Raw genomic sequence first — 115,343 nt, forward strand, 5'->3', positions numbered from 1 at the left:
TTAGCCAGTGACAAGGTATCCATCGGGCTGTTTCATTCCTTGATCTGGGCACAGAATAACCAACGCACGGGTGGAAAAACAAATGGCGGATTGGGACTAAATGCGAAATTCCAGCCCTGGAAGAAATACATCTTTTACGGACAGCTGTATGCCGATGATATTTCGAAGTTTGGTTTCGGAAGTAGCAGCAACCACCGAACGGCTTTTCAACTGGGTGGAAAAACGTACGATTTGTTCGGGGTTGCAAACCTGAATGTAACGGCGGAATACAACCAGGCAGCTCCTTACACTTATCAACATCCCAATAATCGCATCAACTATACGAGTAATGGCGAAGCTTTGGCCCATCCTCGAGGAGCCAATTTCCGGGAGGCACTGGGTATGGCTACTTACCGTTGGAACCGATGGGAAGTATATGGCCAGACAATGTTTGCGCGCTACGGACTAGACCCGACGGACACCCGTAATGTTGGAATTGACTTATTTAAAGAGGAAATCACCGAAGATGGTTTCCGTATAGGCCAGGGCAGCCAGAATAACTTGTTTTACAATGAACTGCGTGTTTCATATGTGATGAACCCCAAGTATAACCTGCGTTGGGAAGTAGGGCTAATCGATCGCCGCAACAAAAACACCGTGAGTGGAGATTACCATCACGCGACGGTATTTACCTTTGGACTCCGATCATCGTTTAGAAGATTTCAGCAGGAGTATTAAGCAACAGGAGTACTAAGTAGACTTGGTGTATCGCTTACGATACGATATCGGTATAAAAACGTATCGTCCACGATACGTTTTAAGGTTAATTTCGTACCTTTGACGATACAATGGAAGCGTTAATTAACAAATACAGAGATTTACTGCAACAGACTGATATCAGTTTTGTCCGTGGATTGAGCAATAAAATCAATTGGGATGCGCGTGCTGTATGCATTGAGGGAGCGAGAGGTACGGGCAAATCTACCCTTATGCTACAGCATATCAAGTCTACGCTGCCTCTCCATTTGACACTATATCTCTCCTTGGATGATCTATATTTCAAGCAACATAGCCTGCTGTCTGTTGCGGAACGCTTTTATCAGGAAGGCGGAAGATACCTTTTTTTAGATGAGGTGCATAAATATGCCGATTGGCAAACGGAGGTGAAGAATTTATATGACTTCAAACCACAACTCCACATTGTGGTGTCTGGCTCATCCATATTGGCTTTACAACAATCCAATGCGGACCTTAGCCGACGTCTGTTACGCTATCATTTGCCTGAGCTATCTCTTCGGGAGTTTGTTGCCCTCAAAACAGGTGTCGCCCTTCCGGAATATCAGCTACACGATTTGTTAGAAAATCATCAAGCTATAGTAGACGACATCAAAAAATCTGTGACCTCTCCATTAAAATTTTTTCGAGAATATCTGACATACGGAGCGTACCCCTTTTTTAAAGAGGGAGAATCCGGATATCTCATGCGTATCCAGCAGCTGATCAACGTTATTATTGATTACGATCTTCCAGAAGCACGACCGATGGAAGTCAGCACATTGGCTAAGTTGAAAAAATTGCTTTATATCATATCGACGGCAGTTCCCTTTACACCGAATATCACGCGTTTGGCTGAACAAATATCCACTTCTCGAAACAGATTGCTGGATATGTTGGAACTTCTTGAAAAGGCGCAGCTGATCCGCAACTTACGCAGCTCTTCCTTTGGCATCAGCCTCATGAATAAGCCTGAAAAAGTTTTTCTTCACAACAATAGCCTAATCATGGCGCTGGCAGAAGGGCAAGCTAATTCGGGCAATTTGAGAGAGACATTTTTCTACACACAGCTCAGTGGTGCAGGCTATCGCGTGTCCTACCCTAAAATGGGTGACTTTTTGGTTGAACAAAAATATACCTTTGAAGTCGGCGGTAAAAATAAGACTTTCAAACAGATCGCCGATGAGCCAGAGGCTTATCTTGCCATCGATGATCTGGAATATGGAACTTCGCGTAAAATCCCGCTTTGGCTTTTTGGTTTTCTTTATTAGCTCAACTCGACACATCTTAAACAAAGCCCGAGTAACTCATTTTACCTTTTTCGGCCGATGTAAAACAGTGTTTACATCGGCCGAATTTGACAAATTGAATATAAAAATTAAACGTGCTCTGGATGGATCCGAAGATCAATAATCCAAATAAAGATCAGCATCCACCTGTTTTTTGGCTTCCCATACCGCCGGTGGGTACGCTCCATTAGCGACTAAGAAAGCAATACGCTCTTTTACCACCTCTTTATCTTCCTTGTAGGTCACACCGAACCATTTAGCGGAAGTGGGTAAAACTGCGCAGCTTGCCATGCCCTGTTTCACCATGTAGTCAGGGATATCAGGGATAAAAAATTCAGCTTTTGGATTTTCCTTATGCTTCTCCACAAACTCGGGGAAAAGAGCCCGGGCCACCTCAAGTACCTTCGGGGAAAAACCCCAGAAATTCATGGAGACGCGTGCGTCAGGGGCTAACTCATGTTCCGTGCCACCTTCTTCAAAGACAATGTGCTCCTCTTGGTCGGTGTATCGGCGATAAATATTGGTTCGCTCGGTCACGCTGCGCATATAGCCGTTCTGATCTACATCGCATACGCCACGGGAAACATACCCATAATCAGACAACGTCTTACCGACCTCAAAGCCCACCATGGCCATTTTATCGTCTGCTACGTCGCGCTGCAAAAATTGGCTCATTTTTTCGAATGCTTCATAACCATAAAAGTCATCGGCATTGATTACACAAAACGGCCCATCGATCTCATGCTCGGCGCTCATCACAGCATGTCCCGTTCCCCACGGCTTCTGGCGTTCGATATCAAGGTCGATCCCGAACTTGCGCAGGTTAAAATCCTGAAAAGCATAGGCGACGTCAATTTTGCCGCGTAGTTTATCATCGAAGTTTTCTTTCATGATGTCGAGAAATTCCTCGCGAATTACAAAAACGACTTTTCCGAATCCCGCTTTGATGGCGTCGTAAATGGAATAATCAATAATTTTCTCTTGGTTGGGACCAAACCCGTCCACCTGTTTAGCCGATCCATAACGGCTGGCCATACCAGCCGCTAAGATGACCAGCGTAGGTCTCTTATTCAGCATGATTCTTTATTTTTTTTAGTTCTAGAATGATGTTATTAATCGTCGTTTCCATCGTTTGGCATTCTTGTTCCTGCTTTCTGATAAAGGCATTATCGTGTAGTGCACCGACGACCTTATCCATCTCGTTGTCGTTGCCATATACCATTTTGCGGAAAGGGTTAGTATAGTCCTTTTCCCTGGACCGAAAAATTTGGGTACATAACCATTTTTTTGTTTCCAGCGTATCGTGCAGCAAATGCAATAGCCACTCCAAGTCATGCTCATTTTGCCACGGCGCTCCGCCTTGCAGCTCCGCATAAGATGCCAGTGCATGCTGCAGACGTGTCATCGGATAAGAAGCGCTGGTTTCGTGATACCAACTATGAATCTCTTCCCAAGAATCTATTTCGCCTGTTTTCAGGCGTTCCAATACCCCTTGGAGTTCCTCCACGTCCACCAGCTGTCCGCCGACATTATCGAATGTGGCACGACCTGTATCCCCGAGGGTGTCAAGCAATAATAGGAATTCGCCCATCGAAACGCGATCGAGCGCAGTCATAATCTCCGATCCTGCATAGTAGGCAATCATGCGCCTATATACTTGATAAGCTTCGTAAGGTTTTGCAAGCACGACATCCCGTTTTGAGCATTCTACCCCCTCAATCAGTACTTCGCCCAACGGAGTAGGTTGGTTGCTAAGCAGGACGGATTGCCCTATTTCGCGATACGCCATATCGTTTAAGCCTGATTTTCCGGACAAAGATTTGCCTACGGCCAATTCGATAATCTCTAGGCCTTCAAACATCGCGTTTACGGTGTCTGGTGCCAGAATATCGTATTCAAAGTACTGGTTTTTTAACTTTCTATTGTCTCGGCCGGCAAATTTATCCGTATTCCGCATCAGTGCATAGGCATTGTATAAAAACCAATAGCCCGGTAACAGCACTAAACGGTCGTTCTTCAGATCTAAACTGACCAATGAAAAGGGAAGCCGGATATCCAACTCATACAGGAAATCTCCCTTTACAAGTAACGTATAAGCGGCAAAGCGGGAGTTATGCTTCAAGCTGACGCATAAGCCTGGCCAGAATCCGCGTTCGGCAATAATCTCGCCGTCTGCCCCCCGGGAGTTGTGGTTAGAGCCCACGGTAGCTCCCGCCGCCATGTTGCTCTGTCCTTTTACCAACGCAGCACATAAGAAGGAGTTGTTGTGATGTTGCTCGTGCGCAGGGAAGATCAGCGCATTAAGCACTTCGCAACAGGAGATTGTTGAATTGTCGCCCAAGAAGGAGTTGATCAAGCGTGCGCCGTATTTCAATTGCGAAAATGAGGAAAGAAAAAAACGGACTGCTTTCACACCGTAAAAAACGCGGCAACCGAAACCGATAATACCATTTACGAGTTCACAGCCCTCGCCAATCTGCGTGATGGCATCGGCGCGTGAGTTTACCGTTACATTCTTTAGTTTATTGATGCCTTTGATGTAGGCGTAGGCGCCAATGTGGACATCTTTGATGGTCTTGGAATTTTTTATGACTACACCCTCACCGACGACGCTGTAATACCCTCTTCGCCGATCAAATTTTTTATCGGTGATTTCCTGAAAGCGACGTTGAAGGATATCATCATCGCGGTATCGGGTCCAGAGATAGGCATCTGATGCTTGCATACCCTCAAAAGCCGTAACTGCTCGTTTACCATTCTCGTTACACAGCTCCAGCACGATACGTTGCTCTTCTTGCTCTCCCTCTTTTACGATGCCATTTCCAAACTTCGCTACAGGGCTGGTTAACATTTCGTCAATGGAAGAAAGCATCACTTCCCTTTCCAATATAAAGTGTGCCAGGTATTTGACGTTGTGGACGGCCGCATCTGGACCGATATCACAACTCACAATGTGGCTGTTATAGATGCCCACTGGTAGCTCCAATCCTTTATGTTCCAGTACAGAAGGTGTCATGTCGCCAATCCGAACCAAGCCGGAAAAGGATGAATTTCGGATCATGTCCGGGAGGAAATGTGCCGTCACCTTAACGTTATCCCAGTTCGCAGCATAATTGCCATTGCGAATTAGGAGCTGCTTTTCCTGTTCTGTTAAAGGGCGATAGGCAATCGTATCCTTTTGTTGTTCAAAGCGCCTGCTATATTCCGATTCTCCTGCTGATAGATAGGGAGCATCCACGAAGCCGTAGCCGAAGTCGGATACTGTTCTCTTCTGAATTTTTCCCATAGGTTATTCTACTGTTACAGATTTCGCTAAGTTCCGTGGCTTATCTACATCTACTTGTAATTCTATACCCACGTAATAGGATAGTAGCTGCAAAGGAACGACAGCCAATAGCGGTGAAATCAATTCATCCGATTTTGGCACTGTTATTACGTCCTCGGCCAACTGCTCTGCCATTTCGTCACCTTCGGATACAACGGCGATCAAGCGGCCTTTTCTAGCTTTGATTTCCTGCATATTGCTGACAACCTTCTCGTAGAATGGGTCTTGTGTAGCCACGAATACCACCGGCAGATGCTCATCTACCAACGCGATTGGGCCATGTTTCATTTCTGCCGCCGGATAGCCTTCGGCGTGTATATATGAAATTTCCTTTAGTTTTAGGGCTCCCTCGAGTGCGATCGGGAAATTATAACCTCTTCCTAAGAAGAGAAAATCGCGTGCATCTTTATATTTGGTAGCGATCCGCTTGATATTGTCCAATTGGTTGTCTAATATCCATTGCACCTGTTCTGGAACGGCGTGCAAGGCCGCGATCAGTTGACGCAAACGTTCTGGACTGGCGGTCCCTTTCATCTGCGCAAGCTTCAGCGCGAAAAGTTCCAATACGACAAGTTGTGCTGTAAAAGCTTTCGTACTCGCGACACCAATCTCGGGTCCGGCGTGTGTATAGGCCCCTGCATCGGCCATCCGTGCGATAGAGGACCCTACGACATTCACAATACCGAAAATAGTGGCTCCTTGTTTTTTTGCATTCTCTAACGCCACCAGCGTATCGGCGGTTTCGCCACTCTGGGACACGGCAATAATGACATCGTTTTCGTCGATAATCGGATTTCGGTAGCGGAATTCCGACGCATATTCCACCTCCACATTTACGCGGCAAAGCTCTTCGATCAGGTATTCTGCCAAAAGGCCGGCGTGCCAGCTGGTGCCACAGGCCACGATGATAATGCGGCGCGCTGCTAGCAATTTATCTTTTATAGCGTCCAACCCGCTCAGGGTCAACATAGCCTGTTCCACATCTAGTCGTCCGCGGAAGGAGTCGAATATCGTCTGCGGCTGTTCGAAGATTTCTTTGAGCATAAAGTGCTCATAACCGCTCTTTTCGATCGCGGCTAAATCCAAGTCCAAGCGTTGCACGAACGGCGTTAATTTTTCGTTAACTAAATTCTTCAAGATGAGTTCGTCCGGACGGACAATCACCATTTCGTAGTCGTTTATATACACGACGTCTTTTGTATAGGCCAGCATAGGGGATGCATCTGAACCTAAGAAATGCTCATTTTCGCCCACGCCGATTACCAAAGGCGATCCTTTCCTGGCAGCTATGATGGTGTCTGGCATGTCGTTGTCCAGAAGCAGAATCACATAAGCACCCGTAATGCGTTTCAAGGCTATCCGAACGGCTTCTTCTAACGAGCACTTATTGTTCATACGGATATCGGCGATAAAATTAACCAATACTTCCGAGTCGGTATCGCTCGCAAAGGTATAACCTTTCTTTTCTAGCTCTGCCTTTAACTGGGCGTAGTTTTCAATAATTCCATTATGGATCATCGCAATGGAGCCGTCGTTGGAGAGATGGGGGTGCGCGTTGCGGTCGCAGGGTTCGCCGTGCGTAGCCCAGCGGGTGTGGCCGATACCAATCTTGGATAGTGGTTGTTGCTCACCTACCACCCCTTCCAAGGCAGCTACTTTGCCTTCTTTTTTGAACACCTGCAGATTTCCATCGACAAGCAGGGCGACGCCAGCGCTGTCGTATCCTCTATATTCCAGGCGCTTTAACCCTGAGATTAGTACAGGGTAAGCAGGTTTGCTACCTACGTAGCCTACGATTCCACACATAATTTACTGTTGTTTGTTTTAACGATACTGTTTTTTTTAAAATACGTATCGGCATTGTGACAAGAACTGTGCCATGGCGAGTATGATATTTTATTAAGCACTATTAGTATTCCAGCTTGGCAGTCTATGAAAACGTTTTTGTTTCGAAGGTTAATAATGCAACTATAATATTGTGTTGATCTTTACTTAATATGTATATCCTAACATTGCCTCCATAATTTACGGAATTAAAATAAGGATATGCGAAGCAATTTTAGTAAGGTAGCATTGGTTTTATGTGCAGTTTTCCTCTCTCCAATTTTAACAAAGGCAAATATCGCTCATCAATCGATAAGCAGTAGGTTGCAGCAGCAAGGTACGATCACCGGGCAGGTCATCAATCAGGCCGGCGAATCGGTTGTTGGCGCATCTATTACCAATCTATCGACACAAACTGTCGTACGTTCGGATGACAGCGGTATTTTTGCCATTGCAGGTACGGTTGGCGATGACCTTCAGGTAAGTTTTGTCGGTTACCAGACACTGGTGCAACCGATACAGCAGCCCTCAGGTAACCTTTTCCAGTTGCATAGTCAGGAGAATACCTTGGAAGAGGTGACCGTCTCCATTGGTTATCAAACCGTTCGAAAATCCGATTTGACCGGGGCTATTTCAAATGTAAAAGCAGAAGAGCTTAATTTGACCGCCCCAAAACTTTCGCAAGCTTTAGTGGGCAAGCTAGCCGGTGTGCAAGTTTCGCAGACTAGTGGAGCTCCGTACGACGGCACCAAGATTCGGGTACGTGGTATAGGGTCTGTAAATGCCAGTTCGGATCCACTTTACGTTATAGACGGCTATCCCGCGGGGAATAATCTAAATATAAACCCAAATGATATTGAATCCATCGATGTATTGAAAGACGCTGCTTCCGCAGCCATCTACGGATCGAGAGCGGCGGGCGGAGTAGTCTTGATTACCACCAAAAGAGGCAAACAGGGGAAAAATAATGTTGATTACGAAGTATTAGCGGGCTTCGGTCAGCTCTCCAAAAAAATCGATCTATTGGATGCTGACGAATTTATCGACCTGATTATCGATGGCCGCAATAATTCGTATAAAGATCTATTGATGAGCAGAGGTATGGAATGGACAGATGCACGGCGTTTTGACACCAACGCGCAGCGCGTCGCTAATGTGGGCAATGCGGGATCAGTCTCCATACCCGAGGACTACTACGATTTCGCTACTGGAACGGCAAAGCCAGCAAAATACAATACCGACTGGCAGGACGAACTTTATCGCAATGCCCCCTTTCAACGCCATAATGTCTCCGTATCGGGTGGCAATGAAAAGAACCGATATTTTGTGAGCGGATCGTACCAAAACCAGGATGGAATTATGCTCGGAACGGGCCAGCAGGTATTCAATTTCCGTACAAATGTAGATACGAAAGTGAAGGATTGGCTCACCTTTGGCGCGAATGTTTCGTATACCTACAACGATAATAACGAAGTGACGACCGGACGCTATGATCGGAGCCCATCGATGGCAGCGTTAATCTACTTGCCAACGTTGCCTGCTTATAATGAAGATGGCTCTTACGCGCAATATCTTATGGCAGGCTTCAGTGCTAATAATTATGGGATCCAAAACCCGGAGAACCCTTTAGCTTACGTCACGAAAATAAGAAACAACCGCAAACAAAAAAAGGGGTTGTACAACGCATTCGCCGATTTCAGGATGATGGAAGGTTTACATTTTAAAGTGAATGGCGGTTTGTCCACGCACGAAGAAAAGTACGACTATTATCGTCCCGTTAGCATCTCGAACGGAAACTATAGACCTTATTCAGATCAGGCGAAAACCGCGGCGTATGCAGACGCGTTGACCAATAGTTCGTTGGACAAGTTATTGGAGACGACACTGAACTATAGCAAAACCTTTGCGGATAAACACGAAGTGATGGGCTTGTTGGGTTACTCCGCACAGCAAACGGATCTGGACTATGTCGGGGTGCGTGCAAGAGGGTTTGAAAGTGATGCGGTGCCTGAGATAACACATAAAGGAGCAGACCCCTCATTTTTTGAGTTGTTGCCGAATGATACCTATAAAACGAGAACGACGATGCAGTCTTATTTTGGGCGTGTGAACTACGCGTACGATTCCAGATACTTTATTTCCGCAAGCTTTCGACGGGATGGATCCTCTCGATTTGGACCAAACAGTAAATGGGGTTCATTCCCTTCGGTATCCGCGGGATGGACAATTTCCAATGAGGATTTTTATAACTCCTGGTTGGGAACTGGATCTAGTTTAAAATTGCGGGGAAGTTGGGGTAAGAGTGGTAACAATAATATTGGCGATTATCGCGCCATCACGGCGTACAATACACCGGGTGGAGTCATCATCGGCGATAAAGTAGCCACCGGTTACTGGCCTGACGACCTTCGGGATCCAAATCTAAGTTGGGAAACCACAGCACAGACCAACCTGGGACTGGATGTAGGCATACTGAACAATAGACTGAACGTAATCACTAATTTTTACCTGAGTCGCTCATCCAATCTCCTGTTCAATCAGCCTATAACGGCAGTGTCTGGCGCGACAACGATTTTGACCAATCTGCCCAATAGTAAAGTGGAAAACAGAGGTTTTGATATACAGGTCGACGCGGCGCTTATCAGAAAGGCAAATTTCAGTCTGGGATTCAGTGGAAATATCAATGTGAACCGGAATAAGGTACTGGACCTGGGAGGCGCTTCGACGATTATAACAAACGGCGCGGAACGCTCCTATCTTACCCATATCACGCAAGAAGGTAGCCCTATCGGAATGTTCTACGGATTTAAAGTGTTAGGCATAGCCAATGAGGAAAATTACCAAACGGTAGCTCCATCGGCGGCGTCCTCTACACCGTTGCAACCGGGCGATCTATATTTTGAAGATGTTGATGGCAATGGTATCGTCAATGATGAGGATAAGCGGATCATTGGTAATCCGCATCCGGACTTTACGTATGGATTCGCTTTTGATGCGCGCTATAAGCATTTTGACATCCGTGCGTCGTTCAACGGCTCGCAGGGCAATCAGGTGCTTGATGGGTATGACTATTACCTCTATAATATGGAAGGTTCGGGGAATCAATATGCCGATGTTGCCCAACGGTATCGGTCTCCCCAGGATCCAGGCAATGGTAAAGTGTACCGCGCATCACGTGGAGGTACACAAAGTAACAGCACCCGGTTATCGACGTTTTACCTGCAAGACGGATCCTACCTACGGATGACTAACATCTTGCTTGGATATTCGCTGCCGGCCGATATTGCGCAGAAGTGGACATTGGCCGGTGTACGCATCTATGCGAGCGTGGACAATCCTTTCACGATAACCAAATACAAAGGATATAACCCTGAACCAGATTACGATCAACGAGGCAATTTGACGCCAGGGGTAGATTACGGGCTGTATCCGTTGGTGAGATCATATAATCTGGGACTAAAAGTAACTTTCTAAAACTGATACTAATGAAAAAAAGATATTTATTACCGTTTGTTTTGTTCGCGCTTACTGCTTGTGATAAAGATTTCCTGAATCAGGAAGACCCTAATGGGGTAGCCATCGAGAACTATTTTGAAACGGAGAACGATGTGCTGTTGGCGATCAATGGACTTTATCAAGGGCTCCGTTCTGGGAATACAGTTGGTGAAGGTAGTACGCTGTTCAATGAGGAGCGATCGGATAATACCGGGCGTAATGATAATCAGTCGGCGGCGGGCGAACCCTTCCAGTTCAACGACTTCGCTATTCTAGCCGGGAATACGTATTTAAAGTCCCATTGGTCTGACATGTACAATGCTATTGCACGGTGTAATGTAGTTTTAACACATATCGACCAGGTAGCTTTCACGGGCGAAGAACTCAAGAATCGTTACAAAGCGGAAGCGAAGTTCGTACGGGCTTTACTCTATTTCCACATGGTACGAAAGTTCGGTGATATTCCATTATCCATCGAAGAGATCAAGGATAAGGCACAGGCAGATGCCATTGGCTATCGGCAGAAAGAGGCCGTGGTCTATCAGCAAATTGTAACCGACCTCACCGAAGCACTTGAAAGTAATATCCCAGATACGCAGCATGAATATGAGGTTGGGCGTGCATCCAAGGCCGCCATCAATGCGCTCCTAGGACAGGTTTATCTCACCATGGGCGCTACTGCAACAGACAATAAACAAGAAAATTTCATAAAAGCCGAACAACATCTTGAAGCGTCCTATGGTATGCGGAACTTCGGAAAACTGACGGAGATTCCGTATGAGGATGTATTTGATGTAGCTAAAAAGAATACCTGTGAAGAACTTGTATTCCAGGTGCAATATCTCCAGGGTAATAACCGGTTTAGTTCCGGCATTGCCCGAAATTACCAGGCGAGAGGGGAAACGATCAACTCACAATATGAATCTACCGGAGCAGGACAGGTCGTGAAGTTGGACTTGGTGAAGGATTTTGAAGCAAACGATAAACGAAAAGACTTTTCAATTAAGTTTGCGGCAAGCCCTCAGGTAAACGACTGGTTTGTGACCAAATTTAGAGATGTTAGCCAAGCAGCCGGTACAGCAGGTTGGGGCGGAAACGATTGGATTCTTATTCGTTATGCTGATGTGATGTTGTTATTGGCGGAAACAAAACTACATCTAGGAAAACAGACGGAAGCTATTGCCTTGCTGGATGAAGTGCGGCAACGGGCAGGTTTACCGGGCTATGCCGTCGCAATGCAGGACGCGGGCTATAAAGAAAAATACCCCACGCTAAAAGATGCCATCCTGCACGAAAGACGCGTGGAGCTGGCCTTCGAGAACCACCGCTGGTTTGATTTAGTCCGAAACTATGCTGCCGAAGAACTGGTAGCCTATTTTAATCAGAAAGATCAAGCTGATTATGGTAATGCAAAGTTGTCTAATATTTCTACGAAGGATCGCTATTTTCCGATTCCGTTTGACGAGCATAAATTAAACCCCGAGAAAATGTACCAGAACCCGGGGTATTAAGTGTCACGGACAACGTAAAACCAAAAGCCATATCCTGTTGTTACTTTATATATGGCAATTTTCGGTAATAATAGCAATAAGTCCGAGCAACATAATTGGGCGGGAAATCTTCGGTTTACGCCTGCCAAATACCATGTAGCCGACGGCGAACGGGAGCTGATAAGCCTGCTAAAAACAGCGAATCAGAAAGGAAAAATAGTACGGTCGGTGGGAGCGCGTCATTCCTGTTCTCCTATAATCGAAACGGACGACATGCTCGTATCACTGGAAAAGTTTAATCAGCTTCATGCCGTGGATGATAAACGCTTGGAAGCTACTGTCGGTGCCGGAATGACGGTCGAAGAGGTAGGAAAAGCGCTATTCAAACATCATCTGGCTATGGAAAACACGGGTCACATCGACCAGCAGTCGTTAGCAGGCGCGATCAGTACTGGAACCCATGGAGCAGGGAAGGCGCTTACTAATCTTTCAGGACCGGTAACATCGATAAAACTGATTACCGGGGCCGGTAAATGCGAAATGTATAATCAAAACGATCATTCCGATATCATGCGGGCATTACGGGTGTCGCTAGGGGCGTTGGGTATATTTACACAAATCACCCTGAAGGTACTCCCTGCTTTCCGCTTAAAACGTCAGCATTATTGTACTTCGGTGGAGGATTGTCTGAAGCATTTACCCGAGCTGATGGAAGAAAACCGGAACTTTGGATTTTACTGGTATCCGCGACGTGACGAAGTCAGCCTCCGTCTTTGGAATGAGTTGGGTATGGGTACACAAGAACTTCCCTATGCACGCCTCGATAAGGAAGAAATTGGATGGAGCCAGGATTTGCTGCCGACTCCTCACGAACTTCGCTATGTAGAACTGGAATACTCGCTCGCGATCGAGCAGGCTACAGATTGCTTTATGGAAATCAGGGAACGCATTTTAAAAAAACATCGGAAGGAGGTCGGTTGGCGAGTACTTTTTAGACCAGTAGCTGCAGATGATAATTATCTGAGTAACGCATATGGGCGTCCGACTGTGGCCATAACGATCCACCAGAACGCATGTCTGCCTTACGAGGCATATTTCAAGGATATCGAACAGATCTTTCAAGCGTATGATAGCAGGCCACATTGGGGAAAGATGCACAGTATGACTGCTAAGGAATTGAAACGATGTTATCCGGAATGGGACACTTTTCAGCGTGTCCGTGAGGCGTTTGATCCGAACAATACCCTGTTAACTCCTTACTTGAAACGTATTTTAATAGTGTGATGATGAAACACTCGAGCATAGGACATAAGATTTGGGCCCTGCCAGGCTGTTGTATTCCGGCCGAAAGTACCGGCGAAGAGCCTGCGCATACCAGTCGGGATGAAATCAGTATATTGAATACGGGTGAATCGGTCGCTGCCATTGAAATCTCGATCTACTATACCGATAGGGAACCCGTTGGACCCTATCGCATTACCGTGGATGCTAAACGGATCCGTACGATCCGATTCAATGATTTGATAGATCCAGAGGCTATTTTATTGGCGAAAGAATTTGCTGCACTGTTACAATCTGACCGGCCTGTAGTGGTACAGTTCAGTCGGCTGGATACGGCCCACGGTGGACGGGATCACAGCACGACAATCGCCTTTCCGGTCACATGAACGCGGTAACAATGGAGAATTTTGCACAAGTACTTACTGTTCTTTCTTCCATGATTACACCCGTGGTGCTCATCATGGCAAACGGCTCGTTGATTCTCTCAACCTCACAGCGTTTGAGCCGTGAAATCGAACGCACTCGGAAGTTAGGCAAGGAACTGAAGCAATTAACAGATACAGAAACAAAGGAAAGAGACGACGATGAAGAGATTCTTGCCGTCTATAAACAGCTGAAGCGATCGACTAAACGGGTGTTGCATTTGCAGCGCGCGATGACGAGTTTATACGTCTCGCTGCTTTTCTTTGTTGCGACCAGCGTTAGCATTGGCGTGGTTGATATCTTACACTTAAGTTATAACTGGATTCCCGTTACACTCGTCCTGATGGGAGCCGTTCTTTTATTTTATGCCTGTTTGGAGCTAATCAGTGAATCGCGGCTTGCTTTTATAGCTGTTCTTTTCGAAATGACAAGGGCGATAAAAGCGGTTGGTGGCAATTTTCGGAATGGAAACCGCCATCGATACGATTAACATAATCTTGATATCCCCGTATCAGTTAGTTAACCGTGCGCTAATAGCTTTGTCGCTAACAAATTTAAACGGTGAAATGATTGTAAACTTCAAACAGCAAGCTTTATTTTATGTCGTATGCTTTATCGCTACAATGATGGTGGGCGTACAGACTTATGCACAAGGAACACAGGCTTCCATTAGAGGAGGTATAACGACGCAAGCAGAGACACCCGTTTCGGGAGCTACCGTCCGTGTTAAAAATGAGTCAACCGGCTTCACAACCACTACCATCACAAATGAGCGGGGAAACTATGACCTCAAGCAGCTTCCGCTAGGCGGGCCTTACACGGTAACGGCCACTCATATCGAGGAAGGTGAGGGGTCAGTTACGGGCGTTCATCTTAATCAAGGCGATGTCGCGCAGATCAACGTACAGATTGTACCTAACCGACATGCTTTAGATGCTGTAGAAATAACGGCTTCGGGTCTTAAAAATACGCGGGATTATCTTGGAGCGGCGACCGCATTCTCGTCGCAAGATATCAAATCATTACCGGTAAACGGGCGTAATTTCACATCGCTTACAGACCTGTCACCGTTGGCCCGGGGCGGAAGTATTTCCGGTCAGTTGGGTTCTTCGACTAATTTTACGATTGACGGTATGAACGCCAAGAACCCTACTTCCGCAGGCTCCACGACCAGCCGGAGTGGCGCACCTTATTCCATCTCGATGGAGGCCGTACGCGAGTTTAAGGTGGTAACCAATCAATACGATGTTACCTACGGACGCAGTGGCGGAGGAACCATCAGTGCGGCGACAAAGGCAGGAACGAATACATTTGAAGGGTCGGCTTTCGTCTTTGGACGTACAGATTGGCTCACTAGTCAATATGATATTAACGGAAACCCTCGTATTGGAGATTATTCTACTTATCAATATGGATTCTCTTTAGGAGGCCCTATCATTAAGGATAAATTGCACTTCTTCGCCGTTTGGGACAGGCAGCAAGACAATAGATCCTTGCTGATTGCCGATATCCGTGGTGGAGATAACGAAGCTCGCTATAGGATCAACCAACCCACATTGGACCGTTATCTGGGTATTGCTCGTAGCAAATACGGCGTATCTGATGCTCCTCAAACGGGTGCGATTAATAAAAATAGAACATCCGACGCTGGTTTTCTCCGTTTAGATTGGCAGATCAACGAAAAAAACTTGTTGACTATCCGCAATAACCTGACCTATGACTATAATCCTTTAGGGCTTGCAGATAATACGTCAATCAATATTCTGGAGTCATATGGTAACGATAAGAATTTTGATAACAGTTTTTTGGCCACTTTGCGTACCTCGATTTCCCCACGCATTACGAACGAGCTAAAACTGCAACATTTGTATGTTTACCAAAATAGTACGCAGGGTGATCAGATTGGCGATGGTTATATACCACGTGCGATCGTGGAACGTGTTACTTCTCAGATTGGCGGCGACGACTTGCAGACCAACATTCAGCTAGGCGGGCATCGGTTCGCGCAGGAGAGTTTTAAAAACAACGTATTACAGTTAGTAAACAATTTGTATTTTGATACCGATTGGGCGAAGTATACGTTTGGGGTTGACGTGATGTCCACAGCTTCCAATTCCATTTACGGGTCTGAGGTGAACGGACGTTTTCATTTTGTTGGCTTAGATAATTTTGAAAACATGAAACCCTATCGCTATTATCGGGAGGTACCGTTAAAAGACGACGTAGCGGTAAAGGGAACCATCATGAATTTCGGATTGTATGCCCAAATGCGGAAAAACATTGCGGCGGGGTTGGAGATGACCGCTGGTTTACGTATGGACTATGCTGCTTATCCAAAGGCTACGTTCAGTCAGTTGGTATACGATGAGTTAGGGATACGCACGGACAACAGGTTAGCTTCCTTTATTTTACAGCCCCGTTTGCAATTCAGTTGGGATATTAACCAGAATCAAACCGATTTTTTGCGGTTTGGTGCCGGGATTTTCGCTTCCGATATTAACAACTACATGATCATCAATAACCTGACGTTTGATGGCTCTAACTTTGCTACGGTTGATGTGCGTGATGGTGACATCCCGCCGATTGATTTTAATCGTTATCGGCAGGATCAAAGTACCATCCCCGCTTTAGCCGCACATCAGATTCCGACCATTAACTATACGGGAAAAGATGCCGATGTACCTACTGTATATAAAGCAAACCTGTCGTATACCCGCTTTATAACCGATCGTTTCAAAATGACGGCTACCGGTTTCATGACATTAGGACGGAATAATTATACCTATGTGGACCGTAATATGGTGAGTGAACCGTTTTTTAGGTTGGCAAATGAAGGTAACCGTGGTGTATTTGTCCCGGCAGAATCTATCGCGGCCAATGGAACGCCCGATTGGCAGCAGGGACGTATTTCGGATAAGCTAGGCCGTGTGCTAGAATTGACGAGCATCGGAAAAATCAACCAATTTGCGGTGGTGATCGACGGAACGTACAAATATTTCCGCGACGGCGTGATCAACGCAAGCTATACATGGAACGACACCAAGGATAATACGTCGTTCAATGGTAATGTTGCCAATAGCGCAACACTTTCGCAACCTGTAGTTGACGATCCCCGAGACTTAGGCGCACTAGCTTATTCGAACAACCAATTCAGACACAAAGTTGTCGTATATGGTAAGGCACCGACGTTCTGGGGCGTAAATATAGGCGTGCGGTATACTGGATTGGGCGGAACGCGTTTCAATATTCTCGCTGGTGCCAATACCAACGGCGACTTCGTGGCCTCGACGAACGATTTAGCCTTTATATTCGACTATAACAACCTGAATACGCCGGAAAACATCCGTACTGGCCTTCAGGCTATCTTGGATAACCCCGAAGCCAGTCAAAGCCTGAAAGATGTCATTGTAAATTACGCTGGACGTATTGCTGACCGGAACGCGGGGGTTAACGGTTTCTTTGGAACCGTAGACCTGCGTATTGCGAAGAAGTTTATGATGCAGAGAACGCATGGTATTGAGGTATCTGCAGAAATCTTCAATTTGCTGAACATGGTGGATAAAGAGTGGGGTGTAACCAAGACATTGGGAAACCAAGCGTTGTATGGTCTGCTGGCGGAAGGCTTTAACGCCGACGCGAAGGAGTTTAATTATAGGGTTAACAATGTCGGCTTGGCAAGTCCGAGCGGAAATCCTTTTCAAGTCCAGTTGGGTGTCCGCTACTCGTTTTAGCAAGTTGCTATAGATTAAGCAATTGTCACGTGGCAGAAAGGAAGCGCATAATGATCAAGTTATGCGCTTTCTGTTTTTATGGCTGACCTCCTCCTCCTGCAGCCCCATAGATCTGCCCGGTGGAGTAACTGGCGCTATTGTCTGCCAGTTGTACATAGATAGAAGCAAGCTCGGCAGGTTGCCCGGCTCTGCCCAAAGCTGTGTCTGCTCCGAAGTCAACTAAGGTTTCCGGTTCTTTGCTGCATACTTGTAAAGGCGTCCAAACTGGCCCGGGCGCGACACCGTTTACTCTGATGCCTGCTTCCCCTAGCTGTTGCGCTAGGGCTTTAACCAAAATGACATTCGTCGCCTTTGTTTGGGCATAATCCATCAAGGCCGCCTCCGGATCGTATGCCTGCACCGAAGCGGTAACGATAATGGACGATCCGGCTGGCATGTGCGGAATAGCCGCCTTTGTTATCCAAAACGGTGCATACACATTTGTTTTCATGGTTTGGTCGAAACTCTCATCGGGGATATCCAAAATCGATGCGTAACTTTGTTGGTAAGCGGCGTTATTGACCAGAATATCCAATCCGCCTAATTTCTCGACTGCTTCCGCTACGAGCTGTTGGCAAAAATTCCGATCGGTAATATCGCCGGGGATCGCGTAACCTTTGCGTCCGGCTTTTTCAATGAGGTCGATGACCTGCTTTGCATCTTCTTCTTCGGCCGGCAAATAGTTGATCGCTACATCGGCCCCTTCTCTGGCAAATGCAATAGCTGCGGCTCGGCCAATGCCGGAGTCGCCACCGGTAATCAATGCCCGTCGGTTTTCCAAGCGCCCAGAGCCTAGATAGGTGTTTTCCCCATGATCGGGAATGGGCTCCATTTTTCCGGTTAATGCCGGGAAAGGTTGTGACTGTTTTTTGAAAGGTGGTCTTGGATATTTGTCCACCGGATTTTCAAGTTTTGATTTTAGCTCCATGATCTCTATATATGTCCTCTATGTTCTCTTCTGAATTGAACAATGTATTCGATATTCCGTTTTGTTTTTTTCTGATTGAAATTCGTGAATGCGAGGCATTTTATCTAAGTTTGCGATTTTAAATGTCGCTCAGCGCGTTTTTGATGCTGTCCTATTCATGGCTAAGTCGTATAATTATTCTGAAGAACAGGCTACACTCCTTTTGTTGAAACAGGGTAACTTAGATGCGTTCAATACACTTTATAATGAACATGGTCGCAAGTTGTTTATCCACATCCAGCAGATGACGAAGGATGAAGATGCGACAGAAGAACTGTTACAGGACGTATTTATGAAAGTCTGGGACAACCGTAGCGGCATAGATGCTAGTCGGCCGTTCCGCCCTTGGTTATATACGATAGCGAGGAATACGGTCTACAATTATTACAGACAAGTCGCAAAAGACCATAAAATTCAAGAACAGTTATACCTCCACTTCGAAGACCTGTATCACCTCGAGACAGATGAAGATATACGCGATAAACAAGAGGCATTGTTGGCTCGTGCTTTGGACACGCTCACCGAAAGACGGCGTACCATTTTTACCTTGTGTAAGATCGAAGGGAAAAGCTACGAAGAGGTCGCATCTCGTTTAGGGATTTCTGTGTCTACGGTTAGTAATATGATGGTTAAGAGCAACCAGCAGATCCGCCGCTTCGTGCAAGAGCACTACGACGAACTTTTGATGATACTCCTCGCCATACATCTTGTATAAACTAATTATTAATAAATCTTTATTTTTTTTGCCGTTCGGATAGTGTTTTTACACAAACGCGGTGTATATATTAATAGTATGTCACAAAACATAGCCAAAATTTATAGGCGTTACCTAGAAGGAACGTTGACCCGAGTCGAGCTAGATCTCTTGTTACGCTATTTTGAACAGGCTTCGGAAGAGGATCTCAAAAAACTGATAGACGACGGCTTTGACTTTTCGTCGGACCTGCCTGTTGGTGTCGATATTGATGAACGTTTGCAACGCGTGCAGCGTAAATTGATCGATCACACCTTCCGTCGTCCGGTCCGCTCGATGAGAAAGCAAACCTGGGTAGCGGTAGCCGCAAGTGTGCTGGTGATTTTAGGCTGTTTTTATTTCTTCGTGGAGCGCTCCACAGACCGTGCAGAAGATATCTTCGCTCCTTCCCCTATGTTGTTTGTTAAAAATGCAAAGGGCGAGCAGATAACCATCAACGATAAACAGGATTCGGTTTGGCTTGCAGATAATATGCTGTTGAGCCGGGTCGATAGCCTAACCTTCCGTTTACTATCAAGCCCAGGCACAGCTGCGGCTTCTGAGCAGCAGACACTATATACCGAGCAATCTGACTTTAAAGTCATTTTGGAAGATGGGTCCATTGTTACCTTAAATGCGCATTCTTCGCTCACACTAGGTGTCCCGTTCGATGAAGGTGAACGGCGTGTAACACTGGTAGGAGAAGGTTTTTTTGACGTTGTGCATGATGCAAAGCGCCCATTTAAGGTGCATATTGGGAACACCCAGATAGAGGTTTTGGGAACACAGTTTAATGTGCGAAGCTATCCCGAAGAGATGGCGGTAGAAACCGTTCTTGTTCGAGGAAAGGTAGCCCTATCACAAAAAGGAAGATCCGAGCGGGTGATGCTCGTTCCTGGTCAAAAGGCGATTAGCAATGCGGATGGCATTCACCTTGAAAAGACGCGGACACAGCAGGCTACCGCTTGGAAAGACCGTTACTTTATGTATGAAGATGAATCCCTCGCAGCGGTGTTGCAAGATATTGCAGAATGGTATGGCACCGGTCTGGATACGCTCCATATGCCACAAGACAATCGAATTTATATGAAAATCAACAAAAATTTGCCGCTTTCAGAAGTGCTGCGGTTACTCAATGAGACGAGTGGCGTAGCGTATACCTTCGAACAGGGGCAAATCAGAATACAGTAATATCATAATTTTTAACCTTATCCTAACTACAATGTTTAACCACAACAGACGAAGAAAGCTGCTGGCCGGATTGCGGCATAACCGATACGCATTATTGGTTTTTATCACTTGCTTTTTTCACCAACTATCTGCGCAGGCACAGCGCATTAATCTTGTGTTTCAGCAGGCTTCCGTTCGGGAAGTTATTCAAGAACTATCCGACGAATATGGTTATGAATTTATCTTCGATGCAGGCCTATTGAAGCAGGCCAAACCTATCAGCGGACAATGGTCTGAGGTGCTACTAGCGGATGCCCTTTCTGAATTGTTTCAAGATCAGCCGTTTGGCTATCGTATCGACGAGAAGCGGATTATTCTCTTTCCTAAACCCGTCGATAGGCAAGACGGCTATGTGGTGCGTGGCCGGGTCATAGATAGTCTGGGGAAGGCTATTCCGGGCGTTTCGATTCATACAGAAGGGCTATCGTCCCAGACCATCTCTAACGAGCGTGGCGAATTTCAGCTAGAGACTCGTCCAAACAAGTCTGTGCTGTATTTCCACCACCTCAGTTACGATCTGCGCTTTATGGATATTCCCCCAGCGATGGCCGAGCGGCCATTGACCATCATGCTGTCTTTAAAAGAATCGATGCTGAACGAGGTCATGATTACGGGCTACCAGCAAATCAGCAAGGAGCGATCAACGGCAGCTTATACCCACGTAGACAATGAACAGTTGAATAGGCATATTAATGTTGATCTGCTTTCGGCTTTGGAAGGGCAGGTACCAGGTTTAATGATGACTAAAAATCCACATGGAGCAGCGCCGGACGCACCGTTGCTCCGGGGAATTGCAACCTATTCTTCGTCTATAGGAACCTCTCCCCTGATCGTTATCGACGATTTGCCAACGGAGTTTACGTTGTCGGATGTTAACCCGTATGATGTGGAATCCATCACGGTATTAAAAGATGCAGCGGCGGCGTCTATCTATGGCGCACGGGCAGCAAACGGTGTCATCGTTGTGACGACCAAGCAAGGCAAAGGGCGAGGTGTGAAGGTAACAGCGAATGCTGATTTCTTTCTCACGGGTAAGCCGGATTTGGACAGGATGCGGTATGCAGGTACATCTGATCTCATTGATTTTGAAATGGATTTGTACAATAGGGACTTAGCTCGGGTAAATGGGGATGAATCGGAGCTGTTTAAGGCCTATGGAAGCTTCGGCGGTAGACCCAGGTATTATTCGCCATTATTCAATCTTAACCGCATGCTTGCCAATGGGGAGATTGTTCAAGATGTGTACGACGAGCGTTTGGCATCCTGGCGGACAAATGATTTTTATCAAGAATACCGCGACTTAGTGTGGCGTAACGAATCTAGACAGCGCTATAATGCCAATATCTCCCAAGCTGGGGCAAACAGCAATACCTATGTTTCCTTTAACTACGACAAGGCCAATGGGCGTGTACGGCACAACGAAGACCAGCGCTTCAACCTCAATATGAAGTCTACCTTTAACCTAACTAACTGGTTACGTGCCACAGTAGGGGTAAACGGTACGTACAACGCCGGTCAATCCACCGAAAATGTGTACAACTCGATGCAGATACAGGAACGTTATACGCGTATAATGGATACAAACGGAAATCCGGTTATCCATCCCTATGTCGATCTGGGGAGCAGTATTGCGGGTGCTGGTGCGGTCAACGGTGCCATAGCCGAGCAAATCGCGGGCAATGCTGCGCTTCGTTCTACAGGCTTTCATCTCCTTGATGCATTGGGTCAGGGGATGACACATGGCAAAACCCTTAGCCTACGTTCATTCACCAACTGGAAAGCGGACCTTTACAAAGGCTTGTCTTATCAGGTGCAGTTTTCGTATGAACTTAACCAGGCAGAGACTAACAACTACTATGACGAACAGGATTACATGATGCGTATGGCGCACAACGGCTTGCTGAGTTATCAAAGCGCCAACGACCGCTATGTGGCGAACCTCCCGGCAGGTGGACGTTTCTATCAACGAAACAATAAACGATATAATTACAATTTTCGTCAACAGCTTAACTATGACAACGGTTTTGGTTCTAGGGGGCAGCATCAAGTAGCGGCTTTGGCTGGTTTTGAAATGCGGCAAACGAACAACCCGGTGGATATACAGCAACTGCTATACGGTTACAATACGACAACGTTGGCTTCTATCAATATCAACTGGCTGGACGCCATTGAAACCGGTTTCGACAGCTTTTTGTATGGTGGTCGTATGCGGATGAGTAATCCGGCATTTGCTGCACAGCAAGAAACATTGCACCGCTATGTATCGGCTTTTGCCAATGGAGGCTATACTTACGATAGCCGTTATAACCTGACCGGTAGTGTCCGGGTAGACCAAGCGGATTTATTTGGTGTGGATCCAAAATACAAGTATCGCCCTTTGTGGTCACTAGGTGCGGGATGGAATATCAGTAATGAAGCATTCATGCGTGAAGTGACCTGGGTGAATGGCTTAAAAGCCCGTTTGACGTACGGTATTACCGGAAATGTGGATCAGACATCTTCGCCTTACTCGACGGCAAGATGGCGGACGGATCGGCTATATACCGATATCGACTACTTGGAGATAAATTCGCTTCCTAACCCACGCCTACGCTGGGAAAAAACGGCGACTTGGAATATGGGTGTGGACTACGCGGTACTAGATAACCGCCTGAGTGGTAGCATTGATTACTACAACAGGTATAGTAGCGATTTGCTTATTTCGACGATCTTGGATGCGACGGTAGGAGCAACCTCACGGGTACTGAATGCTGGCGCATTGCGCAATAAGGGGATTGAATTTAATATAAACGGTGTTTGGTTTCAGAACGAAGACTGGCGTGTTGCTTCGAGCTTTGTCTTTGCACATAATACCAACCGGGTAGAGAAGGTCAATACACCAGCTTCTACGGCAGGATCTTATGTGTCTGCTCCGTCTAACTATTTCTTTGAAGACGAGCCGTTTAACTCACTGATGGCGTACCGCTACGCAGGAATGACAGAAGGTTACCCATATTTTTATAACGAGAACGGGGAGGTGAACGTGGCATTTGACGATGATGGGGTGCCTTTGACTGCGCAGTCGATCACCAATCCTGATGCGCTGGTCAATATGGGGTCCCTGATACCGAAGTATAATGGATCTTTTACACAGCGTATCCGTTACAAGTCGTTTGACCTCTCGACCATGTTTGTGTTCTCCGGTGGTAATAAGTTGCGTTTGGACGTGATTGACATCGGAAGTGACGAATTGTTGCATGAGAATTTAGTAAATCGTTGGACGGACGGCACGACAGCGGATTTTCCGAGACTGTTGGTAGACTATCCGGAAGATCGATTGTCGTATGCGAGAAACTCATCGTCGATGTGGCGGAACGCCGATATTCATGTGCGGGATGCCGATTATGTTAAGCTGCGAAACATAGCACTAGGATATAGCCTGCCGGCGCATTGGACACGAAGAGCTGGACTGGTCGGCGCAAAGCTGACTGCCCAGATCAACAATCTCTGGTATTGGAGTGCTGTTGGAAACGACATTGACCCCGAATTCTATTCGCTAAATAGTGGTACACGCACCTTGCCTGCGCCGAAATCATTCTTATTCGGCTTATCCGTCAACTTTTAATCTATTCACGATATGAAATTAATTAAAACAGCTTTACTTTTCTTTTGCATTTTTAGTTTTACGGCTTGTGATAAGTATCTGGACTTGGTGCCAACTGGAGCGCAATTGATCAGTACCACACAGGATTACTACGAATTGGTTTCTGTACCTGGTCGCGGCTACCCCGTTAATAATTTTCAATATTTGGTAGACGACCAATGGATGCGCGAATCCTTTGTTATCGGGGCCGCTCCTAATATTAATACGATTAACTTCCTGTTTCAGGAGAACGAGGACAGGATAAGCCGGATAAACAGTTCGTCGATGTACAACCAGACATACAAATATATCGGCCAATGGAACACGATTATTTCCCTGGTTGACGGTAGTACCGGCGATGCAGACTTAAAACGGCTGGCAAAGGCCGAAGCGAAGATTTTTCGAGCTCACGACCATTTTTTATTGGTGAATGTGTATGCGAAGGCCTACGATCCCAACACCGCGGCAACCGATGGCGGGATATGTATTATGGATGAATTCAATTTGGAAGCCGTACCGACAAAATCGACTGTACAGCAGGTCTATGATTTTATACAGAAAGACATCGACGAGGCGCTTCCGTACCTGCAGGAAACACCGGGGAATGTGTATCACCCATCATTGGCATTTGCTTGGGCCTTTAAGGCAAAAGTACACCTCTTTAAGCGCGAAATCGCCGAAGCAAAGGCAGCCGCTGAGAAGGCCTTGACGTATAACGATGCTTTATTTGACCTCGTGGCATATGCAGCACTTGGCGGACCATCTGCGATGGATGTTCCCGCTTCAGCCAACCCAGAGGTGTTGAGCTATATGTACATGACCGGTTATAATGAGATGAACTGGGCGTGGCAGTACATTATTAGCCCGGAACTCGTCGAGATGTACCAAACAGCTGATGACAAGCGCTTCACCTTATTTTTTAATACGACGAACAATAGCTTGCAGGATGCGGCTGCTGGTACGGCTTATTATGATGTGCCGTACACCAAATTTTTCTATCCGACCGTCGGTATGAAAACACCGGAAACGTATCTGATGTTGGCCGAGTGTTACGCCCGGGAGGATAATAATGAAAAGGCCATGGAAGTGTTGAACCGATTGCGCAAGACCCGTATCGCGGGAGAGGAGGCTATGCTAAATACGCCGGCGACACGCAAAGAAACGATGGAACTGATTATCAATGAACGCCGGAAAGAGTTACCGTTTGGATACCACCGTTTCTTTGATTTGAAGCGCTTTAATCTAGAACCAGACTATGCAAAAACATTGGTTCGCACGTTTCCCCTCGTCAGCGAGGCTGTGCCGCAGCAGACATACACCTTGGCACCGGACTCAAGAATGTACAACATTCCGTTTCCGAGAGATGTCATGGAGCTTAATCCCAATATCCGACCGAACACCAATGAAGTTCTCCCATTTTAATAGCTAAAAGATCCACACGTTAATACTATGTTTAGAAAATTTATTACTTGTTTGATACTCAGTTTTTCATTGTCCTACGCATTCGCAGCAATGATGCCTGCTGACAGCAGCCGGAACGATAAAAATGATAAGAATGACTATGCGAAAATTACCAAAAAGGCTACACTCGAACGTCAGGGCGTTTTTACGGTGTATGAGTCTGAGAAAAAGTGGTACTTGGAAATACCGGACACGTTGCTCAACCGCTATTTTCTGACCGTTACGCGGCTTATCGCTTCGCCTGTCGGTTTTCCGATGTATGGCGGTGAAAAGCTGAACGAGCAAACGATCTATTTTGAAAAGGGAAATGCTGATCGACTTTTTCTACGTTCTGTAGACTATCGACAGGACGCACCTGAAGAGGATGCCATATACGGTGCGTTGCTGAAATCTCAACAAGAGCCGATCATAGCGGCCTTGGATATCAAAGGTACAAACCAAGAGAAGAATAGCTATCTGGTCGAGGTGACGGATCTATTCCGGAAGGACAATAGTGTATTGTCCTTGGCTAGCAAAATTAAGAGCGATAACAAACTCGGGTCATTGGCAGACGACCGCTCGTTTATAATCGATATGCGTACATTTCCGATTAATTTGGAGGTGCAGACCACCAAGACCTATTCGACCTCTTCGCCTTCAGTAGCTGTAGGCGCACAGACTTTTACGGTAAATACATCGATGGTATTGCTACCTAAGGTGCCCATGCAGAAGCGTCTGGCTGACCCGAGGATCGGCTATTTTGCCAATCGGTTTACACACTTTGCGGATGATAAACCACGTAGCGAAACATATCAGCTGATTCAACGTTTTCGTCTGGAACCGAAAGAGGAGGACATGGCGCGTTATAAGCGTGGTGAAAAGGTAGATCCCAAGAAGCAAATCGTGTATTATATCGATCCGGCAACGCCAAAAAAATGGCGCCCGTATCTTATTGCAGGTATAAATGATTGGAACAAGGCTTTCGAACAAGCAGGATTTAAAAATGCGATCGTGGGTAGGGAATGGCCGGAAAGCGATACGACCATGAGCCTGGAAGATGCCCGGTTCTCGGTTATTCGCTATTTTGCTTCCGAAAAATCGAATGCATACGGTCCACGTATTGTCGATCCTCGCAGTGGCGAAATTATCGAAAGCCACGTTGGTTGGTATCATAACGTCATGAAACTTTTGCAACAGTGGTTCATGGTACAAGTGGGGCCTTTGGATAAGCGGGCGCAGAAGATGGATTTAGATGATGAGGTGATGGGTGAGTTGATCCGATTTGTATCCTCCCACGAAGTGGGGCACGGCCTGGGGCTTCGCCACAATATGGGAGCAAGCAGCCAAACACCTGTAGAAAAACTGCGGGACAGGGAATGGCTTGAACGGCATGGACATACTGTGTCCATCATGGATTACGCCCGGTTCAATTATGTTGCGCAGCCGGAGGATAATGTGGGATTAGCCGGCATCTATCCCCGTATTGGTATGTATGACAAATGGGCTATCCAATGGGGCTACCAATATTTGCCACAATTCAAGGATGCGTATCACGAACACGATTTTTTGGTCAAGCAACTCACGGATAGCTTGAAGAGAAATCCAAAGTTATGGTTTGGGGGCGAAGGCAAAGGTGAAGATCCCCGCAGCCAGTCTGAGGATCTTGGCGACGATGCGGTATTAGCCAGTACGTATGGCTTGAAAAACTTGCGTCGCGTGATTGACAATCTAGTGGACTGGACGGCTACACCCAACGACGACTACACCAATCTCAAAAATATGCATAAAGCCGTCCGTTCTCAGTTTAACCGCTATTTGTATCATGTTTTGAAAAATATCGGAAGTCGTTATGTGACCGAAAAGGTGAGAGGAGATGAAGGGGCTGTTTACGCGGAGGTGCCGAAAGCAAGGGTCAAGGCTGCGGTAAAATATGTAAACGATAATGTGTTTACGCCTCCGATGTGGCTTTATCCAGCGGATATCCGGCAGTACCTAGGGAACGACGATGGTAAAGAAATCTTGGATCAGCAGCAACAGATGCTCAATATGTTACTGAGCCCTGGAATGATGCACAATTTATACCAAAAATCACTTACGGATAAGGATGTTTACCCCTTGGAGGAGCATCTGGAAGATTTGGCTGCAGGCGTTTGGACAGCTTTGGATTATGGAAAAGAAGCCAATGCGTATAAGCGAAGCCAGCAACGTTACTTTCTGGAGAAGATGGACGTGCTGATAAACGGAAGCAGAACAGATGGTAAAAATGAGATTATCACCCAAGCGCAGCGCAGCGATGTGGCGCTGTACGTTTCTGCCTTTCTGCCAGCTTTACAGCAACGCATACAGCAATTGGCCATGAAAGCGAAGTCGCCGTTGGACAAGCAGCATTTCCGTCAAGCTATAGAAGAAATTAAACGTATACAAGAACGAAAAGATAAATAAGATGATGATACTAGCTAATAAAAGTTATACGAAGATATTAAAAGGACTAATGGTCTGTGTTTTGTTTAGTTTATCTGGCACCCTCTTCGCGCAAGAAGAGGCTGCCGATACTGATTTTTTGCAACGGGAACGACTCTTGACGACTTATTTTAAAGCAAAAGATGCTTATGCCGAACAGGACTTGCCGGCATTTAAAGCTGCGCTAACGGCTTTTCAATCGGAAATTAAGATTTTACGTCTAAAAGGACTGGTTTTCGAAGATATGGTACGCTTAAAGAAGGTTCGGGATTCGCTACGCATCAGTAGCGCAGAACTTTTGCAGGCTGACAATATCAAAGAAGCTAAGGTGTCTCTGTCTGATATGGGTTCGCAAATGTGGGCCTTGGTAGAAAAAATGAAATTCAGCGAAACTCCTGTTTATTTGCAATACTGCCCTATGGAAAAGGCATATTGGGTAAGCGATGAAAAAACCATCTTTAATCCTTTTTCTCCCGTTATTATGCCCGCTTGTGGATCGGTTGTGAACAGCCTATCAGAAGTGGATTACGTGACGGAAGCCTGTTGCCTAGAGTAATTTCGTATTTTTGTGCTTAACTTGTATGTCCGAGGCATGGCCTTTCGGAAGAAAGTAAAAGGATGTCAACTACAATTGAAGCACAATGGAACAATTTTATAGCGGGGGATAAATCTGCTTACGAGCAGATTTATCGGTCGCTGTTGCCACATTTGTATGAATATGGCATGCGTCGTACGGCGGATGAAACGCTGGTAAAAGACGTTATTCAAGATCTTTTTGTTAAACTATGGGAAAGCCGTGAAAAACTCAGCGGTATTGCCAATCCCAAACACTATTTATTAGTTGCGCTTAAAAATGGTCTCCTCAATGCCCAACTGCGTGGTGACCGACTTAGCGCAATAAGTGAAAAGGAAGAGTTTGCCCTCACCTTTAATCTCGAAAGTCAGATTATAAAGACGGAAGACGAGCGGATCAAAGCTGCAAAATTAATGCAAGCGTTGGGGCAGTTGACCGCAAAGCAGCGCGAAGTAATCTACCTTCGTTATTTTGAGGAATTAAGCTACGAAGAAATTAGCACGTTGACCAATATTTCCGTGAAGAGCCTGTATAAGCTGAACCATCGGGCGATGGAGGCGCTTAAAGAATTTTTAACACTCCCGAAAGCTGACATTATCGCGCTTTTATCCCTACTTAGATTTATATTTTCATAACATACCTACTATATTTTTTTATTTTTTTTAAAAAAACTTTTCTTTTCATGGGATAAAAAGAAAAGTTCGTTTGTCCTACAGATAACAATTCCTTAATAATGGATCAATACGATGTTTACACGACGCAGGATTTTCTGACGGATTTGGATTTTGTCAAATCGGTCAAATATCCAGACCACGCAGAAGCCCGACGTTGGGCAGCTTGGCGTGCAGCTCAGCCACCGAATGCCGCTGCTTATGACGAGGCGTTATTTTATCTGCGTGGGATATTGGGTTTAGAACGTTTGGTTCCTACCCAGCTATACGCCGATCAATTGTATATGGATATTGAAGAAGGTATCGAAAAGAGCAGACGAGATAAAAAGAGAAAGATGCGGCGGCTGTGGGTATACCGTATCAGCGCCGCAGCGGTCCTACTGTGCACGGGTCTCTTTTGGTATTTTACCTCTTTGATAACCGTAACAACGGGTAATGGCGAAATCCAAATGGTGCAACTACCAGACAGTAGCGTTGTGCAACTTAACGCAAATTCTTCTATTGTTTATCGCAGGGCGTTGATGTGGCTGGACAATCGGGAGGTACGCGTAACCGGAGAGGCGCTTTTTGATGTAAAACATATAACGACGGGCAGTTTCCTGCTATCGCCTGCGCCTGCATTTATAGCCTATTCTGGTGATATCGCTGTAGAAGTTTTAGGAACAAAATTCAATATAAAAAACAGAGATGCAAAAACCACCGTTTCGCTATTGGAAGGAAAAATTGCCCTTCGAAATGTAAACCTTCCGGACGAAGTTAAAGTATTGGAAGCAGGTGACGTAGCCACGTATGCGGAGCGTAACGTGCCGGAGATAGAAAAGAACGCCGAGGCTGTAGCGCAAGCGTCGGCCTGGGTAGAGAAAAATTTGGTTGCTACGAATCTGTCTGTAGAGGAACTGATCGACGAATTCCGTTATATCTATGGGCGAGAAATCGTGGTTACGGATACGACTTTATTAAAGACGCGAATCGATGGCCGGATATCGCTAAACACCGCGGAGAACGTGATTTACTCGCTGGCGAATATCTTACAAGCAAATATTAGGCTAGATCAAGACACGATCTACCTGGATCCTAAGAAATGAATAACTAAATAACAAGTTTTTATAATTAACCTATCATCAACGAATGAAAATGAACACAATCCAAACCAGATGGAAATGCAGGGCGTTACTGCTATGGATCGGCGTTTGCCTATGGGGCGTATCGCAACCAGCGATGGCACAGCAGCGGTTGGCACTCACTGAGGCCATCAAACACATCGAACAACGGTTTAATGCTAACCTCAGTTATGAACACAACCTGTTGCAAGGCAAGTATACGGATACCGATGCGCTAAAAGGGACACGACTGGAAGAAGTGTTGAAAAAAGTGCTTTATCCAAATCAACTGGTATTTCTCTATGTGGATGAAAAAGCGTATACGATTGTTAAACGGACAGAAGACAGCGGCCGTACGCGTACGACAACCATAGAAATTACGCATACGCAGAACCCGAATGTTATTGATCGGGTATCTGGGTCTGTTCGGTCGGCTTCGGGCAGACCGATCAGCTTTGCAAGCGTATGGGTGCAAAATACGCGTAAAGGAGCAAAGACCGATGAAAACGGTGTTTTCTTGTTGTACGACATCCAACCAGCAGACATTGTCGTGGTGTCGGCACTTGGCTACGCAGACGCCAAAATAAACGTAGCGGGACGGAAGGAATTGGTCGTAACGCTGGAAGAAGAAGAAAATTTATTGGAAGAGGTGGTGATATCCACAGGCTACCAGAAGATATCGAAAGAGCGGGCGACAGGTTCGGCAGCCGTGATTACAGCAAAAGATCTGGAGAAGGTCCCGGCCGCCAATTTGATCCCGCGGATAGAAGGAGCGGTACCAGGCTTACAGATTTCGCTACTCTCCGGTGATCGATCGTTTAATTATAATAATAATCAGTTGGCGTTGCATTCCAGCACGCGGACGATCGGAACGAATGATTACAACATGTCTGTGCGCGGAGTGGGATCGGTTGCTACCAACACGGAAAAGTCGCCATTGGTGGTTATTGATGGTGCCATTTCGACGATGGACCTGGGAACACTTAACCCGAATGACATTGAAACGATTACCGTATTGCGGGACGCGGCTGCGGCATCCATTTACGGTGTGCGTGCAGCAAATGGCGTAATTGTGGTCACAACCAAAAAAGGAAACATTACGGGAATTCCCCGCATCAATTTTTCTGTTAATAGTACGTTTTCGGGCCGACCCGATTTGGACTACCTGAAGATGATGAATAGTGGGCAGATGATTGACTACCTGGAGGAGCTGGTGGATAAAGATATCTTAACCGTAAACAACGTGGCAGATGGCGTTTACCAAAACGCAACCTATTATGGCGGTGCCGTGGCGGAAGCTGCTATCCGTTTGAAAAGCGGCGACATCACACAGCAGGAATACAATCAACTCGTTGATCCATTACGCGGACTGAACAATCGACCTGATGTTGAAAAATATATTCTGCAGCCGATGCACAGCCAGCAATATAACTTTTCCATTAGTAACGGTACGGAGAATAGCCGTTATTTCTATTCTGCGTCATACGCGAACGAAACGCCTTATACGAAAGGAGATAATGGCAAACGGTTGACCTTGAATATGAATAACACATGGGAAATATTCAATCTGGCTACGTTGAGTACAAGCATCAAGGGAAATTTTCTACGTCATCAGGAAAACGCATTGGGACTGGGTATTTATAGTACCGGATCGACGGCGCTTCTACCTTTTCAGATGTTGGCCGATGAACATGGGAATGGCCTGTCATACGATCGTTTGACCCCGGGGTATGTAAGCGGTCTCGGCCCAGCATATAAAGACTGGCGGTACAATTACCTGCAAGAGCTGGATCTTGCAGATAATCTATTAAGAAACAACAACTACTTGGCAAATATCAATCTTGATGTTCCGTTATATAAAGGCTTGAAAGCGTCGGTTATGTACGCCAACGAGCGTACATTTGGCAACAATCAGATGTACCAAGACGAACAGTCCTATTATAATCGGGACTTACTAAATCGCTTTACGCCGCTGGATCAAAACCAGAATGCGATCGGGATTACCCGCGGGGGTGTTTACACGGTTATGAATACGAATGTCAATAACTATACGCTTCGCGGACAGTTGAATTACGATCGATTGTTTCAGCAGCTGCACGAAATTACGGCCCTGGCGGGGTCGGAAATACGGCAAACCCAACTGAGCCATGGAAGCAGTACATTATATGGGTATAACCGGGAAACCGGCTTCAATACGGATGTGAGTTACAACCAGCTGTACGGGTATCCAACGCTTATGGGATGGCCTGCCGGGTTACCTGGCGCGCCTAGTTACGGAGATCGCCGTCGCCGCTTTCTCTCTTATTTCGGAAATGCGGCTTATACCTACAATGGACGGTATACGGTGTCAGGAAGCGTACGTTACGATGATTATAATAACTTTGGCTTGGATCGGAGTTTCCGGGCAACGCCCCTGTGGTCGGCGGGTGCCAAATGGAATGTCATGCGGGAAGATTTTATGCAAGGGCAGACCGCTTGGTTAAACCAGCTCAGTTTACGGGCAACTTACGGCGTCAATGGTAACATCTCACAGGATCTGCGTCCATTTACCTACATCGCCATGAATTCGGGAAATCTGAACGTGACGAACCTGCCTAGTGCGGATATTATTGCGTTGGCTAATCCGCAGCTGCGCTGGGAAAAAACGTATGTGACCAACATCGGATTAGATGTTGGCTTGTTGTCTAACCGGTTGACGGGCACGATTGATTGGTACCATAAAGATGGCCGTGACTTGTTGTACAATTTTCCGATTGCTGCCGCTTACGCAGGTACTGTAAATGCGGGGAATCTCGATCGTAACACGGCGACGATGGTTGGAAAGGGGATCGACATTGGTTTGACAGGGGTGGTGGTGCGCCAAGAGGACTGGCACGTGGATCTCACAGCAAACCTTTCCTATAATACCAACAAAATCACGGACAATCGTTTCGACCCGGAAGATATTCCCTCGTACAATTACTCGTATACCCCGATTGGTATTCGTTATATACAGGGGCGTCCAAGTGATCAAGTATTCGCGTTCCGTCATGCGGGGTTGGATGAAAATGGCCTGACGCAGGTGTATAATAAAGCGGGTGAAATCGTAGCGGTTGATGAACAGCTATCGGGCGTGGATGATTTGTTGGCGGTAGGGCGTAGGACTGCGCCGTATTTTGGTAGCCTGCGTACCAATATGCGCTATAAGAACTGGTCGGTATTTGCCTTGCTTACCTACCAGTTTGGCAATGTATTCACCAAGCCAAGTGTCGAGGCCTATATGACACCGAGCCGCGGTTTGACGATTCCAAAATTTGATTTAAGTGCGGACATAGCGGACCGTTGGCGCGAACCCGGCGATGAGGCGCGGACCATTACCCCGGCCTTGACGAACAATATTAACGGTCAATATAGCTTGCAGCGTTATACATATTCGGACATTAACGTGCTTAAGGGAGATTACATCCGCTTGCGGGAGATTTCCTTAAGCTATGCCTTGCCAAAGTCGTTCGCGAACAGCATGCGCTTAGAGCGGGTGAACGTATCGGGATCGATACGTAATTTAGGTTTGATCTGGACAGCCAACAAAGAAGGTTATGACCCCGACTTTGTCGATTTTGTGGGGCAGACAACGAATCTTCGCCCGGTTCCTTCCTATAACTTTTCTGTAAATGTTAGCTTTTAAAGAGTACAGTACCATGAAAAAAACACAGCATATTATTTTAGCTTTAGTTTCTATTCTCGCGTTGGTGGGATGTGAAAAATATGTCGATATCAAGACACAGGGGCAATTGACGCCCGGTTCGATCGAAAACTTTCGATACCTGCTCAACAGTACAACGAACTGGGAAGCGGCGCCGGCCCTGCCAGATATCGCTTCCGACGACTTGGAGATCGTTGACGGTAGTGCGCAACAACAGGCGCTGGCGAGCAATGATTATCAGGGGTATTATGCCCGCGCATACCAATGGTCTGCTGTTATTTACCCGATGGATAACCAGTATTATAAAGATGATAACTGGGCGAGGATATATAACACGGTGGTTTACGCCAATACGGTTATCGGTGAGACGCCGAATGCCAAGGACGGGACAGCAGCCGAAAAAGAGGCGCTGATAGCCGAAGCAAAAGTACACCGTGCCAGTGCCTACCTGATGTTAGTCAATACCTACGCGAAACCCTATAAAGCAGAAACGGCATCGACCGATCTAGGTGTGCCGTTGGTATTGCAGCAGACGACCGAACAATCATTAGCGCGTGCCTCGGTGCAGCAGGTCTACGATGCGATTATAGAAGACCTTTTAACGGCGATACCCGCATTGCCAACGGAACAACAATTTAGAACCTTGCCCACCAAAGCATCTGCATACGGTATATTAGCGAGAACCTACCTGTATATGAATAGGTACGCAGAGGCTAAGGAAGCTGCTGATCAGGCATTGGCTACACATAACGAACTAATTGATCTGACCGCGATTCCGGAGTTGAATGTGGATGCCTACCCGAGGCGGTTTATAAATCCGGAAATCCTGTTGACAAAAGTACCCGTCAATGGGGTTACTGCGTATTCGCCAACAGCCTTCCGTTTGAGTGACGATTTGCTGAGCCTCTTTGATGAACACGATCAACGTTACAATTTATTTACGGTGCCTGGAAGTACGATTTCATCTTGGGAAGTTTATGAGGGAAGGTATTACTATTTGGATAACGTCCTGAATGAAGGCCGGAATGTAGGACCTACCGTACCGGAGATGTTATTGATCAAGGCTGAAGCGGAAGCGAGAAGCAATCAGGCTGCCGCGGCGATGTCGCTCGTGAATCAGCTGCGCGCAAAACGAATTTTGATAGATGGCCAAGTGGAACTTCAGGCTGCGAATGCCGAGGAGGCTTTAATCCAAGTTATAGCGGAGCGCCGGCGGGAGTTTATGTTTCGGATGCTGCGCTGGTGGGATATGCGACGACTAAAGGATGAGGCGTTGTTTACAAAAACATATACCCGTACTTTTGGCGGCCAGTCGTTTACGCTTTCGCCATCAAGTAATCGGTATGTTTTTCCCATAGCGGAGTATGAAATAGATTTAAGCCCGGGTTTGCAGCCTAATCCATAAAGGCGATAACGACAGTTATGTTATTGCTAAAAAAGTATAATAGAGATGATAAATATGAGTAAGATAATCAAGAAGGTGGGGGTGTTAGTGCTAGCTATATTTTGTTTCCAAGCAGCTGCGGTCGCGCAGAAAGCAACTTTTAGTGTGATACCAAAATACCCGAAAGAAGGCGATACCATTCAATTGGTCTATGATATTCGCAATGCCCCGTGGAAGGACGCAACGTCTGTGTCGGCAAATTTGACGGGCTATCAGGACTTTCAGTGGGTCTATGACGACCTTGTTTTTGAGAAAAAGGATTCGGCTTGGATAGCATCCTACGTCGTACCTGATAAGATGAGCCTAGTCAACCTGGTGTTCCAGGCCGACACGATACGCGACCAAGGCGGCGAAATAACGTACTCTTATCTTATTTCGGGTGATGGGGGCCGTCAGGTTCCGGGTGCGAAACTGGGCTGGGGCATGTTACGTACGCCGCATATTGTTCGAGGTGTACCGTATGTGGTAGATTCGGCATCGTATAAAACGGATGAGGTATTGCTCATGTGGGTGAAATATGAGCTACAAGATTATCCGGAAAACCGCTTTAAGGTGTTGTATGCGGCGGCTAGTGCGCTCAAGCATATGGGTACGACGGATGCGCTACAGAAGTTAAACAACGAACTTGCTGCGTTGGAAGATGTGCCGGATCTAGGAGAGGAAGAATGGCTGGCGATCCTACAGGTATATGAAGGTGTGTTGCAGGATTCAGTCAAATCGGCGGAGACCATCGCGCGCATCAGAAGGGATTTTCCAGAAGGGAAATACGTCACAGATCAACAGCGTCTAGCTGATTTTAAAAAGATTCAGGAGGCAAAAACGCAGGAAGAGTGTGCACGGGCTGCGATGTATTTTGTGGATAAATACCCTTATACAGAAGCCGACGAAGCATTTAATGAGGCCCATCGCATCCGCTACGTGGATGCGTATTGGATTATTGCGGTGCATACCAGTATGGTGCGGGACCTAGAAGCTTTTAAGCGGTATATTTCAAAAGCCGAACCGTACATGGCTTTAGCAAATGTTGCCTATCGCGCCATCTATGTGCCCTTCGAGGCCCAACAGTTAATGGATGCGGCAGAAATCCTACCCTACGCACGTGTGGTTATGGATAGGCTGAACTATTATAAGGAGAATTTTGAAGGCGAAGAGTATTCCCGCCTGTATTATTCCAATGCTGCTCTTTTTGCAAAAATTTTAGTGCAGAATAAACTATACGATGAAGCTTTTGTTTATGCTGCTGCTGCCCAAAGCACTTCTTCTTACGAAGACGCGGATGTGAATGATACCTATGTACGTGTATTGGAGGGACAGGGAAAGCTGCAGGAGCTGCGTTTGGCCTTGGAAGAGAGTTATAAACGGAACCAGAGCTCAACCTATATGTTGGACTTGATGGAAAAACAGTATGAAGCACAACACCGATCGACGGCAGGATATGCGGCATACTTAAACAGTTTGAAAGACGCCGATAAAAGTGCTGCTTTAAAGGAGAAAGTACAACAAGCATTGATTGATGAGGATTTTGCAGGATTTGAACTGTATGACCAATATGGCAAGCTGGTGCGCTCGGCCGATTTACGGGGTAAGATTGTGGTGCTTGACTATTGGGCATCGTGGTGTGCTCCCTGCAAAGCGGCGTTCCCGGGCATGAAGCTCGCGGTGGAACGTTTTCAGGACGACGAGGATGTCCTTTTCTTCTTTATTGATACGCAGGAGCGTAAGGATATGAAGGAATATGTCACGAAGTATATGGAAGAAAACAACTATCCATTCACCGTTTTGCTCGATACAGACAGTAAGGCTTCGAAGGCTGCGGGTGTGAGCGCGATTCCGCACAAGATGGTTATTGGCACGGATGGTAGGTTACGTTTTTCGGAGGTGGGCTATATGGGTAGTGCTTCGGAGTTAGCCGATGAGATCACCGAAATGGTGAACGTATTAAAAGCAGAAATAAAAAAATGAACGGAATAAAATGGGCGATAACCATTGGGCTTGTCATTGTGACGAGCCTAGGTTATACACAGCAGTTTACAAGTGAAGATGTACGGTTTAATGCGCAGCGGGACACGATTACCTTCGGGGCAACGATTACGAGTCCAGAACAAGCGGGCAAGTTCCCTGCCTTGGTGCTGGTTACGGGTACGGGGGCACAGAACAGGGATTGCGAAATGGCCGGAAACCCGCTCTTTCGTCCTATTGCCGAGTATTTAAGTGCACGAGGTTATGTGGTGCTCCGGATGGACGACCGTGGGGTAGGCCAGACCACAGGTGACTATAGTATGGCAACAACAAGTGATTTTGCTCAGGATGCTTTGGAGGCGGTAACCTACCTCAAAAAGCATCCTAAGGTGGATAACAGGCGTATCGGACTACTGGGCCATAGCGAAGGGGGAGCAGCGATTGCTATTGCTGCATCGCAATCTGCTGATGTTGCATTTTTGGTTAGTCTGGCCGGTTTAGCTACCGATGGACTGGAGTCGTTATTTGTACAGAATGAAAATTTGGTGGCAAATTCGCCGATGTCCGCCGTGGACAAAAAGCGTTCAAATGAAATCAACAGGTTGATGTTTGCCGTGGCCTACCAATATGCGGATTCGGACAGCTTGGAAAACCGGTTGGAGGAAACATATGCCTACTGGAAGGAAAAAGATAGTATTTACGCCGCTTCTTTAGGAATGGAACACGATCGTTTCCGTTTCCCTATCTGGTATTATGTACAGCAGGCGACAGGCCCTTGGTATCGTTACTTCGTTCGTTATAACGCAGCGAAGGTGCTGAGCCAGGTGGATGTTCCGGTGCTGGCCATTAATGGTGATAAAGATCCTTTTGTAGACCCAGTAAATTTAACTTACTGGGAAAAATACACGCGGTCGGCAAACAAGGGGCTAGTGACAACGAAATTGTTGCCTAACGTAAACCACTTGATGCAAGCTTGTGAAACGTGCGACACGAAAGAATATGCCGATTTAAGTACGATACCCGACAGTACTTTACAGCTGATTCTGGATTGGTTGAACCGTCTTTAAGAAAAATCCAACCAGTCACTTTCGCCTTGATAGGCTACAACGAGTTCGGCGTGGTTGTGGAGTGATAGGTTCGATGCCAACTGCGCTACGTCGAGCTGCATATTATATAGGCAGTTCTTTACAAGGTCGTTTCGGAAGCCTTTCTCCTGCATGTTGATAACATATTGCATATTGACGATCCGTGCAATAATTTTACCTAGATCAACTAATTTTCGTTGAGGAAGGTTATCGCTCAATATAAATTGCAGGTTTTCCCGGAAATGTGGGGCGGACTTTTCGGTTGGGGCGAACGTCGAGAGGGATTGATAGAGCGACGATTCTTTTTGCTTTTTCATTCGTTTTAAAACGATTTCCGCAATCTGCGTGTAAAGCATTTCGTTCGATCCTTCAAAGATCTGGAATGGCCGACTATCCACGATCCCCCTACCGGCGATATGGCTAATTTTGTAACCATTTGCGCCCGAAACTTGCAGGCATAGCTGTGCTGATTCCTGCATCAAGTCGGTTACCAAAGCTTTCATGCTGTTGGCTTCAAGGCCTTCGGTCGCCAAGTTATGCTCTATACCGCTGATATCGCTGCTCCGGGCACACATGCCCGAACATAAGGTGAAAGCTGTCTGTATTCTGGAAAGTTGAAATTGTACCGAATCCAACGCCAGGAGGTTTCCCGCTCCGACCATGCGCGTGGTACAATGTTGAAGCGCTTCGTCCAACATGCGTTTAATAAAGCCCATACCCATACCAGGGAATTGTAACCGACTGCGGTGCAGGATATCCAACATCATTTTGATACCGGTACTTTCGGGTTGTAGACGCTGATCCTTGGGAACCTCGACGTTGATAACATTCATTCCATAAGGAATCATGTATAAACCCAGGTTGCTATATAAGGATTCGACCTCGATACGTTGTTTTTCGTCAGCGTTGTTGGTGACAAAAAAGTCAACATCTCGCGCAAGTTCGCCGTTTTCTAAGTCTTTTCTAGCGGCAACCAACCAATAGTCGGCCTGACCGGTCAAGCCTTGCCAGTGTTTCCGGCCGTTGATGGTATAACCTGTGTCGGTGGCCTGGTAGGAAGTCCGCATATTTAACGCATCACTGCCATAGTCCGGCTCGGTGATCATCAGGCCACCCATACGATGGCTTGCTAAAAAATCCGGAAAGATTTCTTCTTTGATGGTATTGTCGCCATATTTGGCCAGCGGTTCTAAAAATAAGGCGATATTAATGCCAAATGTTAAGGATAAAGGAAGCGATTCGTACGAAGCCGCAGAAAGGAGGCTCAAGCATTCTTTAACGATACAGCCACGGCCGCCATATTCCGTCGGAACAGCGACAGCGAGGGGATGCGTGTCCATGATGCCGCGCCACACCTCGGGAGGTAAACCCCGGTCGTGGCTCAGTTTGTTGATATCCTGTTGCTCATGAAACACCTGCTTAAGTGCTTGATTAAATCGTGCTATAAATACAGCTAGTTCTTCCTTCGCTCCTTTCATGTAACGCTTTTTATTATTTTCTTTAGTCAGCAAACCTAAATAAATTCATTTTTATATGCAATTTAATTACGCAGTATAAAATGAATTTATTTCGCTCTCCTCTGCCATTCAAGGCTTTTTTTTATAGAGGAAATATATCTGTTTTTTTTCCGAAATTACGATTTCTAGTGGTTTTTCCTAAAGTGGGCAACCTATCCCAATAAATTTCTGTATTTTCGAAAGAAGAAACTTTTTTTATAAATTTAAAACTGTTCTGGATAGGTTTTTTGTTCGAAATCTACCCTAGGTCTGGTACTTTTGTTGAATATGAATATAAAAAATAGCCTTTGCGGCATCCTGATTACGCTACTCCTGTTTAATGGCCTGAATGCCCAGTCGCAAGATGGGCTTTCAAAGCATCGAGCGGGTATTGTTTTAGAAGAGTTTTTATTCACGGAAGCAGATTTTCCGTCTTGTCACTCGGCGACTATTGTCGAGTTGCCCAATAGGGAGCTGCTCTGCACGTATTTTGGAGGCACCTATGAGCGGCATCCTGATGTGGAGATACGTTTACAGCGCAAAAAGCGGGATGGTACTTGGACAGCCCCGATATCGGTCGCGCATGGTGTTCAACCGGATGGCGAACGGTTCCCGACGTGGAATCCGGTGCTGTTCCAGCCGAAGGGTGAACCGTTAATGTTATATTACAAAGTAGGTCCCAGCCCGAAAGAATGGTGGGGTGAGTTTATCACATCAGAAGATAATGGCCATACTTGGAGTAAGCCACAAAGGCTTGCTGGCAAATTGCTAGGCCCAATCAAAAACAAGCCTATACAACTAGCCGATGGGACGATCCTGTCGGGGTCTAGCGATGAGAATGATGGCTGGAAAGCACACATCGAACGGAGCACGGATGGCGGGAAAAGCTGGACGTTTATTGGTCCGCTGAATGATGGAGAGCAAATAGGTGCAATACAACCGGCCCTGCTCACACACGCTGATGGGGGGATACAGATGCTTTGTCGTACCAGCACGAAGGGGGAGCGCATTGCGGAAACGTGGTCTCGCGACGGTGGACTTACCTGGTCGGAGATGACAAAGACGACCTTGCCTAACAACAACTCAGGTTTAGATGCTGTGACGCTCCAAGATGGAAGGCACCTGTTGATCTATAACCATGCAACGCGGGGTCAAGAAGGAATGGGACATAAGGGCCGAGGGGTGCTAAACCTGGCTGTGAGTAAGGATGGCAAGGAATGGGAAGCGGCGCTGGTGCTGGATTACTTGGATGCACCGGAAAAGCAATATTCGTATCCTTCGATTATCCAAACCTCGGACGGTTTGGTTCATATTGTATACACCTGGCATCGCGAGCGCATCAAGCACGTGGTGGTTGATCCTAATAAATTAGAGACGTTCCCTATCGAAAGTGGAGAATGGCCGCTGGAAGAAATTCCGCTTGTCGTCAGCACGGAGCAATAGCGGGATACGGGCTTGACTATACCAAAAAAAATACGACCTTTGAAAAGATGAAGGACAATCTCAGAGACATATTTTTTCAACTGCTCCGGATGGGACTTTGGGGGAAAGGCGGGTTAGCTATTGCAGCGCCGCTGTCCGATGAAGATTGGGCTGTTCTGTATCAATACGCGCTGAACCATACGGTGGAAGGAATTTTGTTTGATGCTTTTCCATTATTGGCTGAAGACCAGTTGCCGCCTCGCGCGTTGCGGATGAAATGGGCAGTTCGGGTCGATCAGATTGAACGCCATAATACACGGATGGCGCAGGTTGCTGCCGAACAATTTACAGATTTTAGCCGGCTGGGCGCAAAACCTATTCTGCTCAAGGGACAAGGTGTAGCGAGTTGTTACCCAAATCCTTTGCATCGAATATCGGGCGATATCGATTGGTATTTTGATGAAACGGATGGTTATGATAAAGTGGGTAAACGTCTTCAAGAGAAGGGTCTTCTTGTCGATTCGGCTTTGGGTTTCAGTTTAGGTTACGATTGGCAAAGGATACATATCGAACACCATCGACGCCTGTTTGATATCCGTAGCCTTTTCAAGCTACCTTATTTGAAAAAACTGGAGCAGGCTTATCGGCCGAAACAACAATCGGTTTTGATCGAAAGCCAGGCTATTACCTTGTTGGCTCCAGAACTGCAAATATTGCAGGTAAATATTCATATTCTAAAACATTTGTTGTCTTTTGGTATTGGTCTACGCCAAATTTGTGATGCTGCGGTTTTATATCATGCTTATCGGGATAGGATCGATGTAGAGCAGCTTCGTAACATGTATAAAAAGACAGGGATCATAAAATGGGTACACGTGCTACACGGTATACTCGTTAACTATCTGGGCTTGCCAAAAGCAGACTTGCCCTTTCCTTATCCGGAAAAGCTAAAAACCGATTGGATGATGGACGAAATCTGGTATTCCGGCAATTTTGGTTTTTACGATGAACGTTATTTACAGGGTGAAGTTTCTTTTGTTTCGGTCCATCCGGATGGCGCCCGTCGCTTATGGCGGGGTCTGCGCCTTTATTTTCCCTACGCTCCCCAAGAAGTGATCTTCTTTCCGATTCGGCGTGCCACCACTCGATTGAGCATGCTTATTTCTTCGCGTAAGTCTGTAGAAGAGTAAAACGCCGTACCCTGCGGCGACCTTTTCTCCTCGCTTGTTGCATCAACTACTTATCGATGTAGCACTGCAGCTACAAAAAAGTTAAATTTTTACAAACAAAACAAACAGTGTGTTTGTTCTATTTCCGTTGTCTGGGCGCATTTTATTGTCGTTTCGGGCATATTGTTTGCAATAGGGTTAGCAAAAATTTGATTTAATTCTTTGTTTGTTTTATTGCTAATATGTAGTTTTATGAAGTTTTTGTAGTTGCATAACTACAAAATTGTTATTAATTAACTGCCACACGTATGAAAAGTTACGCTGAACTATCCGCTAAGGAAGGGCTGTTTTTGATCGAAAATTCACGTTGTTCCACTAAAATTATGGGGTCTATCCGCTATGTAATCACTTTCCGTTCGGTTAATCAATAAAAAATAGTAATCAATATAATTTCAACTAAATAGTATTAATATGAAAACAATTAAAAAAATGCAGTATGTAGCGCCTACCGTGGAGGTGCTGGAAATCGAAATGGAAGAAGGTATAGCTGGTGGATCGGCGGTGCCGGGTTCAACACCGCAGGTAAACGATTTTGGTACCGGTTCAACAACGAACGGTTGGAGTGACGACAGTCAGTTTTAAACAATTAATGACGATTAAGAAATCATGAAGAAGATATATACAAACTCAATGGGGAAATTGGCGACTGGTGTATTGCTAGCGCTGGGTACAGTCTTTGCCACTGGATGTGCCAAAGACGCTAAACAAGATATTGCTGAAGATGGTGGTGAGGGTACACGAGTAGTGATTCGTGTGGCTGGCGTAAACGATGGACAGGGGTCTCCAGCTTTGAAAGGAAAAGCAGGAGGTTCGACATCTGCATCTATTGCTGAAAAAGCAGAGCTAATCGAAAGCGACGGTTTTGACGTTTTCGTTTCTCAATCAAATAAAATTGATAAGAGTGCAAACCTTGTGGCTAAACGTGCTAACTCTTTTGCCTCTGGTGCTTTACGTAGTGATGCAATGGATGATGGATTTAGCTATAGACTATTTTTATATGAGAGTGGTAGCATAGCAGCATCAGAACTTTTTATGTCGGGAACGCCAGGGTCCATTGCTGTTGAAAAAGGTAAGTCATATACTTGGTTCGCGCTCTCTTATAACTCAACCGATGAAGTGCCTGTTGCAGATGGAAGTAATATGGTGGATCTCGTTGCTGGACAAGATGTGCTCTATGCTTCAGGCGAGTTCGAGGTGGCAAACAGTGATGGTGACGTTGTGGTGCCGTTGAGTATTACATTTGACCATAAGTTGTCACGCGTTGCGATTGAGTTGAACACCATGGGGATGTTTGCGCCGATTAATTCCGCTAACGTAACTGTAAAAGGACTGAATCTAATCCCAGATGCGATCAATATCACAACAGGGGAGTTTGTTGGAGATACAGAACAAAATGTAACGATAAGCTTCAATGATTTCCAACCTTTAAATGCGGAAGGTGACCGTTTAATCTATAACGGCTATTATGGTGGAAATGCGTCTGAGAATATCACGGTAGAGGTATCTAATTTGGTAATCGATTTGGACGAGAGCGCTGGTGAGAATGCAACAAGAAATTTTGGAAGTAGTAAATTAACACAGCAATTCGCGGTACAACCAGGAATGAACCAGAGTGTTGTGTTAGGTTTTGTAGAGTCGCCTTTGACTTATGGTGGCGTTCAATGGTCGAGATCGCCTCTGTATTATACGGGTAATAGATCTGCGACATCAGTAGCACAACTGTCACACAACCCTTACCGTTTCTATCATGCAAACCCTGCGTTGACCGCGAGTAATCCAGAAGCATATTTTTCTTATGGAGGTGCTATTCCAGGTAGGTTAGCTAGACAAACTAATCCGCAGGATCCTTGTGCTTTGGTGTACCCAGCCGGTCTTTGGAAAACTCCGAGCAGCGGAAATCTGAGTGCGATTAAATCAAACGGTCTAACCGGTCTTTTAGAGGCGCTAAACCTAAATGTAGCTGGAACGTTAGATGCTCTTGTACCTGTTTTAGCCACTTTAGCCGCTAATGTTTCAGGGGCTACAGCAGTGACGGGTCCGAATGCACAGCAATTTACACCAAGCGCAGGTGTAAATCCAGCCTATGCAGCAACGCCGCGAGCAAATACGCTAAGATTCAATTATAATGGTATGATGAAGGAGGTCAGCGCAGTTGAGGGTCTGGTTGAGCTTAGCTTGGGTAATACAGCCGGAAGATATGCGGCTTTTTGGACCAATGACCGTGCGTTGGGCTTACCGCTAGATATCGCCAATCTTGGTGTAATGCACTACTTAGGGCATACACATAGTGGAGTTTTAGTTCTCAATCCAGGTCCTAAAGCTTATCAAGCTACTAACCTTTTGTCTGTTGACCTAGTGGGCATAGACGTTCTAAAATCTTCTTTGATGAACGTACGCTGTGTTCGGGATGCAAGCTGGAATCCTGCTGCCATCGGGTACAATCCTACTCCAGATTACTCGGTAATATTCAATTAATATATTACAATATCAAGCAATTTAAAAGCCACCCGCAAGGGTGGCTTTTCTTGTTATTTCTGCGAGAAGTTTCCGTTAAATTATAGTACCATTCATGAAATATCTTCAGTATTTCCTTGTCTCTGTAGGTGTCAATCCGTATTTTTGTGCAAAATTATAGCAGATAATTTACAACATATTATTAATTAACCTACAAGACAAATCAATCATATCATATACCATGAAAACAACCAATAAAATGCAGTATGTAGCACGAACTCTTGACGTGTGCGAGATCGAGCTGGAACAAGGGATTGCGGCCGGATCGGCGACGCCGAGCACAACTCCGCAAATTAACGATTATGGAAATGGATCTTCCGTTTCTACAACTTGGAGTGATGACCAATTTTAGATAGTTAAGTAGGCGAATTTTAAGATGATAAAAAAACTACATATGAGTCTATTGACTAAGTTGACAGTTGGCGTGTTACTGGCATGGGGAATCATCTTTGTAACGGGGTGTGCCAAAGATGCAAAACAGAATATTACGGAAGATACAGGGGAAGGTACGCGTGTGGTTATCCGGGTAGAAGGTATTAATAATGGACAAGGCGAGCCTGCGCTGAAAGGAAAGGTTGGCGGATCAACTGCCTCTTCGGCGGCGGCGACGGCATCTTTTGTGGAAGCGGAAGGGTTTGATGTGTTTGTCTCGCAACAACAAACGATCGAAAAGTACCCGAAACGGAAAGCAGCGCGTACTGCGAGTGCTTCATCAGCTGGAGCGCTAAGAGGCGCAGCGATGGAGGAAGGGATTAGCTATCGTGTGTTTTTGTATGAAAATGGTGCCTTGGCTGCATCAGCGCTTTTGACTTCTGGAACACAAGGCAGTATTGCGGTTGAAAAGGGCAAAACATATCAGTGGGCTGCGCTTTCTTATAATTCGATAGATGAGGTTCCTGCTGCGGACGGAGATAATTTAGTACAATTACTTGATGGGCAGGATGTGCTGTATGCTTCGGGGAACTTTACGGTGGCAAATGACGACGGCGACGTGGCGGTGCCTTTAAATATTACCTTTGATCATCGACTGTCGCGTGTAGCCATCGAGTTGAACACGATGGGTATGTTTGCTCCGATCATTTCTGCTAATGTTAAGGTTACAGGGCTTAACTTGGCGCCGGAAGCGATTGATATTAAAACCGGTGACCTCGTTGGAGATACTCAGCAAGAGGCAACCATAGCCTTCGGCGATTTTAGCCCGATTAATGATGAAGGCGACCGTATGGTTGCTTATGCTTATGTGGGAGGACGTGCTTCGGAGAAAATGACCGTTTCCGTTTCGAATTTGGTGGTCAGGTTGGTAAACAATACACCGCGGAGTTTTGGAGACGTAACACTGACACAAGAATTCCTGCCGCAGCCCGGAATGAACCAAAGTGTGGTATTGGGATTTATTGAATCGCCTTTATGGAAGGGCGGTGTGGCTTGGGCACGAGCAAACTTATATTATCAGGAAGGGCATAACCCTTATCGTTTCCATCACTTGAATGCGCAAGAACCCACATTCAACGGCTATTTTTCATTCGGAGGGCATATCCCTGGAAGATGGGCCGACGCGGACAATCCGATTGATCCTTGTTCGTTGGTTTACCCGGCCGGCCGTTGGAAGCAGCCTAGTCTTGCGGATATCGATCATCTAACGGGAGGATGGGGCATGATGGGATATCTTTTTACGATGCCGGCTGCCGTGGAGGCCCCTGGTGCGATTCAGGGATTCGGGTACATCGAGTATCAGGCTGATGCTGGCGTGAGCAGTGCCTACGGAACTCCTAGTTCGGCAACCAATAGACTGCGGTTCAATTTTAATGGTGCGGGTAGACCAGTGAATCTGATCAGCAATGGGTATCAAGCCGTGAACTTGGAAGGTTCTTATTTGCTAAACGCAAGCGTTTGGACGAGCGAAGCGGATATGGATTTGCTAGGGCTTTCCGGGCTTGCTGCCTGGAGTTATGAAGCTGGCAATAGACAATTGTCGCTTGGCACGGATCCGGTGCGTCCGGTTGCTAATAATACCGCCGGGTTGCTTAACAATGTCAATATTGTGGACGAGGGTATCATTTCTTCTATGCTTAGAAATGTGCGCTGTGTACGCGATGGTGCCTGGGATCCTGACGCTCCTGGTTACGATCCTTATCCGGTTTTTCCTAACTGATAGGGGGTGCGGTGCATAAAATTGTTTTATAGGGAGATAGGCCATCCGCAGGGGTGGCTTTTTTGTTTGCGTAATTACACATAAAGTGCTAACTTAACCGACAAATCACCAAGTTATGAATTTAGTATTGCTACATAGAGGGAAGCTATATTGGGCAATAGCCATTCTATTGATCGGAATCTCCTGTGGCAGCCCACGGGAAGGGCAGTCTGTGAACAACAATAGCACAAACCCGGATAACGCGGTTATGGCTTCTATCCCTGCCAAGCGTTTGCTTAGTTATTGGGATAACTTTGATTTTAAGGCCAAGATGCACGTGACTAATCCGGAAGAGGCAGAACAGAAATTAGTAGACTTTATCGCGCTGTTTCCGAGCGTACCCGATACCGTTGTACAGGTCAGCGTGCACGACATGCTAAAAAAGGCTTCCGTAGAACCGAGTATCTTTGCGTATTTTCTGGATAAATATACCCACTATCTGTACGATCCCAATTCGCCGATGCGAAATGAAGATTATTATGCACACACACTAACATACCTTGCGTCAGATACGACCTTGTCACAGGATGAAAGGAGTAAATATACCACTTTGCTGGAGCTTGTACGGAAGAATCAGGTTGGAACGGTTGCGACCGATTTCGCGTATTTAGCTAAAGATGGGAAATATCGAAATATGCACGAGGGTACGAGACCGTACAAAATGCTTGTTTTTTACGACCCGACGTGCACGCACTGTGCAGCTATTATGCAGGATCTCGCGAAAACACCTGCAGTAAATAATTGTATAACGAACGGATTTTTAGATATTGTATCGGTAAGTTTGCATCCGGACAAGGATAGCTGGATAGGTTATCAACAGCGTATACCAGATAACTGGACCAATGGCTGGGATGATAAGGGGAGTGTCATCAACGAGGGTCTGTACAATATACGTGCTTATCCGACCATCTTTTTGCTCGATGAAGCAAATACGGTGTTGCTGAAAGATGCGCCGCTCGATGTCACCCTACGCTATTTGGTGAATTTGGTTTCTCGTGGTTAATCATCAGTACGAACGAATGGATCTGAACGATAGGCAATTTCTCCGAGTGGAGAACGAAGATTTTTTTAGTATAGTACGACAACGACTCGATGTAGGCGACCGGGTGCGGATTCCGGTAGTGGGTAAGAGTATGGAGCCTTTTCTGCTAGAAAGGGACGAGGTGTTGTTAAAAACGGCAAATACAGCGGAGATTGCTATCGGTGATATTGTATTGGCACAATGGGGGCAGAAGTACATGTTGCACCGGGTGGTGCGAAAAAAAGGGGCATCGGTATGGCTCGCTGGAGATAACAACCTAGTGCAGCTGGAGCGAATCGTTACGGAAGATATCGTGGCGATATTGGTGGAGGCAAGGCGCGATGGAAGACGACTGCTTGTTTCGGGGCTGTTTTCCAAAATGCTGGGCATGTGCTGGTATTACTTACGCTTGCCAAGACGTGTTGTTGTAGCAATTAGACGGAGAATTACGAATAAGAGAATTGGAGCATAAACTGACGTATCAAATGAAGTGGGCTTGGGCTTTTTCAAAGCCTTATCGCGGTGCTTTGATGCTTTATTTTTTAGCAGAACTGATTGCCTTGGGATTATCCTTGCTTTTTATCTATTATTCGAAATATGCCATTGACTACGCGATTGCTGGCGACACCGCCCTCATGAAGCAGTCGTTGTGGTTGGCGATATGGAGTGTGGTAGGGGGGCAAGCAGCAAGTTTATATGCATCTTGGGTAAACGATCGTATGCGTTCCCGAATGTTGATACGTTTGCAGCAAGATGTGGTAGATGCGCAAATGCGCGCCACATGGGCATTGGTGAAAAATTGGCATACAGGGGATGTCATGATACGTGTTAATACGGATTGCCAGGAGGTGGTGCAGATGATTGGCACAACAGCCGTGGACGCAATAATCACCATTTTTCGATTGCTTTCGGCGTTTGGATTTTTGTGGATTATGGATCCGATGCTGGCGGTGGTGATCCTTTGTGTTTCTCCTTTGGTGGTGTTTTCTAAGTTGTATTTTAGACGACTGAAGAAAATGAACCAGGAGCTGAAGCGTGCAGAAAGTAACCTCGGAAATGTAGTGCAGGAGAATATGCGGTTTCGGTTGGTGATTCGAGCCTTAGGATTACAACGGATTCGTTGGGAGAAGGTTACCGGAAGCCAAGCGGCGATTTACGCGATGAAGATGCGCGTCTTGAATTTTTCTACGGTTTCGAGGGGCATTTTGCGTTTTACAGTCAATGCCGGATTCCTACTCACCTTCATCTGGGGTGTTTTTCGGTTGCATGCTGCAGAGATTACCTTTGGTACTATGTCGGCTTTTTTACAATTGGTTGGACGTATCCAAGGGCCTGTCTTGACTTTAATGGGATTTGTTCCGACGTTTATCCGCTTTAGGACGGCACTGGAACGGGTGGACGAAATGTTGCAATCGGAAAAGGAAGAAGAAGTAAAAGCAGAATACCTGCCTAATATACAGCAGGTAAGCTTGCGAAGTATTTGTTTTCGTTATGAAGATAAGGAAGTCTTTAATCAGTTTGATGCAGATTTTGCACGCGGACAACCTACAGCGGTGGTCGGTGCAAGTGGAAAGGGCAAAACAACCCTTATCCGTTTGTTGCTCAGTTTGCTTAAACCGAATGACGGTACCCTCCAGCTCCACGTTGACGGAAAGGAAATACCATTAGATAGTGCGCATCGCACAAATTTTGCCTATGTGCCGCAGGGTGACAAGCTTTTTAGTGGAACGATCCGCGAAAATTTACAGGTAAATAGTCAACCGGTTTCGGACGAACGTATTCGGGAGGTGTTAACAACAGCTTGTGCCACGTTTGTGTACGACTTGCCCGCGGGTTTAGATACCTTGGTAGGAGAATCTGGGTATGGGCTTTCGGAAGGGCAGGCGCAACGGATAGCGGTAGCGAGAGCGCTCTTGCAGGATTGTGCTGTATGGCTGTTTGATGAGGTAACGTCGGCTCTTGATCCATCAACTGGTGTAGAACTAACGGACCGTTTGCTGGAAGCTGGAAAGGATAAGATATTGGTTTTTGTAACCCACGATCTTATGCTAACCGAGCGATGTAGCCGGGTTTTATATATTTCGTAATCCGTGGCGAGCCACGGATTACGAAATATAATTAAAGATCAAATGCCTTTTTAATGACATCCACATAATCCAATTTCTCCCAAGTGAACAATTCCACTTCCATGGTTTTTTGTTCTCCGTTGGAGCTTTCGAATGTTTTGGTTACGATTTTTGGTGTCCTTCCCATGTGTCCATAGGCGGCTGTTTCCGAATAGATGGGTTTGCGAAGCCCTAAGCGGGTTTCGATACCGTAGGGCGTCATGTCGAATATTTCAGCTATTTTTTCGGCAATTTTGCTATCATTGAAATTAACGTTGCTTTTGCCATAGGTGTTCACATAGATCCCCATTGGATCCTTTACACCGATAGCATACGATATCTGTACCAATATTTCATCTGCAACACCTGCCGCTACGAGGTTCTTTGCAATGTGGCGGGTAGCGTATGCTGCCGAGCGGTCAACTTTTGATGGGTCTTTTCCAGAGAATGCGCCACCACCGTGAGCACCCTTGCCTCCATAGGTGTCTACAATAATTTTACGACCGGTTAATCCCGTGTCGCCATGCGGTCCGCCAATAACAAATTTTCCCGTAGGGTTAATATGGAACTTGATGTTGTCGGTAAACAATGCCTGCAACTCGGGGTGCAATTGGGCTTTTACACGCGGGATAAGAATATTCTTAACGTCGTCCGTAATTTTCTCTACCATCGCGGCCTCGGTGGCGAACTCGTCATGTTGTGTCGAAATAACGATGGTATCAATCCGTTGTGGTTTATGATCATCACTATACTCCAATGTAACCTGTGACTTGGCATCGGGACGTAAATAGGTAATGTCCTTATTTTCTCGGCGCAATGCAGCGAGTTCGTATAATAACCGATGGGCAAGGTCTAAGGCCAATGGCATATAATTTTCCGTCTCGTTGCTGGCATATCCGAACATGATACCTTGGTCGCCGGCACCCTGCTCTTGCTTGGTTTGGCGATCGACGCCTTGATTAATCTCAGCGGATTGTTCGTGAATAGCCGATAGTACCCCACAAGAGTTGGCCTCAAACATATATTCGGACTTGGTATACCCTATCGTTTCGATAACAGAACGGGTGATTTTCTGCACATCTAAGTATATGTTTGATTTTACTTCGCCGGCTAAAACGACCTGTCCTGTCGTTACTAGGGTTTCGATAGCAACTCGGGCATCTTCGTCCCAAGCTAAGAAATTATCAATCAGCGCATCGGAGATTTGATCCGCTATTTTGTCAGGGTGTCCCTCCGACACCGATTCGGATGTAAATAAATAAGCCATTATTACCTATATCTTTTGTGATTAAACGTACAGGAGAGTTGTCTAAGTAGAAGTGGAAAAACGACTGTAATTCTGGTTTTAGCACTTTTTTTTACTGTGGTTGCAATCTCCTTCTGACATATTAGATTAACATAATATGCAGCACGCAAATCAGTCCACATTTTTCGTGGACAAAAGTACGATTCTTTATTTATTTATGCGAATGGTTGAGAATTTTTATCGAGTTGACACCTATAAATGTTTTAAAAATGGCGTTTAACGATGTTGTTGTAAAATCTTAATGAAGGTTTTCTTTAAGCAACTTTTTTTAGAAAAAAGTTGCGCAAAAAAGCGTCCTTCGAATCTTTGAGGATAGGGGTAGTACTAAGGATGGGGTTCTACATACCTCAAAAATTCGGATGGACAATTAAAGTTAAGGAAGGGTTGGTGCAATCGTGCAGCGGTTCGGATTCCGCTCGACTCTCAATAGCAGATGGGGTGGCATCAAGGTCTCCTTACCAGTGGCGGGCAGACAAGGACAATGCTTGGGGTTTTGAGCGAAGGGAAAGGCATCACAATTATGATCGAAACCCACCTCAAAGGGTTTCGATCGTTATTCTAGCCTTGACAAGCATTGCCCGTGTGCGGGACGGGCTTGTGCGACGAGCCACCTGAAGGAGACAAAGACTTTTTGCCTCCTTTTTGGTCTCAAAAAGGAGGGCCATGCCGCGGCAAGCGGCGGAAAGGTGGTGCGTTGGACAAAAAAAAGAATTTGTCGAAAGAAAACCTTCAATTTTATACATATTATATATTCCTTTTACTTTCTATGGTATAGGTAAAAGAATCCGCCCGATAACACCCGACATTGAACTCGATGGGGTTGTTATTGATGTCGTAGACATAGCGTTTCCGAATAAGGATGGGTTCTCCCTGTTTAATTTCCAACTTGGCGGCGATAAAGGAATCGGCGGCTGCGGCATTTATCTCTTCTTTTGAGGTAAAAGCGACTATCCCATAGTCTCTTTCCAGTATTTCGTACAGCGGACGATTGAAATTTTCCGATGCTGAAATGGGTATCTGTGGGCTGAATTCCGAAATGAAATATACGAACGGCGCGTCCTTTTTCCCCCGAAGTCGTTCTAGCCGCATCACCTTCGTACCCACCTCGATACCGAAGAACGCAGCAACTTCTGCAGAGACTTCATGCCGGATAATCTGCAATTCAAAATTATGGATCTCGATCCCTAGAATGCGCATCTCCTCGGAAAAACTCAGCCAATTGCTGGCGCCGCTAAAGATTTTCTTTTTTTGGACACGCGTCCCTACCCCTTTTTTACGAACCAGCAGCCCTTCGGCAACTAACGTACTAATCGCTTGCCGTAAAGTGTTGCGGGATATCTTCAATTGTTCAGACAAATAGACTTCCTTAGGAAGGTATTGTCCATCTCTATATTCTGGTGTGTCTATAAGATTCCGGATAAGCTCTTCTGCTTGTTTATGAAGAGGTTTCGGGCTGGTATGGTCGATTTTTAAATTCATGGTGTTTCTACAAAAGTAAAAAAAATTGAAGAATAGTGTTGCATGATAAAATAAAAGTATTCATATTTGTTGAAATAGTATGTGCATACATACTGAACATATAGCTGAACAATAATACAATTATAGACATGGTAAGTACTTACAAGAAGAAGCCTGCAATCAATTTAGACGGTTTTGTTGTTAAAGGATGGGATGCGATTATTGCTGTTTTGACAAAGCAAAGCAACAGCGAAGGTGTCATCGTAATCGATTGTTACACCGGGACAAGCCAAGAGGAGCTGGAAATGCAGTTAGTGCAATTAAAGCCGGATATCTTTTTGCAAACCAGTGACTTATTTATATCCGAATCAGAAGTAGCAGCCTTAACCGATAGGTTTATGACCGAAGATACGCTGTTCGGGTATAACTCCAATATTACATTAGATGAATATTTTGACGAGAAGAAGTTGAAATCTGCGCGGGAGGCAATTGCAGCATCCAACGGACGTGTTATCGTGCTTGGTCCGGGCGCGCAGTTGGTGGTTGATGCGGATATCTTAGTTTATGCAGATATGCCGCGTTGGGAAATACAGCAACGGATGCGTAAGGGGCATGCGAAAGGTCTGGGCATTGATAATAGCAAAGCACCTTTTTCTCACCAGTATAAACGTGGGCTATTCAATGACTGGCGGGTACTGGACAAGCATAAGCGGTCGATTTATAACCGCGTAGACTATTGGTTGGATACGGTGGTACCAGATGAACCTAAGATGATAGACAGGCAGACATTCTGCGCTGGTATGGACAAAGCAGCGGCGTCGCCATTCCGCGTGGTACCGTTCTTTGATCCTGCACCCTGGGGTGGTCAATGGATGAAGGGAGAATTTGCGCTCGATGCGTCGAAAGTAAATTACGGATGGGGCTTTGATTGTGTGCCAGAGGAGAACAGCCTGCTCTTCGCTATCGATAATATGGTGTTCGAGATGCCGGCTGTGAATCTCGTATATACAAAGAGTGGTGAGGTGTTAGGAAAGCCGGTAGAAGCTCGATTTGGAAAGGATTTTCCGATCCGTTTTGATTTTTTGGACACGGTTGGCGGGGGTAACCTTAGCCTTCAGGTACACCCAACTACCCAATATGCGCGTGATCATTTCGGACTGCATTATACGCAGGATGAAAGTTATTACATCATGGACGCAAAAGATGATGCCCATGTATACCTCGGTTTTAAGAAGGATGTGGACCGGGATGTCGTGATAGACGAGCTGGAGAAAGCAGAACGAGGTGAGCTGGTTTTCGATGCAGAAAAATATGTAAACAAAATTCCAACGAAGAAACACGATCACTTTCTTATTCCGGCAGGAACGATACATTGTTCGGGCATGAATGCCGTGGTGCTCGAGATTAGTTCGACACCCAATCTATTTACGTTTAAGTTGTGGGACTGGCAGCGGTTGGGCTTAGACGGAAAGCCTCGGCCCATCAACGTACAGCGAGGTAAACAGGTGCTTAACTGGGATTGCGATACCGCGTATGCCCAAGAGCAGTTGGTAAACAACGTCCAGATTGTGGGTAAGGGTGACGGATGGGTGGAAGAAAAGACCGGGCTGCACAAAAGTGAGTTTATAGAAACGCGTCGGCATACGTTCTCGGTTCCGGTTACGCACGATACGCAGGACAGTGTGAATGTGCTGAATCTCGTAGATGGCGATGAAATTATCGTGGAAAGTCCTTCGGGCGCATTCGAGCCGATGATTATTCATTACGCGGAAACGTTTATTATTCCGGCAGCCGTGGGGACATATCGTATTCGACCATATGGCGCTTCAACGGGTAAAACCTGCATGACGATTAAAGCGTCGGTCAGAATTTGATTAGGGGAGTTAAAACCAAAACGCTATGCCAAACAACCAACAAAATAAACCATCCCTAGTACTAATACCGATATTCCTCAATTTCTTTATCATGGGGTTTGTCGATATCGTGGGGATTGCGACCAATTATGTGAAGAAAGATTTCGCGCTGTCGGATAGCACGGCCAGCCTGATACCGATGATGGTATTTGTGTGGTTTGCTATATGTGCTGTACCGACGGGGCTATTAATGGACCGAATCGGACGCAAGTATACCGTATCTGTTTCACTGATTATCACAGCTATCGCTATGGGGATCCCGTTTGTGAGCTATAGTTACGCGGGCATATTGTTCGCTTTTGCTTTGCTCGGAATCGGAAATACGGTTTTACAGGTTTCGTTGAACCCGTTGGCTGCATTCGTTGTGCCCAAGGAAAAACTGACCAGCACACTTACCATGGGGCAGTTTATTAAAGCCATTTCTTCTTTTTTGGGGCCCATACTAGTGGGTGTCGCTGCTGTACAATTGGGCAACTGGCGTCTTACGTTTTTATTTTATGGCCTGGCAACGGTGCTGTCTATCATTGTGCTGCACACGATGCACCCGAACGAACCGAAAGCGGACACCGCAGTAAGCTCTTCTTCTTTTCGCAAGATATTTGCTTTGCTGCGCGATGGGTTTCTCATTCGCTGTGTCGTGGTTATTTCATTGATAGTAGGAATTGATGTTGGCCTGAATACCAGTATTCCCCAGTTATTAATGAATCGTCTTGCCATGCCCTTAGAAGATGCAGCATTGGGCACGAGCCTTTACTTCGCAACCCGAACCGTCGGTACGTTTGTTGGGGCGATCCTGCTAGTCAAACTATCGGCTGTAAAATTTCTGCGCGGGACTATAGCATTGGCTGTTTTAGGTTTTATAGGTATGTTATTCGGCTCCTCGTTATGGGCATTATTACTGTCTATTGCTGTGGTCGGTCTAGCCTGCGCCAATGTTTTTTCGATTGTTTTTTCACTGGCAATGCAACATGATATGAAGCATGCCAACGAAATCTCGGCATTGATGATTATGGGCGTATCCGGCGGCGCGCTGGTTTTGCCATTGCAAGGCTTGATTACGGACTTGACGAGCTTTACGGTTGGTCTGCTCGTGATTCTGATCAGTATGGTAATTATTGGTTCAATTTCGTATAAATTTAAGTATTAGTCATATGTATAATCACGATAACCGCATTGTATTGACACTGGACGCCGGCGGCACAAATATGGTGTTCTCGGCTATTCAAGGTAACGTTAAAATAGTGGAGCCCTATTGCTTACCGGCTTATCCGGATGATCTGCAGAGATGTCTCGATACGTTGATTGATGGGTTTACACACATCAGAAATCTCTTGCCAAAAGCGCCGGTTGCGATTAGCTTCGCATTTCCAGGTCCGGCGGATTACAAGAACGGGATCATTCATGATTTGCCGAACTTTCCTTCTTTCCGCGGCGGTGTTCCCCTTGGTCCGTTTTTGCAGGAGCATTTCCAGATTCCCGTTTTTATCAATAATGACGGTAATCTCTTCGCTTATGGAGAAGCATTGGCAGGTGCGCTTCCAACCTTAAATGAACGATTAAAAAAACTGGGTTACAATAAAGAGTATCGCAACCTTATTGGTGTCACGTTTGGAACCGGCTTTGGATCAGGCGTTGTGATAGATAATCGTTTGTTGACGGGCGACAACGATTGTGGTGGCGATGTATGGGTATTCCGCAATAAACTTTACCCCAATAAAATAGCCGAAGAAAGTGTTAGCAGACGCGCTATCACTAGGGTGTATAATGAATATGCTGCTGTGCGAGACGAAACATTGACGCCTAACGATATATTTCGTATTGCAGAAGGCGAAACACCGGGCGACCGGCAGGCGGCCGTGCGAAGTTTTGCCCAATTGGGTGAGGTTGCCGGCGATGTTATTGCGCATTTATTGACCTTTGGAGATGGAATCGTTGTTATTGGGGGTGGAATCATCGGCGCAGCGAAGTACATTATGCCTGCACTGATAGGCGAACTGAGGTCTTCTTTAGCTACCTTTTCCGGTGATAACTTGTCACGGCTGCAGATGGAGGTGGTTGATGCACAGGACGAAGATAGTTTGAAACAGGCTGTTTTGGAGGAGTGGCGCGAGATTGACATTCCCAACACCAATAAAAAGATCAATTACAACCCGCATAAAAAAACATTTATTATGAGAACATCTCTAGGAACGAGCACAGCCATTTCGCTAGGTGCCTACGCTTATGCTTTGCATCAATTGGCGGATTAAATTATAAAATGCTAAACATTAAATTATGATCATATGAAAGAGCAGTTAACTAAAAAAATTAAAATCCTGCTGCGGTACCTGGTACTCGTTGTATGGGGTACTCAGGTATTTTCAGTAGCGGCGCAGGAGAATCAACATGCGGTAGCGGGCCTCGTCGTCAATACGTCTGGCGCGGCTATTTCCGGCGCATCTATAAAGGAAGTGGGGGGAACGAATTCGGGGCGAACGGATGCTGAAGGACGGTTCACGTTAGAGCTTTCTACTGCGGATGCAACTTTGCAGGTATCTTACGTTGGTTATGTTACCCAAGAGGTATCGGTGGGTGGGAAATCGAGCCTGCGCGTAGTACTTATGGAAACGAACGAGCAACTGGATGAAGTTGTCGTTGTCGGCTACGGTACCCAACGGAAAGCTAATGTAACCGGTGCAATTTCTTCGGTCAATATGAAAGAGCTGGAAAGCAGGCCTGTCGTTAATGTGGTAGAGGCTTTGCAGGGTACTACACCAGGTTTGACTATTCAACAGAGTAATTCGCAACCGGGAAGTCGTCCCGCTATCAATATTCGTGGTATAAATACGTTGAATAACAACGATCCCATGGTTATTATAGATGGGATATTGGGCGATATCCAAAATGTAAATATGGCGGATATCGAAAATATTTCGGTATTGAAGGATGCTGCTTCGGCTGCTATCTACGGTTCGCGTGCCTCCAACGGTGTCATTCTTATTACGACCAAGAAGGGCAGCAAAGGCGTTTCACGTGTATCGTACGATTATATTTTTGCGGAGCAGACGCCCACGTTTATGCCGCAGATTGTCGACTCATGGGAATATGCGGAGCTTCGAAATGAAGCGTTGATCAACTCGGGCCGTCCAACGCAGTTCACAGCTGAACAAATAGCCGATTTCCGCGCAAATGGTCCGAATACGAATTGGATGAAGGAAATATACCGCACTAGGGCGCCGCAGCAATCACATAATTTATCGCTTTCGGGGGGCGGTGATAAAACGACTTATTTGATTTCGGCCGCGTATTTGGATCAGGAAAGCATGTTTAAGGGGCCAGATTACGGGCTGGAACGGTTTAATTTTCGTACAAACGTCGAAACGGAAGTTTCTGATCGCTTTAAGGTGGGCGTACGAGCGGCATACGCGCGTAATACACTGAAAGATCATGCGTATTGGACAGATTGGCTCATCGAGCAGGCAACCCGTATGCCGTCGATATATCCGATCCGCAACGCGGAAGGCGAATATACCTATCCCAGCGGTAGCAATTCCAATTCCTTAGCCCGTCTGGAACAAGGGGGGGTGCGCAAAAGTGCGAACGATGATTTATCAGGAATTCTGAATGCCGAATATAAACTATGGGATGGATTGAAGCTTCGGGGAATGGTGGGTACACAATTGTATTACAACCGGATGAAAGAAAACCGCAAGGCGATACCGGGCTCAGGAGATTTGGAGAACCGATCAACCAATGGCTCGCAGCGTATACAAAATATAACGACCAACCTGATTCTTTCGTACGATAAAACGTGGGGAAATCATACGGTGAACGCCCTAGCCGGATATTCGTATGAAGGATCGACTGACAACCGGTTCGAAACGTTCCGGATCACGGAAGAGTCGAATTATGATATCATGGGCGGTTTGCAGACGGTGAATACCGGTAATCAAGAGTGGCAGCATGAATGGTCTATTTACTCGGCCTTTCTGCGTATGAACTATAATTTCGCGGACAAGTATCTCTTTGAGTTTAACCTACGGGATGATATCTCTTCCAAATTTAGGAGGGGCAATCGATCGGCTTGGTTTCCTTCGATGTCTGCCGGGTGGGTTATATCGGAAGAGGGCTTTTATTCCGAAGGTTTGAAGGGCATTATGCCTTCGGCTAAAATCAGGTCTTCTTGGGGTTTGGTCGGTAATAACCGCATCGCAGACTACCAGTACCAAGCAAATGTGAATATTGCCCAAGGCTATAATTTTGGGAATACCATGTATCCGGTTGCCTCGTTTGACGCGGCGAATCCGGACTTAAGGTGGGAAACAACACAGATGTTCAATGTCGGAGCAGACCTCGGATTTCTAGACAATGCATTGACGTTGTCGGGGGAGTATTATGTCAACGACACATACGATATCTTGATCGAGATTCCGATACCGGGCTTATTTGGTGGTGGCACACCGATACAGAACGCCGGCAGGGTACGGAATAAAGGATGGGAGATCGCCGCACGTTATCAATTTAACACGGGAGCGGTGAATCATACAGTATCCGGAAATTTATCGGATAGCAAAAATAAAGTAATTGATACGAAAGGCACGGAATGGATCAATGGTTTTGATGTAAACACCATCGTTCGGGAAGGGTATCCGATAAATTCGTACTATGCATACCGTTGGGATGGATACTTCCAAACAGCGGAGGAGGTGGCTCAAGGCCCTCATGTGGACGGAATCACACCGAAACCTGGTGATCTGCGGTATTTGGATAAAAATGGTGACGGTATCGTGAAGGAAGACGACGACCGCTTTGTATTAGGCAATAGATTCCCGCGCTTTTTATATGGGTTTAACTACGCTGTAGGCTGGAAAGGTCTTGATTTCTCGATGTTCTGGCAGGGAGTCGGACAACGACAGGTATGGTTAAGGGGAGAGTCTGTCGAAGCTTTCCACAACAACAACGAGGGACCAGTGTTTGATTTTCATATCGATCGGTGGACGCCAAACAACCCAAATGCTACGTATCCGCGGCTGACTGTGGGCGCAGAGTCTGCAAACAATGCGATAAAGTCAAATTTCTGGATAGAAAATGCAGCCTACTTACGACTCAAAAACGTGCAATTGGGTTATACATTTCCGAAGCACTGGACGGATAGGGTCTCGTTGAGCCGCCTTCGTATTTACACTAGCATACAGAACGCGTTGACTTTTGCTGACATGAAAGGTGGATGGGATCCGGAGACTGCTGACGGAGGTGGTCGTATTTATCCGGTAAATCGTACCTTCTCCGTAGGGTTGAACCTTAACTTTTAAACGTAAAAATTATGAACAAGTACATAAAACGATCTAGTCTAGCAATCGCGATCACATGCCTGGTTTTTGGAGCATGCCACGATCTTGACCTCACACCACACGATAGAGAGACCGATACGGAATATTGGAATAAACCGGAATCGGCGATGTATATGATCAATAAGTGTTATCAGGGGATGAATAATGCGGATGAAGTGCTATATGCCGATGCCATGACGGACAACGCTTATACGAAAGTGAATAGTAGCCACAATCAGGCCATTGGTAATGGTTCGTACTCTACAGCGGACAATTATGTACGGTCTGTGTGGAACTATCGATACAGTGGTATCCATCAATGTAACCAGCTTCTTGATAATATAGACCGCGTACCGGGATTAAGCGACGAGCTGCGTAACCGTTATCGGGGAGAGGCTATTTTTATTCGGGCATACCATTACTTTGAGCTTTACTCGAAGTTTGGGGATGTTCCCTTTTTTACAACGGTTATTTCCATCGATGAATCGAAGACCATAGGCCGTACGGCGAAGTCTGAAATTGTTAATAGCTTACTAATGCAGTTAACTGAAGTGATCGACAAGGATTACCTTCCGACTTCGTATGACGCGGAAAACACCGGGCGGATAACGCGTTGGGCGGCCATGGGGCTTAAAGCCCGCATGCTTTTGTTTGAAGGCGCGGGTCGGTACAATGAGGTGATACCTATCACAAACCGGATTATAAATGAAGGTGGGTTTTCGTTGCATGGTGATTATGAAGGCCTGTTCACGATTGCGCATGAAAATAACGCCGAGGTAATGTTGGACGTGCAGTATAAACCGGTAGATCGAGAACATTCGGTGCAGTATCATTTTCTTCCGCCTTCACTGGGTGGTTATTCGCAACTTTCTCCTTTGCAGGAGCTGGTTGATAGTTATATTACATTGGACGGATATCCAATTGCAAATGCTCCGTCTTCCAGCTTCGATCCAGCGGATCCTTTTGCTAATCGGGATCCAAGATTGGCTGCTACGGTCATCTATACGGGCAACTCGTATACTTTGGCGGACGGCTCGGAACATGCCATCGACAGCAGAAGAGGGGTGGCTCCCGATGGATTTGATTTCTCTTCCGATGCGTCGGCTACGGGTTATTACATCAAAAAATATTGGGACAATACGTATCGTTCCAATCTGCTATCAGGCCTCAATATTATCTTAATGCGGTATGCTGATATCTTGTTAATGCATGCTGAGGCGCTGGCTGAGCAGGGTCAGTTGACGTCCACAGAATGGAACCGGACGATACGGCCGCTGCGTATTCGCGCGGGGTTTACGGAATCTAGGGCATTGGAATTTCCCACTGGAGGCGACTTGAAAGAGATTGTGCGACGTGAGCGTCGTAGTGAGTTGGCACTCGAAGGATTACGCCATAAAGATATCATCCGCTGGCGAATTGCCGAACAGGTACTCAACGGATGGAACCATGGTTTATACACCGGTGATGCTGTGGGTACAGATAATGGGTATGTGCGGGTGGAGAACCGGCGGTTTGATGCCGGAAAACACTATTTGTGGCCTATTCCTCAGAATGAGCGGGATTTAAATAGCAACCTGACACAAAATCCCGAATGGTAACCTTATAGAACGACTATTATGAAATATCTATTTTTATCGATTATAGCCGCTTTTCTGCTCTTATTAGGCAGTTGCGGGAAAGAATACCAGCTTTCCACCGATTTTATGGTGCCCACTGAATTAGCCTCGCCTGCAAAGGTGATGCTCGATGTGACGTCGGCCGATAATATTGTCCTGTCTTGGAATGGAGGGGGAGCTGATGATGGTTCGTATGTATTATATGAAGTAATCTTCGCGAAGAAAGGCGCAGACCTATCCAATCCTGTAGAACGGATAAAAAGCGATTTCGGTGCGAACCCCAGGTTGACAATTACACACGCCACATTAAATACGATTGCCCGCAAAGCTGGCATCGCCCCCGGAGAGACGGGGGAAATTTCTTGGTCGGTATTGACCTCAAAGGGTGGTGATATCAAGGCGACGGATGGAAGAAAAGACATCGAAGTAACGCGTGGTGAGGGTATAGATAACATGCCTGATAACTTATATTTATATGGTGAAGGTAACGAAAGTAATGGAGCTGAAGGTTCTTTATTTCGCAAAGCGGCAGATGGTATTTATATCCTTTATTCTAAAGTATCTGGCAATGGTGAGTTGGAACTGAAAGGAAAAGTGGGGGAGGATGAGTTTGATTATTATCTGGATGGCGGCAAGCTTAAAGAGGGTACGGGGACAATCCAGGTGGCAGCAAATACGAATCCATATCGTATCACGGTGGATTTTAATACACTGACCGTCAAAACGGAGATCATATCGAATGTGCGATGTATCTGGGGTGCCACATACGATGTCATTGGTCAACTGGATTATGTAGGCGACGGTAGGTTTGTTGCCGCGAACCGTCCGATCCGGTTTATCGACCCCAGCAAGCCGGAGACGAATCCGCCTAGTTGGCTGAGTTGGATTGAAGAACGGTATTATTTTATCGCTACGGTAGGCGGTGCGGATAAGTGCTGGGGAAGGATGGACGGCGTCAGCCCTGAGCGCCCTACGGGAGGCGAACCCTTATCTTTCTATGAAATCGGCGAGTTTACCTGGAGCCAGTGGGACCACCTTTGGAAGATGAAAGGAGACTTGAATGGCAAAAGAGCAACAATTACCATCCATACGAATAAGGAAAACCTGATGGTACATGAGTTTTCGAATATCAGTAACTTATAAACAGATGAAAAAGATACTATATATTTTATTGATGGGGTTTGCCATCGTCGGCTGTGATGATGGTTCGGAACCCTATGTAAAGCCGGATATTAAAGATCCGTCGCCGATCGAGACAGTGAATTCCGCTGTACGGGCGAAGGAGATATTCGATCTTATCAACCAATATTATAAAGCTGGGAGCTTGTTTAAGGAGAATTACCCTGCACAGTCGGGTGATGCAACGTATTCCTATCTCTGGCCCTATGATGCGGTGGTGAGCGGTGCGTCCCAACTTCATCAGTTGGGGTATGATGTGGGTTATAACGGAATAGTAGATGGATTTGAGAAGTATTACAGACAGACTGCTCATGGAAACAATATCGGTGGGTATGGATCTTCCACAAATGGTGGCACGGGCGGCGGGACGCGTTTTTATGACGATAATTCCATTATTGGCGTAAATCTGTTAGAGGCGTATCATATTACGCAAGATCAGACTTACATTGAACGAGCCGCACGGATTGTGCCTTTTCTGGAAAGTGGTATTGATGACCGACTAGGCGGGGCAATGTGGTGGAACGAAGATTTTCGGTATAATCCGTCGTCTGCGGAAGCGAATAAGCCTACTTGTTCTAACGGTTATGCTACACTCTTTTTGCTCATGTATTATGAGGTATGTCCGGAAACAGAAAAGCCTCACGTGCTGGCGCTGGCGACAGAGCTGTACAGTTGGTTACGAACCAATCTTTACGACCCGGCTACAAAATGCTACTGGAACGATGTGAACGCAAATGGTACGATCAATACCCGGTTGTGGACATATAATGCGGGGGTAATGGTACAGAATGGCATTCGTTTAGCGGAGATTACGGGAAATAATCAGTATCTGGAAGAAGCAAAAACGACAGCGCAGGGGGCATACGATTATTTTGTAAAAACGCGCAATGGCATCTTATCCTATACCGATACGGATCCGTGGTTTAATACAAAGTTGTTGCGGGCATATATTGATTTGGCGGAATATGACGAACGCGCCGATACATACATTAATACGTATTATAATTTTATAAACAACGGTTATACAAAGGCGCGCACGGATGTTGGGTTTTTCTATGAAGATTGGACAGGTGCAAATCCGGGCCGGTATTACTCCTTGCTTATGCAGGGTGCTGTGGTTGAGTCTTATGGCGCTTTAGCACTTTACCGGGGAGAAACGAAAGAATGATGGGGATGAGAAAAGAGCTTTTATTACTGTTATCGCTGTATTTAATGTGGCCTGTAGCGCAGGCTCAGCCAAAGGATACCTATCTCCAGCGGGCTAAGGAAACGTTTCACTTGGTATGGGACAAATATCGTGTGTCTGAGCACGGGTTATTCGCTGAGTATTATCCCAATAGTTACAAACCGGATCTTACGTATTTTCAAGAGAGCGGACATAAAGCGCAGGAGGTATCTTATCTGTGGCCCATGAGTGGTGTCTTTTCGTCTGTAAACATACTCATGGAACTGGATCCAAAAACCTATAAGCCTTATCTGGATTCGATGGTGGTAGCGGTGGAAGAATATTTGGATACGACCCGAACCCCTTATGGGTATCAAGCGTATCCATCGAAGTTCCAAATAGTGGATCGTTATTATGACGATAATGGGTTGGTCGGGATTGATTATATTGATGCCTATATGATGACGAGGGATGCATCTTTTTTAACGAAAGCCAAAGCAGTGATGACCTTTATCGAGAGTGGATGGACGGATGATTTTGGAGGGGGAGTGCCCTGGCTTGAAGGGGTGCACGATCAGAAACCTGCCTGCAGTAATGGCAAGGCGACCGTACTGGCAATAAAAATCTATCAAGCTACCGGTGAAAAGGAGTATCTTCGATATGCCATAAAATCGTATGATTGGATGATGGAAGCGTTGCGTGATGATACTTTGGATATCATTTGGAATGCGCTGCTTATTCCGGACGGTACAACAGCGGGACGTAAAGATACGGAAGTTCAGAAACATGCGTATACGTATAACACGGGAACCATGATCCAGTCGGCCGTTAGACTTTACAAAATCACAGGCGAAAGGGGATATCTTGACGACGCACAGGCGTTAGCAGATGGTTCTTACAAATACTATTTCGGGCATACGGCGGACGGTATTCCATATGTCAAGGATATACCTTGGTTTACCTTGGTGTTGTTCAGGGGTTATCAAGAACTGTATGAAATTGATAAAAACGCCAAATATGTGGATGCGGTGATTGAGCGGGCCGATTGGGCGTGGGTACACGCTCGAGACGAAGTTGGACTGCCATATGCTGACTGGACGGGGCGAAAGGATGAGCAGAAAAAGCCAAAATGGTTGCTTGATACGTCCTGTATGGCGGAGTTGTATGCACGCATTGCATTGATTAAGGCACAGGGCAAATAAAAAGAATGTCAATAAAGTAAATAATATGAAGAAGCATTTATCAATACTATTAATAGTTTGCGCGTTCGTGGTGTCATCCTGCGCGGGGAAGAAAGAAGTGATGGAAAAGTTGTCGGACTATGTGAATCCTAACATCGGCTCTGTACACAGCAGGTGGTTTTTCTATACGCCAGGCGCTGTGCCGTTTGGAATGGCCAAACTGGGGCCGTCCACAAATGGTTCCTATGGGAATGCCAATGGTTGGGAAGCGGTTGGCTATGAAGATAACCATAATTCCATAGAAGGATTTGCTTGTTTCCATGAATTTCAGATCGGTGGCGTGATGTTGATGCCTATCGTAGGAGCGTTAAAAACTACACCGGGTACGCTCGAAAATCCTGCCGAGGGCTATCGTTCCTCTTTTAAGAAAGAGAACGAGTATGCTACCGCGGGATTCTACCATGTTTTGCTGGATAAATACGAAACCAAAGTGGAGCTTACGGCGACCGACAGGGTTGGGTATCAGCGTTATACATTTCCGCAGTCAGAAGAGTCTTATATCTTATTTGATATTGGAAATAAATTAGGCGAAAGCGGTGCGGTAAGTGATGCGTATATTAAAGTGGTTGACGAAACCACTATTGAAGGGTATGTTGTTACCAAACCCGAGTACGTCAAAAAGTATCAGCCGGATGCGACCGTGAACATGTATTTCTATGCCAAATTGAGCAAACCTTTCAACGATGTTAAGACGTTCCTGCGCGCAGATTCGGTTAGTTCGACACGAGAAATAAAGGGAGTGGGCGCCTGTTTGGCTGTTCAATATGAGACAGCTGCTGATGAACAGATTACCGTACAGATTGGCCAATCGTATACCTCGATCGAAAATGCAAAACAGAATTATGAGATGGAAGCTACCGATCGGAGCTTTGACATGGTCAAAGAAGATGCTTCGCTCCGGTGGAATGATATGCTGGGGCGTGTAAAAGTCGAGGGAGGCCGTAGAGACGATAGGGTTAAGTTTTATACGGGGCTGTATCACGCTTTGCTGGGGCGTGGCCTTGCTAACGATGTGAACGGTGCTTATCCGAAAAACGATGGTACGGTTGGGCTTCTTGAACTAGACGAAGATAAACAGCCGGCCTTTAATTACTACAATACGGACGCGATCTGGGGCGGATACTGGAACCTTACGCAGCTATGGGCATTGGCCTATCCGGAATATTACTCCGATTGGGTGCAGAGCCAATTATTGGTATATAAAGAAACGGGCTGGCTGGGAGACGGTATTGCCAACAGCAAATATGTTTCCGGGGTAGGTACAAACTTCACTAGTCTGGCTATTGCGGCTGCCTACAATTGTGGAATCCGTGATTTTGATTATCGGTTGGGATATGAGGCAGCGCTAAAGAATGAGATAGATGGTCAGAACCGTCCGGCTGGCGCAGGTAAGCTGGATGTTGCTGCATTTGTGGAACGTGGTTACTGCCCCTATATTCCAAGTGATGACTATTTTATTACCAAGCAGGATGAGGGGTCGGTATTTGGCGCATCCCACACCATGGAGTACGCGTTTAGTAGTTACGCCGTCGCGCAGTTTGCGAAAAGCTTAAACAACGAAGCGGATTACCAACGCCTTTCTAAAATGGCATCGAACTGGGAAAATCTCTTTGATACCGAAACCGAGCTTATTCGTCCGCGCATGTTGGACGGAAATTTCTTGCCAAATTTTGATCCGATGGCCGCATGGGCGGGTTTTCAGGAGGGAAATGCTATTCAATACACATTTTACGTGCCACATGAGCCCGGAAAATTGATTGACAAGGTGGGGAGCGATGTGTTTAATGATCGCCTCGATAGTATTTTTGTCCGCTCGCAGAAAAATACGTTTGGTGGCGGTAAAACTGTGGATGCTTTCGCGGGTGTACACGCACTTTATAATCACGGCAACCAACCAAACCTACATATATCTTGGTTGTTCAACTTTTCTGGAAAACCCTATTTAACCCAAAAATGGGTACGCACGATCTGTAACGAATTTTATGGTGTTGATGGGCTTCATGGTTATGGCTATGGTCAGGACGAAGACCAAGGTCAATTAGGCGCATGGTATGTGATGGCTGGTATGGGGCTATTTGATGTGAAGGGTTTAACACAGATCGATCCTCAGTTCCAGATTGGTAGCCCGATATTTGATCGCATCGAGGTCAAGCTGAATAAAGAATATTATAAAGGAGATAAGTTTGTTATCGAAGTAGCGAATAATTCGCCGGAGAATATCTATGTACAATCTTTAAGCAAGAACGGAACAGCACAGCAATCGGTATCCATTCCATTCGCGGATGTGGTAAATGGCGGTGTGCTGAAACTGGAGATGGGAAGCGAGCCCAACTTGGATATTCGGCAATAGAATCCTGTCTACACGGCATTGCACCATCCCCAACTTAACACGCAATGTCGCCTCTTTTTTGTTGAGTATGTAGAAATTCCCTTTTTGCACTATCTAATAAGGATTCAACAAAAAACAGCGACGAGTTTTTTTGCTTCTTTTTTTGAGGGAAAAAAAGAAGAGAAATAACGTTATCTTTATAACCTATTTCAGATGAAGATATGCGGCAACGTAAGCGAATATTGTTTGTTATCAACCCAATTTCCGGAGGGAAAAAGAAGACAGCGTTCAACAAGCAGGTGTTGGAAGTGCTTGATCTGGAGAAGTTTGATCCGACATTTAAGATTACCGATCATGCCAACCATGCTTTCGAACTGGGAAAGGCTGCGGTTGAGGAAGGATATGATGCGGTCGTGGCTGTAGGAGGTGATGGTACGATTAACGAGCTGGGGTCTGCGATCTTGGGAACCGGCATGCCTTTGGGGATTATTCCTGAGGGCTCAGGAAACGGCTTAGCGCTCTACTTGGGGATTCCGCTCAACGAATCAGCAGCTATTAGACGGATAAATCGGTTTGAGACGGCAGAGGTCGATACAGGGGTTGTCAATGGACGACATTTCTTTAACATTGCTGGACTTGGTTTTGATGCATCGGTGAGTGATCGATTTGCGACAGATAACATCAGAGGGCCGATAGGCTATTTACGCTCGGCTATCAATGTACTGAGCGATTTCCAACCTAGCATGTATACATTGCTGATCGACGGAGCAACTTACAAGAGAGAAGCTTTTATGGTCAGTGTGGCCAATTCCCCTCAATATGGTAATAATGCGTATATTGCACCGCAAGCTTCTATCAACGATGGTTTGCTTGATGTATGTATCGTCAAAAAATTTCCGCTCTATCTTTTTCCAAAAATGGTGTTTCATTTGTTCACAAAAAGCGCAGACCAGTCGGAATATGTGGAGATAATTCCTGGAAAGGATATCACCATTTTGCGGGACCAAAAAGGTCCTGTACATGTGGATGGTGAGCCCGTGGAAATGGGTGAAAAATTGGAAATTTCGATCAAACCGAGATCGTTGAAAGTTATATGTTAAGGAGTGAAGAGTAAAAGAAATGAAGAAGAAAAAGCAACGTTTTGAAGGTGTCGTTTATTCTACCGCGGATAACTTTGAATATGTAGACACTGAAAGTACACAGGAAGAGGAGACTTTACCAGTCTCGCAGCAAAAACTAAAGGTCTTATTGGATCGCAAGGCGCGGAAAGGAAAAGTTGTTACAATTGTGAAAGGATTCATAGGAACGGAGATTGATTTGAACGAATTGGCAAAAAAGTTAAAACAGAAATGTGGTGTTGGCGGAGCTGCAAAAGACGGCGAAATTTTGATCCAAGGCGATTTCAAACAAAAGATCTTTGATTTGCTCAAAGAGGAGGGGTACGGTGTTAAAATGGTTGGTGGATAACGATTTACATAGTAAGGGGCTGTCGAATTATGACGGAATCCTGATCGTTAGCTTTGAAAATATGACAATACGCTGATGCTGTTTGTAATCGAAAATAAGGCGAACCATCGTGAGTAAATACTTACTTATTTTTTTTTATTAATGATTTTTTAATTTGCATAAACCAAAAAAAATGGTTTTCATTGTAAAATATTAACGCAGTACGGGCGTTAAGTATTAATGTGAATCCGTATCGTTAATACATATTAGGAAGGAAATGGAACCGCTGATGGTTTACTAATATGTGACGCATTGAAAGATGTATAAATTAATGTCAGGAAAATTTTATTTTTAACACAAAATAGTATATTTGTTTTGCTTTATAGCAGAATAAGTGCTTTTGAATTGCACAAATTGAATTAAACAATTAAATATTAAACAACAGTAAAAATTAAAAATTAGTAAAATGGCAAACGCACCAAAAACTAGTACTCCTGCTAAAAAACAAGAAAGCGGAAATTCAGGTAATTTATTTGCGAGCTTAGCAATCATCATTTGTTTTGCTGTCGGAATTGTTGTGTATAAGTTTGTATTGGGTGATCCATCGAACTTTATCGATAACAATCCGGAGAACCAACCTCTCCCTGGGAACTATATGGGGATGATGTACCATGGTGGACCAGTGATTCCTGTCCTATTGTCTTTATTTATGATGGTTTTCGTGTTCGCAGTAGAACGCTTTATTGTAATTGGTAGAGCATCGGGTACCGGTAATGTAGGCAACTTTGTAAGAAAAGTACAGTCTTTAATCAACGGCGGTGGTATCGATTCGGCAATTGTTGAATGTGATAAGCAAAAAGGATCAGTAGCAAACGTAGTAAAAGCAGGTCTATTGAAATATAAAGACGTGTCGGCCAATCCGGGTTTAGACTCAGAAAAATCTGCTATAGCAATCCAGAAAGAAATCGAAGAGACTACGGCGCTGGAAATGCCAATGTTGGAGAAAAACTTGAACGTATTAGCTACGTTGGTTTCTATCGGTACATTGACCGGTCTATTGGGTACAGTAACGGGTATGATTAGAGCATTCGCGGCTTTGGCAACAGGTGGTGCGCCAGATTCGGCACAGCTGGCTAACGGTATCTCTGAAGCTTTGATGTGTACAGCAACTGGTATTGCAACTTCGACTTTCGCTATTGTATTCTATAATATGTTGACGGCAAAAATAGACAAGTTGACTTATTCTATCGATGAAGCTGGTTTCTCTATTGTACAAACGTACGCAGCAAACCATAAATAAGAAAAAGATGTTTTTCAAATTCTTTTATGGAATTTGTGAAGAGCATGCATCATACAGATAAAGGAATAAGGATTGTTAATTAAAAGAAGTAAAGATAATGGGTAAAGCAAAAGTAAAAAGAGCCAGTACCTCCATCGACATGACGGCGATGTGTGATGTATCGTTCTTGCTTCTTACATTCTTCGTATTAACGGCGACGGCGCGTCAACCTGAAGTATTAGTGGTGGATACACCGCAGTCGACAAGTCCGGAAAAATTGCCCGACGATGGCTTAGGGATCATTTCGGTGTCAAACGGAAAAATATTCTTTAGTGTTAAGAACCCTAATGTACGGGAACTTACGCTAAGAAATATTTCGCAGAAGTACAACGTGAACTTTTCCGCAGAGGAATATGAGAAATTTAGACAGTTGGATGAGTTTGGTGTTCCTGTCAATAATTTAAGACAGCTGCTTTCATTGCCGAACGAGCAACGTACAGAAAATATTCAGCCGGGCATTCCTGTAGATAGTACGGAGACAAATTCGAACGAATTGTACGCTTGGGTGCAGGAGGCGCGTAGGGCAACTATCGAATTCAACCGCTCGCGAGAGGGGGAAAAGGGATATGTGGATCCAGGTCCGATGAAGGTAGCAATAAAGGCGGATGCCGAAGAGAGGTATCCGACGATCAATTTGATTATTGAAACGCTGCGAAACCAGAAACAAAACAAATTTAGTTTTGTAACGGGTTTGAGAAGGGAGAATTAAACGCATAAATGAGAAGAAAATGGCAGAATTAAATCAAGATGGTGGTGGTAAGGACAAAGGTGGCAAAGTAAGAGCCAAGAAAGCCGGTGGCAAGGTCGATCTGACCGCCATGGTGGACTTAGCGTTCTTATTGATTACCTTCTTCATGCTGACCACGTCACTAAATACTCCACAGGCTATGGATGTGGCGATGCCGGATAAGAATAAGATGGATCAAAACGATAATTTGGAAATTGCCGATAATCGTTCCATCACGCTTTTACTGGGATCGGATGATAAAATCTCTTGGTATTATGGTCAATTGGCGAAACCTATCTATCCGCCTACAACAATAGATTATGGTAGTGAAGGGATTCGTCAAGTGTTGCTCAGAATGCAGAAAGAGGTTCCTCAGCGTGCCGGAGGTAAAGATTTGATTGTTGTAATCAGGCCTAGCGAAAAATCTGTGCAACGTAATTTGGTCGATATTTTAGACGAGATGCGTATCGTAGATGTAAAGCGCTACATGATTTCAAAAATCAATAGTGACGAAATAGAAGTGTTGAAAAGCGAGGGTCTTTTTAACGATTAATCGCATAATTTAAGTAAAATATGTTTGGTTCTAAATTAGATATATTCAAAAAAGAATGGCTTGAGGTCGTTTTTGAGAATAGAAATAAAGAGTATGGCGCCTATGACTTACGTAAGTTTGCCCCACGAGCAACCAACGTTGCGCTATTCTCGATTGTCTCAATCGTTCTTGTTTTGAGTGCTCCAAAAATGTTTAACATTAAGGTGTTTCCAGACAAACCAGTAGAAGAAGCTCCCGTGATAACGGAGGTAACGCTGGAAGATTTAGAAATACCGGAGCCAGAAGAAGAGGAAGAAGAACCACTTCCACAGGAGGAAGAGCCGGTGCAAAGGATAGCACAGGAACCCCCGGCAGAAGACTTGGTGCGTTTTCCGGAGCCTAAGGTGGTGCCTGAAAGCCAGGTAAAAGAGGAAGTGGTATCGCAAGAGGAAATTAAGAAAGAAAATAAAACACCAGCACGTATCACCTTAAAAGGTACAAAAGGTGCATCAGGCGTACCTACCGGAGAGTTTGGCCCGAAGAAAGTGGAGGGACAGATAACAGGTAGTGCGACAGGGGATCCAGATGGTGGCGCAGACAAGATCTTTACCGCGGTAGAGGTGAATCCGGAACCACACGGTGGCTTAAACGCTTTCCGCGAGTGGGTGGGACGTAATTATAGCTACCCGCAGGGTGCTATCGATGCAGGTGTTAAAGGTCAAGTTGTTGTTTCTTTCGTAGTAGAGCGTGACGGTAGCTTAACAGACATCAAGGTAGTAAAAGACTTGTCGTATGGTACAGGAACAGCTGCGGTAAATGTGTTGAAAAAAGCGAAGCCTTGGAAGCCGGGTATTCAGAACGGCCGTCCGGTACGTGTTGCTTACACATTGCCTATTACGTTGAACCTTCAACAATAAATATGCGTGGTTTGGGTAACAACACGAGTAAATTTAAACAGAAATCGCCAACAAAGCGATTTCTGTCTATTTTGGGGTTGGCGATGTTTGCCTTTTATTTTATTTTAGGCATCTTAGTTATCTTTTGGGATAATTTCCCCTTGGATATCGATCCTACCTATAAGAATATGTTTGGTATCCTGCTCATTGTTTATTCTTTTCTGCGCTTTGCTCGTTTGTGGCAGAATAATTTTTAATACGAATTAGATGGGGCGATCAAAAAAATGAAGAAAGTAATTAACATAAGCATGTTGGCGATCCTGTTGCTCAGCATGGCTGGTTGTGCTGGCTGTTCACGGACAAAGAATAAGGATGCTTCAACTGGTGACAGCTCGGTAGCAAAAGAAGTATCCCCAAGGGAGGACGTCTTGGTGGGCGTGCTGAATGTTGCGGTAGATGAAACAGCCTATCCAATCTTGAAAGAGCAGGAAGAGGTCTTTTTGGCGGCGTATCCTAATGCTAGGTTGAACTTTATTATGAAGCCAGAATTATTGGCTATCCGGGAGATGCTGTCCAATGAAGCAGGAGTGGCGGTGTTAGCAAGGGAATTGAATGAGACGGAGAAGGATTATTTCAGCAAACGTTCGATTAATCCGAGGGTATTCCCTGTGTGGACGGATGCAATTGTGGTCGTCAATAATACTAAACTTGTGGATACGACCGTTACTATTGAATATTTGGTGAATGCAATGAAGGGAGAAAGCGTCGACCGGAAAAAGATTGTTTTCGATAACCTTAATTCAAGTACGTTTAGACACTTGAAAGACATGGGTAAATTGAAAAAAGTTGCATCAAATTACGTGGAAGCACAAGGTGATAGTAAGAAAGTGCTCGAAGCGGTGGCGAATGATCCGGATAAAATTGGGGTTTTGGGGTATAACGTCTACTTAGATTTGATTTCCTCATTTCCAGATAAGAATAATATTCGTATCTTGAGCGTGCAGAATACGATGGGAGAGCAGGCTGACAATAAATTTTATAAGCCCACTCAGTCCACCATTGCCGCAGAACAATATCCGCTGCGCCGTACATTTTATGTGCAGAATTATCAGCCTAATTTAGGGCTGGGTATAGGGTTTTCTGCGTTTTTGACTGGTGATCGCGGACAACGTATCGTTTTGAAATCGGGTTTAGTGCCTGCAACAATGCCGGGACGCGATATTATTATAAGAGATGATATTTCTCTTTAGAAGAAGCGTTATAAATGGCAAAATTGTTCATTAATTAAACATTTTGGCAGATAGGGTGTCAAATATAGGCGAGAGCGAAATACAAAAAAATCGTATAATTCATTTAGATTTGCGATAATTCGTGTTAAATTCGTGGGTAATTAGTTAAAAAGGAAAAAAATAGAACACAAATAGATTATGACAAAAAGCAAATTATTTTTAAGTCTTCTATTGGCGGGTACAATAGGGTCTGTAAGTGCACAGAGCTTAAAGGATGCGAAGTCCGCTATAGACGAGGAAAGATATGATGAAGCGAAGAGTATGCTTCAGAATTTGGTGGAGAAAAAAGCGAAAGATGGAGAGAACTGGTTTTATCTTGGACAAATTCACTTGATCAACGATAAAATTGATTCCGCAGCCTATGTGTTTAACCAAGGGGTAATGAATGCACCGAAGGAGAAACTGAATAATGTAGGACTCGGTATCGTTGATTTAATGAAGGGAGACAAGACGGCGGCCGAAACGAAATTTTCAACAGCTGTTTCGGATTTGAAACGTAGGGAATATTTGCCGCTGCTTTATATCGGACAAGCTTATATCAAAGCACCAGAACCTGATTATACTAAAGCAATAGAATACCTAACGCAGGCAAAGGAAAAGAATGATAAGGACCCGGATATATTGATCGCCTTAGGTGACGCGTATGCGGGCATGGGCGAGAGTAGTCAGGCTTTTGTAAATTATCGTGATGCGGAGTATATGGATCCTAGTCTATTAGCGCCAAAAATTGGACAGGCGTTGATCTCAAGAAGAGCGCAGGCATACGATGTGGTGATCGAATCATTGACTAAGCTCTCGAGCGAGAATCCGGATTATGCGCCACTTTACCGTGAGCTTGCGGAGACGTATTACTTATCTTCATTGAAAGCTCCAGAAGACGACTATCGGGAGATCAATCAGAAAGCATTGGAGTATTATCAAAAATACCTAAGCTTGACGGGAGATGCGTCTGTAGAGGCAAAAACACGTTATGCTGACTTCTTGGTATATTCTGGTAACTACGCAGAATTGAAGACGGTTGCCGAAGAACTAGCGAATATGCCGGGGGTAGACGCAAAAGTTTACCGTTATTTAGGATATATTGCTTATAACCAAGATAAAGATTATGCGAAAGCTGCAGAGAACATGAATATTTTGTTCGAAAAAGTACAACCGGAGCGTTTGATCCCACGTGACTACCTTTACGCAGGTTTAGCTAATCTCAGTGCTGGAGACGCGGCAAAAGGTGAAGCGTTGTTGAAGCAAGCGGTGGAGAAACAAGCAGAAGAGGATAACTTGGAAACGGAAATTGCAGAGACAGCGTTTCAGAAGTATCAAGACGGCGAGGTCGAAGAAGCTGTAAAGATTTTCCGTTTACCAGCGGCAAATCCAGAATCTGATTATTATTTCGATGCAAACTATTTTGTCGGTTTAGGTCAGTATACAAAAGGATCTAGATTGGTGTCGCCAGCAGAAGGTGAAGAAATAACACCAGAGCTTGGTGCGCAGAAAATTGCAGCAGCAAAACCTATCCTTGATGAAGCGATCAAATCGTTTACTACTGTTATTGGAACGGAAAAAGAGGACGTAAAAAAGAAATACTTGGTAAACTCGCTGTACTATAAAGGCCTATCTGAACTTGCATTGGACGGAGTAATGTATGATCCGGAAAATGCGAAGGGACTATTTGTAGATTCTTTCACGAGATTATTACAGGAGATTCAGACTACAGAGTTACCTGAAACTACAGTAACCTCTTATACCGTTGATGCAAATAACTACTTAGGTTACTACTTTTATTTAAAAGGAGAAACGGAAAAAGCGAAAGCACATTTTCAGGAAACGATCAAGGTCAGCCCAGAAGATGAGTTCGCCGGACAATTCGTTGATCAACTGTAATTTAGAATGGAAATAAATAAAAAGGGGCTTTACAGAGCCCCTTTTTTTATTTGGAAAAAATGATATATTTGTTAGAGAGAACAAATTAGTGAACTGTTATGGAAAGTGTAAACTTAGAAAGCACTTCAGTAGATTATATACCTATCCTGATACAACTGGGGGTGGCTGTGGCATTTGGTGTTTTAACCATTATCGGCACGCACTTGATTGGACCAAAAGTTCGTACAGAGAACAAATTGGGTGCATTTGAGTCGGGCGTTGAGGTAATTGGTAACGCGCGACAACCTTTTTCGGTGAAATATTTTATGGCTGCCATTTTGTTCGTCATTTTCGACGTGGAGGTTATATTTATGTATCCTTGGGCGGTCAACTTTAGAGAAATGGGTATGGATGGGTTATGGAAAATGGGGATTTTCTTGAGTATAGTTGTTCTCGGCTTAATCTATGAAGTGAAACGCGGTGCGTTGGATTGGGACTAGTGTTTGGTAAATTAAAAAACGATAGCCATGAGTAAAGTGACATTGGCAGAAGCACCTCCGGGCATAGAAGGAGCGGGTTTTTTTGCGACATCTTTAGATAAAGTGATCGGTTTGGCTAGGGCCAACTCGTTGTGGCCACTTCCGTTTGCTACGTCGTGTTGTGGAATTGAATTTATGGCGACCATGGGATCTACGTACGATTTGGCCCGTTTCGGTGCCGAGCGCCCAAGTTTCTCGCCGAGACAGGCTGATATGCTGTTGGTGATGGGCACGATAGCAAAAAAAATGGCGCCCGTCTTAAAACAGGTATATACGCAAATGGCGGAACCCCGCTGGGTGATAGCTGTCGGCGCCTGCGCCTCGAGTGGTGGAATTTTTGATACCTATTCGGTGTTGCAGGGGATAGATGAGATTATTCCGGTAGATGTATATGTTCCCGGCTGTCCTCCACGCCCCGAAGCGATATTGGACGGTGTGTTGAAATTGCAGGAAATCGTGCGGAATGAATCCCTAAACCGCCGGAATACGCCGGAGTATAAGGCATTGTTGGAGAAATATGGAATAGCGACAGACAATGGATAAACTGGATAATCAAATCGTTATAAAGCATCTGCAGGATAAGTTTGGGGAGCAGGTACGGATAATAGCAGAGCCGCATGGTTTACTGACAGTGGCGACGGAAGCAGATGCTATCCTAGATTTGCTTTCTTTTGTAAAGGATGACGCGCAGTTACGTTTTAATTATCTGACGGATATTACGGGTGTGCATTATCCAAATGAAGACCGGGACTTCTGTGTGGTATATCATCTGCATAACCTGTTGCAAAACCTACGTCTACGGATAAAGGTATTTATTAGTGGGCCTACGCCGACGATTCCTTCGGCTACCTCCATATGGCACGGGGCCAATTGGATGGAGCGCGAAACTTTCGATTTTTTCGGGATAGTGTTCGATGGACATCCCGACTTGAGACGGATCCTGAATATGGATGAATTGGAAGTGTTTCCGATGCGCAAGGAATATCCGCTCGAGGATCCGAATCGGGTAGATAAAAAGGATTTTTATTTTGGACGTTAAACCCTACAGGAGAGTAAGATGAGTAAACCGATAACCAAGATAACACCGAATGCAGCCGTATTCTTTGACAACGATCCACAAGATGAGTTTATCACCCTCAATATAGGCCCCACACACCCGGCTACGCACGGGGTGTTCCAAAACGTGGTGCAAATTGATGGCGAACGCATTATGAGCGGTGTCTCTACAATAGGTTATATACACCGAGCTTTTGAGAAAATTGCGGAACACCGGCCTTTTTACCAAATAACCCCGCTGACGGATAGATTGAACTATTGTTCGGCCCCGATAAATAATATGGGGTGGCACATGACAGTAGAGAAGTTGTTGGACATTGAGCTGCCGAAACGCGTGCAATATATGCGCGTTATCGTGATGGAATTGGCGCGTATCACGGACCATATCATTTGTAACGGAATTTTAGGAGTGGATACGGGGGCTTTTTCTGGGTTTCTATATGTGATGCAGGAGCGGGAATTTATATACGAGATTTATGAAGAGATATGTGGATCGCGCTTAACCACTAATATCGGACGCGTCGGCGGTTTCGAACGTGATTTTAACGAGATTGCGTTCCGTAAGATAGAAGAGTTTCTCAAACGTTTTCCGCCCGTGCTCAAAGAATTCGAAAACTTATTTGTCCGTAATCGGATTTTTATTGATCGTACTTCGGGAGTAGCGGCGGTTACGCCGGAAGATGCCTTGAGCTACAGCTGGTCGGGACCAATTCTTCGTGCGACGGGTGTGGATTACGATGTGCGTGCCACAGCACCATATTCTTCGTATGAGGAATTTGATTTTGATGTTCCTGTAGGGACAAATGGTGATGTATACGATCGCTTCATGGTGCGCAATGATGAGATGTGGCAATCGCTACGCATTATCGAGCAGGCGCTGGAAAAGATTAAGAAAGAACCTGTAGGTGTATTTCATGCCGATGTACCGGATTTTTACTTGCCACCGAAGGAACAGGTATATACCAATATGGAGGCGCTTATTTATCACTTTAAGATTGTCATGGGGGAATGGGAAACACCAAAATCAGAGGTATATCATGCGGTGGAGGGCGCAAATGGTGAATTGGGATTCTATCTCATCCACGACGGAGGTCGCGCGCCTTATCGTTTACATTTTAGAAGACCATCGTTCGTTAATTATCAGATGTTCGCTCCTATGAGTAGTGGGATGCTGATCTCTGACGCGATTATCAATATGAGTAGTTTAAACGTTATTGCAGGAGAATTAGATGCTTAGTGTTAAAGAAAATATGACGGTGGAATTTAGTCTGTCTTTGTTGGAAAAGTTTGCGGAAGTAGTTGCGCGCTATCCAAAAGGTAAACAGAAATCTGGGCTTTTGCCGATCTTACACTTGGTACAGGCTGAATATGGTTGGCTTAGCGTGGATGCCATGGATAAGGTTGCCGCGTATTTGGATATCCGACCTATAGAGGTGTATGAGGTTGCCACCTTTTATACGATGTTTTTTCTGGAGCCCAAAGGCAAATATGTATTGGAGATTTGCCGAACAGGTCCTTGTTGTTTAGTTGGTGCCGAGCGTATGATGCAACATATAGAAGATAGGTTGGGTGTGAAAGAGGGAGATGTGACAGCGGATGGCTTGTTTTCTTGGCGTGGTGTAGAGTGTCTTGCGGCTTGTGGTTATGCTCCGGTGTTACAGATCGGCCCCGAATACACGTTTTATGAAAATCTGACGGAGGAGAAAGTGGACCAGTTGATTGATGAATTGAAGCAAAAAGCACAAACAAAATAGGTATGGCACGTAAGTTATTATTGGCACATATTGATGTTCCGGGGATCCATACTTTTGACGTTTATCGTCAAAACGGAGGCTATCGTGCAGTAGAAAAAGCACTTCGGACGATGTCGCCAGACGAAGTGGTGGAAGAGGTAAAGAAATCAGGACTTCGCGGACGTGGTGGAGCGGGATTCCCTACAGGGATGAAATGGGGCTTTCTGGCGAAACCGGAAGGTGTTCCACGTTATTTAGTTTGCAACGGAGATGAATCAGAGCCCGGGACCTTTAAGGATCGATATCTAATGACCTATATTCCTCATTTACTGATTGAGGGCATGATCGTTTCCAGTTATGCATTGGGCGCAAATACCTCGTATATCTATATCCGAGGAGAAATGATGCCGCAGATTCATATTGTAGAAAAAGCGATTGCAGAAGCGAAAGCGGCGGGTTTTCTGGGAAAAAATATATTAGGTACGGGCTACGATTTAGAAATACATGTTCAACCTGGCGGGGGTGCATATATTTGTGGAGAAGAGACGGCGTTGTTGGAATCGCTTGAAGGCGAACGAGGCAACCCGCGCATCAAACCTCCTTTCCCTGCGGTGGCAGGGCTATATGGTTGTCCAACGGTAGTGAACAATGTGGAGTCGATTGCGGCAACCGTGCCCATCGTGAATGACGGTGGAGAAGAATATGCGAAAATCGGAATCGAGCGTAGTACCGGCACGAAGTTAATATCGGCTTCAGGCAACTTGGTGCGTCCGGGGGTATATGAAATTGAAATGGGCTTACCCATGGAAGAGTTTATTTATTCTGATGAATATTGTGGTGGAATCGCAAACGGAAAGCGTCTAAAGGCGGTGGTTGCGGGTGGTTCATCGGTGCCGATTTTACCGACTCACCTTGCGCTGAAGACAGCGAACGGGGAACCTCGGCTGATGACGTATGAGTCGTTGGCAGATGGTGGCTTTGTAACGGGTACGGCAATGGGTTCTGGTGGGTTTATCGCGTTTGACGAAGATCAATGTATCGTGCGCAATACACTAAACTTTACGCGTTTTTATCATCACGAAAGTTGTGGGCAATGTTCTCCATGCAGGGAAGGAACAGGCTGGATGGAAAAGGTATTGCACAAAATCGAATATGGGTATGGTGATATTTCCGACATTGATCTTTTGTGGGACATCCAGCAAAAAATCGATGGACATACCATTTGTCCGTTAGGCGATGCATCGGCTTGGCCGGTAGCGAGTGCCATACGGCATTTCCGGGATGAATTTGAATGGCATATTTTACATCCAGAAGAAGCGCAAACAAGGAATTATGGATTGGTAGGTGAGGTAGTGGAGAGTTAAAGGGATAAATAATGGCAGACGAAAAATTTAAGGTAACGATAGATGGGATTCCGGTAGAAGTGGCACCCGGAACGACGATATTGAACGCGGCGCGTCAGGTCGGTGGGGATATTGTGCCTCCGGCGATGTGCTACTACTCGAAATTGGAGGGTAGTGGTGGAAAGTGCCGTACATGTTTGGTTAAGGTATCCAAAGGATCAGAAAAGGATCCTCGTCCAATGCCTAAATTAGTCGCTTCTTGTAGGACGACCGTGATGGACGGCATGGAAGTACAGAATATTACCTCGCCGGACGTACTGGAAGCCCGCAAAGGTGTGGTGGAGATGTTATTGATCAATCATCCATTGGATTGCCCGGTTTGTGATCAAGCGGGAGAGTGTAAACTACAGGATCTGAGTTATGAACACGGTGTGTCTCAAACACGGTATGAATTTAAACGACGCACGTTTGAGCCCATCGATATCGGCGATAATATAAAGTTACATATGAATCGCTGTATTTTGTGCTATCGTTGTGTTTACGTGGCGGATCAACTGACTGGCAAGCGGGAACATGGTATCATTAACCGTGGCGATCATGCGGAAATTTCTACTTTTATCGAGAATGCATTGGACAATGATTTTATCGGAAACGTCATTGATGTATGTCCTGTGGGTGCATTGACGGATAGAACATTCCGTTTCAAAAGCCGAGTGTGGTTTACCAAGCCGGTAGATGCGCATCGCGATTGCCCTACGTGCTCTGGCAAAGTCACTTTGTGGTATAAGGGCGAAGAAGTTTTGCGTGTGACGGCCCGTAAAGACGAATACAACGAGGTGGAAGCATTTATCTGTGATACCTGTCGCTTCGATAAAAAGAAGACAGTTGACTGGATATTGGAAGAGCCTACTCCAATCAGCAAACAATCTGTCATTGATGCCAATCACTACAACGTGTTCAGTCCACCTCCGGTCATTAAAAAGAACCTGCAGTTGCAGGAAGCGAACGAGGAACAATTGGAAAGAACGGAACGTTTAAAATAAGCAAAGAAAACACATGGAAGGAGCTTTTATTTTAGAAAAATTGATTCTGGTGGTGGTTGTTTTTACGATTTCGTTGGTTATTGCGATGTACTCGACGTTGGCGGAGCGTAAAATAGCTGGCTTTATGCAGGATCGCTACGGACCTAACCGAGCGGGATTTGGTGGGATTTTGCAGCCGCTCTGCGATGGTGGTAAGTTCTTTTTTAAAGAAGAAATTATTCCGGCGGGAGCACACAAGCCGTTGTTTATATTGGGCCCCACTTTAGCGATTATTACGGCTTGTATCAGTTCGGCCGTTATTCCTTGGGGGCAGACGCTAACAATTGGCGGACGCGAAGTGGTCTTGCAGGTGGCTGATATCAACGTAGGCGTACTTTATATTTTTGGTGTTGTAGCCTTGGGTGTATATGGTATTATGTTAGGCGGATGGGCATCAAACAATAAGTTCTCGTTAATGGGGGCTATTCGCGCGGCATCGCAGAGTATCAGTTATGAAATCCCGATGGGGCTTTCTATTATCGCTTTATTAATGGTGACCGGAACGTTATCTATGGGAGAGATCGTTGCCCAACAGTCGGGATTCGTCAACTGGAATATTTGGGTGCAGCCATTGGGATTTCTGATTTTTATGGTATGTGCTTTTGCGGAATGTAATCGGGTACCATTTGATTTACCAGAGTGCGAAACGGAACTGATCGGAGGATACCATACAGAGTATTCTTCGATGAAACTCGGTCTTTATATGTTTTCCGAATATATCAATATGTTTGTGTCTTCCGCGTTAATGGCGGCATTGTACTTTGGCGGATATAACTTCCCGTTCATGTACGAGTTAGGCCTATCGCAGAATTGGATCACGATTATTGGTGTATTGGTGTTCTTCCTTAAAATCTTTGGTTTTATCTTTTTCTTCATGTGGGTGCGTTGGACGTTGCCCCGCTTCCGCTACGATCAATTGATGGGTCTGGGGTGGAAGATATTGATTCCGCTGGCGATAGCAAATATTGTGTTGACAGCAGTGGTAATCGTGGTGAAGGATACTTATTTTTGAGACTATGCAATCTTTATCAAATAGAAAAAAAGTTATCGAACAGAAACCCATGAATTTTTGGGAGCGTATGTACCTGCCTGCTATCGCAAAGGGACTAGGTATCACGATACGACATTTTTTCAAGAAAATTCCGACGGTTAAATATCCGGAAGTGCAACGACCTTATTCGAAGAATTTCCGAGGGCTGCATTCATTAAAGCGGGATGAAGAGGGGCGTGAGCGTTGTACTGCTTGTGGTCTTTGTGCGCTTTCGTGTCCGGCGGAAGCGATTACAATGATAGCCGCAGAGCGGACAAAGGAGGAGGAGCATTTGTACCGGGAGGAAAAATATGCTGCAGTATATGAAATTAATATGCTGCGTTGTATTTTTTGTGGTTTGTGTGAGGAAGCCTGCCCGAAAGAAGCGATTTATCTGGATGGCCCCCATGTGACAGCGGAATATCTAAGAAAGGATTTTATCTACGGGAAAGACAAATTGGTCGAGCCTGTATTTGACATTACGAAACTAAACCCGGAAAAAACGAACTAACATGTCCTTATTTTATTTTGTCGCTTTTGTCGCTATTTTTTTCGCATTGATGACAATCTTTACTAAAAATCCTGTACACAGTGTGTTGTATCTGGTGGTTACGTTTTTTACGCTGACTGTTCATTATATTTTATTGAACGCGCAATTTCTAGCTGTAGTCAACTTTATCGTATATATGGGTGCCATTATGGTGCTCTTTCTATTTGTCCTCATGCTGCTGAATCTCAACGGGAATACGGAACCCATGAAGTCTAACTTGGTGAAGGTTATGGGTGTCGTTGCAGGGATGTGTTTGTTTGCAACCCTTCTAGGTGCTTTTCGTGTAATTGAGCCATCGAATGAGGTCGTAACTGGCAATACGAATATTGGACTTGTAGAACACTTGGGAGATGTGTTGTTTAATGAGTTTTTGCTGCCTTTTGAGATTTCGGCAATTTTATTGTTGATAGCGATGATCGGAGCGGTATTATTGGCTAAAAGGGAAGTTAAAGAGATTAAAAAAGCATAATGGAGAATATAGTAACGCAGATTCAAGGTGTTCCACTTAACCATTACATCATTTTTTGTAGTATTATTTTCGCCATCGGTGTTATGGGGGTGCTTATCCGGCGGAATGTAATCATTATCATGATGTCCATTGAGTTGATGTTGAATGCTGTCAATTTATTGTTGGCCGCTTTTTCGGCCTATCGGGGAGATCCGACAGGACAGGTGTTCGTTTTTTTTATCATGGCATTGGCGGCAGCAGAGGTAGCTGTTGGTCTTGCAATTATCATCATGGTATACCGAAACACCAAATCGGTGGATATCGAATCATTAAGCAAATTGCGTTGGTAATTGAATAGGAGAATTTTTAGTAACAAATTATATGTCTGAATTAATCTGGCTGATCCCATTGATACCTTTTATAGGTTTTGTAATAAACGGCTTAATGGGAAATCGTATGCCGAAAGCGGTTACGGCTATTGTAGGCTGTGGGGTGGTGCTCGCTTCTTTTGTATTAAGCTTGTTGGTTTACTTTGAGATCGCAGCTGCGCGCGCGACTGGTGCCTCGGGAGAAATATATGTCCATCTCTTCGACTGGTTTACAGTCGGTAAGCTGCAGGTAGCGCTTTCTTTTTTAGCGGATCCGCTGAGTGCTATTATGCTTTTGATTATTACTGGTGTCGGCTTTTTGATTCACTTGTATTCGTGTAGCTATATGGCTGGTGATGCAGGATTTGGAAAATACTTTGCTTACCTTAACCTATTCATTTTCTTCATGACCATCCTTGTGTTAGGTTCCAATTATCTGGTGATGTTTATTGGATGGGAAGGCGTTGGGCTTTGCTCTTATTTGTTGATCGGATTTTGGTTCAAAAATGTTTCTTACGCTTCGGCAGCGAAGAAGGCATTTGTGATGAATCGTATCGGCGATTTGGGCTTTCTTATCGCCCTATTTTTTATCTTAGAGACTTTCGGTAGTTTGGAATACGGAACTGTATTTGCCGCTGCTGCAGGTATGCCGATGGGTGATTCTATACTACTCGTGATTACGTTATTATTATTTGTTGCGGCGACAGGTAAATCAGCGCAGATTCCTTTGTTTACCTGGCTACCCGATGCGATGGCGGGACCAACGCCGGTATCTGCCTTAATTCACGCAGCCACTATGGTAACAGCTGGTATCTATATGGTCGTCCGTTCAAACATCTTGTTTACGCTTTCTCCGGTAACAATGGAGGTAATGGCGATTGTCGGATTGGCGACGGCGTTGTTGGCGGCGTTTATTGCGATTACACAAACTGATATTAAAAAGGTATTGGCATATTCTACGGTATCTCAGTTGGGATACATGTTTCTAGGCCTCGGGGTAGGTGCGTTCACCGGGGCTTTTTTTCATGTCTTGACACATGCATTTTTTAAAGCTTTACTGTTTCTTGGAGCGGGGTCGGTAATTCACGCGATGCACAATGAACAGGATATGCGTTTGATGGGTGGTTTAAGAAAGGCGTTGCCCATCACATTTATAACGATGTTAATCGGAACGATTGCTATTAGCGGTATCCCACCCTTTGCTGGTTTCTTTTCTAAAGATGAGATATTAGCACATTCATTTCAGCATCAGCCCGTTTTGTGGGCAATCGGCTTTTTGACCGCCCTATGCACCGCATTTTATATGTTCCGTCTATTGTATTTGACATTTTTTGGGAAGTTTCGAGGGACAGAAACGCAGAAACAACATTTGCACGAGTCGCCTTGGCAAATGACGGTGCCGTTGATTGTCTTGGCGGTGTTGTCTGTAATTGGTGGTTTTATCAACATTCCAGAAGCTTTGGGCGGACATCATAACTTGGCGATCTTCCTGGCTCCGATTTTTGAAGCGGGTAGTGAACATGCTGAAGTATTGTCGTTAAGTCATAGTACGGAATACCTGTTGATGGGTATTTCCGCCGGGGGTGCCTTGATTATGGCTTTTATTGCTTACAGCCGATATGTAAGAAAAGAAGCCCTTCCGGTAGCAGATACACAATCATCAAAAGGATTACATAAATTATCCTTTCGCAAACTATATGTGGATGAATTTTATAATGCCCTTGTTGTACAGCCGTTAAACAGATTATCAGTTAGCCTTTATAAATATGTGGACCGTTTGGGCATTGATGGATTCGTGAATGGGGTGGGCAACTTCTTTATCGGAACTGGGAAAGGTATAAGGCAATTGCAAAGCGGTCATGTAGGGTTTTATATCATGATGATGGTGATTAGTGTGATTGCTATTTTGCTTTACGCTGTATTTAGTATGTAATTTTGACAATTAAACAATGAGTAACCTATTTATATTACTATTAGTACCTATTATTTCAGCACTAGTATTATGTTTCGTAAAAGACATGATACGGGCAAAATGGATAGCACTGATTGCTTCACTGCTTGAATTGGGGCTTTCTATCCCGTTTTTATGTGGATTTATACCGGATGCGAGCATACAATTCGAACAGCGTTGGACGTGGGTCGAATCCTTAGGAATTCAGTTTCATATTGGCTTAGATGGTATCAGCCTCCCCATGTTGTTGTTGACAAATGGGTTGATTCCGCTCATTGTGTTGTCTTCCTTTCGTAAAGCGCATAAAGGTAATTTCTTTGCGTTAATCTCTTTTATGCAAGCGGGATTATTGCTTGTATTTATAGCGTTAGATGCTTTTACGTTCTATGTTGGATGGGAGGTAGCTTTAATTCCTGTTTATTTTATCTGTGCGTTGTGGGGCGATGGCGACCGTATTCGTATTAACCTTAAGTTTTTTATTTATACGTTTTTTGGAAGCTTGTTGATGTTGGTGGCGCTTATTTTCCTGTACAACCAGAGTGCTACGCCAAGCTTTGAATGGAGTGCATTCGTAGCATTGGACTTACCCGAGTCTACGCAACGTTGGGTATTTTGGGCATTTTTCTTAGCGTTTGCTATAAAGATACCGATCTTCCCATTCCATACTTGGCAGCCAGATACCTATACACATGCGCCTGCAGCTGGAACGATGCTGTTGGCCGGTATCATGCTTAAGATGGGCGTGTATGGGCTGATCCGTTGGTTATTGCCGGTTGCTCCACTTGGTGCGTTGGCTTATAGTCAGGTTATCATAGTGCTGTGCGTGATTGGTATTGTGTATGCCTCTATCATTGCTTTTAAGCAACAAGATGCTAAACGTTTGATTGCGTATTCTTCTATTGCGCACGTCGGCCTTATTTCCGCAGGTGTGTTTTCGTGGAACTTGGAAGGGCTGCAGGGGGCAATCATCCAGATGGTGAACCATGGTTTGAATGTGGTGGGGTTGTTTTTTATTATTGATATATTACAGGAGAGGACAGGAACGCGCACGCTCGCGGAGTGGGGAGGAGTAGCGAGCAAAGCTCCTCGTTTAGCGGCCGTATTTCTCTTAATTTTGATGGGTGCAGTAGGACTGCCTTTGACTAACGGATTTATCGGCGAATTTTTGCTGTTAAAAGGTGTGTTTGATTACGGCGTATGGTATGCTGTGTTCGGTGGACTAACTTTGATTTTAGGAGCTGTATATATGTTGCGTCTGTATCAGAAATCGATGTTGGGCGCCTTACCCGAACGATATATAAAGGTGGTAGATATTAAAGGGTATGAGTTATTAGTATTGGTAATTATTGCGTTTTTTACTCTATTTTTAGGGGTATGGCCGAAAGCGATTTTACAGCTTTCAGAAGCGGCGGTAGCCAATTTGTTGAATCAGGTTAAATTTTAATTAGCGATTGTAGAATATTATGGGGGCAATTATTACATTGTGTATTTTGGGAATAGTGGTGTTGTATCTAGGTTTGTTCAAAGCGAAGAATGCACTCATTCCTGTAACCTTGCTGGGATTGGTCGCAACGCTAGGTTTCCTGGTAGCGGGATGGAACAGCGAAGCGCTGCCGCAATTTCACGGGATGATGATTTTTGATCGTTTAGCTTCGTCTTTTTCTATTTTATGCGTGGTGATTACCGGTTTTGTCATTTTGCTTTCTAAAGAATATTTTAAGAACATCAGCAAGTATCTTTCCGAATACTTTTGTTTGATTATATTTTCGTTGACGGGGGCACTGCTGGTCAATGCCTATCACAATTTTGCGATGCTCTTCATCGGAATTGAGGTGATGTCCGTCGCTTTGTATATCCTTGTGGGAATTCGGAAAACTGATCTTGCCTCTAATGAGGCGGCGCTCAAGTATTTTTTGATGGGCGCGTTTTCTACTGGATTTCTTCTTTTTGGGATCACACTCTTGTATGGCGCTTCCGGCACATTTGACCTAACGGAATTACAAGCCTATGTACAAACATCTTCCGAGATTTCACCATTATTTTATGGTGGGGTGTTGCTGTTGCTTTGCGGTTTATGCTTTAAAGTGGGGGCGGCCCCCTTTCACTTCTGGACGCCGGATGTATATGACGGAGCACCGATATTGATCACCAGTTTTATGAGTACCGTCGTAAAGGTCGCTTCTTTTGTTGGGTTCTTACGGCTTTTTAGCACGGTGTTGATCCCACTGCACGACTTTTGGACGCCGGTCTTATTGGTGATTGTCATTATCACGCTCTTCGTGGGGAACATCACGGCACTGCTACAGTCTAGCTTTAAGCGAATGATGGCCTATTCGAGTATTTCGCATGCAGGCTATATGCTATTTGCTATCATCGTTATCGGAACGACTTCCGCATCGGGAATGTTGGTTTACGCAACGGCCTATTCGTTAGCTTCAGTGATTGCTTTTGGTGTGCTAATTCTGGTGAAACGTAGTACAGGTTCGGAGGACTTCGAGTCGTTCAATGGATTAGCGAAAAAGCAGCCGATGTTGGCCTTGATCTTGACATTAGCAATGCTTTCCCTCGCGGGTATTCCGCTGACAGCAGGTTTTATGGGGAAGTTTATGATGTTTAATAATGTGATGGGGACATATAACATCACTTTACTGATCCTAGCTGTTATTAACGCCGCAATTGGTGTGTATTACTATTTGCATGTGGTGGTCAATATGTATTTCCGTAAACCAGAGGAGGAAGTAACAGCGCAACATGTACCGACGAGCTACAAGGTAGTGTTGGTTGCTGCGGCTGTATTGACGCTGATTATCGGGGTTTATCCGGATAGTATTTTACGATTTCTATAATTCTTAATCGCCAAACCAACGCTGGTGTTATATGTAGTGTTCGAATACGACGGTTTGTACATTTATTTTTTTGTATAAAACAAAAAGTCTACTATCTTTGTAGTGTATTCAGAATTGCACTACTGTGCAATGCCAACCGAGTGTAGTCACCACGGTGGAAAGATAATACGGGCATCGTCCAAAACAAACGTCGTCTTCCCGATTTTCTGAATACAATTTATGGTTAAACATTTTAATTCTAAATTGTATGGGCACAAGAAACGAACTTTACAACCACCTTATCAAACGATTTCAAGACTACAGCGCTGAAGAATTGGTGCAACTTAATAACGAGCTGGTATCCGGAAAATGGGGGACAAACCGAGGGACTTTTCGTACGGCAGTCTTAAATGCGCTGTCCAAGAAGGGAGTTGATCTATCTGCTATTGTCTATCGTTGTGATGGCTTTACGACGATACAGATTGTTCCTGTGGCACTGGCAGAAAACAATGTGCTCATTCCGCTAGTGGAGAAAGGCCGAATCGAGCCATATAAAGGCGAATGCGGCGGGGTCAAGGTATGATAAAAAAATCAATTTCATTTTAATCTTATTGTACAAATTGTATCTTTATGGCAGTGCCATTTTGAATATGAGGAGAATAAGCTTGCTGAAATTGTTGATGTTGATATTTACTCTCGGCGTTGCTGCACAGCATGGCGCGGCTCAACAAAAAATCATCGGAAGAGTTGTTGATGACGTAACAGGACAAGGTGTTCCACAAGCGAGCTTAAAGCTGCGGGGAACGGCGGATGGTACTTCATGTGATTCTGCTGGACGATTTTTTTTAACGACAAATGCTCGGTTGCCGTTGCAGCTCGTCGTATCCGCTATAGGATATGAGGAACTACTTGTGTATGTCGACACGCTGCAGGAACATTTGCATATTGCGCTAGAGCATGATAAAAATATAATTGATGCGGTAGAAGTATCGCGCCGGCAGAAATATAGGAACCGAAATCCTGCAGTTGATCTTATTCATCAGGTCATCAAGAACAAGCGGTCTAATCGCTTGGAAAGCCAACCACGGGTCTCTTTTGAACAGTATGACAAATTGCAGTTTGGACTTGTAAACCCCTCAGAGCAATATAATAAGCGAATGGGGAGCTTAGGTTTTTTCTTCGATAATGTGGACACACTGACATCGCCCGGAAATAAGCTACTTACCATTTTTATGCAGGAACAGCTTAGTGATGTATTTTCTAAAAATGATCCCAAAGCGTTTAAAAAGCGAGTGAAATCTATCAAACAGACTGATTTTGACGATCGATATGTAAATAATCATAATATTCAGTCATATTTATCGTATCTATTTCAGGAGGTAGAAATTTATGATGACAATATTTTTTTGATCAATAAGTTATTTCTAAGTCCGATAGCGGACAATGCCCCTGTTTTCTATAAGTACTACATCGTGGACACGATTAATACAGAAGAAGGACGTTTAATCGAATTAAATTTTGAACCGCGAAACAAGACTGACCTGTTGCTTAGTGGTAAGCTGAGGATTACGACCGACGGTCGTTTTGCAGTGCAGGGTGCCACGCTACGTGCAAATAAAGAGGCGAATCTGAACTGGGTGAATGACATAACCATTGATTTACAATTTCGGCCAAACGAGGAGCAATATATGTTTCTAGTGCGTAGTGATGTAGACATCATGTTTGGTACGAATAAAAACGATGCCGTTTACGGTCGTAAGACGACACATAATTATGATTACGACTTTTCTCCGTCGTTCTCTGACGATGTTTTTAAAGGGGCGCCTACGGAGATATTAACATCGGCAAGAGATAATGAAAAGCTTGTTCATCAGCAGCGTCCGGTGCAGCTGTCGCCTGTTGAAAATAGGGTCTACACAAATGTTGATTCACTAAATAATAACCGTACATTTCGAACGATGCTTGCTGCTGGCTATTTGTTGGCACAGGGATTCTATCCGGCAGGGCCCGTGGAATTTGGTCCTTTAGAGTATCTATATTCGCGGAATAATATAGAGGGTAATCGGATACGGCTTAGCGGACGGACGACGCTTGGGTTTTCAGAGAAAGTATTTATTGAAGGGTATTTGGCATACGGGACACAAGATGGCGCAATGAAATATTTTGTTCGACCAACGTTTTCATTAAATGGTGAATCTGTCGCTACGTTTCCGGCGCACTACCTGCAGGTGGCGGTGCAGCATGATATTTTTGACCCGGGCAGGATGCTTGGTTTTAAAAAGGGAGATAGTTTTTTTCAGTCTATACGAAGTAACCGCCCGACGAAATGGATGGACACCTATGCCTATCAACTCAAGCATCTAATAGAATTTGGCAATCATGTGAGTTTGCAGAGCTCTTTTATCCATCATCGTAGGAGAGCAATAGGTGATTTGGAGTTTGTTTCTTCCGGAGATGAGCCTGTCGATATACCCCATATAAATACCAACGAGTTGGAATTTATACTGCGATGGGCGCCAAAGGAAAAATTTTACTATCGTAATCTGACTCGGCGTACAATTATAGAGAAACACCCCGTATTTACGCTACAGTATAATCGCGGGTTGAAGGGGTTTTGGAGTGGGGACTATGCATTTGATGCAGTACGTGGTTCGGTATCGAAACGTTTTTTCTTGAATCAGCTCGGTTTTGCCGATATGACGTTGAGCGGCGGAAAGATTTGGGGTACCTTGCCTTATCCGTTATTAGAAATGCCAAATGTGTTTCGAGATGAGGATACCCGTCATGAAATAGACTTTTCGATGATGCGCAGCATGGAATTTGTGGCAGATGAATATGTCCGTCTCGCATTTGAACATCAACTCGAAGGATTTATCTTAAATAAGATTCCGTTTATCAAAAAGCTTAAACTACGGGAGCTCTGGGGAGGAAAAATGTTTTATGGTCGACTGAGCGATGTCAATAACCCTTATCTTAGCAAAGATGTGGTTCATTTTGACACCGACGCTGATGGGCATATCATGACCCACGTGTTTGATAATAAGATTCCATATTGGGAGGGTAAAGTGGGCATTGACAATATTTTCCGTTTACTGCGCGTTGAGTACATACGTCGGTTAAACTATACGGCTTTGCCGAATGTCGACAAAGACAGGTATCGGGTCAGCCTTCATTTAAATTTTTAATGCTATGCGACCATCATGATTTATCCTTTAAAAATAATTTATTACGATGAAAAAAACACCTACTTATTTTCTGTTCGACATCAAAAATAATACGGCATATATCACCGTGAATAGGCCGGATAAGTTGAACGCTCTGAATACGCTTGTCTTAAAAGAACTTTCCGAAATTTTAATAACACTGGAAGCAAATGAAGACGTGCGGGGTATCATCCTAACCGGTGCTGGAGATAAAGCGTTCGTTGCCGGTGCCGATATCAAAGAATTTCAAGAGTTTTCGTCTGATGAGGCGTGGCAATTATCAAAATCCGGGCAAGAAGAGGTTATGGATAACTTGTATACGTTTCCCAAACCGGTGATTGCGGCGATTAATGGATTTGCGCTCGGGGGGGGATTAGAATTAGCGATGGCATGCCATATCCGCGTCGCAAGCGAAGAGGCGAAGATGGGGCTTCCAGAGGTTTCTCTGGGGATTATTCCGGGATACGGTGGTACACAACGATTGCCACAGCTTGTTGGACGTGGGAAAGCATTAGAAATGATTATGACTGGCGATCCAATCGATGCACGCGATGCGTTGCAATGGGGCTTGGTTAATTACGTGGTATCGCAGAAGGAACTGATTTCTACTTGTGAAAGGCTCTTGGAAAGAATATACCAACGTTCGAACATGGCGATTTCCGCGGCTATCCGCGCGGTGAATATAGGGCTTATGGAGCCGGAAAAGGGGTATGAAGAAGAAATGGATGCTTTCGCAAATGCCTTTGATACGCCCGACTTCCAAGAAGGCGTAGCGGCTTTCTTGGAAAAGCGAAAACCAAACTTTTAGCATATTTGTTCAACAGTTAATATAGACAGTTAACTGTATGAGCAATCCTGTTTTCTCACAAAGAGAGAGAAATATTATTATTCTCTTAATTGTCCTAACCTTGGGCGGTATACTGTTGTACGCCACACGCGGGATTTTTGGAGCTTTTCTCGGCGCATTGGTTATGTATATACTCTTTCGTAAACTTAACTTTTTATTTATCGAGAAATGGCGCTGGCCTAAACCGTTAGCTGCTGTAATTATTATCATCCTGTCCATTTTTATCATTGTCCTCCCTTTCGTTGGTATTGGGAGTATGCTTGTTCGGAAAGCACTGGAATTACAGGAAAATCCGGCCTGGATAAAGCAGGTTATCGATGCGATAAACCAATTTGCTGGTGATAAATTGGGGAAACCCGATTTGCTGCAAGAACAGCTCGAATCGAGTGCTGCTTATTTAGGAAAGTTGTTGACGACCGTTCTGGGAGGAGCGGCAAATGTATTTCTGGAAGTAACGGTAATGTATTTCATTTTGTATTTCTTGTTTGTTAATTACCAAGCGTTCGAAAACGGCATATTATACTATTTGCCGTTTGACGAAGAGCAGGCAGTGGTGTTTAGCTCCGAGCTGAAAAACATTACGTATTCCAACATCCTCGGGCAGTCGATCATTGCTATTGTTCAAGGTGGATGTCTGGCGATTGGATTCGTGATTTTTGATGTTGGCGATCCTTTATTCTGGGGGGTAATTTGTGCTATTTTATCATTTATTCCTCTTTTGGGCCCACCACTGATTTTTGTGCCAGCTGTGCTGGTCTTATTTTCGCAAGGGAACTCTTGGCAAGCGCTGGGTCTGCTCGTTTGGGGATTTGGGTTGGTGATAACTATCGATAATGTATTGCGCTTTATCATCAGCAAAAAAGTGGGAAATATTCATCCATTGATTACTGTGATAGGGGTGATTATCGGGTTGCCACTGTTCGGATTGATGGGGCTGGTGTATGGTCCCTTGTTACTAGCTTACTTTCTTATTGCCGTAAAAGTATATAAAGCGAATAAACGTCTGTCTCTTCAAAAAGAGCAGTTGAAAGGAAATAAAGATTAAAAAATATCCCGCAAGTGGGATATTTTTATATTACATTTTCAATAGTCTTTCAGGGAATTGATTCACATTTTCTATCGTGAGTTGCTGCATCACTTGATATAGCTGCGCTTTAAATAGGTTGATGGTATGCTCTCCACCGTCGTCGCCTAAGGCACCGACGCCGTACATAAAAGGGCGCCCCATAAAATTAAATTCTGAACCTACGGCATGCGCCCGGGCGAGATCGACACCGGAACGTATACCACCATCCACCATAATTTTTATTTTCTCTTTGTAAGAGGAGTTGCTGGCTAGGTGTATTAGTGAATTAATAGAAGACTCTCCCGCATCTATTTGACGGCCGCCGTGATTGGATACAATGACACCGTCAGCGCCGATGTTAATGACCGCTTCCATATCTTCGTCGCTTGCAATACCTTTTACTACGAGTGCCCCTTTCCAAATATCGCGAATGGCTTTTACTTTTTCGATGTCTACTTTACCCGTAAAAGTGCGGTCCATAAATTTGCCCAGCTGTGCAAGGTCGAGCCCTTTTTCCATATAAGGTTTTAAGGTCGCAAAAGAAGGTATGCCGTGCTGTAGCGTTTTAATACCCCATAGCGGCCGCATCATGGCTTGCGTAATGTTAGAAATGTTCATTTTGGGCGGCATGGACAAACCGGCTTTGATTTCGCGATAACGAAGACCAAAAGATGGAACATCTACTAAGACGACGAGTACTGGACATTCTACCGTTGCTAGGCGGCGCAAGATATCATCGCGAAGCCGGTTTTCGGTTGGATGATAAAGCTGGAACCATGCTTTACCTTCGGAAACTTCTGCGATACGTTCGATGCTACTCGTGGATACCGTGCTTAACGTATATGGAATATCATTTTTGGCCGCCGCTTTGGCTAAAATTTCCGGTGCATTGGGCCACATCAGCCCTTGGAGACCAATAGGTGAAATGCCAAAAGGTGCACTGTAGCGTCTACCAAAAAGCTCCACAGACATGTCGATATCGCCAGAGACACGAAGGTATTGCGGTTTGAGTACGATGTTGTCGAAATCACTTTCGTTTTTTGCTAAGTTCCATTCTTCGTTACACCCCCCTTCGAGGTAATCAAATGCAAATTTGGGAATTCGGGATTTCGCTTTTGCTCTTAAATCAACGATAGACGGATATTTTGAATTATATCGATATACGATTTTCTTACTCATTTTTGAAACGGTATTTGATAATAGCGGAGCGAATATACAGACTATTTTGTTAATTACCGTCCTGTTGTGTGTCGTTCTTGGGATAATGCAATTGCATCATGAACTCTCCTTTAACTTTTGAGGTCGGACCAGATTTGAACTCACTTCGTTTGGTTTATGCTCTTTTTGTCAAAAAAGGAGCATAAGAAAAGTTTTGACAAATCCCATTTTTATTCTTATCTTGGCTCCGCTTATAGAGAAAGGCCGAGGGAGTAGACCCGCTGAAGCCTTAGCAACCTGTCTCTTGACAAGGTGCTACATTCTACTCCTGGTTGGGAGAAAGATAAGCTGAGCACACTCGTTCTGGTGTCCTTTTCTCCAAAGCAAAAAGATAAGAAAATTTAACACAACAACAGATATATTATGTTATTAACAAACAATTTAGGGTACCCGAGAGTGGGTGCATTCCGCGAATTGAAAAAAGCCAATGAAGCGTATTGGGCTAAAAAGATCAACGCGGAAGAGTTATTGCAAGCAGGACTTAAAATCCGTGAAGGCAATTGGAAGACACAGAAAGAGGCAGGTATCGACTTGATTCCATCCAATGACTTTTCTTTTTATGACCAAGTATTGGATTTATCTCTAACAGTAGGCGCTATTCCAGCTCGTTACAGCTCGCTGTTAAACAAAATTGATCGCCAATATAATTTAGACTTATATTTTGCGATGGCACGCGGATTTCAAGAGGAAGGTGTGGATGTCACGGCGATGGAAATGACTAAATGGTTCGATACGAACTATCACTATCTTGTTCCTGAATTTACGAAAGACCAAACGTTTAAATTGACGTCGGAGAAATTCTTGAGCGAATACAATGAGGCTAAATCATTGGGCATCGAAACGAAGCCTGTATTGATTGGCCCGATAACTTATCTTTTAATAGGTAAAGAAAAGGAAGAGGGTTTTAATCGTATTGATTTAATTGATAGATTATTGCCTGTTTATGAGGAGATCTTAGTTAAGTTGGCTGATGCAGGTGCACAATACGTGCAGATCGATGAGCCGTTCTTAGCGCTGGATATTGATGATGCGACGCGCGTTTTATATGGTGAAGTGTTTAAAAAATTGGCGGACGCGGCTAAAGGCATCAAACTAATTGTTGCAACTTATTTCGAAGCTCTCCGCGACAACGAGGAAACGGCGGTGAACCTACCGGTTCATGCGCTTCACCTTGATCTTGTTCGTGGAGAAAATCAACTAGATACTGTTCTATCAAAAGTTCCTGCATCTTTGACACTTTCTTTAGGTGTTGTGGAAGGCCGAAACATTTGGAAAAACGACTATGAAAAATCGTTGGTGAAAATCAAACAGGCAGTAGATGCATTGGGAGCTGACCGGGTGTGGATTGCCCCTTCCTCGTCGTTATTGCATGTTCCGTTTGACTTGGATAACGAAGATAATGAAGAATCTTTGCCAGCTGAGGTGAAGAACTGGCTGGCTTTTGCAAAACAAAAGTTGGTCGAAGTGAAAGACTTGGCGGTGTTGGCTGGGGGGAAAGCGGATGCAAAAACCACTGAGCGTTTTGAAGCGAACAAAGCAGCTGCGGAAAGCCGTCGTACTTCACCTTTGATCCATAGACCGGAAGTGAAAGAGCGCACCGCGAATATTACGGATGACGATGCGACACGTACGTCTCCGTTTTCCACTCGTAAAGCGGCTCAGCAGGTGAAATTTAATTTGCCGGCATTTGCTACGACGACAATCGGGTCTTTCCCGCAGACGAAAGATGTCCGTAAATGGAGGGCAGACCTGAAAAAAGGTGCGATTACGCAGGAGCAGTACGACAAAGAAATTGCGGAAGAAACCGAAAGAACTATCCGATTGCAGGAAGAACTGGATATCGATGTGTTAGTACACGGTGAGTTTGAACGTAATGATATGGTGGAGTACTTTGGTGAGCAATTGGCTGGTTATGCGTTCACGAAGAATGGATGGGTACAGTCTTATGGTTCTCGTTGTGTAAAACCGCCGATTATTTATGGTGATGTTTATCGTCCTGCGGATATGACTGTTCGCTGGTCTGCGTATGCACAGTCCTTGACAAATCGTCCTGTAAAAGGGATGTTGACAGGACCAGTTACAATTTTACAATGGTCATTTGTACGTAATGATCAACCGCGTTCAACAACGACTTACCAAATTGCGTTGGCTATTTTGGACGAAGTACAAGCATTGGAAAAAGCGGGTATCAAAATCATCCAGATTGATGAGCCAGCTATTCGGGAGGGACTCCCTTTACGTAAGACCGATCAGCAAGATTATTTGAACTGGGCTGTTCGTGCGTTCCGGGTTTCGTCATCCAATGTGGAAGATGATACGCAAATCCATACGCATATGTGTTACTCGGAATTCAATGATATCATTGAAGACATCGCGGCCATGGATGCAGATGTAATCACAATAGAAACATCACGATCACAAATGGAACTGCTTGATGCGTTTGCCGGAGATTTCAAATATCCGAATGATATTGGTCCGGGTGTGTACGATATACATTCACCACGTGTGCCTGGTACTGAGGAGATGGTACACTTGCTTCGCAAAGCGAAAGCTGTTGTGCCTGCTGAGCAGCTATGGGTAAACCCTGATTGTGGTTTGAAAACTCGTGCATGGCCAGAGACGAAAGCAGCGCTTGAATCTATGGTAGAAGCAGCTAAAATATTACGTGCAGAATAATATTCACGGTAATTAGTATTATAAAAGTAGATGCGGCCCGTGGGATTTTTCCTCGGGCCGTTGTCTTGTTAAACGTATGGTTAACACTTTTTTTACAATGGTAGAGTAGTTTACTTCATATAAGGTTAGTATTTTTGCCTCAAATGTGGTTTAAAATCGTTCACGCTTTGGTGTTGTTGTGCTATCTGAATATTCTGGTTTATCAGCCGGAGACAGCGTCTGGCATAAGGCATGACGATTCTCTTCTGAATGGCGAATCACTTTTGGAGATCGTGCTGGATGATGTATTAGCTCTTCCCATTGATAAGGATGCGGCTGATGTTGAAATTCCCTACGACGAATACAGATCGCACGGGCAGCAAGCCCTATCGCTATCGCTCTTTGTATTAGTTCTGGCAGTCCTGTTTTCTTTTAAGCAGCTAACCTCATATATCAAACATCCGGTATACGACGGGAGGAAACGGCGTATTGTGCCGGGCTATTACATGTACTTATATAGGCTACAACCCTTCTAGCTTTTCTATTCCCAATAATTTCCCAAATCTTCGATTATTTTCGTGGATGTTAGCGATTGGTTTTAACCCAAACGTTACAAATAGGCAATAGTGAGTCGTCGGCTGACTTGCTACGGTGTAATCTTCTCGAGATGAATAAAATTTCCGCTCAGGAGAGACTCATTAATCCGTATGACCTATTGTAAGCGCGCTAGAGTTTAATTACAGATTTCATCATTTTTTAAGTAATAATAATACATGAAGACACTTTCATTGGTATTCCCGGTAGTGGGATTGGCATTGTTTGCTAGTAGCTGTACCGTTAAGAGTACAGAAAACAAGGCCGAGGTAATGACGCGGGTGCCGGTAGCGGACCTTATGGTAATGGATACGACCATTTATCAAGAATATATCGCGGACATTCAAGCAAACAAGAATGTGGAACTGCGGTCGCGTTTGACGGGCTTTTTAGAAAAGATATATGTAGATGAGGGGGCGGCCGTTAAAGCAGGGCAGGTGCTTTTTCAATTGAATGACGAAGAATATAAGGCTGATTATGCAAAAGCAGAAGCGGCCTTGAATATCGCGATCTCCGAAGCAAAAAAAGTAGAATTGGAGCGGGAACGAATCAAGAAGCTGGTCGAAAAAAATATTGTGTCGTCGACAGAAGCGGATCTTATCAAGGTACAATATAAAGCTGCACTTTCTAAAATAGAAGAAGCGAAGGCGGTGAAAAATCAGATGCAGACCAAGCTATCCCAAACGCGCATACGTGCTCCATTCAGCGGCCGTATTGATCGGATTTTATTGAAAGAAGGTTCATTATTGGAGGAGGGTTCTTTGATTACAACGATATCCGATTTAGGTGCTGTAAATGTTTATTTTGATATATCGGAAACGGAATATTTGAATCTTGCCAGCGACTCCAATTTTAGAAAGAACACATTTAAAAGAGAAGTAAAGCTTGCTTTGGCGAATGGTCTGGAGTACCCGCATGCTGGAGAAGCGAGAATTGTGGAGAGCGAGTTCAACCCCGGTACAGGCTCTATATCGCTGCGGGCAAAATTTCCAAACTCGGAGGGGTTACTAAAACACGGTGCATCGGGTAAGATAGGCGTACCTGTAGCAACAGGAGACACAAAGTTCGTGCATCAAAAATCGGTGGTAGAGATCCAAGACAAGGCATACGTATATGTATTAAATAGCGACTCTACTGTGCAAATGAAACCTTTTCAGGCTGGCGAACGTGTCGGCCACTATTATATCGTCGCTAGTGGTTTGGACGATGATCAAAAAATTGTTTTCGAAGGCGTACAGGGGCTTCGTGATGGTATGAAGGTGAACCCTGTAGAACGGAATGCCTCAGAAATAAATATAAATTAATTGCCAGATGTTTGAAACTTATATAAAGCGGCCTGTACTTTCGTTGGTGATATCTATATTCATCACATTATTGGGTGTCCTGGCCTTATTTACTTTGCCCGTTACACAATTTCCGGATATTGTGCCCCCATCAGTGGTGGTAACTGCGAGTTATACTGGTGCAAATGCAGAGGTAAGTACCGATGCAGTCGCCATCCCGTTGGAAAGGGCAATTAATGGAGTCGCTGGTATGACTTCGATGAATACGGTGACTACGAATAATGGGACCACACTTATTCAAATAGCTTTTAATGTCGGTGTAGATCCCGATGTCGCTGCGGTTAATGTGCAGAACCGGGTCTCGACGGTGATAGATGAGCTGCCTGAAGAAGTAATACGTGCGGGTGTACTTACCGAAAAGGAGGTAAATAGTATGTTGATGTACCTCAACATTTATACTTCGGACGAGACGGCGGATGAGCGATTCATATATAATTTTACAGATATCAATATTCTTAAAGAACTGAAGCGAATCGAGGGTGTCGGCTTTGCTGAAATTATGGGATTTAAGGATTATGCCATGCGTGTTTGGCTGAAACCGGACCGTTTGGCGGCTTATCAGATATCTACAGAAGAGGTAATAGAAGCCTTGCGCCGGCAGAATATCGAGGCGGCACCGGGACAAACAGGAATTGGATCAGACAAAACGGTAAACATGCAACAATATGTGTTGCGCTATCCCGGCCGGTTTACCGAACCTCAGGAGTATGCTAATGTACCTATTCGGGCCAACTCAGACGGTTCTATCTTACGGATTCGTGATGTAGCTGAGGTAGAATTTGGGTCGTTAGAATATGAGATGGCTTCTAAAGCAGATGGACGGCCATCGGCTTCCATTATGATGAAACAGTTGCCCGGATCAAATGCGCAGGAGGTAATCCAACGTGTAAAAGACCGCATGGAGGAATTAAAGGTCATGACTTTTCCACCGGGAATGGAATATAGTATGGGATATGATGTTTCCCGTTTTCTGGACGCATCGATGTCCAGCGTGGTGAAGACGCTATTGGAAGCATTTATCCTTGTATTTTTGGTTGTATTTATCTTTTTACAGGATTTCAGAGCTACTATTATACCAATTCTTGCTGTACCGGTAAGTTTGATTGGGGCTATGTTTTTTATGTTGATGATGGGTTTCTCCATTAACCTGCTGACATTGTTTGCATTGGTGCTGGCAATCGGTATTGTGGTGGATAACGGTATTGTCGTCGTCGAGGCTGTCTTTGCTAAAATGGAGGAGGAACATCTGCCCCCTATGGAGGCTACACTTGCTGCAATGAAGGAAGTGGGTTCGGCTGTTATTGCGATTACCTTGGTGATGTCGGCGGTGTTTATTCCGGTAGCCTTTCTTTCGGGTCCGGTGGGGGTATTTTACCGCCAGTTCTCTCTGACCTTAGCTGCGGCGATCGTGATTTCCGGAATCAATGCCTTAACATTGACACCAGCACTATGTGCGCTTATCCTCCGTTCGCCACATGATAAAAAAGAGTCGAATAGCTGGTTAAATAAATTCTTTAAGAAATTTAACTCCTCGTATGATAAAACAGCGGGTGGCTATCGAAGGTTATTGACGCGCATAGCCGGTCGGAGGGTAGTGACAGTTGGGATGCTTATCTTCTTTTTTGTTGCCACTTGGGGTGCCAGCAGTATATTGCCGTCGGGCTTTATTCCTACTGAGGATCAAGGGATGGTTTATATAAATGTAACAACTCCGCCGGGTGCGACGGTAGACCGCACAGAACGGGCGTTGAATGAGGTGGGCGAGATTGCGCGAAGTCTGGAGTCGGTCGAGACCGTTTCTACGCTTGCGGGTTACAGTCTGTTGACCGAGGTGTCAGGCGCATCGTACGGTATGGGTATGATTAATCTTAGGCCTTGGGATGAGCGGAATGTTACGGTGGATGATGTGATGCGAGAATTGCAGGAAAAGACCACGCACATTGTCGATGCTAGGATCGAGTTCTTTCCACCGCCGACCGTTCCGGGATTTGGTAACGCTTCTGGGTTTGAATTGCGCTTATTGGATCGTAGTGGAAATGAGGATTTAAATCAGACGGCAAAGGTCGTCGATGAATTTGTAACAGCCCTTAATAACACGGAATCTATAGAAGGAGTTTCGTCGAGTTTCGATGTCAGCTTTCCTCAATATATGTTGGAGGTAGACTATGATATGGCAGCCAAAAGGGGGATTTCGGTTGAAAACGCCATGACAACGCTGCAAACGCTAATGGGGAGTTTTTATGCCACTAATTTTATTCGTTACGGGCAGATGTATAAAGTGATGGTGCAGGCCGATCCGCATTATCGTCAACGACCGGAAGATGTCTTGGATCTGTTTGTAAAAACTAAAGACGGGGAGATGGTGCGCTATTCTTCTTTTATAAAAATGAAACGTGTATATGGCCCCGAACAAATAACTCGGTACAATATGTTTACATCGGCCATGTTGAACGGTCAACCTGCACCGGGTTATAGCACGGGGCAAGCAATCGAGACGATACAGCGATTGGCAGAAGACCTACCTCAGGGGTACGCTATAGAGTGGTCGGGAATGACACGAGAGCAGGTTATCTCCGGAAATCAAGCGATTTACATCTTTGCGCTCTGTTTGGTGTTTGTGTATTTATTGCTATCCGCGCAATATGAGAGTTTTTTGTTACCGCTGCCAGTTATCTTAGGGCTTCCGCCGGGTGTTTTTGGATCTTTCTTGTTCTTGAAATTGCTTGGGTTGGAAAACGACATTTATGCACAGGTGGCAATGGTCATGTTGATTGGTCTACTTGGTAAAAATGCCATTTTGATTGTGGAATATGCTGTATTGAAACAAAAACAGGGGATGAATGTATTACAGGCGGCGATAGAAGGTGCTTATGTGAGATTACGGCCTATATTGATGACATCGTTTGCCATTATCGCTGGGCTGATACCATTGATGCTAGCGTCTGGTGCTGGTGCGATTGGAAACCGGACAATCGGTACGGCATCTGTGGGTGGTATGTTAATCGGGACGTTATTTGGTGTTATTATTATTCCGGGATTATATGTGATGTTTTCGCGAAAGAAAAAGGAAAAGAAGAAAAGCATGGTGCCAAAAGCCGTGGCATTATTAGTTACTTCGGGTTTGGTGGTATCATGTACCGTGCCGAAAGAACTGGGAAAAGAAACACATGCGGAACTGCCGGTACAATTTCATCATGATAGTCTGGCATTGGTAAATACGGATACCACAAATATTGCTCACCAACCTTGGAAAGAAATATTTACGGACCCTCACCTAAAAGCATTAATCGATTCGGCATTAATCTATAACTATGACTTGCAGCAAGCTATTCAGCGCATTGAGATTGCACAGGCAAGCTTTAAGCAACGAAAAGCGGCTCTTCTACCTAGTTTAGACCTAGCTGCGGAAGCCGGATTGAGAAAATATGGTTTCTATACGGAAGAGGGTATTGGTAACTATGATACCGGATTTTCGGAAAATTTAAAAGACGATGAACAGATTCCGGAAGTATTGCCAGACTATTTTGTCGGTGTCCGAGCGTCGTGGGAACTAGACTTGTGGGGCAAGTTACGGGCGCAGAAAAATGCGGCATTTAACAGTTTGCTGGCAGAGAATGAAGCGCGACGACTGGTAGAGACGGAGTTAGTGACGAATATCGCTTCTGCGTATTACGAGTTACTTAGCTTAGATGCAAAGATTAAAGTATTTGACAACAACATCGTACTGAACGAGCAAGCGTTGGAAATTACGGAGTTACAAAAGGAAGCTGGACGCGCCACACAACTTGGTGTGCAGCAATTTAAGGCTTTTCTAGCTAATTCGCGGGCTGAGCGTGAACGGACTAGGCAGGAAATCACGCTGTTAGAACACCATATTAACTACTTGACAGGAAGATTTAATAACCAAGTTCGACGGACAGAAACTAAATTTGGAGACCGTCCTCTATTTGAAAAGCTTGATGTAGGGGTGCCTTTTCAAATGCTTGCCTTACGTCCCGATATTCGAGAGGCTTCTTTCCTGCTTATCGGAGCAGAGCAGGATGTGAAATTTGCTAAAGCGGCTTTCCTTCCCAGCGTCGTATTATCACCTTTTATGGGGCTGCAAGCATTTAGCCTTAACAAGCTTGTCAATGTCGACAAATCGTTGACTTATGGTCTGGCGGGCGGCCTGACAGCTCCAATTTTCAATCAACGTCAATTAAAACGCCAATATGAAACCTACAAAGCGATGTACGGGCTAAGCTTTTTAGAGTATGAAAAGCGGGTACTCAATGCCTATAATGAGGTGTCGAATGCGGTGAAAACGCAAGATCATATTGAACAGCGACAACAATATATTAAAGAAGAGGTAGAAGCACTCAAAGGTGCCGTAGACGCTGCCAACGAGTTATTCATCGCCGGACGAGTATCTTATCTGGAAATCATCACAGCACAGAAAGACGCGGTTGCCGCCGAGCTGGACGAGGTGGAGATACAGAAAGAGGAATTATTAAATGAGATCGTTATTTATAAAACGCTTGGGGGAGGGTGGCAGTAGCATGCTACAGCTCCTCTCTCAATATTTTCTCCAATTCTTCCGGACTGAGGTTCATATTGACGTTTCCATCTTTAGCAAAGGATATTTCACCCGTTTCTTCGGATACGATAACTGCAACTGCCTCCGATACCTCGGTGACACCGATGGCCGCCCGGTGGCGTAATCCAAATTGCGGTGGTAAATCCTCGCTATCGGACAACGGTAATACACAGCTCGCCGTCATGATGCGAAAGTCGACAATAACAACGGCACCATCATGTAGCGGGCTATTTTTGAAAAAAATACTCTCTAATAAACGTTTTGACACCGGGGCGTCAATATATTCGCCGCTGGATTGATAATATTCTTCGTCAAAGTAGCGGGAGAATACGAGCAGGGCACCAGTACGGGATCGCGACATGCTGCGGCAGGCATCAATGATGGGTTTTAGTTGTTCGCCGTTGTCAATTTGTGAAGTTTTTTTGGTATTCAAAAAAGACCAGAAGAACCTCTTCCGTCGCAGCGAAATGTTCTTTCCGATGTGAATTAGAAATCGCCGTATTTCCTGTTGGAAAACGACGATTAGCGCTATGGAACCAACGGAAATAAATCCTCCAAAAATTTCAGTAAGCAGACGCATTTCCATTTGTTTTACAACAAGATAAATACCATAGAAAAGAGCTACTCCTATCAGGATATTAACAGCAATGGTACCTTTTATCAAACTATATATATAATAGATGATAATGGCCACCAGTAAAATGTCAATGATGTCCAGCAGGCGAAAGCCACTGAAAATATTTGGATCAAGATTGTTCATTATCTGTTTGCAATTTAAGGTTTTTTTTGGAATTTCGTGAGGACGTATTTGGAATGCGTAAAACGAAATAATACTATGACTAAACTATCGGTAAATATTAATAAAATTGCTACGCTACGAAACGCTAGGGGAGGAAATGTGCCTAATGTGGTAGCTGCTGCATTAGCTTGTGAACGTTTTGGAGCACAGGGAATCACGGTACACCCCCGTCCGGACGAAAGACATATCCGTTATCAAGATGTTTATGATATCAAGGCTGAGATTACGACGGAATTCAACATAGAGGGAAATTGCCGAGAGCAAAAATTTGTAGATTTGGTGTTGGCGAACAAACCGACACAAGTAACATTAGTTCCGGATTCGCTTAATCAGATTACTTCTAATCATGGCTGGAACACCATCGAACATAGAGATTATTTGAGAGATGTGGTAAAACGATTTCAAGACAACGGAATTCGGGTGTCTATTTTTGTTGATCCTGATGAGGAGATGGTTGAAGGGGCTGCGGAGACTGGTACCGATAGGATAGAGCTTTATACGGAGGGCTACGCAGCGGAATTTGGTTACGATGATCAAAAAGCTATTGCGCCTTATATTAAGGCGGCTCGAAAAGCACAGGAAGTAGATCTTGGATTAAATGCCGGTCATGACCTGGATCTGCATAACTTAAAATATTTTAACGAACGCATTCCTGGACTCCTTGAAGTAAGTATTGGTCATGCGCTTATTGCCGATGCATTATATCTGGGATTGGAAGAGGCCATAAAACGGTATTTGGCTTGTTTAAGGGCGTAACTGAGCAACCAGTGATGAGGAGTTACGAATAACAAAGTGACAAGTGCTTATTGCGTACTCGTCACTTTGTTAATACATGTTACTAATTAATCCCCTTAAATATCCTACTCCACCGTATTTTGGAAAGGAACGTTCCTTTTTCATCCCAGCTCATCCATGTAAATAGTGCTTTTCCTACAATATGGTCTTCCGGAACAAAACCCCATGAACGGGAATCTAATGAGTTATGCCTATTATCTCCCATCATCCAATAGTAATTTTGTTTGAAGGTATAGCTTGTTGTTTTTTCTCCGTTGATGTAATAACCGTCAGATTTTTTCTCTAATGTGTTGCCTTCGTAATCCCGTATAGCGCGACCATATAACGGAATGGTAAGAGAGTCTAGGGCTATTGTCCAGCCTTCAGCAGGAATGGTAAGGGGACCGAAGTTATCCATGCTCCAGTTGTAGTGTTTATCGTGGGGATAGGCGGCGGAACTCTCGTCAATGTACATTTCGACCTCTCTTACGTTCCCCCAACTCTTGATTGTCTCAGCTTGTTTTACAGTTAGGTGCATCATGAAGACACTGGGATCAGACATCTGTTGGAAGTCTATGCGCAAGTCATGCATTCTTTCTCGGTTGAGTCCTGATCCGTCCGTATAGACAAAATAGGCCGTTTGCATGTCAGGAGGGGTAAAGGCCGGTTCCCCATTTATAAACAGTTTCGCGCGTTCTAAGGATACCACATCACCAGGCATTCCCACGCAACGTTTAATATAGTTTTCGCGCTTATCAATTGGACGGGTCGTGATTGTAAATTGGTTGTGCACCGCTTCTTTCCCCATGTTCCGTACTAGATCCGCATAGGTGGTCTCTTGATATTCCAACGCTACCGTGTCTCCTGCCGGAAAGTTGAACACGACGACGTCATTCCGTTTTATTTCTTGAAAGCCCGGCAGACGTTTATAAGGTAGCTGAACCACTTCAGAATAAGCTTTTCCTCCTGTCACTGGCATCGTATGGTGTGCAAATGGAAAAGCGATGGGTGTAATAGGAACTCGTGGTCCATAATTCAGCTTACTTACAAATAGGAAATCACCAATCAATAAACTGCGCTCCATCGATCCGGTAGGGATCATATAGGCCTCAATAAGAAAACCTCTAATCAACGTTGCTGCTATTGTTGCAAAAATAATGGCATCAGCCCACTCACGTGCTACCGTTTTTTTGTAGGGATATTTCTTGTGAAAGGCCTCCGTGTTGGATTGCCCTAAGTATTTTACATTTGGATCTCGTCCCCATAACGGTAAAAATATAAAAGGCAACAATACGGCCACAACAGTTTCCCAAAATCGACGTTTTCCGAAACTTTTTAGGAAATCGAGGTATAGGGCGTAAAAAATGAAGATATTTACGATGGGTATAAGTAGCAGGATGACCCACCATGTAGGGCGGGCGGTTAATTGTGCCATGACGTATTCCCGGTAAAAAGGAATGATGGCTTCCCAACCCTGCTTTCCTGCTTTTTTGAATAGCAACCATAATCCGTATAATGTGGCTATAGTTAATATGGTAAAAATGATATAATACATATTGTTGTTACATAAAATCAAACATCTCTGTTATTTGATAAAATCCTTTTTTATCTTGCACCCATTCCGCAGCGACTACGGCTCCTAAAGCAAAGCCGGCGCGACTATGTGCTGTGTGTTTAAATTCGATTTGATCCACTTCGGAGCTGTACAAAACCGTGTGTGTCCCTGGGACTTCTTCAATGCGGTGACTTTCAATTAATAATTCATCCGATTTTGGGATTAACCCCTCGCCCTCACCAATAATATCGTTAACCCATTTTGTTTTATCGGATGTGTTTTCTAAAATGCCTTCGGCAATGGTGATTGCGGTTCCGCTTGGAGCATCGAGCTTATGGATATGGTGTATTTCCTCCACCTGTACGTCGTATTGCTTATAAGGGCTCATGGCTTTTGCCAATAATTTGTTTACGTGAAAGAAAACATTTACGCCGATGCTAAAATTAGAGCCATAGAGCATTGTTTGATTTTCATCTTCACATATCGATTTTACTTCATCTAAATGATCATACCAACCTGTAGTTCCTACGACAATAGGTAAATTTGCTTCAAAGCACAAATGGATATTGTCCAGTGCAGCTGCCGGTTCACTAAAATCTATGGCGACGTCTGCTTCCGCAATATCATCTGCTGAAATCGATTCGCGATTATTTTTATCGACAACGAGAAAAATTTCGTGGCCTCGCTTCATCGAAAATTTTTCGATGAGCTGTCCCATTTTGCCGTATCCTAAAATTACTATTTTCATTATAATAATTATTTCATGAGCTCGCTCGGCTCGTAACTGGTTAATTTATTTTAAATTCATTGTTAGTTTGATACCTGGTGTTACGCCAAAGCCTCCTAAAGCGTGAGATCCGACCAACGCCGTATTCATTGAGGGCATAAGGGTAGGGCGGATCTTCATTGTCATGTCAGAACCAATATTCCATCTATATTTTAACATCGAATCCACGTATGCTTCTACAACATTCAAGCCCCAAAAACCCGCCGTGATAAGAATCGTTAAATCCCGGTTTCTGCGACCATAATCTTTTTGCTGAACTAGACCTTGGGTGCCCCAATTGATGAGGTCCGGATCATTCGGTTCGTCATTGTATTTTATACGATAGTCCAATTCATCCAAGAATTTTTTATAATACCATTGCCAGTAATCGAACACGACATACCCCGTGACCAACCCCCCATATATAATCGGCACTTTGACCCACCATAATCCTTTATTGGTATATTGTCCCCAACCGGGTAAAATCAAAGAACGCTTCCAGGCGGTACGAGAAAGATGTTCAATTTCCAAGCGCGTCGAATCTTTTTTGATATCCTTATAATAGTATTTTTCGCGTTCTTTCTCTGCTTTTTCCCTCGCTCTACGCTCTTTTCGCGTTTCTTTTCGTACGCTGTCTTGCACATTCCCGAGGGTATCTTGGGGCATATCTGCCGAATCCTGAAGTGCGACCTTTGTCATAACGGTATCTATTGCCGTAGTATCTATAGCTTTCGTTATCGTATCCCGCTCCTGTGCGTGTATGCTAAACGTGGCGACTACAATCAAGAACAGTATAAATTTATAACGCATTACCAGTCCAATAATTCCAAAATACGACTTAAGTCGTCTTCACTTTCAAACGGGATTTCAATGGCCCCTTTGCCTCTACTGTTTTTCAAGTTTAACTTTACACGGGTAGAAAATCTAGAAGCCAGATCATCTTCTATTTTTTGGTATTGGAAGTCCAATTGCTTGCCTACCGGATTTTTTTTCGGTTTGTTCTGTTGTTGTATATTACGTACCAAAATCTCGGTCATCCGTACAGAAAGCCCTTTGTCGATAATTTCTTGATAAACATAGAGCTGCTTTTCTATTTCGCCTACGTTGATCAGCGCACGCGCATGCCCCATAGAAATCTGCCCGTCACGGATACCTGCTTGAATAACGGGAGGTAATTTCAACAAACGAAGATAGTTTGTTACGGTTGAGCGATTTTTACTTACCCGTTCGCCAAGCTCTTCTTGTTTAAGGTCACACTCTTCAATCATACGTTGAAAGCTCAATGCGACTTCAATTGCATTGAGGTTCTCGCGCTGAATATTCTCAATAAGTGCCATCTCCAGCATCTGCTGGTCATTGGCCGTGCGAACGTATGCAGGTATATCATCGATTCCGGCTAATTTTACTGCTCGTAGTCGACGCTCTCCACTGATTAATTGGTACTCATTTTTGCTTACCTGCCGTACCGTAATAGGTTGGATTAATCCTTGTACTTTGATCGATTCGGAAAGCTCCTGTAAGGCTTGTTCGTCGAAATCCGTACGGGGTTGGAAGGGGTTAACGGCGACCTGGTTAACTTTAATGAAATTGATACTGCCAGCAGCCGTATTGGTATTTTCTTTCGCTACAGAATCTGTTTTACCCGCGTTTTTTGTCACTTGTACATCATCGCCTTGCAATAGTGCACCCAAGCCCTTTCCTAATCCTGTTTTTCTTTGTAATGCCATACTATATTGTTGCTGTTTGCGAGTTTTCTGTAACTAAACCGTTTTTCTGTAATATTTCACGCGCGAGGTTCAAATAGTTGATAGCGCCTTTGCACGATGCATCGTGCATGATAACCGAAATACCAAAGCTAGGCGCTTCACTTAAACGTGTATTTCGTTGAATGATGGTGTCAAAAACTAAGTCACTGAAATGCGTCCTGACTTCTTCGACCACTTGATTCGAAAGGCGTAAACGTACATCGTACATCGTTAATAGGATACCTTCGATTTCTAAACTGGTGTTCAACCGTGTTTGAACGATTTTAATGGTATTCAATAGTTTCCCCAAGCCTTCCAATGCAAAGTATTCGCATTGTACAGGAATAATAACCGAATCAGATGCTGTTAAAGCGTTGATGGTAATTAATCCTAAAGAGGGTGAACAGTCTATGATAATGAAGTCGTAGTCGTCTTTTACTTCATCTAACATTTTCTTCATTTTGAACTCGCGTTCATGCATATTGATCATTTCAATCTCTGCACCTACGAGGTCAATATGTGCCGGTAGCAGATCGAGGTTAGGTGTGTCTGTTTGCTGAATAGCCTCGCGTGGGGGGAGGTCGTTTACCAAACATTCGTATACGCTCGCTTTGATCATTCGGGGGTCAAAACCAATCCCCGAAGTGGAATTTGCTTGAGGGTCGGCATCTACCAACAACGTCTTATGCTCCAAAACAGCCAAACTCGCCGCCAAATTGATGGAAGTTGTTGTTTTTCCTACACCGCCTTTCTGATTGGCTATTGCTATTATTTTTCCCATGAGATTGAAACCCTTTTTTATCTAAACGCCGACCGGATAAAACTTTTCCAAAGTTACGGCCAAATTTACATTCCTAAGATAAAGCAAATGCTTAAATGATGTTAAAAAACGTATTTTTGGCAAAAGCTCTTACCCAACGGCTAAGGTTGCTAAGATACAAAAAAATAGCATTACCCTTTTATATAGAATGAGGGCTTTTTGTAAAAGAAAAATAATTAGATGAACTTAATTATATCGGGAACAAATCGCGAACGGAGCAACTCTTTAAAAATTGCTAAATATTATCAACAGGAATTACAGCGCAAGGGGGAATCGTGGGAATTGCTCTCGCTGTCTGATTTACCACGCGATATTACGGTGACGGATTTGTATGGGAAACGTAGTGAAGCTTTCGAACCTATACAGGCTTTAGTATCTAGGGCGCGTAAATTTGTTTTTATCATCCCCGAGTATAATGGCAGTTTTCCTGGGATATTAAAGGTTTTTATGGATGCTTGCTCTTTTCCTGCTTCATTTTTTCATAAAAAAGCGGCACTAGTGGGCGTTTCCACAGGAAAATATGGGAATATACGGGGTGTCGACCACTTTACCGGGGTGTGTAACTACATGCGTATGCATGTATTACCTTTGAAAATTCATCTGCCTAAGGTGCAGGACGAGTTGGGGGATGATGATCAGCTTATTGACGAATTGACCGCGAAATTTGTACAAGAGCAGATTGAAGAGATAGCTCGTTTCTAAACCGGACCGCTTATGATACTGTGAAGCAACTCTTCGACAGTGTTCTGAATTTTAGGAGTTTCCTTGGGGTATTCTCCGAGCGAACCTTTCTGTTCTTCGTAGCTAAATAGATTCCATTGGCCTTGATGGTATTCTAAGGCGGTAAGGTTTTCGATCCAATCACCGGAGTTCATATAGATACAGCGGCCTTTTTTCGTCTCTATATTTCGGATTTGTGGTTGATGGATATGACCGCAAATCACGTAATCATAGTTGTTTTCAATGGCCAGGTGTGATGCAGTCTCTTCAAAGTCTGAAATGAATTTGATAGCTTTTTTTACGGAGTTTTTGATCTTTTTCGATAAAGAATATTTATCGTATCCTAGCTTTGTCAAAAACCAGTTGATGATGTTATTCAACTGTATCAAACGGTCGTATCCCCAGCCGCCCAGTTTGGCAAGCCATTTTGTGTGTTGGATTGATGCGTCGAATACGTCTCCGTGAAAGAGCCAAGCTTTTTTGCCATCAATGTCAAGGAGTTTTCTGTTGGTAAGTTCAATTCGGCCAAACTGCATTTTGCCGAATTTCCGCAACATCTCATCATGATTTCCGGTTATATATACTACTTCGCAACCGTTATAGGCAAGGTCTAGCACATATTTAAGTACACGGAGGTGTGATTCTGGAAAGTAGCTTTTCCTGAATTGCCAGATATCAATAATATCTCCATTGAGGATGAGTTTTTGGGGAGCAATAGAGGTGAGGTATCTAAGAAGCTCTTCCGAGCGACAGCCGTACGTTCCCAAGTGAACGTCAGAAATAACGACAAGATCAACGTTTCGTTTCATATTCGTTTTTTTAAAGTAAATCAACTTTTGTTAACCCATCGTGTGCCGGAGATTAACAAATTGTCAAATTTACTTTCGGATGTCTATCAGTTGCTGTTCAGTCAACTACGTATCCTAGCATATAGTCTTGAAACTTCTCGTAATATACCTGAAATGATTTTTCTATGCTGTCTTTACGCAATATAAGGGTCATGACACCTTGTGGTTTATATTGGAAAGGTAGGATGGTCATGTTTTCAAGAAAAGAGACGCCCTTATTACCTTGAAGTTTATAAACGGCTTCTTTGGCACACCAACAGGCATACAACTGTTCTACGTTATTGTTTTGTATAAAGGCGAGCTCATTAGGCTTCATGAACTTTTCCTGGATACGCAATACTTTATCTTTAACAATTTCGAGGTCGATGCCACAAGGGCCTCTTTGGCTCATAATGAGCCCGGCGTAGTCGTAAGAATGTGTAAATGATATCTGATAGGGGTAATTCGGCAAATAGGGTTTTCCGTTTTCGTCCGATGGGCAGGAAATGAACCCATCTGTTTTGAGAAGGCAGCGGAGTAGGACACGCGATGCTAGCCAGTGTAGGGTACGTTTTCCCTTACTGAAACGTTCTAAAACGGATTTCTCTTGTTCGTCTAGCTGCAAGCGGTTTAACAGCTCTTCGGCCGTTTCCTCTATTTTCCATATAGCGAACCTCGTGTCGTTATCTAATTCCCGAAGGTATACCAATGCCATATCCAAAAGTAAGAAAAAGGCTGCAAATGATTATGAGAATCGTGATATTCTATTTTTTCTCCGATGTGCTTCGGATGATAACTTTGGGCGGGAATGTCCTATCAGGGATTGTATCATAGTTATCTAAGCTATCTGTTCCCGGCATCGGGGCTAGCCCTTTTCCAGACATCTTTCGCACAGGTGTAGTATAGCCTTTTGTGATATCATCTCTATGTGTAGGAATCTCCATGCTTTTGGATTTACGACGTTTACTGTTCTCGCTAATCATCATTTGACTAGTGTCGGACTTTAACGAATTTATTGAAGTATCGATCGTTGCAAACAAGGTGCTGTCAGAAAGAAAAATGCTTCCTCTTTTTTCGGTTTGTTGGGCAGATGCTACCATGCATAGCAAGCCTGTACATATGGTAAAAACGAACTTCATATCATAATGCGTAAGTTTATAGTTATTAAAGTTACGTAAAAAAGTTGATTTATAGGCTATTTGCTGTTAAATAGTGTTAAAGGCTAGTCTTTAACGGTTAGCCATACCTATTTTTGTAGATAGAGGATGAAGAAGCGTAGTATCACACTAATTATATGGTTAATGTCTGTAGCCCTTGTGGGGGTAATGGCCATGCAATACTATTTTATTAGGGAGTCTTTTAAACAGAAATCCCAGCTTTTTGACGAGGCAGTTACGGCTGCACTTGCTTCGGTTGCAAGCAAGATTGAAAAGCAAGAGATTTTCGAGTTTGCCCGCGAGCAGGACCGAATTAATCAAGAGAAGTTTAAAGCCGACCAAGCTATGCGAGAGCGTAATGAACAGCTTTTAGCTGGTCAATTGGAAATTCAGGAGCGGATAAAAAAATTACAACAGCAACAATTCGCCTATGAGCAGCGTTATCGAGAAGAGGAAGAGAACTTAAAAGCACTTGCCCCGAATGCGATTTATGTTAACAATGCGTTCTACGAAACATATATCAGAAGAAAACGTTATCAAACCTATATAGATTTTAATGTTGTCAATAAATATGTGGGCGAGGGATATTTTGATACAGATATACAATTATCTGCCAAGCGTGAAGTGCCGTTAGTTCCGGCAAAAGATGACAGTACGCGGTTTATCATTCCGTATTTTAGAAATAACCGGGTAGAGGCAATGCAGACCGCTACGCTGATTCCTCGGACTAACGGGGAAATTGCAGACCAGCTACAGGAACTGGAGAACCAATTGGGAGCACTAAACGTGAAGAAATTGCAACAGGCGACTACACTTTTTGATACGTTAGCTATCATAGGTGGTAAAAGTGAAGATATTCTAAAAGATATAGAATCGAGTATATTGCTTGCAAAAAAGCCGTTTCGTGAACGCTTGAACATAAAGTTTTTAAAAAGAGAACTTGACGCGGAGCTAAACAAACGTGATATTTATGTTCCGTTTAATATTGAAGTACGGGATGATCAAAGTTATATTATCTATGAAACGTTGCAAAGCAACAATCCTAAAACAAAAAAGCAATTCGCGAAGTATAGTACAAAATTATTTGAAAATGATCTGAACAGTTCGCCGGGACTTCTCTCGATTTATTTTCCGAATAAATCTTCGGTGATTCGGGATACGATGAGTTATATGCTCTTACCCATGATCGCATTGTTAGCGTTGCTCATCGGCGCCTTTGCTTATACGTTAAGCATTATTTTTAAGCAAAAGAAGATTTCGGAGATGAAAACGGATTTCATGAATAATATGACCCACGAATTTAAGACGCCGGTGGCAACTATTATGATAGCGAGTGAATCTCTCCGTGATCCCGAGATTGCTGCTGATGGCAAGCGTGTAGATAGGTTGGCAAATATTATTTACGATGAGAATGTTCGGCTTGGTAACCATATCGAGCGGGTATTAAACATAGCTCGTTTAGAGAAAGAGAATTTAAAAATAGAAAAGGTAGATGTCCATATCAATTCCGTCGTTTCTGGTGTTTTAGATAGTATGAACCTACAGCTCCAACGAGC

The 115,343-nt window shown here is 44.7% G+C and carries 90 protein-coding genes and 2 riboswitches (2 of these 92 running past the window's edge); of the genes, 73 read left to right on the top strand and 17 right to left on the bottom strand.

Annotated features, from left to right (window positions below):
* Both C5749_RS17060 and C5749_RS17065 read left to right on the top strand, forming a co-directional pair.
* Positions 1-717 carry the 3' end of a gliding motility protein RemB gene (locus C5749_RS17060; protein WP_105727446.1) on the top strand. 810 nt of this gene lie to the left of the window's left edge, so 717 of the gene's 1,527 nt are visible here — the last part of the coding sequence; the start codon falls outside the window, past its left edge; the stop codon is at positions 715-717.
* A 110-nt stretch (positions 718-827) separates the two neighbouring features.
* Positions 828-2,024 carry an ATP-binding protein gene (locus tag C5749_RS17065; protein WP_105727447.1) on the top strand — a complete coding sequence of 399 codons (1,197 nt, stop codon included), beginning with the start codon at positions 828-830 and terminating at the stop codon, positions 2,022-2,024.
* 135 nt (positions 2,025-2,159) lie between these two features.
* On the opposite strand, the gene C5749_RS17070 is transcribed toward C5749_RS17065, so the two are convergent.
* Genes C5749_RS17070 through glmS form a run of 3 tightly spaced genes read right to left on the bottom strand, consistent with a single transcriptional unit; the run spans position 2,160 to position 7,173 of the window.
* Positions 2,160-3,119, bottom strand: a complete 960-nt coding sequence (locus tag C5749_RS17070; RefSeq protein WP_105727448.1) for a nucleotidyltransferase family protein — start codon at positions 3,117-3,119, stop codon at positions 2,160-2,162.
* Positions 3,109-5,328, bottom strand: a complete 2,220-nt coding sequence (locus C5749_RS17075; RefSeq protein WP_105727449.1) for a DUF4954 family protein — start codon at positions 5,326-5,328, stop codon at positions 3,109-3,111. Before C5749_RS17075 ends, C5749_RS17070 begins: the two co-directional genes overlap by 11 nt.
* Positions 5,329-5,331: 3 nt before the next feature.
* Positions 5,332-7,173, bottom strand: coding sequence for a glutamine--fructose-6-phosphate transaminase (isomerizing) (gene glmS, locus C5749_RS17080; protein ID WP_105727450.1), 1,842 nt, complete (start codon positions 7,171-7,173; stop codon positions 5,332-5,334).
* A 240-nt stretch (positions 7,174-7,413) separates the two neighbouring features.
* Here glmS and C5749_RS17085 point away from each other — a divergent pair, with 240 nt between their 5' ends.
* The 6 genes from C5749_RS17085 to C5749_RS17110 are packed head-to-tail and all read left to right on the top strand — an operon-like array spanning position 7,414 to position 17,611.
* Entirely contained in the window at positions 7,414-10,665 is a 3,252-nt protein-coding gene (locus C5749_RS17085; RefSeq protein WP_105727451.1) for a SusC/RagA family TonB-linked outer membrane protein, read from the top strand.
* An 11-nt stretch (positions 10,666-10,676) separates the two neighbouring features.
* Positions 10,677-12,197, top strand: a complete 1,521-nt coding sequence (locus C5749_RS17090) for a RagB/SusD family nutrient uptake outer membrane protein (RefSeq protein ID WP_105727452.1) — start codon at positions 10,677-10,679, stop codon at positions 12,195-12,197.
* 51 nt (positions 12,198-12,248) lie between these two features.
* Positions 12,249-13,460, top strand: coding sequence for a D-arabinono-1,4-lactone oxidase (locus C5749_RS17095; RefSeq protein ID WP_105727453.1), 1,212 nt, complete (start codon positions 12,249-12,251; stop codon positions 13,458-13,460).
* The gene (locus tag C5749_RS17100; RefSeq protein WP_219848020.1) at positions 13,460-13,843 is read left to right on the top strand and encodes a sensory rhodopsin transducer; all 384 of its coding nucleotides are present in this window, start codon (positions 13,460-13,462) and stop codon (positions 13,841-13,843) included. The genes C5749_RS17095 and C5749_RS17100 overlap by 1 nt, the downstream gene beginning before the upstream one ends.
* Positions 13,840-14,370 (top strand): DUF2721 domain-containing protein, encoded by a 531-nt coding sequence (locus C5749_RS17105; RefSeq protein WP_105727454.1) that lies wholly within the window; start codon positions 13,840-13,842, stop codon positions 14,368-14,370. The genes C5749_RS17100 and C5749_RS17105 overlap by 4 nt, the downstream gene beginning before the upstream one ends.
* The gene (locus tag C5749_RS17110; RefSeq protein WP_245893825.1) at positions 14,330-17,611 is read left to right on the top strand and encodes a TonB-dependent receptor; all 3,282 of its coding nucleotides are present in this window, start codon (positions 14,330-14,332) and stop codon (positions 17,609-17,611) included. The genes C5749_RS17105 and C5749_RS17110 overlap by 41 nt, the downstream gene beginning before the upstream one ends.
* Positions 17,612-17,687: 76 nt before the next feature.
* Here the strand turns inward: C5749_RS17110 and C5749_RS17115 are convergent, their stop codons facing one another.
* On the bottom strand, positions 17,688-18,578 hold the full coding sequence (locus C5749_RS17115; RefSeq protein ID WP_105727455.1) for an SDR family oxidoreductase: 891 nt from the start codon (positions 18,576-18,578) through the stop codon (positions 17,688-17,690).
* 157 nt (positions 18,579-18,735) lie between these two features.
* Here C5749_RS17115 and C5749_RS17120 point away from each other — a divergent pair, with 157 nt between their 5' ends.
* The 12 genes from C5749_RS17120 (at position 18,736) to C5749_RS17175 (ending at position 38,599) form a co-directional block, all read left to right on the top strand.
* Complete coding sequence (locus tag C5749_RS17120) at positions 18,736-19,332, top strand: RNA polymerase sigma factor (protein WP_181151505.1); 597 nt, start codon at positions 18,736-18,738, stop codon at positions 19,330-19,332.
* Positions 19,333-19,410: 78 nt separating this feature from the next.
* Entirely contained in the window at positions 19,411-20,541 is a 1,131-nt protein-coding gene (locus C5749_RS17125; protein ID WP_105727457.1) for a FecR family protein, read from the top strand.
* A gap of 31 nt (positions 20,542-20,572) precedes the next feature.
* A complete protein-coding gene (locus C5749_RS17130) occupies positions 20,573-24,184 on the top strand; it encodes a SusC/RagA family TonB-linked outer membrane protein (protein ID WP_105727458.1) in 3,612 nt (1,203 codons plus the stop codon).
* Between the two features lie 12 nt (positions 24,185-24,196).
* A complete protein-coding gene (locus C5749_RS17135; RefSeq protein WP_105727459.1) occupies positions 24,197-25,624 on the top strand; it encodes a RagB/SusD family nutrient uptake outer membrane protein in 1,428 nt (475 codons plus the stop codon).
* A 27-nt stretch (positions 25,625-25,651) separates the two neighbouring features.
* Positions 25,652-28,084, top strand: a complete 2,433-nt coding sequence (locus tag C5749_RS17140; protein ID WP_105727460.1) for a zinc-dependent metalloprotease — start codon at positions 25,652-25,654, stop codon at positions 28,082-28,084.
* A 1-nt stretch (position 28,085) separates the two neighbouring features.
* Positions 28,086-28,658: a DUF3347 domain-containing protein gene (locus tag C5749_RS17145; RefSeq protein ID WP_105727461.1), complete on the top strand. Its 573-nt coding sequence runs from the start codon at positions 28,086-28,088 to the stop codon at positions 28,656-28,658.
* 62 nt (positions 28,659-28,720) lie between these two features.
* The gene (locus C5749_RS17150; protein ID WP_105727462.1) at positions 28,721-29,311 is read left to right on the top strand and encodes an RNA polymerase sigma factor; all 591 of its coding nucleotides are present in this window, start codon (positions 28,721-28,723) and stop codon (positions 29,309-29,311) included.
* Between the two features lie 98 nt (positions 29,312-29,409).
* A complete protein-coding gene (locus tag C5749_RS17155) occupies positions 29,410-30,432 on the top strand; it encodes a FecR family protein (protein ID WP_105727463.1) in 1,023 nt (340 codons plus the stop codon).
* Between the two features lie 49 nt (positions 30,433-30,481).
* Positions 30,482-34,111: a SusC/RagA family TonB-linked outer membrane protein gene (locus C5749_RS17160; RefSeq protein ID WP_181151506.1), complete on the top strand. Its 3,630-nt coding sequence runs from the start codon at positions 30,482-30,484 to the stop codon at positions 34,109-34,111.
* A gap of 13 nt (positions 34,112-34,124) precedes the next feature.
* Positions 34,125-35,534, top strand: coding sequence for a RagB/SusD family nutrient uptake outer membrane protein (locus tag C5749_RS17165; protein ID WP_105727535.1), 1,410 nt, complete (start codon positions 34,125-34,127; stop codon positions 35,532-35,534).
* Positions 35,535-35,588: 54 nt separating this feature from the next.
* On the top strand, positions 35,589-37,535 hold the full coding sequence (locus C5749_RS17170; protein ID WP_181151507.1) for a peroxiredoxin family protein: 1,947 nt from the start codon (positions 35,589-35,591) through the stop codon (positions 37,533-37,535).
* On the top strand, positions 37,532-38,599 hold the full coding sequence (locus C5749_RS17175; RefSeq protein ID WP_105727466.1) for an alpha/beta hydrolase: 1,068 nt from the start codon (positions 37,532-37,534) through the stop codon (positions 38,597-38,599). Before C5749_RS17170 ends, C5749_RS17175 begins: the two co-directional genes overlap by 4 nt.
* Here C5749_RS17175 and C5749_RS17180 read toward each other — a convergent pair.
* Positions 38,596-40,095: an acyl-CoA dehydrogenase family protein gene (locus tag C5749_RS17180; RefSeq protein WP_105727467.1), complete on the bottom strand. Its 1,500-nt coding sequence runs from the start codon at positions 40,093-40,095 to the stop codon at positions 38,596-38,598. The two genes, C5749_RS17175 and C5749_RS17180, sit on opposite strands and share 4 nt — an antisense overlap.
* Before the next feature lie 306 nt (positions 40,096-40,401).
* Between C5749_RS17180 and C5749_RS17185 the strand changes: the two genes are divergently transcribed.
* From C5749_RS17185 to C5749_RS17215, 9 genes are all read left to right on the top strand, one after another.
* On the top strand, positions 40,402-41,556 hold the full coding sequence (locus C5749_RS17185; RefSeq protein ID WP_105727468.1) for a sialidase family protein: 1,155 nt from the start codon (positions 40,402-40,404) through the stop codon (positions 41,554-41,556).
* Entirely contained in the window at positions 41,511-42,725 is a 1,215-nt protein-coding gene (locus tag C5749_RS17190; protein ID WP_105727469.1) for a nucleotidyltransferase domain-containing protein, read from the top strand. Before C5749_RS17185 ends, C5749_RS17190 begins: the two co-directional genes overlap by 46 nt.
* A 450-nt stretch (positions 42,726-43,175) precedes the next feature.
* Positions 43,176-43,346, top strand: a complete 171-nt coding sequence (locus C5749_RS19690) for a hypothetical protein (protein WP_181151508.1) — start codon at positions 43,176-43,178, stop codon at positions 43,344-43,346.
* A gap of 24 nt (positions 43,347-43,370) precedes the next feature.
* Positions 43,371-45,239, top strand: a complete 1,869-nt coding sequence (locus C5749_RS17195; protein ID WP_105727470.1) for a hypothetical protein — start codon at positions 43,371-43,373, stop codon at positions 45,237-45,239.
* A 220-nt stretch (positions 45,240-45,459) separates the two neighbouring features.
* The gene (locus C5749_RS19695; protein ID WP_181151509.1) at positions 45,460-45,630 is read left to right on the top strand and encodes a hypothetical protein; all 171 of its coding nucleotides are present in this window, start codon (positions 45,460-45,462) and stop codon (positions 45,628-45,630) included.
* A 42-nt stretch (positions 45,631-45,672) separates the two neighbouring features.
* On the top strand, positions 45,673-47,430 hold the full coding sequence (locus C5749_RS17200) for a hypothetical protein (protein ID WP_181151510.1): 1,758 nt from the start codon (positions 45,673-45,675) through the stop codon (positions 47,428-47,430).
* Between the two features lie 115 nt (positions 47,431-47,545).
* Positions 47,546-48,472 carry a DUF5106 domain-containing protein gene (locus C5749_RS17205; RefSeq protein ID WP_105727472.1) on the top strand — a complete coding sequence of 309 codons (927 nt, stop codon included), beginning with the start codon at positions 47,546-47,548 and terminating at the stop codon, positions 48,470-48,472.
* Between the two features lie 16 nt (positions 48,473-48,488).
* Complete coding sequence (locus tag C5749_RS17210) at positions 48,489-48,962, top strand: S24 family peptidase (RefSeq protein ID WP_105727473.1); 474 nt, start codon at positions 48,489-48,491, stop codon at positions 48,960-48,962.
* A 13-nt stretch (positions 48,963-48,975) separates the two neighbouring features.
* Positions 48,976-50,577 (top strand): ABC transporter ATP-binding protein, encoded by a 1,602-nt coding sequence (locus C5749_RS17215; RefSeq protein WP_219848021.1) that lies wholly within the window; start codon positions 48,976-48,978, stop codon positions 50,575-50,577.
* A gap of 31 nt (positions 50,578-50,608) precedes the next feature.
* On the opposite strand, the gene metK is transcribed toward C5749_RS17215, so the two are convergent.
* On the bottom strand, positions 50,609-51,862 hold the full coding sequence (gene metK, locus C5749_RS17220) for a methionine adenosyltransferase (protein ID WP_105727475.1): 1,254 nt from the start codon (positions 51,860-51,862) through the stop codon (positions 50,609-50,611).
* A gap of 369 nt (positions 51,863-52,231) precedes the next feature.
* On the opposite strand from metK, the gene C5749_RS17225 reads away from it, so the two are divergent.
* Positions 52,232-52,516, top strand: a complete 285-nt coding sequence (locus tag C5749_RS17225; RefSeq protein WP_105727476.1) for a hypothetical protein — start codon at positions 52,232-52,234, stop codon at positions 52,514-52,516.
* Positions 52,517-52,645: 129 nt separating this feature from the next.
* Here C5749_RS17225 and C5749_RS17230 read toward each other — a convergent pair whose 3' ends face one another.
* Complete coding sequence (locus tag C5749_RS17230; RefSeq protein ID WP_105727477.1) at positions 52,646-53,380, bottom strand: GntR family transcriptional regulator; 735 nt, start codon at positions 53,378-53,380, stop codon at positions 52,646-52,648.
* 128 nt (positions 53,381-53,508) lie between these two features.
* On the opposite strand from C5749_RS17230, the gene C5749_RS17235 reads away from it, so the two are divergent.
* The 36 genes from C5749_RS17235 to C5749_RS17410 all read left to right on the top strand — a co-directional run bounded on the left by C5749_RS17235 (position 53,509) and on the right by C5749_RS17410 (position 94,217).
* Positions 53,509-55,233: a class I mannose-6-phosphate isomerase gene (locus C5749_RS17235; RefSeq protein ID WP_105727478.1), complete on the top strand. Its 1,725-nt coding sequence runs from the start codon at positions 53,509-53,511 to the stop codon at positions 55,231-55,233.
* A gap of 25 nt (positions 55,234-55,258) precedes the next feature.
* Positions 55,259-56,419, top strand: coding sequence for an MFS transporter (locus C5749_RS17240; RefSeq protein ID WP_105727479.1), 1,161 nt, complete (start codon positions 55,259-55,261; stop codon positions 56,417-56,419).
* A gap of 4 nt (positions 56,420-56,423) precedes the next feature.
* Positions 56,424-57,521, top strand: coding sequence for an ROK family protein (locus C5749_RS17245; RefSeq protein ID WP_105727480.1), 1,098 nt, complete (start codon positions 56,424-56,426; stop codon positions 57,519-57,521).
* Between the two features lie 33 nt (positions 57,522-57,554).
* Positions 57,555-60,563, top strand: coding sequence for a SusC/RagA family TonB-linked outer membrane protein (locus C5749_RS17250; RefSeq protein ID WP_105727481.1), 3,009 nt, complete (start codon positions 57,555-57,557; stop codon positions 60,561-60,563).
* A gap of 11 nt (positions 60,564-60,574) precedes the next feature.
* Positions 60,575-62,179 carry a RagB/SusD family nutrient uptake outer membrane protein gene (locus tag C5749_RS17255; RefSeq protein ID WP_105727482.1) on the top strand — a complete coding sequence of 535 codons (1,605 nt, stop codon included), beginning with the start codon at positions 60,575-60,577 and terminating at the stop codon, positions 62,177-62,179.
* An 18-nt stretch (positions 62,180-62,197) separates the two neighbouring features.
* Positions 62,198-63,340 (top strand): SusE domain-containing protein, encoded by a 1,143-nt coding sequence (locus tag C5749_RS17260; protein WP_105727483.1) that lies wholly within the window; start codon positions 62,198-62,200, stop codon positions 63,338-63,340.
* A gap of 4 nt (positions 63,341-63,344) precedes the next feature.
* Positions 63,345-64,544: a glycoside hydrolase family 76 protein gene (locus tag C5749_RS17265; protein ID WP_105727484.1), complete on the top strand. Its 1,200-nt coding sequence runs from the start codon at positions 63,345-63,347 to the stop codon at positions 64,542-64,544.
* Positions 64,545-64,549: 5 nt separating this feature from the next.
* Entirely contained in the window at positions 64,550-65,743 is a 1,194-nt protein-coding gene (locus C5749_RS17270; protein WP_219848022.1) for a glycoside hydrolase family 76 protein, read from the top strand.
* 25 nt (positions 65,744-65,768) lie between these two features.
* The gene (locus tag C5749_RS17275; RefSeq protein WP_105727486.1) at positions 65,769-68,132 is read left to right on the top strand and encodes a GH92 family glycosyl hydrolase; all 2,364 of its coding nucleotides are present in this window, start codon (positions 65,769-65,771) and stop codon (positions 68,130-68,132) included.
* Between the two features lie 200 nt (positions 68,133-68,332).
* A complete protein-coding gene (locus C5749_RS17280) occupies positions 68,333-69,211 on the top strand; it encodes a diacylglycerol/lipid kinase family protein (protein WP_105727487.1) in 879 nt (292 codons plus the stop codon).
* 19 nt (positions 69,212-69,230) lie between these two features.
* On the top strand, positions 69,231-69,578 hold the full coding sequence (locus C5749_RS17285) for a translation initiation factor (RefSeq protein WP_105727488.1): 348 nt from the start codon (positions 69,231-69,233) through the stop codon (positions 69,576-69,578).
* Between the two features lie 445 nt (positions 69,579-70,023).
* Positions 70,024-70,857, top strand: a complete 834-nt coding sequence (locus tag C5749_RS17290; RefSeq protein WP_105717406.1) for a MotA/TolQ/ExbB proton channel family protein — start codon at positions 70,024-70,026, stop codon at positions 70,855-70,857.
* Between the two features lie 97 nt (positions 70,858-70,954).
* Positions 70,955-71,605 (top strand): ExbD/TolR family protein, encoded by a 651-nt coding sequence (locus C5749_RS17295; protein WP_105727489.1) that lies wholly within the window; start codon positions 70,955-70,957, stop codon positions 71,603-71,605.
* 19 nt (positions 71,606-71,624) lie between these two features.
* A complete protein-coding gene (locus tag C5749_RS17300) occupies positions 71,625-72,176 on the top strand; it encodes an ExbD/TolR family protein (protein ID WP_105727490.1) in 552 nt (183 codons plus the stop codon).
* A 20-nt stretch (positions 72,177-72,196) separates the two neighbouring features.
* Positions 72,197-73,072, top strand: coding sequence for an energy transducer TonB (locus C5749_RS17305; RefSeq protein ID WP_105717409.1), 876 nt, complete (start codon positions 72,197-72,199; stop codon positions 73,070-73,072).
* 2 nt (positions 73,073-73,074) lie between these two features.
* A complete protein-coding gene (locus C5749_RS17310) occupies positions 73,075-73,308 on the top strand; it encodes a hypothetical protein (protein WP_105727491.1) in 234 nt (77 codons plus the stop codon).
* A 27-nt stretch (positions 73,309-73,335) separates the two neighbouring features.
* Positions 73,336-74,301, top strand: a complete 966-nt coding sequence (locus C5749_RS17315; protein WP_105727492.1) for a PstS family phosphate ABC transporter substrate-binding protein — start codon at positions 73,336-73,338, stop codon at positions 74,299-74,301.
* Between the two features lie 177 nt (positions 74,302-74,478).
* Complete coding sequence (locus C5749_RS17320) at positions 74,479-76,218, top strand: tetratricopeptide repeat protein (RefSeq protein ID WP_105727493.1); 1,740 nt, start codon at positions 74,479-74,481, stop codon at positions 76,216-76,218.
* 98 nt (positions 76,219-76,316) lie between these two features.
* Entirely contained in the window at positions 76,317-76,697 is a 381-nt protein-coding gene (locus C5749_RS17325; protein ID WP_105717413.1) for an NADH-quinone oxidoreductase subunit A, read from the top strand.
* A gap of 27 nt (positions 76,698-76,724) precedes the next feature.
* Complete coding sequence (locus tag C5749_RS17330) at positions 76,725-77,279, top strand: NADH-quinone oxidoreductase subunit B (protein WP_105717414.1); 555 nt, start codon at positions 76,725-76,727, stop codon at positions 77,277-77,279.
* Positions 77,272-77,775 (top strand): NADH-quinone oxidoreductase subunit C, encoded by a 504-nt coding sequence (locus tag C5749_RS17335; RefSeq protein ID WP_105727494.1) that lies wholly within the window; start codon positions 77,272-77,274, stop codon positions 77,773-77,775. Before C5749_RS17330 ends, C5749_RS17335 begins: the two co-directional genes overlap by 8 nt.
* A gap of 18 nt (positions 77,776-77,793) precedes the next feature.
* Complete coding sequence (locus C5749_RS17340) at positions 77,794-79,029, top strand: NADH-quinone oxidoreductase subunit D (protein ID WP_105727495.1); 1,236 nt, start codon at positions 77,794-77,796, stop codon at positions 79,027-79,029.
* Positions 79,022-79,546 carry an NADH-quinone oxidoreductase subunit NuoE family protein gene (locus C5749_RS17345; protein WP_105727496.1) on the top strand — a complete coding sequence of 175 codons (525 nt, stop codon included), beginning with the start codon at positions 79,022-79,024 and terminating at the stop codon, positions 79,544-79,546. The genes C5749_RS17340 and C5749_RS17345 overlap by 8 nt, the downstream gene beginning before the upstream one ends.
* A gap of 2 nt (positions 79,547-79,548) precedes the next feature.
* Positions 79,549-80,889: an NADH-quinone oxidoreductase subunit NuoF gene (nuoF, locus tag C5749_RS17350; RefSeq protein WP_105727497.1), complete on the top strand. Its 1,341-nt coding sequence runs from the start codon at positions 79,549-79,551 to the stop codon at positions 80,887-80,889.
* A gap of 11 nt (positions 80,890-80,900) precedes the next feature.
* Positions 80,901-81,911: an NADH-quinone oxidoreductase subunit G gene (locus tag C5749_RS17355; RefSeq protein WP_181151511.1), complete on the top strand. Its 1,011-nt coding sequence runs from the start codon at positions 80,901-80,903 to the stop codon at positions 81,909-81,911.
* A gap of 13 nt (positions 81,912-81,924) precedes the next feature.
* The gene (gene nuoH / locus C5749_RS17360) at positions 81,925-82,962 is read left to right on the top strand and encodes an NADH-quinone oxidoreductase subunit NuoH (RefSeq protein WP_105727499.1); all 1,038 of its coding nucleotides are present in this window, start codon (positions 81,925-81,927) and stop codon (positions 82,960-82,962) included.
* Between the two features lie 4 nt (positions 82,963-82,966).
* A complete protein-coding gene (locus C5749_RS17365) occupies positions 82,967-83,491 on the top strand; it encodes a NuoI/complex I 23 kDa subunit family protein (protein ID WP_105727500.1) in 525 nt (174 codons plus the stop codon).
* 1 nt (position 83,492) lies between these two features.
* Complete coding sequence (locus C5749_RS17370) at positions 83,493-83,999, top strand: NADH-quinone oxidoreductase subunit J family protein (protein WP_105727501.1); 507 nt, start codon at positions 83,493-83,495, stop codon at positions 83,997-83,999.
* Positions 83,999-84,328, top strand: a complete 330-nt coding sequence (nuoK, locus tag C5749_RS17375; RefSeq protein ID WP_105717423.1) for an NADH-quinone oxidoreductase subunit NuoK — start codon at positions 83,999-84,001, stop codon at positions 84,326-84,328. The genes C5749_RS17370 and nuoK overlap by 1 nt, the downstream gene beginning before the upstream one ends.
* 31 nt (positions 84,329-84,359) lie before the next feature.
* The gene (nuoL, locus tag C5749_RS17380; protein ID WP_105727502.1) at positions 84,360-86,279 is read left to right on the top strand and encodes an NADH-quinone oxidoreductase subunit L; all 1,920 of its coding nucleotides are present in this window, start codon (positions 84,360-84,362) and stop codon (positions 86,277-86,279) included.
* 16 nt (positions 86,280-86,295) lie between these two features.
* A complete protein-coding gene (locus C5749_RS17385) occupies positions 86,296-87,741 on the top strand; it encodes a complex I subunit 4 family protein (protein WP_105727503.1) in 1,446 nt (481 codons plus the stop codon).
* Positions 87,742-87,760: 19 nt separating this feature from the next.
* Positions 87,761-89,143, top strand: coding sequence for an NADH-quinone oxidoreductase subunit N (locus tag C5749_RS17390; protein ID WP_105727504.1), 1,383 nt, complete (start codon positions 87,761-87,763; stop codon positions 89,141-89,143).
* Positions 89,144-89,242: 99 nt separating this feature from the next.
* Positions 89,243-89,339, top strand: a riboswitch (SAM-I-IV-variant riboswitch).
* A 51-nt stretch (positions 89,340-89,390) separates the two neighbouring features.
* Entirely contained in the window at positions 89,391-89,705 is a 315-nt protein-coding gene (locus C5749_RS17395) for a 5-oxoprolinase (RefSeq protein WP_105727505.1), read from the top strand.
* Between the two features lie 67 nt (positions 89,706-89,772).
* Positions 89,773-92,307, top strand: coding sequence for a DUF5686 family protein (locus C5749_RS17400; RefSeq protein ID WP_105727506.1), 2,535 nt, complete (start codon positions 89,773-89,775; stop codon positions 92,305-92,307).
* Between the two features lie 46 nt (positions 92,308-92,353).
* Positions 92,354-93,133, top strand: coding sequence for an enoyl-CoA hydratase/isomerase family protein (locus C5749_RS17405; protein WP_105727507.1), 780 nt, complete (start codon positions 92,354-92,356; stop codon positions 93,131-93,133).
* A gap of 37 nt (positions 93,134-93,170) precedes the next feature.
* Complete coding sequence (locus tag C5749_RS17410; RefSeq protein ID WP_105727508.1) at positions 93,171-94,217, top strand: AI-2E family transporter; 1,047 nt, start codon at positions 93,171-93,173, stop codon at positions 94,215-94,217.
* Positions 94,218-94,247: 30 nt separating this feature from the next.
* Here the strand turns inward: C5749_RS17410 and C5749_RS17415 are convergent, their stop codons facing one another.
* Complete coding sequence (locus tag C5749_RS17415) at positions 94,248-95,417, bottom strand: alpha-hydroxy acid oxidase (protein ID WP_105727509.1); 1,170 nt, start codon at positions 95,415-95,417, stop codon at positions 94,248-94,250.
* Positions 95,418-95,644: 227 nt separating this feature from the next.
* Positions 95,645-95,746, top strand: a riboswitch (SAM riboswitch).
* Positions 95,747-95,819: 73 nt separating this feature from the next.
* Here C5749_RS17415 and metE point away from each other — a divergent pair.
* From metE to C5749_RS17435, 4 genes are all read left to right on the top strand, one after another.
* Positions 95,820-98,132, top strand: coding sequence for a 5-methyltetrahydropteroyltriglutamate--homocysteine S-methyltransferase (gene metE / locus C5749_RS17420; protein ID WP_105727510.1), 2,313 nt, complete (start codon positions 95,820-95,822; stop codon positions 98,130-98,132).
* A gap of 143 nt (positions 98,133-98,275) precedes the next feature.
* Positions 98,276-98,647 (top strand): hypothetical protein, encoded by a 372-nt coding sequence (locus tag C5749_RS17425; RefSeq protein ID WP_105727511.1) that lies wholly within the window; start codon positions 98,276-98,278, stop codon positions 98,645-98,647.
* A 237-nt stretch (positions 98,648-98,884) separates the two neighbouring features.
* A complete protein-coding gene (locus C5749_RS17430) occupies positions 98,885-100,009 on the top strand; it encodes an efflux RND transporter periplasmic adaptor subunit (protein ID WP_105727512.1) in 1,125 nt (374 codons plus the stop codon).
* A 7-nt stretch (positions 100,010-100,016) separates the two neighbouring features.
* A complete protein-coding gene (locus C5749_RS17435) occupies positions 100,017-104,585 on the top strand; it encodes an efflux RND transporter permease subunit (RefSeq protein WP_105727513.1) in 4,569 nt (1,522 codons plus the stop codon).
* A 4-nt stretch (positions 104,586-104,589) separates the two neighbouring features.
* On the opposite strand, the gene cdaA is transcribed toward C5749_RS17435, so the two are convergent.
* Positions 104,590-105,384, bottom strand: coding sequence for a diadenylate cyclase CdaA (cdaA, locus tag C5749_RS17440; RefSeq protein WP_105727514.1), 795 nt, complete (start codon positions 105,382-105,384; stop codon positions 104,590-104,592).
* Between the two features lie 75 nt (positions 105,385-105,459).
* Between cdaA and C5749_RS17445 the strand changes: the two genes are divergently transcribed.
* Positions 105,460-106,179, top strand: a complete 720-nt coding sequence (locus tag C5749_RS17445) for a pyridoxine 5'-phosphate synthase (RefSeq protein WP_105727515.1) — start codon at positions 105,460-105,462, stop codon at positions 106,177-106,179.
* A gap of 82 nt (positions 106,180-106,261) precedes the next feature.
* Here C5749_RS17445 and lepB read toward each other — a convergent pair whose 3' ends face one another.
* The 5 genes from lepB to C5749_RS17470 are packed head-to-tail and all read right to left on the bottom strand — an operon-like array spanning position 106,262 to position 111,044.
* Entirely contained in the window at positions 106,262-107,752 is a 1,491-nt protein-coding gene (lepB, locus tag C5749_RS17450) for a signal peptidase I (RefSeq protein ID WP_105727516.1), read from the bottom strand.
* A gap of 7 nt (positions 107,753-107,759) precedes the next feature.
* Entirely contained in the window at positions 107,760-108,500 is a 741-nt protein-coding gene (gene dapB, locus C5749_RS17455) for a 4-hydroxy-tetrahydrodipicolinate reductase (RefSeq protein ID WP_105727517.1), read from the bottom strand.
* Between the two features lie 45 nt (positions 108,501-108,545).
* On the bottom strand, positions 108,546-109,328 hold the full coding sequence (locus C5749_RS17460) for a DUF5683 domain-containing protein (RefSeq protein ID WP_181151512.1): 783 nt from the start codon (positions 109,326-109,328) through the stop codon (positions 108,546-108,548).
* Positions 109,328-110,245: a ParB/RepB/Spo0J family partition protein gene (locus C5749_RS17465; RefSeq protein WP_105727518.1), complete on the bottom strand. Its 918-nt coding sequence runs from the start codon at positions 110,243-110,245 to the stop codon at positions 109,328-109,330. The genes C5749_RS17460 and C5749_RS17465 overlap by 1 nt, the downstream gene beginning before the upstream one ends.
* A gap of 1 nt (position 110,246) precedes the next feature.
* Positions 110,247-111,044 (bottom strand): ParA family protein, encoded by a 798-nt coding sequence (locus tag C5749_RS17470; RefSeq protein WP_105727519.1) that lies wholly within the window; start codon positions 111,042-111,044, stop codon positions 110,247-110,249.
* A gap of 219 nt (positions 111,045-111,263) precedes the next feature.
* Here C5749_RS17470 and C5749_RS17475 point away from each other — a divergent pair, with 219 nt between their 5' ends.
* Positions 111,264-111,785 (top strand): NADPH-dependent FMN reductase, encoded by a 522-nt coding sequence (locus C5749_RS17475; RefSeq protein WP_105727520.1) that lies wholly within the window; start codon positions 111,264-111,266, stop codon positions 111,783-111,785.
* Here C5749_RS17475 and C5749_RS17480 read toward each other — a convergent pair.
* The 3 genes from C5749_RS17480 to C5749_RS17490 form a co-directional block, all read right to left on the bottom strand.
* The gene (locus C5749_RS17480; protein ID WP_105727536.1) at positions 111,782-112,612 is read right to left on the bottom strand and encodes a UDP-2,3-diacylglucosamine diphosphatase; all 831 of its coding nucleotides are present in this window, start codon (positions 112,610-112,612) and stop codon (positions 111,782-111,784) included. The genes C5749_RS17475 and C5749_RS17480 overlap by 4 nt on opposite strands.
* A gap of 97 nt (positions 112,613-112,709) precedes the next feature.
* Entirely contained in the window at positions 112,710-113,345 is a 636-nt protein-coding gene (locus C5749_RS17485) for a 4'-phosphopantetheinyl transferase family protein (protein ID WP_105727521.1), read from the bottom strand.
* Between the two features lie 49 nt (positions 113,346-113,394).
* Positions 113,395-113,769: a hypothetical protein gene (locus C5749_RS17490; protein ID WP_146113787.1), complete on the bottom strand. Its 375-nt coding sequence runs from the start codon at positions 113,767-113,769 to the stop codon at positions 113,395-113,397.
* A 126-nt stretch (positions 113,770-113,895) separates the two neighbouring features.
* On the opposite strand from C5749_RS17490, the gene C5749_RS17495 reads away from it, so the two are divergent.
* A protein-coding gene (locus tag C5749_RS17495) for a sensor histidine kinase (RefSeq protein ID WP_105727523.1) crosses the window boundary here: on the top strand, positions 113,896-115,343 show its 5' portion. The gene runs 412 nt beyond the window's last position; only the first 1,448 of its 1,860 coding nucleotides appear in the window; its start codon is at positions 113,896-113,898; its stop codon lies beyond the right edge, outside the window.

Origin of the sequence: Sphingobacterium gobiense, from assembly GCF_002980575.1 — a bacterium.
GTDB lineage: Bacteria > Bacteroidota > Bacteroidia > Sphingobacteriales > Sphingobacteriaceae > Sphingobacterium > Sphingobacterium gobiense.

Coding starts and splice junctions, on each gene's coding strand:
- C5749_RS17065 (WP_105727447.1), top strand. CDS start 828: ATGGAAGCGTTAATTAACAAATACAGAGATTTACTGCAACAGACTGAT.
- C5749_RS17070 (WP_105727448.1), bottom strand. CDS start 3,119: ATGCTGAATAAGAGACCTACGCTGGTCATCTTAGCGGCTGGTATGGCC.
- C5749_RS17075 (WP_105727449.1), bottom strand. CDS start 5,328: ATGGGAAAAATTCAGAAGAGAACAGTATCCGACTTCGGCTACGGCTTC.
- glmS (WP_105727450.1), bottom strand. CDS start 7,173: ATGTGTGGAATCGTAGGCTACGTAGGTAGCAAACCTGCTTACCCTGTA.
- C5749_RS17085 (WP_105727451.1), top strand. CDS start 7,414: ATGCGAAGCAATTTTAGTAAGGTAGCATTGGTTTTATGTGCAGTTTTC.
- C5749_RS17090 (WP_105727452.1), top strand. CDS start 10,677: ATGAAAAAAAGATATTTATTACCGTTTGTTTTGTTCGCGCTTACTGCT.
- C5749_RS17095 (WP_105727453.1), top strand. CDS start 12,249: ATGGCAATTTTCGGTAATAATAGCAATAAGTCCGAGCAACATAATTGG.
- C5749_RS17100 (WP_219848020.1), top strand. CDS start 13,460: ATGATGAAACACTCGAGCATAGGACATAAGATTTGGGCCCTGCCAGGC.
- C5749_RS17105 (WP_105727454.1), top strand. CDS start 13,840: ATGAACGCGGTAACAATGGAGAATTTTGCACAAGTACTTACTGTTCTT.
- C5749_RS17115 (WP_105727455.1), bottom strand. CDS start 18,578: ATGGAGCTAAAATCAAAACTTGAAAATCCGGTGGACAAATATCCAAGA.
- C5749_RS17120 (WP_181151505.1), top strand. CDS start 18,736: ATGGCTAAGTCGTATAATTATTCTGAAGAACAGGCTACACTCCTTTTG.
- C5749_RS17125 (WP_105727457.1), top strand. CDS start 19,411: ATGTCACAAAACATAGCCAAAATTTATAGGCGTTACCTAGAAGGAACG.
- C5749_RS17130 (WP_105727458.1), top strand. CDS start 20,573: ATGTTTAACCACAACAGACGAAGAAAGCTGCTGGCCGGATTGCGGCAT.
- C5749_RS17135 (WP_105727459.1), top strand. CDS start 24,197: ATGAAATTAATTAAAACAGCTTTACTTTTCTTTTGCATTTTTAGTTTT.
- C5749_RS17140 (WP_105727460.1), top strand. CDS start 25,652: ATGTTTAGAAAATTTATTACTTGTTTGATACTCAGTTTTTCATTGTCC.
- C5749_RS17145 (WP_105727461.1), top strand. CDS start 28,086: ATGATGATACTAGCTAATAAAAGTTATACGAAGATATTAAAAGGACTA.
- C5749_RS17150 (WP_105727462.1), top strand. CDS start 28,721: ATGTCAACTACAATTGAAGCACAATGGAACAATTTTATAGCGGGGGAT.
- C5749_RS17155 (WP_105727463.1), top strand. CDS start 29,410: ATGGATCAATACGATGTTTACACGACGCAGGATTTTCTGACGGATTTG.
- C5749_RS17160 (WP_181151506.1), top strand. CDS start 30,482: ATGAACACAATCCAAACCAGATGGAAATGCAGGGCGTTACTGCTATGG.
- C5749_RS17165 (WP_105727535.1), top strand. CDS start 34,125: ATGAAAAAAACACAGCATATTATTTTAGCTTTAGTTTCTATTCTCGCG.
- C5749_RS17170 (WP_181151507.1), top strand. CDS start 35,589: ATGAGTAAGATAATCAAGAAGGTGGGGGTGTTAGTGCTAGCTATATTT.
- C5749_RS17175 (WP_105727466.1), top strand. CDS start 37,532: ATGAACGGAATAAAATGGGCGATAACCATTGGGCTTGTCATTGTGACG.
- C5749_RS17180 (WP_105727467.1), bottom strand. CDS start 40,095: ATGAAAGGAGCGAAGGAAGAACTAGCTGTATTTATAGCACGATTTAAT.
- C5749_RS17185 (WP_105727468.1), top strand. CDS start 40,402: ATGAATATAAAAAATAGCCTTTGCGGCATCCTGATTACGCTACTCCTG.
- C5749_RS17190 (WP_105727469.1), top strand. CDS start 41,511: ATGGCCGCTGGAAGAAATTCCGCTTGTCGTCAGCACGGAGCAATAGCG.
- C5749_RS19690 (WP_181151508.1), top strand. CDS start 43,176: ATGAAAACAATTAAAAAAATGCAGTATGTAGCGCCTACCGTGGAGGTG.
- C5749_RS17195 (WP_105727470.1), top strand. CDS start 43,371: ATGAAGAAGATATATACAAACTCAATGGGGAAATTGGCGACTGGTGTA.
- C5749_RS19695 (WP_181151509.1), top strand. CDS start 45,460: ATGAAAACAACCAATAAAATGCAGTATGTAGCACGAACTCTTGACGTG.
- C5749_RS17200 (WP_181151510.1), top strand. CDS start 45,673: ATGAGTCTATTGACTAAGTTGACAGTTGGCGTGTTACTGGCATGGGGA.
- C5749_RS17205 (WP_105727472.1), top strand. CDS start 47,546: ATGAATTTAGTATTGCTACATAGAGGGAAGCTATATTGGGCAATAGCC.
- C5749_RS17210 (WP_105727473.1), top strand. CDS start 48,489: ATGGATCTGAACGATAGGCAATTTCTCCGAGTGGAGAACGAAGATTTT.
- C5749_RS17215 (WP_219848021.1), top strand. CDS start 48,976: ATGAAGTGGGCTTGGGCTTTTTCAAAGCCTTATCGCGGTGCTTTGATG.
- metK (WP_105727475.1), bottom strand. CDS start 51,862: ATGGCTTATTTATTTACATCCGAATCGGTGTCGGAGGGACACCCTGAC.
- C5749_RS17225 (WP_105727476.1), top strand. CDS start 52,232: ATGGGGTTCTACATACCTCAAAAATTCGGATGGACAATTAAAGTTAAG.
- C5749_RS17230 (WP_105727477.1), bottom strand. CDS start 53,380: ATGAATTTAAAAATCGACCATACCAGCCCGAAACCTCTTCATAAACAA.
- C5749_RS17235 (WP_105727478.1), top strand. CDS start 53,509: ATGGTAAGTACTTACAAGAAGAAGCCTGCAATCAATTTAGACGGTTTT.
- C5749_RS17240 (WP_105727479.1), top strand. CDS start 55,259: ATGCCAAACAACCAACAAAATAAACCATCCCTAGTACTAATACCGATA.
- C5749_RS17245 (WP_105727480.1), top strand. CDS start 56,424: ATGTATAATCACGATAACCGCATTGTATTGACACTGGACGCCGGCGGC.
- C5749_RS17250 (WP_105727481.1), top strand. CDS start 57,555: ATGAAAGAGCAGTTAACTAAAAAAATTAAAATCCTGCTGCGGTACCTG.
- C5749_RS17255 (WP_105727482.1), top strand. CDS start 60,575: ATGAACAAGTACATAAAACGATCTAGTCTAGCAATCGCGATCACATGC.
- C5749_RS17260 (WP_105727483.1), top strand. CDS start 62,198: ATGAAATATCTATTTTTATCGATTATAGCCGCTTTTCTGCTCTTATTA.
- C5749_RS17265 (WP_105727484.1), top strand. CDS start 63,345: ATGAAAAAGATACTATATATTTTATTGATGGGGTTTGCCATCGTCGGC.
- C5749_RS17270 (WP_219848022.1), top strand. CDS start 64,550: ATGAGAAAAGAGCTTTTATTACTGTTATCGCTGTATTTAATGTGGCCT.
- C5749_RS17275 (WP_105727486.1), top strand. CDS start 65,769: ATGAAGAAGCATTTATCAATACTATTAATAGTTTGCGCGTTCGTGGTG.
- C5749_RS17280 (WP_105727487.1), top strand. CDS start 68,333: ATGCGGCAACGTAAGCGAATATTGTTTGTTATCAACCCAATTTCCGGA.
- C5749_RS17285 (WP_105727488.1), top strand. CDS start 69,231: ATGAAGAAGAAAAAGCAACGTTTTGAAGGTGTCGTTTATTCTACCGCG.
- C5749_RS17290 (WP_105717406.1), top strand. CDS start 70,024: ATGGCAAACGCACCAAAAACTAGTACTCCTGCTAAAAAACAAGAAAGC.
- C5749_RS17295 (WP_105727489.1), top strand. CDS start 70,955: ATGGGTAAAGCAAAAGTAAAAAGAGCCAGTACCTCCATCGACATGACG.
- C5749_RS17300 (WP_105727490.1), top strand. CDS start 71,625: ATGGCAGAATTAAATCAAGATGGTGGTGGTAAGGACAAAGGTGGCAAA.
- C5749_RS17305 (WP_105717409.1), top strand. CDS start 72,197: ATGTTTGGTTCTAAATTAGATATATTCAAAAAAGAATGGCTTGAGGTC.
- C5749_RS17310 (WP_105727491.1), top strand. CDS start 73,075: ATGCGTGGTTTGGGTAACAACACGAGTAAATTTAAACAGAAATCGCCA.
- C5749_RS17315 (WP_105727492.1), top strand. CDS start 73,336: ATGAAGAAAGTAATTAACATAAGCATGTTGGCGATCCTGTTGCTCAGC.
- C5749_RS17320 (WP_105727493.1), top strand. CDS start 74,479: ATGACAAAAAGCAAATTATTTTTAAGTCTTCTATTGGCGGGTACAATA.
- C5749_RS17325 (WP_105717413.1), top strand. CDS start 76,317: ATGGAAAGTGTAAACTTAGAAAGCACTTCAGTAGATTATATACCTATC.
- C5749_RS17330 (WP_105717414.1), top strand. CDS start 76,725: ATGAGTAAAGTGACATTGGCAGAAGCACCTCCGGGCATAGAAGGAGCG.
- C5749_RS17335 (WP_105727494.1), top strand. CDS start 77,272: ATGGATAAACTGGATAATCAAATCGTTATAAAGCATCTGCAGGATAAG.
- C5749_RS17340 (WP_105727495.1), top strand. CDS start 77,794: ATGAGTAAACCGATAACCAAGATAACACCGAATGCAGCCGTATTCTTT.
- C5749_RS17345 (WP_105727496.1), top strand. CDS start 79,022: ATGCTTAGTGTTAAAGAAAATATGACGGTGGAATTTAGTCTGTCTTTG.
- nuoF (WP_105727497.1), top strand. CDS start 79,549: ATGGCACGTAAGTTATTATTGGCACATATTGATGTTCCGGGGATCCAT.
- C5749_RS17355 (WP_181151511.1), top strand. CDS start 80,901: ATGGCAGACGAAAAATTTAAGGTAACGATAGATGGGATTCCGGTAGAA.
- nuoH (WP_105727499.1), top strand. CDS start 81,925: ATGGAAGGAGCTTTTATTTTAGAAAAATTGATTCTGGTGGTGGTTGTT.
- C5749_RS17365 (WP_105727500.1), top strand. CDS start 82,967: ATGCAATCTTTATCAAATAGAAAAAAAGTTATCGAACAGAAACCCATG.
- C5749_RS17370 (WP_105727501.1), top strand. CDS start 83,493: ATGTCCTTATTTTATTTTGTCGCTTTTGTCGCTATTTTTTTCGCATTG.
- nuoK (WP_105717423.1), top strand. CDS start 83,999: ATGGAGAATATAGTAACGCAGATTCAAGGTGTTCCACTTAACCATTAC.
- nuoL (WP_105727502.1), top strand. CDS start 84,360: ATGTCTGAATTAATCTGGCTGATCCCATTGATACCTTTTATAGGTTTT.
- C5749_RS17385 (WP_105727503.1), top strand. CDS start 86,296: ATGAGTAACCTATTTATATTACTATTAGTACCTATTATTTCAGCACTA.
- C5749_RS17390 (WP_105727504.1), top strand. CDS start 87,761: ATGGGGGCAATTATTACATTGTGTATTTTGGGAATAGTGGTGTTGTAT.
- C5749_RS17395 (WP_105727505.1), top strand. CDS start 89,391: ATGGGCACAAGAAACGAACTTTACAACCACCTTATCAAACGATTTCAA.
- C5749_RS17400 (WP_105727506.1), top strand. CDS start 89,773: ATGAGGAGAATAAGCTTGCTGAAATTGTTGATGTTGATATTTACTCTC.
- C5749_RS17405 (WP_105727507.1), top strand. CDS start 92,354: ATGAAAAAAACACCTACTTATTTTCTGTTCGACATCAAAAATAATACG.
- C5749_RS17410 (WP_105727508.1), top strand. CDS start 93,171: ATGAGCAATCCTGTTTTCTCACAAAGAGAGAGAAATATTATTATTCTC.
- C5749_RS17415 (WP_105727509.1), bottom strand. CDS start 95,417: ATGAGTAAGAAAATCGTATATCGATATAATTCAAAATATCCGTCTATC.
- metE (WP_105727510.1), top strand. CDS start 95,820: ATGTTATTAACAAACAATTTAGGGTACCCGAGAGTGGGTGCATTCCGC.
- C5749_RS17425 (WP_105727511.1), top strand. CDS start 98,276: ATGTGGTTTAAAATCGTTCACGCTTTGGTGTTGTTGTGCTATCTGAAT.
- C5749_RS17430 (WP_105727512.1), top strand. CDS start 98,885: ATGAAGACACTTTCATTGGTATTCCCGGTAGTGGGATTGGCATTGTTT.
- C5749_RS17435 (WP_105727513.1), top strand. CDS start 100,017: ATGTTTGAAACTTATATAAAGCGGCCTGTACTTTCGTTGGTGATATCT.
- cdaA (WP_105727514.1), bottom strand. CDS start 105,384: ATGAACAATCTTGATCCAAATATTTTCAGTGGCTTTCGCCTGCTGGAC.
- C5749_RS17445 (WP_105727515.1), top strand. CDS start 105,460: ATGACTAAACTATCGGTAAATATTAATAAAATTGCTACGCTACGAAAC.
- lepB (WP_105727516.1), bottom strand. CDS start 107,752: ATGTATTATATCATTTTTACCATATTAACTATAGCCACATTATACGGA.
- dapB (WP_105727517.1), bottom strand. CDS start 108,500: ATGAAAATAGTAATTTTAGGATACGGCAAAATGGGACAGCTCATCGAA.
- C5749_RS17460 (WP_181151512.1), bottom strand. CDS start 109,328: ATGCGTTATAAATTTATACTGTTCTTGATTGTAGTCGCCACGTTTAGC.
- C5749_RS17465 (WP_105727518.1), bottom strand. CDS start 110,245: ATGGCATTACAAAGAAAAACAGGATTAGGAAAGGGCTTGGGTGCACTA.
- C5749_RS17470 (WP_105727519.1), bottom strand. CDS start 111,044: ATGGGAAAAATAATAGCAATAGCCAATCAGAAAGGCGGTGTAGGAAAA.
- C5749_RS17475 (WP_105727520.1), top strand. CDS start 111,264: ATGAACTTAATTATATCGGGAACAAATCGCGAACGGAGCAACTCTTTA.
- C5749_RS17480 (WP_105727536.1), bottom strand. CDS start 112,612: ATGAAACGAAACGTTGATCTTGTCGTTATTTCTGACGTTCACTTGGGA.
- C5749_RS17485 (WP_105727521.1), bottom strand. CDS start 113,345: ATGGCATTGGTATACCTTCGGGAATTAGATAACGACACGAGGTTCGCT.
- C5749_RS17490 (WP_146113787.1), bottom strand. CDS start 113,769: ATGAAGTTCGTTTTTACCATATGTACAGGCTTGCTATGCATGGTAGCA.